Genomic DNA, 84,059 nt, shown 5'->3' with positions numbered 1-84,059 from the left:
CATGCGCGCGCAACGCTTCGGCGAGCCCGAGCTCTTCCAGAAAACGCACGGATGGGTGCATCAGCGCCGTCGTGCGCCGGTCTTCGAGGGCGGGCGATGGGCCGGCCAGAACCACCTCGCGCCCTGCGGCGGCAAGGGCAAGGGCCGCGGCCAGGCCCGCCGGTCCCGTGCCCGCCACCAGGATTGTTCTTTCCGACCGCTCGCTCACACCGATCTGCCTGTTGAATGAATCTTTGGCGGAGATATAGGGCAGTTCGGGAAACGCCTGCAATCGCGCCGATGCGCGCAGGCCTCGACCAGGGCTCGCGGCGGGACCGCGGACGCGTATTTTTCCACACGCATGATGCCTGCCGGACTGCGCGGCGCGGAAAGGCGTGCTAATGACACCTCAGGGCGAGTGGCGCCGCGGGAGAACATCCGGCCGGGCAAGGCTATAGGAGCGCATGCCGACGGTACCGCACGGAAGCCATTCGCCGTAAGGTGGGAACGTCCATGGCACGCAAAAAAGTGAGTGCACCACAGGCAAAGGCCTTTTCCGTCCATCTGCTCACCGCATCGGGCTCCCTGCTGGCTTTCCTCTCGCTCGTCGCGGCCAGCGAGGCGCGCTGGTCGGCGATGTTCTGGTGGCTCGGCCTGGCGCTGCTCGTCGACGGCATCGACGGCCCGATCGCCCGGAAACTGCAGGTCAAGGATGTCCTGCCCACCTGGTCCGGCGACATGCTGGACAACATCATCGATTATGTCACCTATGTCCTGATCCCCGCTTTCGCACTCTATCGAAGCGGCTTCATGGGGGAGGGGCTGTCTTTCCTTTCGGCGGCCATCATCGTGGTCTCCAGCGCCATCTACTACGCCGACACCGGCATCAAGACGACGGAGAACTTCTTCAAGGGCTTCCCGGTGGTCTGGAACATGGTGGTGTTCACGCTGTTCGCCATAGAACCGGGCGAGTATTTCTCATTTGGTGTCGTGCTGGTCTCGGCGGTGTTGACGTTCCTTCCGATCCATTTCCTGCACCCGGTGCGGGTCAAAAGGTTGAGACCGCTCAATCTGAGCGTCTTCTTCGCCTGGTGTGCCTTCGCCGCCATCGTGCTTCTCAACGACATGCAGGCTGGCCCGGTCGTGAAGGCGGGGATCGGATTGACGGGACTTTATCTCTATGTGATCGGCGGCGTCATGCAGGCATTGCCGCAACTCGGCAGAAAGGGGGTGTGAGGTGACGAAAGCGATACGCGTGCACGAGACCGGCGGACCCGAGGTCCTGCGGCTGGAGGACTATGATCCCGGCCGGCCCGGCCCCGGCGAGGTGCTGATCGAGCACAAAGCCATCGGCCTCAATTTCATTGACGTCTATTACAGGACCGGTCTCTACAAGGCCGAGACGCCGTTCGTTCCCGGCGGGGAGGGGGCCGGCGTCGTTATCGAGACGGGCGAGGGCGTCACCGGCTTCAGTCCGGGAGATCGCGTTGCCTATTGCGTGACCGGTGGCGCTTATGCGGAGCGGCGGACGATTGCGGCCGACCGGCTGGTGCGCCTGCCCGAAACGGTTTCCGACGAACAGGCTGCGGCCATCATGCTGAAAGGCATGACGGCATGGTATCTCCTGCGGCGCACCTATCAGGTGAAGGCGGGCGAGACGATCCTCTATCACGCCGCCGCCGGTGGCGTCGGCCTGCTCCTCGGCCAGTGGGCGAAGCATCTGGGCGCCACCGTGATCGGCACCGCCGGGTCGAAGGAAAAGGTGGAGCTCGCACGCGCCCACGGCTTCGATCACGTCATCGACTACACGAAAGACGATTTCGCAGCGGCGGTGAAGGAACTTACCGGCGGGCGCAAATGCGACGTCGTCTATGACTCGGTCGGCAACGACACCTTTCCCGCCTCGCTCGACTGCCTGAGGCCGCTCGGCATGTTCGTCAGCTTCGGCCAGTCTTCCGGTCCCATCCCGCCCTTCAGCATCAACCTGCTGGCACAAAAGGGCTCGTTGTTTGCCACGCGGCCGAGCCTCTTCACCTATATCGCGGCAAGGAAGGAACTGGAAACGGCGGCCAGGGACCTGTTTGACGTCGTCGGCTCCGGCGCGGTCAAGGTCGCGATCAACCAGCGATACCCGCTCGCCGACGTCGGTCGGGCCCAGGCCGACCTCGAGGGGAGGCGCACGACCGGCACCACCGTGCTCATTCCCTAAACGCGCGAATTGATTGAAGCAGTTTCAAGCGGACCACACCTATTGCAACACGGTCGGGCGCGCCTACGATGACTGTGGGAACACATAAAACAAAAACAGGACGAATGGGAGCTGTTGTGGAAGCAACACGCGGCAAGCCGTCTGAGGCACTGCTCGACGTCCGGGGCCTCACGAAGACGTTCGGGACGTTGACGGCGTGCGATGCCGTGGACCTGAAGATCGGCCGCGGCGAGATCCACGCGCTCCTGGGCGAGAACGGGGCCGGAAAGTCCACCCTGGTCAAGATGCTCTTCGGGGCGCTCGAGCCGGATGCGGGCACGATCCTGTGGAAAGGTGAGGCGGTGACGATTGCCAGCCCCGGCGAGGCGCGCCGGCTGGGCATCGGCATGGTCTTCCAGCACTTCTCGCTCTTCGATGCGCTGACGGCCGCCGAAAACATCATGCTGTCGCTGAATGATCCCGAGCCGGTCTCCAAGGTTTCGGCGCGGGCGCGCGAGCTCTCCCGCGCCTACGGGCTGCCGCTCGATCCCGATGCCCATGTGGGCGACATGTCGGTCGGCGAGCGGCAGCGCATCGAGATCATTCGCTGCCTGCTTCAGAACCCCGAACTCGTCATCCTCGACGAGCCGACATCCGTGCTCACGCCGCAGGAGGCCGACAAACTTTTCGAGACGCTCGAGACGCTGCGCGCCGAGGGCCGCTCGATCCTCTACATCTCGCACCGGCTGGAAGAGGTGAAACTTATCTGCGACCGGGCGACGGTGCTGCGTCAGGGCAAGGTGATCGCCCAGTGCGACCCGCGCCGCGAGACGGCCGCATCGCTGGCGCGCATGATGGTGGGCGACGAGGTACAGGCGGTCGTGCGCGAAAAGACAGCCGCTGCGCGCGAGGCGCTGCTCGAGGTCCGCTCGCTGGACCGGCCGGCCGGCCACCCCTTTGCGATTTCCCTTTCCGACATCGATCTGACGGTGCATGCGGGCGAGATTCTCGGCATCGCCGGGGTTGCCGGCAACGGCCAGGGCGAACTGTTCGAGGCGATCTCCGGCGAAGTGCTGCAGGACAGAGCGGACGCGGTGCGCATCGGTGGCAAGGACGCCGGCCGGCGCGACATCTCGCAACGCCGGCTGATGGGTGGGGCCTTCGTGCCCGAAGAGCGCCTGGGCCATGCCGCCGCACCGATGATGACACTGTCGCAGAACCTCCTTTTGTCGCGCTACCGCACCGACGCCCGCGCCCTGCTTTCCGCCTTCGGCATTATCCGCAGCGGTGCGGTCGCGGAGGCGGCGAAGCGCATCGTCGCAGCGATGGACGTTCGCAAGTCCGGCGAGGACCCGGAGGCGACGGCCCTTTCCGGCGGCAACCTGCAGAAGTTCGTCATCGGGCGCGAGCTTGATCGCGCGCCGCGCGTGATGGTCGTCAATCAGCCCACCTGGGGGGTCGACGCCGGCGCGGCCGCCCGAATCCGGCAGGCCTTGATCGATCTGGCCAAGGACGGCTCCGCCGTACTCGTCATCAGCCAGGATCTCGACGAGCTTTTCGAGATCTGCGACACCATCGCCGTCATGCACGGCGGCCGCCTGTCGGAGGCGATGCCGATCTCCGAAGCGAGCTACGAGACGATCGGTCTTCTCATGGGCGGCGCGAGAGCCGGCGACCCGGACCACCGGCCGCTGGAGGTCGTGTAATGCGCCTTGAACTCGTCAAGCGACCACAGCAGTCGGCGCTGTTCAGTGCCGTTTCACCCCTGATCGCGCTCGGGCTTACTCTTGTCGCCGGCGCGATCATGTTCCTTTTCCTGGGCAAGAATCCGCTCGATGCGCTCTACTATTTCTTCATCGATCCGCTTCTGGAGACGTGGTCGCTGCATGAACTGGCGGTAAAGGCGGCGCCGCTCATCCTCATCGCCGTCGGCTTATCAGTCTGCTACCTCTCCAACAACTGGAACATCGGCGCCGAAGGCCAGTTCATCGTCGGCGCCATTGTCGGCTCGATGTTGCCGGTGCTGTTTCCAGCCTTCCAATCCTGGATCGTGCTGCCGCTCATGCTTCTCATGGGCATTGCCGGCGGCGCTGCCTATGCGGCGATCCCCGCCTGGCTGAAAGCACGCTTCAACACCAACGAGATTCTCACCAGCCTGATGCTGGTCTATGTGGCTCAGCTCTTTCTCGACTGGCTGGTGCGGGGGCCGTGGCGCAACCCGGAAGGGTTCAACTTTCCCGAGACCCGCAACTTCCACGCCTATGCGATCCTGCCGGAGATCTGGCCGGCCTCGGGCCGCGCCCACTGGGGTTCCGTGTTCGCGGTCGTGGCCGCGGTGGCGCTTTGGTTCATCCTCTCGCGCACACTGAAGGGATTCGAGGTGAAGGTGATCGGGCAGAGCCCGCGGGCCGGGCGCTTCGCCGGCTTCTCGCGGGCACGGATGATCATCTTCGCCTTCCTTGTTTCCGGCGGGCTGGCCGGCCTGGCGGGGATCAGCGAGGTGTCCGGCGCGATCGGCCAGCTCAGGCCGACGATTTCTCCGGGCTACGGCTTTACCGCCATCATCGTCGCCTTTCTCGGACGGCTGAACCCGCTCGGCATCATCGCCGCCGGGCTGGTGCTCGCCTTGTCCTATCTCGGCGGGGAAGCGGCGGCGATCTCCATCGGGGTTACCGACAAGGTGGCTCGGGCGTTCCAGGGGATGCTGCTTTTCTTCGTGCTCGCCTGCGATACGCTGATCCATTACCGCATCCGCCTGGTGCGGCCGCTCGTCGTCAGGGCAGGAGAGGCCAAGGCGGAAGAGGTCGAGGCCGGTCATGCTTGAATCCATCCTCATCACCGTCGCCACGGCGGCCACCCCGCTTTTGATCGCGGCCCTCGGCGAACTGGTGGCGGAACGCTCCGGCGTGCTCAACCTCGGCGTCGAGGGCATGATGATCATGGGCGCCATCACCGGCTTCGCTGCCGCTCTGTTGAGCGGTTCGGTCTGGCTGGGCGTGGGGGCGGCCATACTGGTGGGGGCCGCCTTCGCGCTGCTGTTCGCCTTTCTCACGCTTTCGCTGGTCACGAACCAGGTGGCGACCGGCCTGGCACTCACCCTTTTCGGGCTCGGTCTTTCGGGCATGCTGGGCGAAAGCTTCGTGGGGCGCCCGGGGCTGAAGCTTGACGTGATCGACATTCCGGTGCTGTCTGACCTTCCCATCGTCGGCCGGCTTCTGTTCGGTCAGGATCCGCTGTTCTACATCTCGCTCCTGCTGACGCTGGCGGTGGCCTATTTCCTTTTCGCCACGCGCGCCGGGCTCATGCTGCGCGCCGTCGGCGACAATCCCGTTTCCGCGCATGCCCAGGGGATCAACGTCGTTGCCATCCGTTATCTCGCAGTGATGTTCGGCGGTGCCTGCGCCGGGCTGGCCGGCGCCTATCTGTCGCTGGTCTACACGCCGCAATGGGTGGAGAACATGACGGCCGGGCGCGGGTGGATCGCACTAGCGCTCGTCGTTTTCGCCTCCTGGCGCCCGTGGCGTGTGGTGGCCGGCGCCTATCTCTTCGGCGGGGTCACCATCGGGCAGCTTCATGCGCAAGCCCAGGGAGTCGACATTCCCTCCCAGCTACTATCTTCGCTGCCCTATCTGGCGACAATAGCCGTTCTTGTCATAATCTCCCGCAACAGGAGACTGACGATGATGAACACGCCGGCATCGCTGGGGCGCCCATTCGTGCCGGAACGATAAGAGACGGGAAGGCGCCGCAGGCAACAACAAAGGAAAAGAGGCAATGAAAAGAACACTTCAACTTTTCGCCGCAACCGCGGTGGCTCTGGCCACCACCGGCGGTGTGCAGGCGCAGGAAGAGCCGACCAAGGCCTGTTTCATCTATGTGGGGCCGATCGGCGATTTCGGATGGACCTATCAGCATCACCAGGGACTTCTTCAGGTGGAGGAAGAGCTCGGCGATGCGGTCGAGACCGCCTATCTGGAAAGCGTGCCGGAGGGGGCCGACGCCGAGCGCGCGATCGAGCGTTTCGCACGGTCGGGCTGCGACATCATCTTCACCACATCCTTCGGCTACATGGATGCCACCAACCGCGTGGCGGGCCGTTTTCCTGATGTGAAGTTCGAACACGCCACGGGCTACAAGCGCGAGCACCCCAACGTCGCCACCTATAATTCGCGCTTTTACGAGGGGCGCTATATCCAGGGCGTGATCGCCGCCAAGGTATCCGAGGCGGGCGTTGCCGGCTACATCGCCTCCTTCCCGATTCCGGAAGTCGTCATGGGCATCAACGCCTTCATCCTGGGCGCCCAGTCCATCGATCCCGATTTCCAGGTCAAGGTGGTGTGGGCGAACACCTGGTTCGACCCGGGCAAGGAAGCCGACGCGGCCAAGGCGCTGGTCGACCAGGGCGTGGACATCATCACCCAGCACACCGATTCCACCGCTCCCATGCAGGTGGCGGCCGAGCGCGGCATCAAGGCGTTTGGCCAGGCTTCCGACATGATCGAGTTCGGTCCGGAGACGCAGCTCACCGCGATCGTCGACGATTGGGGCCCCTACTATGTCGAGCGTGTGAAGGCCGTACGCGAGGGCACCTGGGAACAGGTCGACATCTGGGCGGGCCTCAAAGAGGGGCACGTCGTAATGGCGCCCTACACCAACATGCCGGACGACGTGAAGGCGCTCGCCGAGGAGACGGAAGAGAAGATCCGTTCGGGTGAATTCCATCCCTTCACCGGCCCCATCAACAGGCAGGACGGTACGCAGTGGCTGGCCGAAGGCGAGGTGACGGACGATGCCACGCTGCTCGGCATGAACTTCTATGTCGAGGGCGTCGACGACCAGTTGCCGAACTGACGGTAGTCGGAAGGGATTGCAGGGAAGGGCGGCCGTCGGCCGCCCTTTCCTTGTGGCCGGGTGGCGGTATCCTGACAAGGTGCTGTCAGGACGACCCTGCTATAGGGAAAACACCGCAGATCGAGGAGTTTGGCGATGCTCACATTCTACCATGCCCCGTGGTCCCGCTCTTCCGCCGTTTTCTGGCTGCTCGAGGAACTGGGCGTCGACTACCGGATGGAACTGATCGACATCCGCGCCCAAGGCGGCGTGCCGGAGACGTACCGGGCCATCCAGCCGAACAAGAAGGTGCCGGCCATCGACCATGACGGGACGGTGGTTACAGAGCGGGCGGCCATCGCCATCTACCTGGGTGATGCCTTCCCCGAGGCGGGCCTTGCGCCGCCGATCGGCGATCCTGCGCGCGCGGCCTATCTTACGACGCTTGTCCATCATGACGCCGTGTTCGATCCGGCGATTTGCGCGAAGGCGAATGGGCTCTCCTATACCAGCAACGATTATCCGTTCGGGCTCTTCGACGATCTGGTGGCGTATCTGGAGCGCCGGCTTTCGGCCCAGCCCTTCGCGGCCGGCGAACGCTTTACCCTTGCCGACGTCATCCTGGGTACGGGCATCAGCTACACCATGGACATGCTGAAAGCCTTGCCCGAAAAGCCGGTATTCCGCGACTATGTCGCACGCGTCACTGACCGCCCGGCTTACCGGCGCTCGACCGAAAAAGATGCCGAACTTGCGGCGCAGATTCCATTCTTCCAGAAAATGATGGAGGGCGGGGGCAAGCCCTGAGCTTCGAACCCGAACGGGTTAGTCCGTGTCGTGCACGATCACCGGCTGGTAGACGACGCGGGGCTCGTGCCAGTGGTCCAGCTCGATCCTGCGCGCCCGCCACTCGGCCCGGCGGTCGAGGTCGATCCTCTGGAGGCACTCGGCGAAGGCGTCCGTCCCGGGCGTGAAGCCGTAGTCGCGGCATTGCGCCTCGTCCAGGGCGCGGCGTTCCTCCGGGGTCATGGTCGCGCATCCGGCCAGAAGAGCCAGACCGGCGAAAAGCAATACTGGGCGAATCTCCATCCGGCCCTCCAATCGTTGCAGCTATCAACCCGCGTGCGGGTGGTTCCGCAAGGGCGAAAACCGACCGTTCGACGAAAATATGGCACCGCGCCTGAACCGCCAAGCCGTTGTACCGAGGGCGGTCGGTATCAGCCGCCAGCCAGCGGCGTTGTCACCTTGCCCGATCCGCCGCACTCGGGACAGGTCTCGCCGCCGATCCTGCCGTTTCCGCGGCAGCGGCGGCAGATGTCTTCGCCGGCCCCATGCGTTCCTTCCGGCACGGCATCGGGATTGGCGTCACCGCTGGGGGTCGCTGGTTTGCGGCCTGTGTCCAGGCTCTCGCGCAACCGTGCCTTTTGCTTCTCGCCGTCCCCGGGAGGGGCGCGACTCGTGTCGTCGGGCAGGCCGCCGCCGCTCTGGGCGATGGTTTCGTCCACGGGCCGGTCATTCGTTCCGGTCGTGATCTTGCGTTTGCGCGCCATCAGCATTTCCTCCTCCGAGGCAAACGCACGAGCGCGCTTTTTGTGCTGTTTCTAGTGGAGAAAATCCGGTTTACCGGGAAGGGGAGAAATCATCAAAAGGCCAGGACGATCGTCGCCCCGATCGCCATCGCGATCGAAACGGCGATGCAGATCATGAAGGTGCGTGGGCGGTCGAAGAAAACCGCATAGCCGGACAGCCATGCCGCCGTGGCCGCCCCGAGGGCGAAAAAGAAAGCGTCGCGTGCGCCGAACGCAACGGCGCCGGCCATCAGCCCGCCGATGATCATCGCACCGAAAACGATGATGATGGCGACGGCGTATGTATCGTAATGCTCGTTCATTCTCTGTCACCTCGCGGAAAGCGCCTTGTGTGCCATGCGGCGATGCGCGACCGGAATCCCCACCCTCGTCCCATCTACCTTCTTCCCGCCGCCTTGGGAACTGTGAAGCACGGACAGCGTTCTCCTAACCGCTGTATGGGAGATGGCTCGTGTTGGAGCAAAAGGTCAAGCAAGCGATCGCCGAGGAGTTGAAGCGGCAGGCGGAAAACCGTCCGGAAACCCTGAACGTGGTCGAAAAAGGAAACCGGATCGCCGTACATGGCGAGGTGGATCTCGATGACCTTGTGATGGTTGTTGTCGGATCCGTTGCCGGCGGCCCCTGAAAAGAGTGCGGGTAGCGCAAAGCGGAAAGGCCCCCGTCTTCATGCGGCCTGATGACGACGTTTGTCCGGCGCCAGCTGTCCGCCTGTCGATTTTCGGCCACGCGGACGGGAATGTGGAAATCGTGGTGAATGATAGATCGTTGCAATGACCTGCCCTTCGAGCGTTCCTCCCTGAAATTCGATTCGTACATTGGTGATTCGATCGCTCGGAAACGCTTCCACCACGATCTCGATTGCACGCGCCAGGGTGAGGCCCTCCTGCCGAACGGGCTCTTCGGCCTCATCCGGGAGGATGATGCGCGCGGGTGCCTCCCACGGAAGATTGGTCATATAAACTCGTCCCTTCAGGAAGAACCAGAATGCACGCCGGCACCGCCGCGTCAATCGCAGTCGCCGAAGACAGGAGCTTCCGCCCCGGTTAGCTGGCGGCCGCTTGAGCGGGGCGCATGTCCGGCAGCAACGCGGTGAGGAGCCCGAGCATCGGAAGGAAGGAGCAGGCCACGTAGACGAACTCGATGCCTTTCACATCCGCGATCACGCCCAGAACCGCCGCCGCGATTCCCGCCATGCCGAAGGCCAGCCCAAAGAACACGCCGGCAATCAGGCCGACCCTGCCGGGGACGAGTTCCTGGGCGAAGACGACGATCGCCGGAAAGGCGGACGCCATGACGACACCGATCACGCCGGTGAGCACGACCGTCCAGAAAAGATCGGCGTAGGGCAGGGCGAGCGTGAACGGCAGAACACCCAGGATCGAGAACCAGATCACGGTCTTGGCGCCCACCCGGTCTCCCACCGGTCCGCCGAGGACGGTCCCCACGGCAGCGCCGCCCAGGAAAACGAACAACAGCACCTGCGAGGTCTGGACCGACACGCCGAACTTCTGGATGACATAGAAGGTGTGGTAGCTCGTCAGGCTGGCGATATAGATGTGCTTGGAGAAGGTGAGCACGGTCAGCACGATCAGCGCCACGACGACTGTGCGGCGGGGCAGGCGGATTGCCGTGCCGGCGCCGCTGCGCGAGCCGTTGGCAGCGCGGTAGCCGGCATACCAGCGCCCGACCCGCCACAGGACCAGCATACCCGCCAGGGCGGCGAGCGAGAACCACGCGACGCTGTCCTGCCCGCGCGGCACGACGATGAAGGCGGCCAGCAGCGGCCCCAGCGCGGACCCGAAATTGCCGCCCACCTGAAAGAGCGACTGGGCCAGGCCGTAGCGACCGCCAGAGGCGAGGCGCGCTACCCGCGAGGACTCGGGGTGGAAGATGGCCGATCCGAAGCCGATCAGCCCCGCGCCGAGAAGTAGCAGTGAATAGCGTGTGGCGAAGGCGAGAAAAAGGAGGCCGACGAGGGTCGAGCCCATACCGAAGGCCAGGGAATAGGGCATCGGCCGCCGGTCCGTATACATGCCGATCACGGGCTGCAGCAGGGAGGCGGTGATCTGAAAGGTCATGGTCAACAGCCCGATCTGCCAGAAATCAAGCCCGTAGTCGTCCTTCAGCATCGGATAAAGCGCAGCAAGCAGCGACTGCATGACGTCGTTCAGCAGATGGCAGAAGCTGACGGCCAGGATAACCGCATAGGCCGTGGTCTCGCCGGATATCCTTCCGTTGATCGTTGTCGTCCCGGTCAAGATCACGCTCCATCCAAAAATCGGAAACAGGCGTTGTTCTACGCGTCTTGCCGGCGATCTACTTTCGTGGTTTGGTCGAAAACTTTCGAGAGTGGGCCAATCATGCGGCATTTGAAGGACAATATCGCACCCCCGGGCGCACATGCGGAGGACCTCCACGAGCGCGTCGTTCGGCAACTGGAGGCGCGTGAAGGCACCGTGCTGGCGGTGTCCGGCGACTACCCGGACGGTCATCACGTGCCGACCCACAGGCATAGCCGCTCCCAGCTTCTTTACGCGCTGTCCGGCGTAGCGATGGTGAGCACGCCCAAGGGGCGGTGGATCGTGCCGCCGGAACACGCGCTCTGGCTGCCGGCGAACGTCGATCATGCCGTCGATATGCTCGGCGATGTTGGAATGCGCTCGGTTTACATGTGGCCGGACGCCATGGAAGGCCTGCCGGGAGACATTCGCGTCGTTGCCATAAGCGAACTGGCGCGCAGCCTGATCGTGGAAGCGGTGGCGCTTCCCCCGCCCGCCGAGCGTGACAGGAGAGCCATGCTCGTTTTCGATCTGCTGCTGCATGAAATCCCGAAACTGCCCGAGCGGCCTCTGGCACTTCCCTTTCCCGCCGATCGAAAGCTGGCGGAGCTGTGCCGGCAGTTCGTCCGGAAACCCACGGCGCGCACGACGATAGATGACTGGGCGCTCGCTGCCGGCATGAGCCGACGCAGCTTCACGCGCGCGTTCCAGCGCGAAACGGGGTTGAGCCTCTCCACCTGGCGTCAGCAGGCCTGCCTTTTCGCCGCGCTGCCGCGCCTGGCCGACGGGGAAGCGGTGACGAGGGTGGCGCTGGAACTGGGCTACCAGAGCGTCGCGGCCTTCACGACCATGTTCAAGCGCATGTTGGGCAAACCGCCCCGCGTCTGGCTGGCCCGCCCGTCCGCGAAAGACATTCAGTTCGTTGAGGCGAGCCATCGATTGTCGTTGAATGCCAAGGGGGAGCATGCTCTTTTAGACTGATGTCGCAACTCAGTCCCTACATTTTGAAATACGCCGCCCGGGACCGCATTTCGCCCGAAGAACAGGCGATTTTGGAAGAGGCCGTCTCAGAGGTGAGAGAGGTCGGGCCGGACCAGGATCTCGTGCGCGAAGGCTCACGCCCGACCGCAAGCACTCTCCTGCTCGAGGGTTTTACCGCCCGCTACCGCGATCTGGCCAATGGCAAGCGGCAGATCACGTCAATTCATGTGACGGGAGACTTCGTCGATCTGCACAGTTTCCTGATCCGCACGATGGACCACAGCGTGGCCACCCTTTCGCACTGCACGGTGGCGATGGTGCCGCACGCGAACCTGCGTAGGATTACCGAGCGCAATCCGCACCTAACCCGAATACTCTGGCTGAGCACGCTGATCGACGCCGCCATCCATCGCGAATGGCTGGTCTCCATGGGGCGGCGGTCGACGGTGTCGCATATCGCTCACCTCGTCTGTGAGCTCTACCAGCGCCTGAAAGTGGTCGAGAAGGTAGAGCAACAGGGGTTCCGCTTTCCGATTACCCAGGCCGAACTCAGTGACGTGCTCGGGCTTTCCGTCGTGCACGTGAACCGCTCCTTGCAAGAACTGCGCGCGACCGGCGCAATCTCCTGGCGCAACGAACTCATCATCATCGAAGACTGGGATCGGCTGCAGGCGATCGCCGAATTCGACGACACCTATCTGCATCTCAAGCATCATTCCCGTTAGGCCGCAGGCGATGCCTACCTGTCACAGGGCGATGGGCGGCAGGGTCGTCCTTTACGGATGGTGCGCCGCCTCGTGCACCGACAGCCAATCGCTTACGGCATTGGCCAGGGTAGCACCCACCACCGCGTTCCCTGCGGGGTTGAGATGCCCGTCATAGCGGAAATAAAGGTCCTGTCCGTGCACGCGATAGGCTTCGGCGAGGATCGGCAAGAGGGCGATCCACTGAATGCCACGTTCCTCCGCCATCTGGGCAAAGGTCCGGTCGATATATGCGGGATCGATACCGTCGATCCCATCGGCGAAGAGCTGAAACTGCTGGGGCAGTGACAGCACCATGAGTTCGCAACCCTCGCTGCGGCATAGATCCTGCGCCCGCAAGAAGAGGTCCTTGGTGAGGTCGATCTGTCTGGTCAGCGTATCGGTCGGCGGGAAGGCGAATATCTCGCGGCGCTGGGTCATGAGATAGAGGCTGGCATAGAGCCGGTCGCTCATCATCAGCAGCCTCTTGACCAACGTCAGGCTGTGGAGGTCGGATTTCTTGTCGCCAGTGGTCACGACGCCGGTTTTGCGCAGATCTTCCTCACCGGTACTTGGCGTTGCATCTTTGGAGGTTGCGATCGGTCGGTTGGTGAACAGGTCGTTGGGCAGGAAGGTCAGGATCGTGATATCGGGGCTGTAGCGCTCCATCAGCTGCTCAAGAAAAAGAACTTCCGAGCGCGTGTCGAATGCAGGAACACCTGCCTTGATAACCTCAACCTGATGACCCTGGGCCCGAAGATTTCGTTCCAGAACGACCGGCCAGATACCCTCGTAATCGGTCCCCGTGCCGAAGGCGAAGGAGTCGCCAAGAAGCAGTACCCGTGTCACGCCTGGGGCCGCAACGGGCGAATATGTTGCCTCATCGCGGAAGCCTTGCGCGCTGACCTTGTATTCGACTTCGTATTCCGGTGCTCGGACGACCGTGTGCGAATTCGGGCGATTCAAATGCCCGAGCAGATCATCGCGCAGCCCGAGCGAGTTCCCACTTATAAAGGTCGTATCCACATCCTGCGGTGCGATCAGCCGGATGCCGAACTCGAAGAGCCCGAAAAGAAGCGCAGTGACAGCCAAGACGATGGCGCCGTCGCGCAACACCGACTTGGCCGTGGCGCCGCCGCCTGACTTTTTGCGGAGATTGGCGGAAACTTCATCTGTTTGGGACGACATAAGACGGCGCTCCCCTGACATCAGCAATGCGGACGCGGTGTGTCCCACACAAAGTTAGCCAATGACCGGTGGAACTGATATACGCAAAAAGATAGAGGAGGGCTCGCCCGTTCGATGCAGAACTCCCGCCAAGGCCCCCGCTTTGCCTCGTGATTCTTTGCTGGTACTTTTGACGGAGGCATGTTCTGCCCCACTACACGGACGTTCGATGCAGGAAAGGTCTGCAACCGGGATGAAGTCTCCCCACGTTTCGTGGGCGGGTCGGCTTGCCGGAGATAACACGCACAGCCGGATCACCTGGTTCAATACTTTTCGTGCCCGCTCCGACCGGGTCATCGGCCGGATCATTCTCGTTCTGGGCGGCCTCTACATCGTTTGGCTGGACTCGGCCAGTCCGCCGCGTTCTTCCTGGGTGATCTCGACGCTACTCGTCGCGTATCTCGGTTATGCAATTCTCGTTGCTGTTCTCGTCTGGCGGACGGAGGTCTCGCGGGTCCGTGGAACACTTCTGTGCCATGCCGGTCGACCTTTGCGCCTTCGCCGTCATTATGTTCTCCAGCGACGGCACTTCGAGCCCGTTCTTCATGTTCCTGCCTTTGCCCTTCTTGCGGGAACGTTGCACTGGGGTTGGCGCGGACCTCGGTCCGTCTGCTTTTGTGGCACGACTGGCTATCGATAATCGCGCTCGGCGAAGGGGACCTCGGCGATGCGGTTCTTCAGCATTGAAAGCAGGCTCTGTTCGGCCCGGTTGAAGCGCGTGTGGGGGTTGCTCACCACATAGATGTCGATCGCCGGCGGCGTCTCGTAGGGCGGCAGCCGCCATAGGAGCCCGGCCTCCACGTCGCGCGCGGCCACATGGATCGGCAATGGCCCGATGCCGAGGCCGGCGACGATCATGCGGCGCACCTCTTCGAGATTTGACGAGACGCCGACGACCCGGTCGTCGAGCTGAGCTTCGGCGCGGATGAGCGCGACCGGGCGAAGCGCATCCGTCAGCCGGTCCGTCTTGAAGGAGACGGAAGTTTCGCCGCGCAGGTCTGTCAGATTCAGGCCGCGCTTGCCGAAAAGGCGGTGGTGCGGCCCGCAGAAGAAGCCGAAATATTCCCTGAAGAGGCGCAGATAATCGAGTTGCGCGCGCTTCTCGTGCACGAGGCAGATGCCGATGCTCGCCTGCCTCTGCCGGACCGCCTGGATAACGTCGCGACTCGTCAGAACCTCGATGCCGAGCGTCGCTTTTGGATGCCGCTGATGAAAGGTGGAAAGCACCTCGTCGAGCACCGGGGAGACGACATGGCTTGCCAGCGCCAGCGTGACGTGGCCCGAGACCTCCTCGTCCATATCGCGGATGAGGATGCCGAGCCGCGAAATGCTGCCGAAGATCTCCACCGCCTCGTCATAGAGCAGCATGCCGGCCGGCGTGACCTCGAACTTGCCCGGCCCGCGCACGACCAGGCGTTTGCCGAGACGGTCCTCGAGACGGCGCAGCGCGTTCGAGACGGTGGGCTGCTTCAGGCCGAGCCGGTTGGCAGCGGCGGTGATGCCGGCCTCCTCCACGATCACCAGGAAGGTGCGGATCAGGTTCCAGTCGAGGTTCCAGACCATACGGCCGGTGGGTGTCGGTGCTTGGCTCAGCGTGCTGGTCTTCGGCACATCCATTTCAAAAATCTATGTTCATGATTGTTACTATCTATTTGTAGAATGCCCTCAGGTTGAGTCAAACTCAAATCAGATAAGCCGGAAGCTGCACCAGCGGCAGAAAACCGGCGGGCAAGAGGCGGAAAGGATCAAATGGGAGAGACGTCAGGCGCAGCACGTCCCTGGATCTTGCTCTCGCCGGCGCTTGCGACCGTCGCCTTCCTGCTGGTCGTGCCGGTTCTCTTCATCGTCGTCTATTCGTTCTGGCTGCGCACCTCGGCCGGCGGTGAAATTCCCGGCTTTCACCTGAACAACTGGCAGCTTGTCTTCAGCGACCCCTTCTATCGCGACATCCTCCTCAGCACGCTGAAGATCGCCGCGATCACCACCGTCCTGTGCGCCGTGCTTGGCTACATCCCGGCCTATTTCATCGCCATGTCGGAGACGCGGCACAAGACGCTGCTTCTGCTGCTGCTCATCCTGCCCTTCTGGATCAGCTACATCATCCGCACCATGTCCTGGATCAACATTCTGGGAAGCAGCGGCGCGTTGAATACGGCGCTGATGGGCCTCGGCATCGCCTCGGAGCCGATCCAGATGCTCTATAACGAGACGACGGTCATCCTGGGGCTGGCGCATTTCCTGCTGCCCTTCATGGTGCTCAACGTTTATGTCAGCCTCGACGCGATCGACCGCAATCTGCTCGACGCCTCACGCTCGCTTGGCGCGTCGAACCTGCAAACCTTCCGTGAGGTGACGCTGCAGCTCTCCCTGCCGGGGCTCGCCGCGGGCGGGCTCCTGTGCTTCGTGCTGGCGGCCGGCACCTATATCACGCCGCTGGTGCTCGGCGGGCCGCGCGACGCGATGTTCGCCAATCTCGTCTTCGAGGCCGTCATCACGCAGCTCAACTGGCCGCTCGGCTCCGCGCTCTCGATCGTGCTTCTCGTGGTGCTCGGCAGCGTGGTGATGGTCTACAACCGTCTGGCCGGGCTCGGCCAGATCGCCAAGTCGTTTGGATGAGGGGTTGGCGATGACCGGGTGGAACTTCATCAGGCTCTATACCATCGCCGTCTATCTCTTCATGTTCCTGCCCGTCGCGGTGGTGGTGCTCCTGTCCTTCAATTCCAGCCAGTTCGGCTCCTTCCCGATGGAGGGGCTGAGCTTCCGCTGGTTCGTTGAACTGTGGAACAACGACGCGATCGTGCGCGCCTTCCGCATCTCGCTGATGCTGGCCACATTGACGGCGATCATCTCGACCGTGCTCGGCATTCTCGCCGCCCTTGCGCTGGTGCGCTACCGCTTCCCCGGCAAGAACACAATCACCACGCTTCTGATTGCGCCGATCCTGATCCCGGAAGTCGTTCTCGCCGTGGCGCTGCTTTTGTTCCTGCGCTGGCTCAGCCTGCCGCGCAGCTTTCTGGTGCTGCTTCTCGGCCACGTCATCTTCACCTTGCCCTTCGTGCTTCTGGTGGTGCAGGCGCGGCTCGTGGCCATCAAGCCGGAATATGAGGAGGCCGCGCGCTCGCTCGGCGCGAACCCGGTGCAGACGTTCTTCGCGGTCACGCTGCCGCTGCTCCTGCCGGCGGTCTTTGCCGGCATGCTCTTTGCCTTCACCATCTCCTTCGACGACATCACCGGCACGATGTTCTGGAAGCCGGGCGGCGTGGAGACCGTGCCCACCCAGATCTTCGCAATGCTGCGTCATTCGATTTCGCCGGAGATCAACGCGCTCGGCACGGTGATGATCGTCGTCACCGTGCTGTTGCCGCTTATCGGCATGGCCGTGGCACGAAAACTGGCGGCTTCACGACGTTGACAACAAGAGCCCGTCCCGCGGCTCAAGGGGAAACAGCGGGTTGAAAATTCAGCAATGGGAGCCTGAAAATGGACAATACCAGACGTTACGAAAGACTGCTCGACCGCTACCGGCACGGTGATGTCAGCCGGCGCACATTTCTCGGCCTGATCGGCGCATCGGCCGCGGCGTACGGGGTGGTCGGCGGGCCGTTCGCGAAGCTCGCCCGTGCCGCGACACCCGATGAGGTGCGCTTCGACGGCTGGGGCGGCGTGGTCTCGGAGGCTTTCCGCGAATACGCGTTCGATCCCTATACGGAAAAGACGGGCATTGCCGTGGTCGACGGCACCTTCGGCGGTGCCGACGAATATCTGGCGCGGGTGCGGGCGAGCCAGCCCGGGGAGTTCAACCTTGCCCATCTTTCCGGCGTGTTCGATTATTCCCGCTATCACGGGCTGGACCTGACCTCGGAGCTCAACGAGGACAATATCCCCAACCTCGCCAACGTGATCCCCGCCCTTCAGGACGTCTTCCGCAAGATTACCGATGGCAAGCTCTCTGCCGTTCCTTATGACTACGGCACGACCGGCCTTGCCTATAACCGCAAGCACATCTCCGACGATGAGATGAAGGAGAAGGGCGCCAAGATCCTCCTCGACGAGGCATACAAGGGCAAGATCGGCGGCTGGAGCGACTGGAAGACGCGCGTCTGGTACGGCGCGCTGCAGACCGGCCAGGACCCCAACAATATCGAGGACATCGAAGCGGTATGGGACGCCATCCGCACCAACCGCGATCTGGTGCTGAAATATTGGGGTTCGGGAGCCGAGTTGATGAGCCTGCTGGCGGAAGAAGAGATCTACGTCACTGAAGGCTGGTCGGGCCGCATCAAGGCGCTGCAGGACCAGGGCCACGACATTGGCTACATGGATCCGCCCGGCGGCCTCGGCTGGCAGGAATGCATCTTCGTCATCAAGGGCAGCCCGATGGAGGCCTGCGAAGAGCTCCTGAACTTCATGCTCGAGACGGAAGTGGCGATCGCCGTCGCCGAGGGCCAGAACTATCCGCCCGCGCTCGATCCGTCCAAGGTGGAGCTCTCCGACAAGGTGAAGGCGCTGCCGGCCTTCGACCCGACAGGCACGCTCGAAGGGCTCAACTTCTTCAACGCCGACTACTGGAACGGCAACGAAGAGGAATGGTCGCGCGTCTATAGCCGGGTCGAACGCGGCTATTAGGCGAGCCGGCGGGGCGCCCCACGTCCCGCCGTCCCCTGTCTCATTGGGAAGCGTGGATGATCGCCATGAGCCAATCCAAGGCCGTCGAACTCAACGGCATCGTCAAACGGTTCGGTAGCCTGACGGCTGTCCACCGGATGGATCTCGACATCGAAGAGGGCAGTTTCGTCACCCTGCTTGGCCCGTCGGGCTGCGGCAAGACGACGACGCTCAGGATGATCGCCGGTCTGCTCGATCCCAGCGAGGGCGAGATCGTCATCAAGGGGCGCAGCGTCACGCGCACGCCCATCCACAAGCGTAATCTGGGCATCGTCTTCCAGAACTATGCGCTGTTTCCGCACAAGACGATTTTCGACAATGTGGCTTTCGGCCTGAAATATCGTGACGTTCCGCGCGGCGAGGCCGAGGAGAAAGTCAACCGCGCGCTGGAACTCGTCCAGCTTCCCGATGTCGGCGATCGCTTCCCGCGCCAGCTCTCTGGCGGCCAGCAGCAGCGCATCGCGCTCGCCCGCGCCATCGTGATCGAGCCCGACGTCCTGCTCCTCGACGAGCCGCTCTCGGCGCTCGATGCCAACCTGCGCGAGGATATGCGCGTGGAACTCAAGCGCATCCAGGCACAGCTCGGCATCACCACCATCTTCGTCACGCACGACCAGTCGGAGGCGCTTGCCATGTCCGATCGCATCGTCGTCATGAGCAAGGGCCATGTCGAGCAGGTGGGCGCGCCCGAGGAGGTCTATGGCAGCCCGTCCTCGGCCTTCGTGGCGCGCTTCCTCGGAAACGCCAACCTCGTCGAGGGTAGGGTCGCAGAATGCGCAAACGGTGCGGTCACCGTAGCCGTCGACGGGTTTGGCGAACTGCATGTGCCGGCGGCGCGCTGCCGGGGTATCGGCGAAGGTGAAGCCGCCAATATCGTGGTGCGGGCGGAGAAGCTCTTCCTGAGCAACGGGAACGCCAGCCCGCCCGAAGACGCGCTTTCGCTGCCGGGGGAGGTGACGGCCGTCGATTATCAGGGCCAGGCGGCACGCTATTTCGTGAATATCGAGGGCCGCTCTTTGCAGGCGCTCAATGCGATCGAGGAGCGCCCCTACAGGCGCGGCGACAAGGTCAATGCCGTCATCCGCGGGCGCGATTGCGCGCTCGTGCCGGTCGAGGAGCGCACATGAACCTGCTCCAGCATCCCGCTTCGAACCTATTCTATCAGGGCCGGACGCGGCGCCCGCTCGTGGCGGAAGCGCGCGGCGTCTACATCTGGGATGTCGATGGCCGGCGCTATCTCGACGGCTCCAGCGGCGCCATGGTCGCCAATATCGGCCATTCAAACGAGCGCGTGCTAGCGGCAATGCGGGCGCAGATGGAGAAGGCCACCTTCGCCTACCGCCTGCATTTCGAGAACGAGCCGGCCGAGCGTCTGGCAAGGGCGACGGCGGCCAGGATGCCGGCGGGGCTCAACCGCGTCTTCTTCGTCTCCGGCGGCTCGGAGGCGGTCGAGAGCGCCATCAAGCTTGCGCGCCAGTATGCGCTGGCGACGGGCCAGGAACGCCGCTGGAAGGTGATTTCGCGCTTTCCCTCCTATCACGGCGCCACGCTCGGTGCGCTGGCGCTCACCGGCATGACCAACATGACCGAGCCCTTCGCGCCGATGATGCGCGAGATGCCGAAGGTTCCCGCGCCCACCTGCTACCTCGACCGCGACGACCTGACCGATGAGGAGCGCGGGCTGCGCTATGCGGAGATGTTGCGCGAGAAGATCCTCGCGGAGGGGCCGGAAACCGTGCTCGCCTTCATCATGGAGCCGGTGGGCGGGGCGGCGACTGGCGCGCTCGTCGCGCCCGACAGCTACTATGCGCGCATTGCCGAAATCTGCCGCGAGTTCGGCATTCTGCTCATTTTCGACGAGGTGATGACCGGGGCCGGCCGCACGGGCCGCTTCCTGGCGGGCGAGCATTGGGGGCTTCAGCCGGACATCGTCGCGCTCTCCAAGGGCTTTGCCGCCGGCTACGCGCCGCTCGGCGCCATGGTGGCGCATGAGAAGATCGTCGAGCCGGTGCTTGCCTCCGGCGGCTTCGTGCACGGCTTCACCTATGCCGGTAATCCGCTCGCTTGCGCTGCGGGACTGGCGGTGCTCGAGGAGATCGAGCGCGAGGGCCTGTGCGCCAATGCCGAGGCGATGGGCGGCCGCCTGAAGGCGGAGCTCGAAGGCCTGAAGGCGCGCTATCCCTTTATCGGAGATGTGCGCGGCAAGGGCCTGCTTCTCGCCTTCGAGCTCGTCGCCGACACCGGGACGATGGAACCGCTTCCGAAGGAGATGGACGCGCATATCCACCTTGTCGAGGAAGCCTATCGCCGCGGCCTGATCATCTATTCGCGGCGTACGTGCGGGGGGACGGCGGGCGACCATTTCATGGTCTGCCCGCCGCTTATCGTCAACGAGGATCATATCGGCGAGATCATGGAAAAGCTCACCGCCGCACTCGATGCTTTCGCCGGCCGTTTCGGCCTGCCGGTCGGCAATCACTGAGCGCGCCGATGGCCGACAAGATCATTCTCACCTGCGCGCTGACCGGCTCGATCCACACGCCGACCATGAGCCCGCACCTGCCCGTGACGGCCGACGAAATGGTCGAGCAGGCGCTCGGGGCTGCCGAGGCCGGGGCCGCCGTGCTCCACGTCCATGCGCGCGATCCGCAGACGGGCAGGCCGAGCGCCAAGGTCGACGACTTCATGGGCTTCCTGCCGCGCATCAAGCAGAGTTCGGATGCCGTCATCAACATTTCGACCGGCGGGTCGTCGCAGATGTCGCTGGACGAGCGCCTGGCGCCGTCGCTCGCTGCCAAGCCGGAAATGTGCTCGCTCAATATGGGCTCGATGAATTTCGGCATTTTCCCGCTTGCCGATCGTTATGAGACATGGAAGTACGAGTGGGAGAAAGGGTTTCTTGAGGCGACGAAGGACGTCGTCTTCAAGAACACCTTTGCCGACATCAAAAGCATCCTTTCCGATCTCGGCGAGGGCTGCGGCGCGCGCTTCGAGTTCGAGTGCTACGATGCCGGGCACATCCAGACGGTGGCCTATTTCCTGAAGAAGGGCCTTATCAGGCCGCCCATCTTCATCCAGTTCGTGCTCGGCATCCTTGGCGGCATCGATGCCAGCCCTGAAAGCCTCCTCTTCATGAAATCGACCGCCGACCGACTGCTCGGCGATGCCTACCGCTTCTCGGTGCTGGCGGCCGGGCGCCACCAGATGCGGCTCGGCACGATGGGGGCCGTGCTCGGTGGCAATGCGCGGGTGGGGCTGGAGGACAGCCTGACCAACGGCGCCGGCCGCGACCTTGCGCCCGACAACGCACACCAGGTGGCGCGCATCCGCCGCATCCTCGAGGAGATGGGTTTTGCCATCGCCACGCCCGAGGAGGCACGCGCCATGCTCGATCTCAAGGGAGCCGATCGTGTTGCTTTCTAGGTTGGATGACGCGGTGGAGGCAGTCGCAGTTAAGCTGGTCAAGCGCCAGTCACTCAATTCACACGGATAACAGATGAAATTCGTATTCTCCGAAGCCCAGCGCCGGCACGACCCACGCCATTTCCTTTCCTCCGGCGCGCCGCAGCCCAATCCGGAGGTGCCCGAGCGGGTCAATCGCCTTCTGGCGGGCGCTCGCGCGGCGGGTCTTGGTGAGGTGGCGCCCGACGACTACGGCGCGGGGCCCATCGCCGCTATCCATACGCCGGAATATCTGCAGTTCCTGGACACGATCTTCGCGCGCTGGCAGCGCATTCCCAAAGCTTCGGCGGAAGTCGTGCCCAATATCCACCCCGACCGCCGGGACTTCTCCTATCCGGCTTCCGCCGTCGGTCAGGCGGGCTACCACATGGCCGATACGGCCTGCCCGATCTCGGCCGAAACCTGGCAGTCGGCCTATTGGAGCGCGCAGACGGCGATGCATGCCGCGCGCATGGTCGTGGACGGCGAGCGCACCGTCTACGGGCTCAGTCGCCCACCGGGCCACCACGCCTTTGCCGATCTGGCCGGCGGGTTCTGCTTCCTGAACAATGCGGCAATCGCCGCACAGGAATTGCGCCGCGCCTATGGCCGCGTGGCGATCCTCGATGTGGACCTCCACCACGGCAACGGCACGCAAGGTATCTTCTACCGCCGATCCGACGTGCTCACCGTGTCGATCCATGCCGATCCCGTCCGTTTCTACCCCTTCTTCTGGGGGCACGCCTCGGAACGGGGCGAGGGGCCGGGGCTGGGTTGTAATCTCAACCTGCCGCTGCCGCGCGGGTCGGGCGACGGCCCCTTCCTCGACGCGCTGGATGCCGCGATCCGGCGCATCCGATCCTATGCGCCTGGCGCGCTCGTTGTGGCGCTTGGTCTCGATGCGTTCGAGGGCGATCCCTTCGGCGGACTGACGGTTTCGACCGATGGTTTCGCCAGGATCGGCGAACACTGCGCAACGCTCGGGCTGCCGACAACCATCATCCAGGAAGGCGGCTATGTTTGTGATGCGCTCGGCGATAATCTGACCGCGTTCCTGACCGGATTCGGTTCGTCAGCCGCATAGGACCATTCATGAGCGAAGCGTTTTCCACCGACATCCTCATCGTCGGCGCCGGCATTGCGGGCGTGGGGCTCGCGGCCGCGCTGGGTCGTGAACGCGACGTAATCCTCCTGGAGCAGGAGGAGCGGCCCGGACATCATGCCTCGGGCCGTTCGGCGGCGATCTTCGTCCAGAACTACGGCAATGCGGTGATCCGGGCACTGAGCCGGGCGAGCTTGCCGCTTTTCGTCGAAGCCGACTCCGCGCTTTTCCCGACGCCGCTCCTTTCGCCGCGCGGCATTCTCTTCGTGACGGACGAGAATGGAGTTGGCACCCATGCAAACCTCCTGGCATCGGCCGAGGGCCTCGATGACATGGAGCCCGACACCGCCGCGGCCATGGTGCCGCTTCTGAGGCGGGAGTGGATCGCCGCCGCGGCTTATGAGCCGGACGCGATGGATATCGACGTTGCCGCACTCCACCAGGGCTGGCTGAAAGGCGCGAAGCGCGCGGGCGCACGGCTACTCACGAATGCCGGGCTCATAAGCGGAACTTTCTCCAAAGGGCGGTGGACCGTGGAGACAGCCGCAGGCCGGATCACGGCGCGCATTCTCGTCAATGCCGCCGGCGCCTGGGCCGATCATGTTGCTCGAGCCTGTGGCGTGGCGCCGGTCGGCCTGCAGCCGCTGCGCCGTTCCATGGCGGTCCTTCCTGCACCCCAAGAATTCGACGTAAGCCGCTGGCCGCTCGTCGACGAGATCGCCGACAACTGGTATTTCAAGCCGGAGGCGGGCCGGCTGCTCGTCTCGCCGGCCGACGAGGACCCGGTGGAGCCGCATGACGCCTTCGCCGACGACATGGTGCTGGCGGAGGGGCTGCATCGCTACGAACAGGCCGTGACGGTACCGGTGACGCGTGTCGAGGGAAGCTGGGCGGGGCTCAGGACCTTCGCGCCTGACCGCACACCGGTCGTCGGCTTCGATCCCCAGGCGGAGAATTTCTTCTGGCTCGCCGGCCAGGGCGGCTACGGCATGCAGACCGCGCCGGCACTCTCGGCCCTTGCCGCGCAGGTCATCGAAGGCGCACCGGTCGGGGAACTGTCGTCAACGGAAGCGGCCATGGCGCCCGACCGCCTGCGTGGGGGAGGGGCACGCTGACCCGCAGGAGGCGCAACAACAGCGCTACAGCACCGGGCTTCAGCCATCGCTCTCTTGGCCGGGGTTGTTTGGATAGTGCTCTGTTGCGACGAGCGTTACGCCGCACGAAATACACCGCTTACGCGGCCCATGATGGGGCTGGAAAGCATTGTCGGAAGCTCGATAAGAGCGGTAGCGGCTATAGCACCACTCTATGTGCGCATCATCTGCCGACCGAGAGCCAGGAGCGGGGCGATCTTCGATATAGACAAGCGTCGACCAAAAACCAGCCGGCATGCATCGCGTGTGCCCGTCGCCTCACCAGGGAGACGGGGTTTCTATTGGCTGCGAACAGGTTGCTATCGCGCACGAGAGGGCATGTCGCCCTCTCGTGTTGACTGTCCAGTCTCAGTTGGACTGGGCCTGCTCGATCGCGTCTGTGACCAGCATATTCGGATTGTCGGCGCACGCTTCTGTAACGGCCGACGCGGTAACGTGTGCGCCCGCATCAGCAGCCGTGCTGCCCATCGCATCTTCTTCGGCCGCTTCCGCTTCCACGTCACCCGAAGTCGCGCCCAACTCGCTGTTTTCAGAGGAGTTCTCCACGCTGGCTGTACCTTCGGTGTCGATATCGGCCGCGCCTGTGCCCTGGATGGAAGCCAGGACCTGCGTTTGTGCTGTGGTATCCATCACTGTGAAATCGGCACAGGTCGTCGTTTCGTCCTGGGCGAAAGCCGGCATGGCCAAGGCACTGCAGAATATCGTCGTTGCGAGAAGCTTCTTCATCGTCTCATCCTCCTTGGGGCAGGGGTACCGGCACCAAACGGTGCCCGCCGACCGAACAAGACAAGGCGGAATTTGTTGCAAGCAGCATTATCACCGTTTTTGGCAGACCGTTATCGGTCGGTGACATGTGGCTGGCAATCCTAACGATTGGCTACGTTCCCACCGGAACGGGCCGCCTTGAGCGGCCCTTCTGTGCACGCTATCGATGAAAAAGAAAAAGCCCGCTACCGGGAGGAGGTGGCAGCGGGCTCTAATTCGATTGCGGTGCGGGAGGAGGTGCACCGCTTTCGGCGTCGGCATCGCATCTGGGAGGAGGAGATGGCCGACAACTCAAAAGGTAAGACGTGCTGACCTAAATTGCTATGCAGGTTTTCGCATACCTGACCTGTGCATGCTGCATTGCACAATCGGATTGCCGGCGACCGGAGCCAAGGGGCGCCTCCGCGGCCCTTTTCGTGTCGCATCTATGGCAAAGAAATCAGCGGTATTGGCGGGGCGTGCGGGAACCCGATGGGCACGACATCTACTCTATAGCCCTCCCTATTGAACCTTAGAAGCGAATTGCTAGGCTCATGAAAAGGCGAAGAAATCTTGCCTTTCGTGCGGCAATCGGCGATTTGCCGCCGACTGCTTCCCGATGCAACCGTTGCATGTCTGCTGCGCGCCTCCTTCTCGGACGTCAAAGCCATGCTGGCAGACCTCCAAAAGCCGACGGTGCCAACGACCCATCCGAGGACCAGCCAATTATTTCGGCGTATACGTTCCAATCCCGTCTCATCCGCCGACTTGCCTCGGCCTATGAGCCTCCAACAAGCTGTGGTCGGTTGGCCGGCTCGAGGGCCGTCAGCCGCGATAGACTCGCCCATGTTTTGCACGCGGCTGACGGTGGCAGCAAGACGCGGTCCTCGAGCGCGTTGTGACCAACGGTGAAACGCTGGCGGCGCAGGCCCCAATGCAGTGAGCCGCCGTCGGATCGTTAATGGCGGGCATCGTCCTGGGCCGTTACGTTCGGTGGGACTTCGGGCGTGCTCCTCGGCCTTAAAGCGCTCGACCCAGTGCGCCATGATCTTCGGGGACGCACCATTGCTCAGCAACACGTGCCTCGATGACCGACAGCGCCATCTCGTCTCGACGCCGCGGCGTCAGACGGCATCTGAGCGAACAGCAAGCCGTGCACCGTTGCAGCAGTCTGCGCGCCGCGCGGTGGCGCTGAACCAGCTAGCGTGATGAAGAACAAACGTTTTCACGGACCGCCATCAAGGGGCCAGACCTATTCCGGTTCGCGCGGACGAAGCGGGCGCCGTCGGTTCTTCCCGTTTCTCCGAAACAACAGGAATCCGAATGAACAACAACGCTGAACTCGAACAATCCGATCGCGGCTATCCGACAGGCATGGTCCTGTGGCTTCTTCGTGCGGAAGCGCTGGCGGTGTTCGCAGCAAGTACCGCTCTTTTCTTCTTCCTCGGCGGCGAGTTCTGGGTATTCGCCGTCCTGTTCTTCGCGCCGGACCTCAGCTTCGTCGGCTACGTGGTGGGCAAAAAGGCGGGCGCGGCTCTTTACAACGCGGTCCACAGCTATGCCCTGCCGGCCGTGCTGGCCATCGCCGCTGTTCTGACCGGCCTCACGATCCTCTGGCATGTCGCCCTGATCCTCGTGGCTCATGCCGCCTTCGACAGGAGCCTGGGATACGGGCTGAAATACGCTGCCGGCTTTCGCCACACCCACCTCGGGCCGATCGGCAACCTGCTCAGGGCGGCGGATGCATTCGCTCAACAGGGAGACGTATGATGGTGTCGTCTTCCATCCAATCCGGTTCCACGAACATCCAAACGCGTGGCTTGCCGGGTAGAACGGCGATTCCCCTCCTCTTGGTATCTGATGTCTCCGGTTCGGATGAAGAACCAGCAAGATCGGCACCCCGACGGCAGTCCCGGTGCCGCACGGCACTCAAACGATCGCTAAGATCCAGCCTCTCAACGCTGCTTCTCCCGTCCGCGCCCGGGCAGGCGGTGGCTCAAAATTGGACTCGGGATGGCAGCAATTTGGCGCGCCTTTATCCCCTGCAACCCCTCGAACCAAAACAGAGATAGGAGTTCATCATGGCCAAGCTTGCTGCAACTGCCGCTATTGCAACGGCACTTCTATCGGGCACCGCCATTGCCGAACCGGCCAAGCCAACGATCGTCCTCGTCCACGGCGCGTTCGCCGACTCCTCCAGCTGGAATGGCGTCGTCGCCAGCCTCAAAAAAGGCGGCTACACGACAGTTGCGGTTGCGAACCCGTTGCGGAGTGTTTCCAACGATGCACGCGTGGTCTCGGATGTCGTTGCAAGCATCGCTGGGCCGGTGGTCCTCGTCGGCCATTCCTATGGTGGCCAGGTCATCTCGAACGCCGCGCAAGGGCGCGAAAACATCAAGTCTCTGGTCTATGTGGCGGCCTTCGCACCGGATGTCGGGGAAGCTGCGGCAGAACTGGCCAGCAAGTTCCCCGGCGGGACGCTCGGCGAAGCACTCGCGCCGCCCGTCAAGCTCTCGGACGGTGGGGTCGATCTGTACATAGATCAGGCGAAGTTCCACGATCAGTTCGCACACGACGTTCCGGCCGAAATAACAGTTCTGATGGCAGCCGGCCAACGGCCGATCACCGAAGCCGCGCTGACGGAAAAGTCCGGCGAACCGGCCTGGAAGTCGCTGCCGTCGTACTTCGTTTATGGTGACGGCGACAGGAACATCCCGGCCGAGGCGCTCGGGTTCATGGCCGACCGCGCCGACTCCAAGAACACGGTGGTTGTCGAGGGTGCGTCGCATGTCGTGATGGTCTCGAACCCGCAGATTGTCGCAGACCTGATCGAGGAAGCAGCAAAGTAATCCCGCACGATTGGCCTAAATCAGACCACGGTGTTGGACAGGACTGCTGGCAAGCTCGAACTTCGTCAAACATCACTATGGAGTCCATATATGGCTCAGCTTCAACCATATCTCGTCTCGCTATTCGTTGGTCTGGCTATTGGCGTGATCTACGGCCTTGTCTCGGTCCGTTCGCCAGCCCCTCCGATCGTCGCCCTGCTCGGACTTCTGGGCATGCTCGCAGGCGAGGCCGGCGTCCAGTGGCTGAAGGGCCATACGAACCTCGTCCAGGCGGTCCTGCACGAAAAATCCTTCGCTCATCACGGCACCGACGAGGCAGCGAAGAAAGGCGACGTCGCCTGAGGCGCGTCGATCATTGTTCACATCATCCGGAAAGCGAGAGCCGATGTCCAACAAACTGGAAGTCCTAACCCCTCAGAACAGCCAGCTTATCTTCATCGATCAGCAGCCGCAGATGGCCTTCGGTGTCCAGTCCATCGATCGGCAGACCCTGAAGAACAATGTCGTAGGCCTCGCCAAGGCGGCGAAGGCCTTCGGGATTCCGACGACGATCACGACGGTTGAGACCAAAAGCTTTTCGGGGCCGACATTTCCCGAGCTACTTTCGGTTTTTCCCGAGGCTCCCATCCTGGAGCGTACATCGATGAACTCCTGGGATGATCTGAAGGTTCGTGAGTCTTTGGCGGCCAATGCCGCCGATGGGCGCAAGAAGATCGTTGTGTCAGGTCTCTGGACCGAGGTCTGCAACCTGACCTTCGCGCTCTCCTGTCTCGCTGACACCGACTATGAAATCTACATGGTGGCCGACGCCTCGGGGGGAACCTCCGTCGACGCGCACAACCACGCCATGGACCGCATGGTTCAGGTCGGGATCGTCCCGGTGACCTGGCAGCAGGTCCTCCTCGAATGGCAACGCGACTGGGCGCGGCGCGACACCTACGACGCCGTTATGGCCATCGTGCAGGAGCATTCCGGGGCCTACGGCATGGGCGTCGATTACGCCTACACCATGGTCCACAAGGCTCCCGAGCGCGCGGCGCACGGCCCGGTCGTCGCGCCCAGGCCGGCGGCCTGAATGATGTGATCGGGCTGAACCGGCCGCCCCGCCGGGAGCAGCCGCCGGGTCTGCGCGCACGGGCGCAGACCTGTTCCCACGCTAGCCGTCGCATCGCCGTCACGCTTTTCGGCGATGCGACTGCGGCTCGTTGCTCGCGGGTTCGATGTGCTGCGAAGGAGAAAACCATGACCGCCAACGATCTGATCGTCGTCAACGCCAAGGTGACGACCTTTGATCGGCAGAACCCCTCGGCCGATGCGATAGCCATCCGAGACGGCAGGTTCATTGCCGTGGGCCCAGAAGCCGACGTGCGCGCTTCCGCGCCAAACGCCGAGGTGATCGACGCGAAGGGGCGCCGGCTCATCCCGGGGCTGATCGACAGCCACACCCATGTGATCCGCGGCGGGCTGAACTACAATATGGAGCTTCGCTGGGACGGCGTCCCCTCGCTTTCTGATGCAATGACGATGCTCAAGCGGCAGGTCGATCGCACCCCCGCGCCGCAATGGGTGCGCGTTGTCGGTGGCTTCACCGAACACCAGTTCGCCGAAAAACGGCTCCCGACCCTCGAAGAAATCAATGCGCTCGCGCCCGATACGCCCGTCTTCATTTTGCACCTGTACGATCGCGCACTGCTCAACGCGGCCGCCTTGCGTGTGGTCGGCTACACGAAGGACACCCCCAATCCTCCCGGCGGCGAGATCGTCAGGGATGGCGCCGGCAATCCCACCGGCCTGCTGCTGGCGCAGCCCAATGCAACGATCCTCTATTCGACGCTGGCCAAGGGGCCGAAGCTGGATCCCGACTACCAGATCAATTCGTCGCGACATTTCATGCGCGAGCTGAACAGTCTCGGAGTGACCAGCGTGATCGACGCCGGCGGCGGCTTCCAGAACTATCCCGACGACTATGAGGTCATCGAAAAACTTCACGCTGACGGCCAGATGACGGTCCGCGTCAGCTACAACCTCTTCACCCAGAAGCCCAAGGAGGAGCTCGCCGACTTCTCCTCCTGGGTAAAACAGGTCTCACCGGGACAAGGCGACGACATCTATCGCCACAACGGCGCTGGCGAGATGCTCGTCTATTCCGCGGCCGATTTCGAGGATTTCCGCGTAGAGCGCCCAGACATGCCGCCAAACATGGAAGCCGACTTGGAGCCGGTCGTTCGTCTCCTGGCAGAAAACCGCTGGCCGTGGCGGCTGCACGCCACTTACGATGAAACGATCGGCCGCGCGCTTGACGTGTTCGAGAAGGTCAACCGCGACGTTCCGCTCTCCGGCATCAACTGGTTCTTCGACCACGCCGAAACGATCACAGACCGCAACATCGACCGGATCGCCGCGCTTGGCGGTGGCATTGCCGTGCAGCACCGCATGGCGTTCCAGGGCGAGTATTTTGTCGAACGCTATGGGGCGAAGGCCGCCGAGCGCACGCCACCGATCCGCCGGATCATGGAAGCGGGCGTTCCGGTGGGAGCCGGCACTGACGCCACCCGCGTCGCCAGCTACAATCCATGGGTTTCGCTGTCGTGGCTCGTGACGTCGAGGACCGTCGGCGACCTCGCACTCTATCCGCAGCACAATCGCCTCGACCGCGAGACCGCGTTGCGGTTGTGGACCGAAGCGAACACCTGGTTTTCCAATGAGGAAGGCAGGAAAGGCCAGATCAAGGCCGGGCAGCTCGCCGACCTTGCCGTGCTGTCTGGCGATTACTTTTCCGTGCCGGAAAGCGACATCGTCCACCTGCGATCGGTCCTCACCATTCTCGGCGGCAAGGTCGTGCATGGAGACGGCGAATACGAGCGGCTCGCACCGGATCTTCCCGCTGCGATGCCGGACTGGTCGCCGGTCGCCACCTTCGGTGGCCACCACAAGACGAAAGAAGCACGCACCAAGCTGATGATGAATTGCGGTTGTAGCAATTTCTGCGCGGTGCATGGCCATGACCATGCTGCCGCTCTTGGCACGCAGCTCCCAGTCTCCGACGCCCGCACTTTCTGGGGTGCCCTCGGATGCGGTTGCTGGGCCGTCTGACCTCGGCAGCCACTTCGACGCGCGCCAATGCGATCTGCGCCGTCTGCCACGCGCCGAACAGGAACAATCCGATGAGATTTCCCACCAAGGGTGGATGAAGGGAATGGTCATGAGCGAACGGCGGCAGGAGATTGCAGCGGAAACATCCGGACCGCTGAGTTTCCCGGTTTTCCGGGCACTGTGGATAGCGACCATCGTCTCCAATGTCGGCACATGGATGCACGATGTCGGCGCTGGCTGGCTGATGACCTCGCTGTCGCCAAGCCCGTTGCTGGTTGCGTTGGTTCAGGCGGCGACGACGCTGCCGATGTTCCTGCTTGCCCTGCCGGCCGGAGCGCTGGCCGACATCATCGACCGGCGCAAGATGCTGCTGACGGCTCAGCTGCTCGGCCTGTTCGCAGCGGCTATGCTGGCCTTCCTGACATTCTACAACCTCGTCACGCCCGAAGTGCTGCTGGCCGGAACCTTCATGCTCGGCATCGCCGCAGCGTTCAGTGCCCCGGTGTTCCAGGCAATCGTGCCTGAACTGGTGGACAAGCGGGCCTTGCCGGACGCCGTTGCGCTGAACAGCCTCGGGGTCAACATCTCGCGCGCCATCGGACCCGCGCTCGGCGGCGTCGTCGTCGCGCTTGCCGGCACCCCGGCCGTGTTCGCGTTGAACGCGCTTTCAGTGGTAGGCGTTCTGGCGGTACTGTTCACCTGGAAACGTCCTGAAGCCGTTCACAATCTCCCACCCGAACACTTTTTCGGGGCACTGAAGGCCGGCTACCGCTACACACGGCATTCTCCGGCGATGCGTCTCGTGCTGGTAAGGGCGGTGGGCTTTTTCGTGTTCGCGAGCGCTCTCTGGGCAATGCTACCGCTCATCGCGCGACACGGACTTGGCCTGGATGCAGCTGGCTACGGAGTTCTTCTCGGCTGCATGGGCGCGGGGGCGGTGCTGGGCGCGATCCTCCTGAAGCGGTTGCGCAAAGCGGTTTCCGCCAACACGATATCCGCCGCGGCCACACTGCTGTATGCGCTGTCGATGCTGGGGCTCGCTCTGGTCTCCAATCCGTGGATCGCCGGTGTCGTCATATTTGCGGCCGGCCTCGCCTGGATCGGCATGCTGACCTCGCTGAACGTGGCGGCGCAAATGGCATCTCCCGGATGGGTGAAGGCGCGCGCGCTTGCCGTCTATCTGCTCGTCTTTCAAGGCGCGATGACAGGCGGCAGCGTCCTGTGGGGCTCGGTCGCCACCAGCAGCAGCGTGGCAACAGCGCTTTTGGTCGCGGCAGTGGGACAGGGGATAGGCCTGCTCATCGCCTTCCGCTGGCGCCTGCCGCAGGATTCGGCCAGCGATCTGGCGCCCTCGAACCATTGGGCGGAACCGGTGGTCTCCGTCCAGCCGTCCGAAGACCGCGGTCCCGTCCTCGTCGAGATCGAGTATCGCGTTGAACCCGACCGCCAGGCCGAATTCGTGGAGGCCCTACGCGGGTTCCACTCCGTAAGGCAGCGTGACGGCGCGATACGGTGGGATGTATGGGAGGATGTCGCGGAACCCGGGCGGGTCATAGAAAGCTTTGTCGTCGAAAGCTGGATCGAGCATCAACGGCAGCATGCTCGGGTAACGCGTACCGATCAGCTGGATCAGGCAACGCTCAACGCGTTCCATGTTGATGATCGACCGCCCGTCGTGCGCCATCTCCTGAGACCTCTATGACCGAGTGATGGCACGGTACGCGCCTTGCCACGATGCTCCGGGGCAGGAATCTGTCTGCGGCGGCAATCGGCCCGCAAGATCGGCACTTGCGTAGCAGCATCCGCACCGCAGCACGTTCGCCAATCCGCTAGAACCATCACGCGAAAAGCAGGAGGCGAGCGTTGCGACCAGGTGAGAGCGCCGCTGCGAAAGACCCCTGCCATTTCTGATATCCGCTCAACCTGGTTTGGAAGGAGACTTGCAATGGCAACCATCACCACATCCGACGGGACTACCCTCTTCTACAAGGATTGGGGGCCGAAAGACGCGCAGCCTATCGTATTTCACCATGGCTGGCCGCTGAGCGCCGACGACTGGGACAACCAGATGCTGTTCTTCCTGTCCGAAGGCTACCGTGTGATCGCGCATGATCGCCGCGGCCATGGCCGATCCGACCAGACCGACACCGGCAACGACATGGATACCTATGCCGCGGACGTGGCTGAGATCGCCAAGGCGCTCGATCTGCGCGATGCGGTCCACATAGGCCATTCGACAGGCGGCGGCGAAGTCGCCCGCTATGCGGCCCGCGCCGAGCGTGGCCGGGTGGCGAAGGCCATTCTGATCGCCGCGATCCCGCCGGTGATGGCTCAGTCCGACGCCAACCTGGACGGCGTTCCGATGGAGGTCTTCGACGGGTTGCGCTCCGCCCTGGAGGCAAACCGCGCGCAGTTCTACCGTGATCTGCCGAGCGGACCCTTCTATGGCTTCAACCGGGAGGGCGCGAAGGTCAGCCAGGGCCTGATCGACAATTGGTGGCGCCAGGGCATGAGCGGCGGTGCCAAGGCGCATCATGACTGCATCGAAGTGTTTTCGGAGACCGACTTCACGGAGGATCTGAAGGCACTCACCGTTCCCGTGCTGATCATCCATGGCGAGGACGATCAGATCGTGCCGATCGAGAACTCTGCTCACAAGGCGATCAAGCTCGTCAGGGACGGCACGCTGAAGACCTATCGCGGCCTTTCTCACGGCCTGTTCGCCACGCATCCCGACGTGGTGAATCCGGATATGCTGGCCTTCATCCGCGCCTGACATGCCTTCGCAATAGATGAACGGCGGTCGCGCCCACCGCGACCGCCGAAAGCGCGTCTCCGTGCATCTCCTTCGCACCGTCGCTGCGCGGGGTACACTGCCGGAAAGACGCGGCTTCAGCGGGAGTTTGTTCGGCGCCGTCGGAAGCGTTGGCAATCGGTGCTCGGAGCGCAAAGATAAGGCATGGGAACCATGAATGTCGTCAGGATCGCGATCGCCGGTTTCGGGGGAGTGGGCCGCGCGACGGCCAATCTTCTCCTCGCCCGCCGCGCTCGCTACCGGCAGGTCCATGGAGCCGACGTTCGCCTTGTCGCCGTATGCGGTTCGCGATCCGGACTGGCCGACGCGGACGGTCTCGAAGTCGGGCGCCTGGATGCGCTCGAGCCGGGCCTGTCGGGCCCGGCATTCATCGAGGCGAGCGGCGCCGACATTCTCATCGAGGCGGGCCCCAGCGATTTTCGAACCGGGGGTCCCGGCCTCGCCTATATCCGATCCTCCCTCTCGGCGGGGCGCGACGCGATCGTCATATCCAAGGGTGCGCTGGTCCACAGCGGACCGGAGTTGCTGGCCCTGGCGCGATCCTCGGGCGTGATGCTGAAACTCAGCGGCGCCGCCGCCGCCGCGCTGCCGACCATAGACCTTCTCGAGCACAGCCTGAAAGGCTGCGAAGTGCTCGAAATCGAGGGCATTCTGAACGCCACCACCAACTACCTGCTCGACGCGATGATGAATCAGGACCTCGGCTTGGACGAGGCGCTGAGGCGTGCCCAGGCGGGCGGTTTCGCAGAAGCCGACCCGCGCAACGATACCGAGGGCTGGGACACCGCCAGCAAGCTCATCCTCATCGCCAATTTCGGCCTGGATGCCGACCTGACGATGGACGATCTGGTCGTCGAGGGCATTCAGTCGGTTGCGGCGCACGATATCGAGACGTGGCGAAAGCAGCGTCTCGTTCCCAAGCTCGTCGGGAGCCTCATCCGGACGCACGGCGCGACGCGGGCGGCCGTCGGCGTCCGGACCTACCCGGCGACCGATCCGCTCGCGCATGTGTCGGGAAAGAACAAGGCGATCCGCATCACCACGGACGCGATGGGCGAGACGATCGCGATCGGATCCGGAACCGAGCCTCTCGCCACCGCGGCAGCCGCGCTGAAGGATCTCGAACATATCCTGACGGCAAGAGCGGCGCGGGCCACTCAAGGTTCAGGAGGAGAAGCATGACAGGCAGGACCGCGCAGGTCATCCGGCACATAGGCTTCGAGGACCTGGGCAGCTTCGCGGACCCCTTGAGAGAGGCCGGCTACGACATCGAATACATCGATGTGGCCGAGCGCGATCTTGCGACGCTCGACCCCCTCGGGGCCGATCTCCTCGTGGTCCTGGGCGGTCCGATCGGCGTCTACGATCACGACGCCTATCCGGTCGTCACCGACGAGACAAGGCTGCTGCGGGTACGGCTCCCGGCCGACCGGCCGACGCTTGGCATATGCCTCGGCGCGCAACTGATGGCGGCAGCCCTCGGTGCGCGTGTCTATCCGGGTCCGGCCAAGGAGATCGGCTGGTCGGCACTCGATCTGTCGGATACGGCCGCGCCCAATCCTCTCGCCGTGCTGCAAGACGTGCCCGTGCTCCACTGGCATGGCGACACGTTCGACCTGCCGGAAGGCGGCACTCTGCTCGCATCCACTGCGCTCTGCACAAACCAGGCCTTCTCGCGTGGACCGAATGTGCTCGGCCTCCAGTTCCACCCGGAGGTCCTTGGCGCGCGGTTCGAGCACTGGCTTCTGGGCCATGCAAATGAACTGGCAACGGCAGGCATCGACCCCGTCACGCTGCGCCGCGATGCCAGGCGGCATGCCAGCCGGCTTGAACAAGCCGGCGCCGCGCTCCTCACCGATTGGCTGACGCGCCTGACGCGGTAAGCCTTCGCCTGCAGGGCGCCGCCCGTGACCAATCACTGCAACGCGATGACATGTAGCGGATCGCGCACTGCCCGGCGATAATCGGTCGGGCTCATGCGTTGATGCTTGACGAACACCCGGGCCAGCACCTGGTTCGACGAATATCCCACCTCCTGGGCGATCTCGGTGACTGGAAGGTCCGTCGTCTCAAGGAGATCGCAGGCTTTCGCTATCCTCAGTCGGGTCAGATAGACCCGAGGCGGCACGCCGACGCTCTGCTTGAACATGCGTGCGAAGTGAAAAGGAGACAGCCGCGCCTCGGCTGCCAGTTCGTCGAGGCTGATGTCTTCCGAAAGCCGTTCCCGCATGAGCTCCAGACAGCGCCGCTGTGCCCAGGGGGCCAACCCTCCGCGCGCCGAAGCGAGCGGTGAGCCGGCCAAGCGACAAAGCTCAGCCAGGATCTCGCAACCGGCGGCTTGCGCCAAAAGTCGCGACGGCGCGCCCTCCTCGTGGCAAAGGCGCCAAAGTTGGCGCTGCGCGGACCGGATGTTGGACGAGGTGAACGTCCCGCGATGCAACGCGCCGAAATCGAAAGAGGAAGCCCGATCCGGGGTGTCCTCGAAAAACCGCCTCCAGTAGGCGGTCGGAAACGTCATGGAGCGAATCTGGTGGTTTCTGTCCACCCTGACCGCGTTGGCGAAGTTCGGCGCTGCCAGCAAGAAATCGCCTTGGCGGGTGGTCGTACTGAAGCGTCCCGAGCCAAGGTCTGCGTCCAGGCCAAAGCCGCCGATCAGATCGTAGTGCAGGACGAGGTCCGGCACGGCGGGATCCGACATTTCGACCGCGGGCATGGCGGTCTCCATCAGATTGAGAAAGCCGCCGGGGAACTTGATCGTGCGTACATAGGGGGCAAAGGGGCCCTCACGGAACCACTGGACGAAGGAGGAATATCGCGGCGGCTTCATTGCCTTGCCGCCGCCGCCGCAGGCGCGTTTCCCGGCGCGTTCAGAGAGATTTGGCGCGCCGGATCGCGAACGGCCCGACGATAGTCGGATGGGCTCATGCGTTGATGCTTGATGAAAACCCGGGCGAGGACCTGGTTCGACGAATATCCCACCTCCTGCGCGATCTCCGTGACCGGAAGGTCAGTCTGCGCAAGGAGTTCGCAGGCTCTCTCCATCCTCAGTCGGGTCAGATAGACCCGAGGCGGCACGCCGACGCTCTGCTTGAACATGCGTGCGAAGTGAAAAGGAGACAGTCGCGCCTCGGCTGCCAGTTCGTCGAGGCTTATGTCTTCCGAAAGCCGCGCCCGCATCAGCTCCACGCTGCGCCTCTCTGCCCAAGGGGCGAGGCCGCCCTTGACTTGCGCGAATGGCGCCCCGCCCAACCGGCAGAGTTCAGCCAGAATCTCGCAGCCTGCGGCCTGCGCCAGCAGGCGCGACGGCGCACCCTCCTCATCGCACAAGACCCATAGGTTCCGGACCGCGGATCGGATAGTTGGCGAGGCGAACGTCCCCATACAGAGTTTCTGATAGTCTATAGAGAACCGTCCATCGGCGGCTTCATCCAGAACGGGCTGCCACCGCGCCAACGGAAACGACAAGCTGCGAAGCTCATGAGCGGCGTCAACAATGACCGTATTTGCGAACCTCGGAGCGGAGAGAAAAAAGCCGCCCTTATCGCTCCTCGAATCGAAACGCCCCCCTCCCATATCGCCGCTGACACGGCTGCCACCATGCAGGTCTTGATACAAGACGAGATCCGGGACGGCGGGGTCGGACATGTCCCCGGCCGGCTGAGCGGCTTCAAGCAGATGAATGATACCACCTGCGGACTTCATCGTGCGAACATAGCTCGCTAGGTGACCATCGCTGTACCATTGGGCAAAAGAGGAATAGGCAGGCACGCTCATGCTGTGTCTCCTATGACTATCGCCGATCGGGCTGAGCTGGCGGCCCGCCTCGCGCCTCGCAGATCGATCGGCGATTGGTCAAAGCAAGCATTCTTCCTTCAGGTCGCACGCGAAAGGCACTGCTGCGATCCTCGCTCCGGCCACCCGTAACGATCCAGAAATACCCGTTGAAAGTCGTTTCAACCCCTTCTCACCCCATGGTCGAAACGTTACCGTCTCGACCATAATGGGGAATTTTTGGATGGAACGCAAGAGTATCGACCGCAAAAAAAGACGGAAACCAAGTGGTGCGGCGGTCATGCGACCTGAACTGACGACAGCGCTGTACAGGGCCCTTTTCGAGGAATGGGCGCAGACCGGCTACACGGGGATGAGCCTGGAGCGGGTGGCGGATCGGGCAGGCGCGGGCAAGGCCGCCATCTACCGGCGATGGCCGTCGAAACTTGAGTTCGCGTGCGACGCGATACAGAGCGTCGCGTTCATGCGGTTGGGTTTCGCCGACCAGGGGTCTCTACAGGCAGATATCCTTGCATACCTTAGAGCCACGCGCACGGTTCTGCGACATCCTCTTGTGCGCCGGATAATCCCTGATCTGATTGCACAACGTTCACGTTCGAATGAACTGTCGGCGGTGCTGCATGGCATAGCAGTGGCACGGAGACAGTTCGGGAATCAACTGCTGGACCGCGCCATCGCCCGGAATGAACTCCACGAGCACCTCGACAGGGAACTCGCGATGGATCTGCTCTTTTCCGCGCTCTATGGGCGCATGATCATCCGGAGGAAAAGCTTCACGAATTCTGACCTCGACAGGCTGGCCATTGCTATGGATGCAGCAATCAAGGCCTGCTGACCAGCCCGCTGGCTGCTGCGTTAGGCCTCCACAAATCAAAGCGCAAGATCGGCATCTTCACAGCATGGATCGCGACGCGGCTGCTGCAGCTTCTCTCTAGGGTTCTTTCCTGTACACCGTTCGGCGCCTCGCTGCCGAGCGGCGGGGTCACGGACCAGCCCCTGATCGTCCGGAAAAATCTGAACCATGAGGAAGAGACGACCATGCCCCCACACGACGATCAGAACCTGCGCCTGACAACGACCGCCGGCACCCCCGTTTCCGACAACCAGAACAGCCTCACCGCGGGCGATCGCGGCCCGGTCCTCATGCAGGACTGGCAGCTGATCGAGAAGCTGGCTCATCAGAATCGCGAGAGGATTCCCGAGCGCGTCGTCCACGCCAAAGGTTGGGGCGCGCTTGGCACGTTAAGGATAACCGGCGACATTTCTCACCTGACCTGCGCCAAGGTGCTGCAGCCAGGCACCGCGACACCCATGATCGCGCGCTTCTCCACGGTTGCCGGGGAGATGGGTGCGGCCGACCATGAGCGGGACGTTCGTGGCTTCGCGCTCAAATTCTATACGGAAGAGGGCAACTGGGATCTGGTCGGCAACAACACCCCGGTGTTCTTCATTCGTGATCCGCTCAAGTTCCCCGATTTCATCCATACCCAGAAGCGCCACCCGCGCACCAATCTGCGATCAGCGACGGCGATGTGGGACTTCTGGTCCCTGTCGCCGGAGAGCCTGCATCAGGTGACGATCCTCTTCTCCGACCGCGGCCTGCCGGTCAGCCCGATGCACATGAATGGCTACGGCAGCCACACCTACAGCCTGTGGAACGACGATGGCGATCGGGTCTGGGTCAAGTTCCACTTCAAGACGTCTCAGGGGCATCGCCACTACACGAACGCCGAGGCGGAGGAGGTCGTGGGTAGAACTCGCGAAGGCTATCAGGAAGCGCTGTTCGGCGCGATCGAGGAAGGAAATTACCCTCGATGGATCGTGCAGGTTCAGGTCATGACGGAAGCGCAGGCGGGCGAGTTGCCCTTCAACCCGTTCGACGTCACGAAGGTCTGGCCCCATGCCGATTTTCCGCCGATCGAGATCGGCGTGCTTGAACTCAACCGCAATCCCGATAATTACTTTGCCGAAATCGAGCAGTTGGCCTTCAGCCCGTCGAACGTCGTGCGCGGCATCGGCCATTCACCGGACAGGATGCTGCAGGGAAGGATCTTCGCCTATGCGGACGCCCATCGCTACAGGCTGGGCACGCACTACGAGGCGCTGCCGGTCAACCGGCCCCGGTGCCCGGTGCATCATTATCACAAGGACGGGGCGATGCGCTTCTTCGGCAACATGCCCAATTCCGATGCCTACTACGAGCCCAACAGCTTCGGCGGTCCAATGGAGGATCGCTCGTTCGCCGAACCACCGCTCCAGATCGAAGGTCCGGCTGCCCGGTTCGATCACCGGGAGGGAAACGATGACTACAGCCAGCCCCGCGCGTTGTTCCTGCTGTTCGACGACGGGCAGAAGGCCAGGCTGTTCGCCAACATCGCCGCCGCGATGAAGGGCGTTCCCGAATTCATCATCGAACGCCAGATCGAGCTTTTTCGGCAGGTCCATCCCGATTTCGGCGCTGGGGTATGCGCCGCGCTAGACGCGCTGGACCCACAGTTTTGATCGCGCCGGGCCGATGCGAAAACCCGTCTGAAGGTCCAATAAGCATAAGGGGAAACCAGGCGCGGAAGGCATCACGGGAATGACCAGCGGCATACACCACGTCACCGGCATCACCTCCAATGTGCAGGCCAACGTCGACTTCTATGTCGGCTTTCTCGGGCTAAGGCTTGTGAAGCGCACCGGAGGCTACGCGGACGCCGAGCAGTTGCATCTTGTCTATGGAGACGGCCTCGGCAGTCCCGGCTCGTTGCTGACGTTCCTTGTCTGGGAGGCGGCGGGCCGCGGCCGTACGGGTATCGGCCAGGTATCGGAAGTGGCGTTGGCGGTGCCGCCAGTTTCGCTGGGTGACTGGATTACCAAGGCGCTCGCCGCCAACATTCCGCTCGAGGGTCCATCTCGCGAGTTCGGGGAGCCGGTCCTCCGGCTGAAGGATCCGGACGGGCTGATCGTGAAGCTGGTCGGTGTGGCGATGGCAACGCCGGCCCCACTTCCGAACGCGCCCACCAGGCTGCGGGGCGTCACGCTCCTGACAGACAAGGCGGTAGAGACCGCAAGCTTTCTGGTGCGTTTCGGGTACACGGAAGACCGGCGGTCAGGCGTGGCACAGCGCATGGGTTCCGAAACCGATATCATCGATATCAGGGAGGTGTCCGGTTTCGTGCCTTCCGTGTCCGGCGGCGGGGTGCCCGACCATGTCGCCTTTCGGGCGCGCGACATCGATGAGCTCCGCTCCATGCGGCTTTCGCTGAAGGGCCACGGGCCAACCGAGGTTCATGATCGAAAGTACTTCGTGTCGCTCTACGTTCGCGATCCCGCCGGCATACTGATGGAATACGCGACCGATGGGCCGGGCATGACCATTGACGAAGCGCCTGCCGAGCTTGGCCAGACACTGCTTCTGCCGCCACATGATGCCGATCGCGCAGAGGATCTGAGGGCAATGCTTCCGCAATTCGCCCTTCCCGGCGAAGAGAGATTTCCGGCCCGCGACCTTCCTTTCATACATCGTTTCAACCGGCCGCAAAATCCGGACGGCACGACCTTGGTGTTGCTGCATGGCACCGGCGGCAACGAAGCTGATCTGATGCCGATCGCACGACGCATAGCCCCGCATTCGACGCTGCTCGGCGTGCGTGGCCGAGCGACCGAGGAAGGAACCAATCGCTGGTTCCGCCGTGTCGATGCAACGACGTTCGATCAGCAGGATATCCGTGGCGAAGCCGAAGCCTTCGCGGCGTTTGTCGAAGGCGCCGTAACCGGCTATGGCCTCGACCCCGACAAACTTGTCTTCCTCGGCTATTCCAACGGTGCCAACATGCTGGCGGCGGTCATCCAACTTCATCCTGGCGTCGTGCGCCGCGCGGTTCTGCTGCGCGGCATCCAGACCCTGGAGAAACCACCTGCCCTTGATCTCTCGGACACGAGCGTACTGGCGCTAACCGGACGTGACGATGCCTTTGCTCGCAATGCGCCGGCGCTGGCGGACGCCCTTCTGGCTCATGGAGCGCGCGTCGACAGTCTGGAACTCTCAGCCAATCATGAACTGGCCGCTGCAGACGTCACTGAATCAACTGAATGGATTCAGCGAAAACTCTCTATGAATAGATAGTCCCTTTGCACGAGCAGTCCTATTGGGGCCGAATTGGACTAACCTGCTTCCAAGGGTGTCCGCGACCGCGGGCAGGCTTCGCGATCACCTCGACCGACGGCCGCTGACGATCAGCTCCTGCGCATCAGGATCATCTTCTCCTGCGTCATGTCGCGCATCGTGTAGGGGATGCCGCCGGTGCCGTAGCCGGATTCCCTGCGGCCGGCGAAGGGCATCCAGTCGGTTCGGAAGGCGGTGGGATCGTTGATCATCACGGCCGAGGCATCGAGGCGGTCGGCGGCGCGCAGCGCGACATCTATGTCCTGCGCGAAGATGCTGGCCTGGAAGGCCGTCGGCAGCGCGTTGGCCTGGGCGATCGCCCCGTCCAGATCGCGGTAGCGGTAGACCGCGACCACGGGGCCGAACACCTCCAGCGTCGATATTTTCGCATCGGCAGCGGGGTCGAGCAGAACCGCCGGCTCAAGGGTCGTCTCGGAGAGGCGCTTGCCGCCGGTGGCCAGCGTGGCCCCGCCCTCGACCGCTTCCTCAATCCACTCCCCAACCCTGTCGGCCTCGCGCGGCAGGATCAGCGGTCCGACTTCGGTGTCCTTCAGAGTGGGATCGGCGGTGCGCAGTCTTTCCACGCGGGCGACGAGCCTCTGCGTGAAATCCTCGGCGATGTCGGCATGGACGAAGATGCGCTGCGTCGACACGCAGACCTGCCCGGCATGATAGTAGCCGCCCTTGACGATCGGCTCGATCACCTTGCCGACATCGGCGCTGCGGTCGACGATGGCCGGCGCGGCGCCGCCATGCTCCAGCGCCGAGCGCGTACCGTGCGGAAGCTTGGCGTGGAGCGACCAGCCGACCCGGGCCGAGCCGATGAAGCTGAGGAAGGCAACGCGGCCGTCGGTCGCCAGCTTTTCGGCCAGAGCATTGTCGTCCGTGACGAAGGTCTGGCACCACGGCTCGGGTAAGCCCGCCTCGCGGGCCAGCGCCACGAAATCGAGACAGGACAGCGGTGTCGTGATCGCCGGCTTGACGATGACCGGGCAGCCGACCGCGATGGCCGGCGCGACCTGATGAACGATCAGGTTCAGCGGGTGATTGAAGGCCGAGATCGCCGCGACGATGCCGATGGGCTCCTTGGTGGTAAAGGCCCAGCGGTTCTCGGCGGCCGCAGAAAGGCCCATCGGGATTTCACGGCCGGCGAAATTGCGCAGTTCGTCGGCGGCGTTGTGGACCCCATCGATGGCGCGATTGGTCTCGATGATGGCGTCGGGCAGCGGCTTGCCGCCCTCGCGCGCGATCTGCATGGCCAGATGATCGCGCTTGCCTTCCATCAGTGCAGCCAGCCTGCGCAGGATGGCAATGCGCTGGTGAGGCTTGAGCCAGCCGTCGCGGTCCCTGAAGGTGCGATCGGCGGACTTCAGCTTGCGCTCCAGCGCGGCGGCATCGTCCGTCTCGATCTCCGCGATCGGCGCGCGGTCAAACGCCTGAACGACCTTCAGCATTGTCGGTCTCCTTGCGTTTTCGGGCGCTTGCCGCGACAGGTGCTCACGTGCAGTCCACGTCGGGCGTGCGGTTGCGCAACTCATCGACCAGCACACGGGTATTCTCGGAATAGTCGATCGGCACATCGACCAGATGGACACCGCCGCCGGCGAAAGCGGCCTCGAGCGTCGGCACGAAATCCTCGACTGCGGTGACGCGCGATCCCTTCGCGCCGTAGCTTTCCGCGTAGCGCACGAAGTCGGGATTGCCGAAGCTCATGCCGAAATCCGGGAAGCCGTCCACCGCCTGCTTCCAGCGGATCATGCCATACGCGCTGTCGTTCAGGATGACCACGACGAGGTTCAGCCCGAGCCGCACGGCGGTCTCCATCTCCTGCGAGTTCATCATGAAGCCACCATCGCCGCAGACCGCCATGACGCGGCGGTCCGGATGGAGCATTGCCGCCATCATCGCAGAGGGCAGGCCGGCGCCCATCGTCGCGAGCGCATTGTCGAGCAGCAGCGTGTTGGCGACATGGGTGCGGTAGTTACGGGCGAACCAGATCTTGTACATGCCGTTGTCGAGGCAGACGATGCCGTCTTCCGGCATGACCTTGCGGACGTCGTGAACGATGCGCTGGGGTGTAACAGGGAACCGGTCTTCCTCCGCACGATCATTGATGCGGGCGAGGATCCTCTGGCGCAGATCGAGCATTCCGTCGCCGGGCGTCAGTTTTCCTTGGAGCCGCTCTGCAAGCGCTTCGACGGCGGCACCGATGTCGCCGATCACCTCGATATCCGGGTGGTAGACCTGCTCGACAGTGGCCGACTGGTAACCGATGTGGACGACCCTGGGCCCGCCGGCGCTCTTCATCAGGAAGGGCGGCTTCTCGACCGTGTCGTGGCCGATGGCGATGATCAGGTCGGCGCGCTCGACGGCCTCGTGGACATAGTCGCCCTCCGAGAGCGCTGCGGTTCCCATATAGAGGTTCGAGCCGCCGGTGACCGCGCCCTTGCCCATCTGGGTATTGAAGAACGGCAGCCTCGTGCGCCTCACGAAGCTCGAAAGCGCCTCGACCAGCGCAGGCCGGTTGCCTGCCGCACCGACCATCACGAGCGGCCGCCTGGCGGCGAGGATCATCTCCGCCGCCCTGTCGAGCGCGGTGGCATGGGGAACGGGGCGCTCCAGCGAGTGGCGCGGAATGACGGAGGCATTCTCGACCTCCTCGGCCGCGATGTCCTCCGGCAGTTCCAGATGCACCGGCCCGGGTCGCTCCTCCATCGCGACGCGAAACGCGTCGCGCACCGTCGCGGGGATGGCGCCGGCGCTGACGATCTGACGCGTCATCTTGGTCAGCGGTTTCATCGAGGCGACGATATCGACGATCTGGAAGCGGGCCTGTTTGGCGCTCATCACCGGCTTTTGGCCGGTAATGAGGATCATCGGCATGGCGCCGAGGTGAGCGTAGGCCGCGCCGGTCGAGAAGTTCAGTGCGCCCGGTCCGAGCGTGGCGAGGCAGACGCCGGGCTTGCCCGTCAGCCGCCCATGCGTCGCGGCCATGAAGGCCGCGGCCTGCTCATGACGCGTCAGGACCAGTTCGATGCTGGAGGTCCGCAGCGACTCCAGCAGGTCGAGGTTCTCCTCGCCCGGCACACCGAAGACGTGGTCCACGCCCTCGTTCTCCAGCGCGGCGACAAAAAGGTCCGATCCTTTGAGCATGGTCTAAAGCCTTGTGTTGACGGTTTCGACGGAACGCGCGGCGATCATGAACGTTCAGACGAACCTTCCGATCACGTATATTGCGCTGGAGGCTGGGGACTCTTGGAATCAGGTCCCCGCACGGGTTTTCTCAGGCACATGCGGTTGAGCCCATCCGACCATAGACGAGCGGTCCGCGATCCCGTCTGCTCTATAGCGCTGCAGTGACCTTCACCAACACCTCTACAGGTTCAAGCCTCGGCCGCGGAGCTCTCACCTGCGCCATATCAAGGCCCCGCCATAACGGCGATCATCGCCGTTCCTGCCAGCATCGCGATCACCGATCGACGGGAGTGCCCTGTGTGATGAGCGCGCATTGACGTGTCACGCTTGCTCGGAGCCGGACGGCGCAGTGGCTTCTCGGACAGCCGCTACCGCCTCGGCGATGGGTACGTCGCCGCCGGTCACCTCCAGGATCAGGCGGCTCAGGTCGGGCGATTTGAGCAGCGCGACGACCGTGGTTGCGACGTCGTCGCGCGTGATCTCCTCGTGGACCCTGGCGAGACCAAGATCGACCCGACCCGTCCCCGGATCGTTGAGAAGCGCAGAGGGGCGCACAATCAGCCAGTCGAGATCTGTCTGAACGAGCGCGATTTCCGCCCGCTTCTTCTGAACCATGTAGTGCTCGAACGAAGCGTCCATGCGCCGCTCGCGCCAAGCTTCGGGGAAGACGGAGACGAGTATGAACCGTCGCACGCCGGCGAGCGCTGCCGCCTCTGCGAGCTTGCCCGGTCCATCGCCATCGATGCGGGTCGTCGCATCGTCGCCGTCCTTGCCGCCGGCGCCGGCGCTGAAGACGACCGCGTCGGCGCCGCGCACCGCGTCGGCGAGCTCATCGACCGACATCGCGACGAGGTCGCCGAACTTGGCCTTGATGCCGAGGGACGCCAGCGCCTCGACCTGACGCTGCTGACGTACAAGACCGGTGGGTTCGTCGCCCGCCGCGGCGAGTTGCTCCCGGACACGACGGCCGACGCCGCTGCCGATACCAACGATGAATACCTTCATGCTTTTTCTCCATCGTGGGGAAGCGCAAGATCGCGACCCCGTCGACCGGCTCGCCCTCGAGCCCCTCGTGAGGGCTGTAGAAGGCAAGCGGTTCTAGCGGATGCGCGTCGCGCGCGGCCGGCGTCCGCTCCCGGTAGCGATCGAGCGCCTGCTCGTCGGTAACCGTGTCACGGACGAAGACCACGTAGGCGCTCATGCCGACGCTCCGAGTTCCTCGACCAGGCGCCGGGCGGCGCCGGCGGACGAGGCCGGGTTCTGGCCGGTGATCAGCAGGCCATCCTGTACGAAGTACGGACCCCAGTCAGGACCCTTCGAATAGATGCCGCCCTTGGCCTGCAACTCGTCCTCGACGAGGAACGGCACGACTTTCGTCAGGCCGACGGCGGCCTCCTCGCTGTTGGTGAAGCCGGTGACCTTCTTTCCTTCGACGAGCGGACGGCCGTTCGGCGTCTTAACGTGACGGAGCACGCCCGGCGCGTGGCACACCAGCGCGACCGGCTTGTCCGCGGCAAGGAAGCTTTCGATCAGCGCCGCCGAGACTGGGCTTTCGGCGAGATCCCACATCGGGCCGTGGCCGCCTGGATAAAAGACCGTATCAAAATCAGCCTGGGATATGTCGGCGAGCTTCACGGTATTCGCCAGCGCTTCTCGCGCCTCGGCGTCGGCCTCGAAGCGGCGCGTGTCCTCGGTCTGGAAGTCGGGCTCGTTGCTTTTGGGATCAAGCGGCGGCTGGCCGCCGTCCGGCGACGCGAGCGTGATCTCGTAGCCAGCTTCCTTGAACACATAATAAGGCGCGGCCAGCTCTTCGAGCCAGAAACCGGTCTTGCGGCCGGTGTCGCCGAGCTGGTCATGCGACGTCAGAATCATTACAACTTTCATGACTTTATTCTCCTATAGGATGTTGGTACGGGCCGCCGCAGCGGCAAGAATAATCGCGGGCGCGGAGGTACCCACGCACCGAATGCTGGGGTTCGTGAAGCTCCGCGTCCTCATGGTAGATGATCCGGATCGCCGCGATGCGCCGTGTAGGGTCGCGCTCGCCGAACACCAGGTCGAGATTGGCCTGCATGAGCTTCTCGAAATCCATCCGTGCCTCCATTGTGTAGTTCTGGGCGGCGACATGGATGACGAGGCTTGGACCTTTCCGGGCCGCCTCGCCATCCCTGCTCGAATCAACCCGCCGAGCTCGGCACCGGCGTGTTGAGCAGTTGCTGCTCCCAGAGATAGGCGATGGCGCTGCCGCCGATGTGGTACTTGAGGGCGTCGTTCAATTCGGTCGCGGTCTCGGCCCGGGCCCAATCGCGTTGCCATTCGGAAGCCAGGGCCAGCCAAGTCATCATGTTGATGCCGGCTGCGATCATGCGCTGAATCGCGACCTCGTGGGCCTCGAGCGAGGTGCCGCCCGACGCATCGGTGATCACGGTCACGTCCCAACCTTCTCCCGCCGCCTGGATCGCCGGCATCGCGACGCAGATCTCGGTCCACAGGCCGGCGATAATCAACTGCTTGCGGCCCGTCGCCTTGACCGCATCGACGACCTTCGGATCCTCCCAGGTATTGATGAACGTCCGGTCGATGACCTCGTGGTCGGGGAACACCTCGGTGACGTGCGGGAAGATGACGCCGCCGCGGGCGGCAATTACGCTGGTCAGAATCGTGGGAACGCCGAACACCTTGGCCACCTTAGCGAGCGCGGTCGTGTTGTTGACCACCGCCTGCGGATCGTGGCTGTTCAGGTTCGCCAGCTGGTAGGGCTGATGGTCTATCAGGACGAGTACGGAATCCTCGGGGCGAAGAAGCGAGGCAAGGCCGTTGCGAAAAGTCATTCCAATCTCCTGGGTCTTGAGGGAAGCGCTCATTTGGCTGCTTGAAACCTACCAAAGGCTCTCGGGCAATGCGGTGCAGGTCGTGCCACTCTGGTGCCGTTCTTGCTTCCAATCAGGCTCGTTGCTGCGCGAAGACTTGAGTTCGTTCAGTTTCTTGGAAAGGGTACGAAGATCGCTCGGCAGGATCAGGCGATCCGACGACAGAGGATGATACACATGAGTTGGAACCCAGCACTCGAACCCGGTTGTCCCGACGAGGTCGGCATAGACGCGATCGAGACCCTGATCGTCCCGCGTTCCCGCGACCTCGGCGATTTCCAGGTCCGGCGCGCCCTGCCGGCACCGAAGCGGCAGATGGTCGGGCCGTTCATCTTCTTCGACCAGGCAGGGCCGGCAGAGTTGCTGACCGGGCAGGGCGTCGACGTCCGGCCGCATCCGCATATCGGCCTCGGCACGGTCACCTACCTGTTCCAGGGCGACTTCCATCACCGCGACAGCACCGGCGCCGACCAGATCATCCGCCCCGGCGCGCTGAACTGGATGGTCGCCGGGCGCGGCGTTACCCATTCGGAACGCACGTCGGCGGCTGCGCGGAGCGGCCCGAATAGTCTGTTCGGCATCCAGACCTGGTTGGCCCTGCCGGACAGCCACGAGGACGTGGCGCCTAGCTTCGAGCATCACGGCAAGGAGACTCTACCCGTCATCGAGGATCGCGGCGTCTCGGTTCGGCTCATTCTCGGGAACGCCTATGGCAAGACCGCGCCAGCGACGATGCTTTCCGAGACGTTCTACGCCGATGTGAAGCTCGAGCCGGGAAGCCGGCTGCCCATGCCGGACAACCACGAGGACCGCGGCATCTACATCGTCCAAGGCTCGATCTCGGTCGCCGGACAGGAATTCGAGGCGTCGCAGATGATGGTGTTTCGGCCGGGCGATCGCATCACGGTGGCCGCCGGACAGCGGGGGGCGCGATTGATGATTCTCGGTGGCGCGACCTTCAACGGACCGCGCTACATCTGGTGGAACTTCGTCGCCTCGTCGCAGGAGCGCATCGAACTCGCCAAGGCGGAATGGCGCGCCGCGAACTGGGGCAAGGGGCGCTTCGATCTGCCCGTCGACGACCGCAGCGAGCACATCCCCCTTCCGGAATGACCGGAACCAGCCTGGAGAAACGACAATGAACAAGTGGCCCCACCTCGATTACCTCGGCTGGCGCGAAACGTGTTCGGCGCTGCATCTCTATCTGCAGATCGCCGGCAAATACCGGCTCGCGCACACGCCGTGGCTCAACCATTCGTGGCACGCGACCTTCTACGTGACGCCGAACGGCCTGGCCTCCTCGCCCATCCCGGACGGGCCGGGCATCGAGATCCTGTTCGACCTGCGCGAGCACAAGGTTGTGGGCACCTGCGGCAATGGCCGCAGGAAATCGTTCGATCTCGGGCCGATGACCGTCGCGACATTCCACGCGAGCTTCGTGCAACTGATTTCCGAACTCGGCGGCACTCCCACCTTCAACGGCAGTCCGAACGAGGTGCCATTCCCGGTTCCCTTCGCCGAGGATGATCGCGACCGGCCCTATGACCGCGAAGCCGTTCAGCGCTTCCATCAGGCCCTGATCGCGGTCGACAAGGTCTTCAACCGGTTCCGCACGTCGTTTCTGGGCAAGTCCAGTCCCGTTCACCTGTTCTGGGGCAGCTTCGACCTCGCGGTCACCCGCTTTTCGGGACGGCGCGCGCCGCTTCATCCCGGAGGCGTCCCGGCACTGCCGGACGACGTGGCGCAGGAGGCCTACGACCGCGAGGTCTCTTCGGCAGGCTTCTGGCCGGGCGGCGGCGACATCGACTATCCCGCCTTCTATTCTTACGCGTATCCGGCGCCCGGCGGTTACCGCGCCGCGTCGGTCCGGCCCGATGGCGCGTTCTGGCACGAGGGCCTGTCGGAATTCGTCCTCCCCTACGATTCCGTGCAGTCGGCTGCCGATCCCGACGAAGCGCTGACGGCATTCCTCGTCTCGACCTACGAGGCCGCCGCCGATCTGGGCGGGTGGGACCGTGATCTTCTGGAATGCGCGCACGGCAAGCCCCGACAGGTGCGCACGCCTGATGCTGCGCTGTCGAAGGACGCGCCTGCGGTGGACGACGGTACGGTCGAGCGGGAAGATGGTCCGTCGAAGGGACGCTACCGTCTGGTCGTCGATGGCGTCGAGGCAGAAATGACTTACAGCCGCGCCAGCGACGGCCTGATCATCATCGACCACACGGAAGTGCCCGCGGCCCTGCGCGGCCGCAAGGTGGGCGAGCGACTGGTGCGCCAGGTAATCGAGGATGCGCGGCGCGACAGGGTCGAGATCATTCCGCTCTGCCCGTTCGCGAAGGCGCAGATCGGTCGCCATTCGGAATGGCAGGACGTGCTGCGTCGGTGATGGGAGGATGGCGGCGGCTCTGCACACCTTCCCCTCCAATCGGAGCGAGAGCAACAAGTAGGAACATTCCAACGGCAGGAGCGATGAAATGAACGATGTAAAATACCGGATTGTCGAACACGACGGCGGCTGGGCCTATCGGGTGGACGGGACATATTCCGAGACCTTTCCGAGCCATGATGCGGCCTTCGGCGCGGCGCGGCGGGCGGCCTGCAAGCAGTTGCGGCCGGGCGAGACCACGGGCATCGTCTGGGAGGACGCGACCGGCCACTGGCACGCGGAACTCTCGCGCGCCGGCGACAGGCCCCAAGCAGAGGTCATCGGCTGATGCAGCGCTGCGGCCTCGTCGTCGGAGATCGGACCGTCTCCTTCCGGCCCTGATCGCGACGTCGGGAGAACATTTCCCAGCTTCAGCAAGCCGGGCAGATGCCAGACCGGGATAGGGTGGGGAACGGTCAGACCGCTTTTTGGAATGGTGCTCGCGCGCGCCCTCGTGGCAATCCCGGCTATTTCGGTGTGGGCGCGCCGTAGCGCAGGCCATCCAGCAGTAGCATGACCATCCGTTCGGTGTGAGCCGCCCCATCGTCCCCGGAAGCCACGGCGAGGTTGCCGATCGCGCGCAGCAGATCGTAGGGAGCGACGAGCAGTTTCACCTATGTACAGCGGTGAGAAATCTCGCTGGCTGTTTCTATCCATCACTATTTGACTACGATCACAAAATGGACATGCCCACTCTTCCGCCATCACCCTGCACCCAGCTATCTTGCCACTACAAAGCCTTGCAGCGACCTTACCACCTTCAGGCGAAATGTCATCGCCGCGGCCCCTCCAGGAGGCTTGCCGCAGGTTTAGCATCCTTCAATATGATATCTGCCCATTCCTGAGCTAGCTCACGCCGCCGCTCTAGGTGCAAAGCACGATTGTAGGCGGCCTCCACTTTATCTTTTGGAGTGTGAGCCAGCATTAGGTCGATGATGTACTTGTCGCTGGGAAACCTCTCGTTCATGACGGACGAGAATGTCGAGCGCCAGCCGTGCGGAACATGATGGCCATGGTAGCCGGCGCGGTTCAGGAGATAGCCCATGGCGTTCTCGCTCATTGGCTTGTGCGCGTGGCGCGTATTGGGGAAGGCGAGGGGGCCACGGCCTGAGATAGTGCGTAGCGCCTCGATAGCTTCGATCGCCTGCAAAGGGAGCGGCACCAAGTGATCGCGCGCCTCATCGCTCTTATGCTTGAGTCGCATTTTCATGCGTTCGGCTGGAATGCGCCAGACGGGCGCCTCGGAATCTAGGTCCGTCCATTCGTCCCACGGCGTTCCAGCCAGCGTGCCGGGGCGAACAGCCGTGAGTGCAAGGATACGGAGCGCGAGCTTTGTGAGGGGGTGGGCCGGTTCCGCTTCCGCCTTGGCAAGCATCTCGCGGGCTTGGTCTAGGTCGGTGATGGCGGGTTGCTTGCCCTTCTTCATAGGTGCCATCGCGCCTTTGACCTGAGCGCCGGGATTACTTTGGGCGCTGCCAATTGCGATGGCGCGGTTGAAAACCGCTTCAATGCGTTGCCTGATGCGGCGGGCAGTCTCCTTTGATCTCGCCTCCACTTTGCTCAGGACGGCATACACGTCAGAGGCGTTGATATCGCGGATGGCCATATTTCCCAGAATAGGGGAAGACATCATTCCCGAGGCTGGTGATAACGTCATCGGCGTGGCGCGGCACCCAAGTGTCCTTGTGCAACCTGTACCATTCCTGTGCGATCTCCTCGAACGTCTCAGTCTTGGCGGCGTGCTTAGCGAGCTTCTTCTGCACTGAGGGGTCGCGGCCGGTTTTCAGGGCTTCCTTGGCCTCGTCGCGCGCCTTGCGAGCGTCAGCAAGCGAAACGCCAGGATAGGCGCCGATCGACAGCACCTTTTCCTTGCCGCCGAACTCGTACCGAAACCGCCACAGCTTGCCGCCTGCTGCGCTTACAAAAAGGTGCAGGCCGGCGCCGTCTGTCATTTTGTATGGCTTGCCTGCCTTCTTGGCGCTCTTCACTTGGGTGTCGGTAAGCATCCCGCGCTCCTTGAAAATACCCGGTTTCCAGACCGGCATACCCGGAAAAATACCCGGCTTCAACTGGGAACGATACCCGGCGCTTGGGTCGTTTTGGGACAGCGAAGAAGGGGAAAATTCAGCAATCTCAACCGTTTATGGGGCTATTTGGGATTATCTGGGAAAGGTTGCTGGCGGAGGGAGTGGGATTCGAACCCACGAGGCGGTTGCCCGCCTGCCGGTTTTCAAGACCGGTGCCTTCAACCACTCGGCCATCCCTCCGGGTCTTGTTTCTTTCCGCTTTTCGCTTTCCACCAAGCCCCATAGAGGGGCCTATGTCACCATCTTGCTGGCGAACGCCTGCAAACAATGCCTTCGGCTTTACCGTGCTCGGGATCACAGCGTCAACCTGCCCCCAAGGCATGGCATGCTGGAGCGGGGATTTGCAGCGGACAAAATTCGCACCCCCGATTCCTTTAAACTTCAAACCGATACCCGAAGGAATCTATTTCCCGTTCGCAAAGGCGATGGACCAGTTTGCGGGTGGACGCGTCATAGAACTCACGAAAATCATAGCGGGGCGCTACGTTTATATGACTCAACGCCCGGTAGGGGAGGTCGAGACGATCACACAGTGCCTTGAAATCGGCGCCGAGAGCCTCGTAGCGGCCGACAAAGTCAACCGCGATATGGTCACCGATAGCGTAAACCGGCCAGGAATCGGCAAAATGCCGCCACCGCAACGGGCTGGCGCCTTCTATGAGTTTTGCCACGAAAGTAGGAAATGGATCGCGCGTTTCCGCGGACGCACGCGTCAAAAAAAGATACGATGAAACCATTCGCTCGTAGGAATTTCGAACGAAAGTGAATTTGAAGTGCCGCTCCCAGGCTTTCCTGTCGAATGCCTGTACCTGCTCCGCGTGAGGATGGTCGACGATGGGCCCAAAACTGCTGGCATATGATTTGGCTTGCAAGCCAAGAACCCGCCTGGGCCACTCAGAGCCGATACCCATCGCCGCAAAGATACTTAAGGGGCTACGGAAGCGTAGTGCATCCATGCGGGCCCGAAGATTCGGCCGAATGCCGACTTCCACCCGTTCCCCCTCGGAGCCCAACATGATGTCGAGTGGTCCCAAATGGGGGGCCAGAGCCATATTTATAGCGCTCCCGGCCGTTTTCGGGCAATGAAGGAAAGTGAATTCGTGCCGGTACGATATGATCATGCGTGTGCTCTATATCTTATCAACGTTCTTTTCACGCCTCTTTTGCACGCAAGAATCTGTTCAGATTCTGCACAAGTATGATCGTTGACCGTTCCCCCTCGACAGGCGGCGCTGCCTTCAGCCACTCGGCCGTTCGTCCGGCCCCTTGGGCTGCGTTCTCTTCAGGGATGGCGCGCGGTGCGCGGCGGGGTTGTGCCGGCGGATCATATGGAATACTTGTTCTGCCGTTTTCCCGCCACAAAGCCTTTACAGGCTTATAACGATTTCATGTCCATGACAATTTGGCGCGGGCGGTCTTTGACGCTTCCGCGTGACAAGAAAAAACGAAGTTTGCGAGGGAAGGGCGTTAATGCATTCGCAGAACAGGAGGGGACGGGGGTCGCTTCGGCTTGGCGTTTTCGGCGTGGGCGCCCTTGCTTTGGCGGTTTCGGCCTGCAGCATACAGACCCCGACGGCCGATGTCGAAAAGAGCGGCACGAGCGAATACTTCGCCGAATCGGAATACGGCGTGAAAGCCAGCCCCCGGGTCGCCCAGAAGAAATCGGACCTTCGCAGGGGAGGGGGGCGTCACCAGGTCGGCAAGCCCTACAAGGTCAAGGGCCGCTGGTACCGTCCCGAGCTCGATCCCGACTATGTCGCCGAGGGTGCCGCATCCTGGTATGGCGCGGCATTCCACGGCCGGTTGACGGCCAATGGCGAGGTCTACGACATGACTCACCTGACCGCCGCCCATCCCACCATGCCTCTGCCGAGTTACGCCCGCGTGACGAATCTCGCCAACGGCAGCTCCGTCATGGTCCGCGTGAACGACCGCGGACCGTTCGCGGCGGGACGTGTGATCGACCTGTCGAAGAAGGCCGCGGAAATGCTCGGCTACAAGAACGACGGGGTTGCCAAGGTGCGTGTCGAATATGCGGGCGCGGCGCCCCTGCACGGGCAGGACGACCAGCTTCTCATGGCTTCCTACCGGCCCGGCGACGCCGCGCCTGATCCTTCCGACGGGCTGCCGTCGGGCGTGATGCTGGCCATGAACGGATCGACGCCGACCCAGCCGGTCGCACAGGCGACGAGCGCCTTCGCCGCCCAGCCGCAGGGTGCAGCGTCGGTGTCGCTGCCCAATACTGGCCCCGTGGTGCCGGATCGCCCGCAGGGCGCCCCCATGGAGACTGAACTTGCGCTTCTGTCCTATGCGGATCACCGGGTACAGGCCGCATCGCGCGCCTTCGACGCACTCCTTGAGCCGGAGCTCGACTCCCAGGCGCTGACGGACTGGTGGGCGCGGGGCCATAAAGGCGGCGGCGACGGCGAGGCGAAAGAGCGCCCGGTCGTCAATCTGGGCACCTTCTCCTCGCAGCAAGGCGCAGAAGATATCGCCCGCGCCATGTCCGGCTACGGCGCGGTGACGGTGGAGCGCACGGCGGGGCAGGCCGGCTGGGTCTACGCGCTTTCGCTGGCGCCGCGGGAGGGAGCCGACCTGGACGTGGCACTCCGCGCCGCCTGGACCGCCGGTGCCAAGGATGCGTTCGCGGTTCGCGACTGATCTTTTCTCGGGGTTGCTCAGCCCCGCCGTTGATCGGGGGCGATCACTTCCTGTAACCTTCCCAGGCCGGTATCGGTGAGCTTGGGGGGCGTTTGGTGTCTCGTTTTTGTCAAAGCGTGTTGGCGGCCTTCGTCCTTTTGGCTTTCATGCCGGCCGAGGCGAACGCTCAGCTCTTCGAGACGAAAGCCAAGCAGGCCTACATGATCGATGCCGGGACCGGCACTGTCCTCCTGTCGAAGAATCCCGATTCCCCGTTCCCACCGGCCTCCATCGCCAAGCTGATGACTATGGAAGTGGTCTTCGACGCACTGAAGGGCGGGCGGGTGTCGCTGGAGGACGGTTTCTATATCAGCGAACACGCCTGGCGCACCGGTGGCGCGGTCTCCGGCACGGCCACCATGTTTGCCGAAGTGACCTCGACCGTGCCTTTGGAGGCGCTGATCAGGGGCGCGGTCATCCAGTCCGCCAATGATGCCTGCATCGCCATTGCCGAGGGCATGGCGGGGTCGGAGGAGAGCTTCGCCGGTTTGATGACCCAGCGCGCGCGCAGGCTCGGCCTGGAAAAGTCCACCTTCGTCAACGCCACGGGCCTGCCGGCGGAAGGCCAACAGGTGACGGCGCGCGAGATGACCTCTCTGGCGCAGCACATCTGGCGCGAATATCCTGCATATTACGGCTATTTTTCCGAGCCGGATTTCGAGTGGAACGGCATTCGCCAGCGCAATCGCAATCCGCTGCTGCCGATGGAGATCGGCGCTGACGGCCTGAAGACCGGCTATACGGAGGAATCGGGCTACGCCATCGTCGCCTCCATCGCGCGCCAGGGGCGGCGGCTGTTTCTCACCCTGGGCGGGCTGGAGAGCGAGCGCGAACGGGCGGAAGAAGCGCGCAAGGTCCTCGACTGGGGCATGCGCGGTTTCGAGATGCGCACGCTTTTCGCAGAAGGCGAGGTGATCGGCGCGGCGTCCGTTTATGGCGGGGCGAAAAGCAGCGTCGCGGTGCAACCGGCGAAGCCGGTGGCGATCCTCGTGCCGCTCACCGAACCGGAGCGCCTGTCGGCGCGCATCGTCTACGAGGGGCCGGTCCCGGCGCCGGTGGAGGAGGGCGCCGAGATCGGGACACTGCAAATCCGGCTCGGCGACACGCTGAGCCGGGAAGTGCCGGTCTATGCCGGCGAACCGGTGGCGCGGGGAACGCTGCATCAAAGGGCATTCGACGCCGTCGGCGAACTGCTGATCGGCTGGATGCGGTAAACGGCTGCCAGGGGCACGGCGTCTTCCCGCATCCGAAGCTCTGACGGGCCAACCGGAACGGAAGGTTGGACCTGCGCCTTCGCGGTGATTATGAAGAACACGAAGCGAGGCAGAACTGGAACGATACTTGCCGCGAGGATTCTTCATAACGTTCGAAGGGGGCGAAGGCGCGGGCAAGTCCACGCAGATCCGCCTTTTGGCCGACAGCCTGCGCGCGGACGGCCGCGCGGTGGTGGTCACGCGCGAGCCGGGCGGTTCCCCAGGGGCGGAGGCCGTTCGCCATGTGCTCCTGTCGGGGGCGGCCGAGCCGTTCGGCGCAAGCATGGAAGCCATCCTCTTTGCGGCCGCGCGGCTCGACCATGTGGAACAGGTGATCCGGCCGGCGCTTGCCCGCGGCGCGGTGGTGCTGTGCGACCGGTTCGTCGATTCCTCCCAGGTGTATCAGGGGGTGACGGGCGGCCTGGACCGGAAATTCATGACTGCGCTCGAGCAGGTTACGGTCAAGGACGCCATGCCCGATCTTACCATCATCCTCGACATCGATCCCGAGGAAGGCCTGCGGCGGGCAGCCGCGCGGCGCGGCGAGGCGGGGGCGGACCGCTTCGAAAAGGAAACGTTGCAGATCCACCGTCGGCGGCGCAAGGCGTTTCTCGACATCGCCAGAAAGGAACCTGGGCGCTGTGTGGTGGTCGATGCCACCGGCTCGCCCGAGGACGTGGCAAGGGTGATCGCGCGCGCGGTCGCCAAGGCGATGCCGGCCGACGGGCAGGATGAGTCCAGGCGCGGGGCGGGCCATGTTTGAACGCATCGCGCCCGAACAGCACGACACCCTTCCCGATATCCCGGAGCCGGCGGAGAATCCGATCCTCGTCGGACACGACAGCGCACGCAGCATGCTGGCGGGCGCCTACCGTGCCGGCAAGCTGCACCATGCGCTGCTTCTGGCCGGGCCGAGAGGCATCGGCAAGGCCACGTTGGCCTTCCACCTGGCGCTGCATCTTTTCACACATCCCGACCATGCGATGGCGCCGGACAATTTGGACGCGACAGACCTGGGCACACAGGCCTTTCGGCTGCTGGCCCAGGGTGCGCATCCTGGACTGCTGCATCTCACGCGCCCCTATTCCGAGCGCGACAAGAAGTTCAGAACGGTGATCACGGTGGACGAGATCCGCCGCGTCAACCGCTTTCTTTCCATGACCGCGTCCGACGGCGGCTACCGCGTGGTGATCGTCGATCCCGCCGACGACATGAACACCAGCGCGGCCAATGCGCTTCTCAAGAACCTGGAAGAACCGCCGCCGCGCACGCTTTTCATCCTGATCGCCCATTCCTTCGGCCGGCTTCTGCCGACGATCCGCTCGCGCTGCCAGACCATCAAGCTCCAGCCGCTCGGCGCCGAGGGTCTCGAGGAATTGTTGCACCGTCTCGGCATGGAACTGCCGACCGGCGAGGAGGAGAGGCGGCTTCTCATCGAGCGCTCCGGCGGCAGCGTACGCAGCGCCGTTCTGCTCACCCAGTTCGGGGGACTGGAGATCGCCGCGACGGTGGAAAAGATCCTGGGCGGGCGCACCCTCGACGTGGCGGAGAGCTTTCGCCTGGCCGAGGCGACGGTCGGGCGCGACCGGCAGGTGCAGTTCGATCTTTTCAACCGCATCGCGCTCGACCGCACGGCCGACGCGGCAGCGCAGGCTGCCGAGGATGGCCAAGTCGAACAGGCGGCGCGGCTCGCTTTGCTTTGGGAGGAACTGGCCGCGGACACGCGCGAGGTGGAGGTTTTCAATCTCGACCGCAAGCAGCATGTGATGGGCACGATGCAGCGCCTCCATGCCGCGCTCGGTAACCTTCGGTGAAATGAGCCTGTCAGCGCATGGCATTCATGGCCGCGATGCGCTATCTGGGCGCGAGCCAACGACACATCCCGGGCATTCATTCTCATGACGCGCGAGACCTTCTATATCACCACGGCGATTTCCTATCCCAACGGCAGCCCGCATATCGGCCATGCCTACGAGCTGATCGCGACGGACGCGCTGGCGCGCTTCCAGCGTTGCGACGGCAAGGATGTGATGTTCCTGACGGGCACCGACGAGCACGGTATCAAGATGCTGCAGACGGCGCGCAAGGAAGGCGTTTCCGCCCGTGAACTGGCCGACCGCAACACACCGGAGTTCCAGCGCATGGCAAAGGCGCTGAACGCCTCCAACGACGACTTTATCCGCACCACGGAAGAACGCCACCGCATCGCCTCGCAGGCCATCTGGAAAGCGATGGCGGAGAAGGGCGATATCTATCCGAGCACCTATTCGGGCTGGTATTCCGTGCGCGACGAGGCCTATTACGGCGAGGAGGAGACGGTGGTGCGCGAGGACGGCGTGCGCTACGGCCCGCAGGGCACGCCCGTCGAATGGGTCGAGGAGGAAAGCTACTTCTTCCGCCTCTCGGCCTATCAGGAACCGCTCCTGGAACTCTATCACGACAATCCGGACTTCATCGGCCCGGTCGAGCGGCGCAACGAGATCACGAGCTTCGTCCGCTCGGGACTGAGGGATCTTTCCATCTCGCGCACCACCTTCGACTGGGGCGTGCCGGTTCCCGGGGACGAGAAGCATGTGATGTACGTCTGGGTGGATGCGCTCACCAACTACATCACGGCCGTCGGCTATCCCGACCAGGCAGCCGAGCGCTGGCGCTACTGGCCGGCGGACGCGCACATCATCGGCAAGGACATTACCCGTTTCCACGCCATCTACTGGCCGGCTTTCCTGATGTCGGCCGGCCTGCCGCTGCCCAAGCGGGTCTTCGGCCACGGCTTCCTGTTCAACCGCGGGGAGAAGATGTCGAAGTCGGTCGGCAACGTCATCGACCCCTTCGCGCTGGTGGCGCATTACGGGCTCGACCAGGTGCGCTATTTTCTGCTGCGCGAGGTGCCGTTCGGGCAGGACGGCAGCTACAGCCACGATGCGATCGTCCAGCGCACCAACGCGGATCTTGCCAATGACCTGGGCAATCTCGCCCAGCGCTCCCTGTCGATGATTGCCAAGAACTGCGACGGCAAGGTGCCCGAGCGCGGCACGCTGAGCGAAACCGACCGGGCGTTGCTCGGCCAGGCCGAGGCCGCGCTCGCCACGGCGCGCGAAGCCATGGGACGGCAGGCGATCCATACCGCACTCGCCGCGATTTTCGAGGTCGTCGCCGAGGCCAACCGCTATTTCGCCGCCCAGGAGCCCTGGGCGCTGAAGAAGACCAACCATGCGCGCATGGAGACGGTGCTTTATACGACGGCCGAGGTCCTGCGACGCATCGCCGTTCTTTGCCAGCCCTTTATGCCGGGTTCGGCGGAAAAGCTCCTCGACCTGCTTGCGGTGCCTGCGGACCGGCGCGGCTTCGCCGACGTCGCCGAGGCCGGCATGCTCGCGCCGGGCGTGCAATTGCCGGCGCCGCAGCCGGTCTTCCCGCGCTATGTTGAGAAGGAGGAGAACGGGCAGGGGAGCCGGGCCTGATGCTGGTCGACAGCCATTGCCATCTCGATTTTCCCGATTTCGAGGCGGAACGGGACGCGGTGGTGGAGCGTGCGACGGCGGCCGGCGTCGGCCTGATGGTCACCATCTCCACACGTGTCGCGAAATTCGACGGAATCCGTGCCATCGCCGAGCGTTATGAGAACGTCTTCTGCACGGTCGGTACGCATCCGCATAATGCCGGCGAGGAGACATCGGTCACCGCCGATGATCTCGTCGCGCTGGCCGCCCACCCCAAGGTGGTCGGGATCGGCGAAGCGGGCCTCGACTACCACTACGACAAGGCGCCACGCGCGGACCAGGCAAGGGGGTTCCGCACCCATATCGAGGCGGCGCGGCGCACGGGCCTGCCGCTCGTGATCCACGCGCGCGAGGCCGACGACGATATTGCGGCGATCCTGCGCGAGGAAACGGGGAAGGGGGCTTTCCCCTTCATCCTGCACTGTTTCTCCTCCGGGCCGGCGCTCGCCCGGACGGGCGTGGAGCTTGGCGGCTATGTCTCGTTCTCGGGCATCCTGACCTTCAAGAAGTCGGAGGCGCTGCGCGAGATCGCCAGGGGCGTGCCGCACGACCGGCTGCTAGTGGAGACGGACGCGCCTTACCTCGCGCCGGTGCCTTATCGCGGCAAGCGCAACGAACCGGCCTATGTGGCCAAGACGGCGGCGGTCCTTGCCGAGACGGTCGGCGTTTCGCCCGATGAGATCGCGGCGCTGACCACGGAGAATTTTTTCCGCGTCTTCGCCAAGGTGCCGAAAACGGTCCGGAAGGGGGCCTGACCTTGGCCGACCGGCTGCGTCTGACCATTCTCGGCTGTGGGTCGTCTCCCGGCACGCCGCGCATCATGGGCGACTGGGGCGCCTGCGATCCTGCCAATCCGCGCAACCGGCGCCTGCGCGCGGCGGCGCTGGTGGAACGAATCCGCCCCGACGGACGCGTCACCCGCGTGGCGATCGACACCGGTCCCGATTTCCGGGAGCAGATGATCGCGGCGAAGGTGCCGCGTCTCGACGCCGTCGTCTACACCCATCCCCATGCCGACCACATCCACGGGATCGACGACCTGCGCGGCTATGTGCTCGTGCAGCGGCGGCTGATGGACATCTACGCCGACCGGGTGACCATGGACCGCCTGCGCGAGGGCTTCCGCTACTGTTTCGAGACCCCGCAGGGCAGCAACTATCCGCCGATCGTCGCACCGCATCTGATCGACCACGACGAACCGTTCGCGATTGACGGGGAGGGGGGCGCCCTCACCTTCACACCGCTGCCGCAGATACATGGCGACATCCGCTCGCTCGGCTTCCGTGTCGGTCCGTTCGCTTATTGTTCCGACGTGAGCGATTTCCCACCCGAGACCGTGCCGCGCCTGGCCGAGCTCGATCTGCTTGTCATCGATGCCCTGCAATACCGTTCGCATCAGAGCCATTTCTCGCTCGGCGAGGCGCTGGAGTGGATTGACCGGCTGAAGCCGCGCAAGGCCGTCCTCACGCACATGCATGTGCCGCTCGACTACGAGACCGTTCGCCGCGAAGTGCCGGACCATGTGGCGCCGGGCTATGATGGCATGGTGCTGGAGACATCTATTTCAAGTGACTGATTTTGCAGAGGGACTTCATGTCGAAGAGCATCGATCGGGTGGCCGCGGCCGCGCGTGAAGCCGGTCTTTCCATCGAAATCGTCCGTATGGGCGAATCCACGCGCACGGCGGAGGAAGCGGCCCGCCAATGTGGATGCACGGTGGACCAGATCGTCAAGTCGCTCGTCTTCGCCGGTGAAGCATCCGGGAGGCTCTATCTTTTCCTGGTGTCCGGCAGCAGAAAACTTGACCTGGATAAGGCCAACCGTCTGGCGGGCGAACGCCTGGTGCGTGCGGATCCGCGCAAGGTGCGCGAGGAAACCGGCTTCGCCATCGGCGGCGTTTCGCCGCTCGGCCATCCCGACGGCGTGGTGCGTTTCGCGGACGAAACACTGCTCGGCTTCGACGAAGTCTGGGCGGCCGCCGGTGCGCACGACGCCGTCTTCGCCGCTGAGCCGAAAGCGCTGGTGAATGCCGCGCGCGCGACGGTCGCAAACCTCGTGGTCTGATGCGGAGCCGAGCACCTGCACAGCGCATATTGATGTCAGTGGAGCGCTCCGGGGCAAGGCGGTGACAGCAATCAATTGGATACGGCCCTTGAGGCTGTCCCCGATTTCCAAAAAATGCAATGAAAACAATGACCCCTGGCGAAACGGCAACGAGTAGAGTCCTTGCGCGTTCTTGTTACGCTCCGAGTTCCTGCGACCGCTTCTGTCCCTCTTCGGTGTGGTCGAGAACGAGCTCAAAACCATGCCGGTCGGCGATATCGCGAAGAATCGCCAACAGTTGCGCCAGCTCCTCCTTCGAAATGGCCGGCAGGAACAGCCGGATCCGGCGATTGTCCTTCGTGAGGACAATCAGATTCCGGTCGATCGGCGCAAAACTGCCAACCATCGAATGCGTGTGGATCAACGCTCGGACCTCGGACCATTCGACGTAATGCCTGCGCCACCAGCCGGGTGCCACCATCGCGTTCGGACCAATGCCGATCGGGGAATTAAGCGCCGCCATTATGTAGCTCGCCAACACCAAGACGAGCGGAGCAATAACCGCCACGGCGAGTGCGACGATGAGGTAGGGTGTCAATTCTCGTCGGTCGACGACGCCTGCAACGACAATCAAAAGGGGCATCGCGAATGTGAAGCCGACGATCTGGCGGGCGGATAGAGAGTATTCGCGCCATGGATAACCGCCTCGCTTCGCTCCAGATCAAACCACGCTTCTTTTCGCATACCTCGTAGCTAGCCTGCATGTCGGCCGGTGTCGAGGCGGGGCCTGAACGCGACTTCGTTGTTTCCTACAGGAAATGCCATGCTCCAAGCTACTGATACCGCGATCCTTGGAAAAGCCCGTAACGGGTGGAAGACTTGCTTCGGCCCAATGTCGGCACAGTCCGCGAGATCGCCGATCGAGAGTCCCCCGGGAATGCCTTGGTAGAGCCCGTGCTAGTAAGTTCCATAATCTATCTTATGCGATCTGCGGCAATAGGTCAGTGCATTCTATCTTGAAGTGCGACTTTGCAGCGATATCAAGTGCTTATCGCAGGCAAGGAATCACTCGTGAAACGCACCTACTCCCAACTCGATTTGGACGAACGTCGGAAGATTGAGCGCTGGCGACATGCCGGCGTCACCGTCGATGTGATTGCAGAGAAGCTTGGTCGACATCGCTCGACGATTTTCCGGGAGATCGCACGGAACAAGTTCGAGGATCCAGAAATGCCCGAATTGACCGGTTATTTCTGCGTGGCGGCGAATGGCAAGGCCAAGGAGCGTCGCAGCCGCCATCGCAAGCTGGTTCGGCATCCGAGACTTCGCGAGTCGATCATAGAGCGCATCAAGCATGGCTGGTCGCCAGAGCAGATCTCCGGTCGTCTGGCTCATGAAAGAAGCAGCGTCCGCGTCTGTCACGAGACGATCTACCGCTTCGCTATTCGAGCGACGGCCAGGAAATGAAGTTGTGGCGCTATCTTCCGGAGAGCCGGGCCAGACGCCGCCATGGCCGCAGGTACAGCCCGGAACTGAGCATTCTGCATCGCCCAGACATCGTTCGGGACCGCAAGCAAATCGGTCACTGGGAATGCGACCTGATCCAGTTCCGTAAGAAGTTCGGCAGGGCCAACGTCACATCGCTGGTCGAGCGCGTCAGCCGCTTCACCGTCTTCCTTCGCAACAACGACCGCCAGTCACGATCGGTCATGGACGGGCTGATAGATGTTCTGGGTCCCCTTCCCCATGCGGCGCGTCGGTCGATCACCTTTGATCGCGGCACGGAGTTCACGGACTGGCCTTATCTACAAGCCGGCCTGGGCGTTCAGACCTGGTTCTGCGATCCACAATCGCCCTGGCAAAAAGGCACCGTCGAGAACACCAACAGACGCGCCCGAAGATGGCTTCCGAGAGATGTCGACCCACTGTCGATCGAGGACCGCGACCTTCACCAGATATGCGCCCATCTCAACTCGACCCCGCGCAAGTGCCTGGGGTTCAGAACACCGGCCGAAGTGTTCCGTCAAAAGCTGCTGGCCGCCAATCGGTGAAGCAGTTACTCTGTCCAGGCTGCAAGGTCGCACTTCAGCGAGAACTCACACTCGGGCAGGTCCTCTCCTGACAGGCGGTGCTCTCTTTTCCACGCCTCCAGCCGGCACGCAACTTGAGAACGGCGTCGAGGCGCGCTACGGCTTTGTCTCAGTCACAGCAGAACGTCGGGTCCATGAAGCCTTCCAAAGATATTTCCCGCCTGATCGAGATCATGGCGGCCTTGCGCGATCCGGAGACAGGCTGCGCCTGGGACGCCGAGCAGGACTTCGCTTCAATCGCGCCCTATACGATCGAGGAAGCCTATGAGGTGCTCGATGCGATCCAGCGCGGTGATATGAATGACCTGCGCGACGAGTTGGGCGACTTGCTTCTGCAGGTGGTCTTTCATGCGCGCATGGCCGAGGAAACCGGCCGTTTCGACTTCGGCGACGTGGTCGAAGCAATCACCACGAAGATGATCCGCCGCCATCCGCACGTCTTCGGCGATGAAGACTCGCGCGAAGCCGGCATGGCCAAGGGCATGTGGGAGCGCATCAAGGCCGAGGAAAAGGCCGAACGCAGGGCGCGGCGGAATGCGGCTGCCGACGAGGGAGAAGAATCCGGCTATCTGGACGACGTCACGATTGCCCTGCCCGCGCTGAAGCTTCAGCAGAGAGCTGCCCGCGTGGGCTTCGACTGGGGCGCTCCGCGACCGATCCTCGACAAGATCGCCGAGGAGATCGACGAGGTGCGCGAAGCGATGGACGAAGGCCAGCACGCTGCGGTGGCCGAGGAGTTCGGCGATCTCCTTTTTGCCGTGGTCAATCTCGGCCGCCATCTGGAGCTCGATCCGGAGACGGCGCTGCGCGCCACGAACGAGAAATTTCGCAAGCGCTTCCATGCGGTCGAGCATGGGCTGACAGCGGAAGGAAAAGCGCTGGAAGGCGCTTCCCTGGATGAGATGGAAACGCTCTGGAACCGCGCAAAAAAGATGAAGTAGACGCGATTATTTCCTGTTTTCATTGGATAATCTACGGCTTATCTCCTCGCGCGCGGCATCGGTCGCGCGGATTTGGATCGTAACGCTGCCATCCTCGTGATTGTTGCGGCCGGTTACCTCCCCATTGCGGTAGAGCCAGTCCACAAGCGGCATCTGCTCGGCCGTCAAGGTCACCTCGAACTCGTGGATACGGCCGGCGACGCGCTGCTCGATCTCAGCCACGAGGGTATCGATACCCTCCCCGCTCACCGCCGAAACGGCCACCGGCGCGGTTTCGTCGGCGTGCCTGCGCAAAAGCCTTTCGCGATCGCTCCCGGCCAGTTGATCGATCTTGTTCCAGACCTCGACGACGCGATCGGAATCGGATGCTTCGATGCCGAGGCTTTCCAGCACTTCCGCGACGTCGCTGGCGTGCGCGGCCGTGTCCGGATCGGATATATCGCGCAAATGGATGATCAGGTCCGCCTCGACCACCTCCTCGAGCGTGGCGCGGAAGGCGGCGACCAGATGGGTCGGCAGATCCGAGATGAAACCCACCGTGTCGGACAGGATAACCACCGTGCCGTGCGGAAAACGCACGCGTCTCAAGGTCGGGTCGAGCGTGGCGAAGAGCATGTCCTCGGCCATCACAGAGGCACCGGTCAACCGGTTGAACAGCGTCGATTTTCCGGCATTGGTGTAGCCGACGATGGCGACCACCGGAAACGGCACCTTGCGCCGCTTGGCCCGGTGCAGTTCGCGCGTGCGCCGCACCGTCTCCAACTCGCGCTTGATGCGGATGATGCGCTCCTGCAGAAGCCGGCGGTCGGCCTCGATCTGCGTTTCGCCCGGGCCGCCCATGAAGCCGCCGCCGCCCCTCTGGCGTTCAAGGTGGGTCCAGCTTCTCACGAGGCGGCCGCGCTGATACTCCAGATGCGCGAGATCGACCTGCAGGCGTCCTTCCTTGGTGCGCGCCCTGTGCCCGAAGATTTCCAGGATGAGGCCGGTGCGATCGAGCACCTTTGCTTTCAGATCGCGCTCCAGGTTGCGCTGCTGCACGGGTGAGAGCTGGTGGTCGATGATAACGACCTCCGCTCCTCCATCGGCGGCGATCTCGGCGAGCTCGGCAACCTTTCCCGCCCCGATCAGCGTCGCCGGGCGCGGTGCCGAGAGCGTGACCGTCTCACTGTAAACGACATGGAGATCTATGGCCTCGGCGAGCCCAACCGCCTCATCGAGGCGGGCCCTCGGCGAAAGCGACATGTGCCATTCCGTCCCGCCGATATCCGCGCGCCCGCGGGCGCGCGGCGTCAACACCGGCGTGACCACGACGGCCTTTGTGATCACGCTTGTACCGGTGTCAGCACCCTGCGTGCGTCTCGCCCTGGGTTTCTCCGCCAATCAGCCTTCCCGACTGCTTTCCTCGGCCTCGTAAAGTTGCACTGGCTGGCTCGGCATTATCGTCGAGATGGCGTGCTTGTACACGAGCTGAGAATGACCATCACGGCGCAGCAACACGCAGAAGTTGTCGAAGGACGTGACGACGCCAGTCAACTTCACGCCGTTGATGAGAAATATCGTGAGCGGATTCTTGCTCTTTCGAACGGTGTTCAGGAACAAATCCTGCAAATTTTGCGAACGCTCCGCCATTGTTCTGTTCTTTCACCATCCCCTGCGCTTCGCGCGGCAGTAGCGCAAATGTCACCCCGCCCTGTCAAGCGCGGCGACTGCCCTCTTGCCGCGCAACAGCCGCCCCCTCGTGGCGAGGCAGCTAGCCCCTGAGTGGTTAACAGGCAGGACTTTTTTCCGCAACGTCAAAAAACGACTGGCGCAGGGACAGGGCCACGGAGCCGGGATGCCCGTTGGCGACCGGCCGACCGTCGATCGACACCACCGGCATGACGACGGTGGAAGCGGCGGTGATGAAGGCTTCGCGCGCGGTCAGCGCCTCTTCGACCGAATACGCCCGTTCTTCGACCTCCAGCCCCATCTTCGCCGCCAGGTCGAGGACAGTCGCCCGGGTGACCCCCCGCAGGATGCCGAAATCCGCCGGCCGCGTCACCAGCTTACCCTCCGGAGTGACGATCCAAGCATTGGTGGAAGCCCCCTCCTTCACCATGCCGTCGGCATCCACGAACCAGGCCTCGACGGCCCCCGCCTCACGCGCCTGCTGGCGTGCCAGGACGTTGGGAAGCAGCCCCACCGTCTTGATGTCGACGCGCTCCCAGCGGTTTTCGGGAACGGTGATCACGCCGACCCCCGTTTCCGCCCGCTTGCGGGATATCTCGGGATTGGTCTTCTTCGCCGTCACCACAAGAGCTGGCGGGATGGGCCCTGTGGGGAAGTAGTGATCGCGGGGGGCGACGCCGCGGGTCACCTGGACATAGACGAGCCCGTCCCGCACGCCGTTGCGGCGCACGACCTCGCGCATGACGATCTCGAGGGCTTTGCGGTGCATCGGCCATTCGATCCGCAATTCGCCGAGCGAACGGCCGAGACGGTCGAGGTGGCGGGTCATGTCGATGACGTAACCGCGCGCGATCTCGCAGACTTCGTAGACGCCGTCGGCGAACTGGTATCCCCGGTCCTCGATGTGCACCGCAGCGTCGGCATGTCTTTCATAGCGGCCGTTCACGTAGGCGATACGCGGCATGTCTGTCCCCTTTTGAAAAACCCGCCCGAACAGGCGTCTCAGAAAAACTCCAGGCTGACACGGAAAAGCTGCTCGACCTGTCGCACCGCGCTTTCCAGCGCAAAGATGACGACCCGATCCTTCGGCTTGATCCGCAAGGATCCGCTCGGCTTGATGACCTGGCCGTTCCGGTAGACGGCGCCGATCCGCATGCCGTCCGGCAGCTCCTGCTCACTGAGCGGCGGGCCGACGAGCGGCGAAGTTTCCAGCGCCTCCGCCTCGATGACCTCCGCCGCTCCGCGCTGGATATTGTGCACGGCGCGGATGCGGCCGCGGCGAACATGCTGCAACACGCGCGAGATGGTCACGGCGCGCGGGTTCACATGCGCGTCGATCCCGAGTGTCTTGGCGAATTCGTGGTATGTCGGATTGTTGATGAGCACGAGGTTCGACTTGCAGCCGAGTTGCTTGGCAATCACGCTCGAAAGAATGTTGACCTGATCGTCGTTGGTGAGCGCCACCATCAGGTCGGCATGGTCGATATCGGCCTCCAGCAGCAGCTTCTGCTCGAGGGCGCTGCCGTGCAGCACCACAGTTCGGCGCAATTCATCGGCGATGGCCACCGCACGCTTGCGGTTGTTCTCGATGATCTTGACCCGGGTGCGGCTTTGCTTGCGCTCGAGCGCGCGCGCCACGTAAAGGCCGATATTTCCCCCGCCGGCGATCACGATGCGCGTCGCCTCAGCCTCCTCATGTCCGAACAAGCCGAGCGTGCGGCGGACCTGCTCGCGCGTCGTCACCACATAGGCCAGGTCACCCGCCATCAGCTGGTCGCTCGAATGCGGCACGAACAGGCTGTCGTTGCGCGAAACACCGACCACCGTGGACGGCAGGTCGGGAAAGAGCTCGGTCAGCTGCGCCAGCGGCGTGTTGATGACCGGGCATTCCTGGAGGCATTCGATCGCCACCATGGCCAGATGGCCATCGGCGAACGACACGACATCCGTCGCGCCGGGCAGCGCGATGCGCCGCATCACCATCTCGCCCACCTCCACCTCGGGCGAGATGATGACGTCGATGGGCAGGTGATCGCGCGAGAACAGATCCATATAGTGGGACTGCAGATAGGTCTGCGAGCGGATGCGGGCGATCTTGGTCGGCACGTTGAATAGCGAGTGCGCGACCTGACAGGCCACCATGTTGACCTCGTCGTAGAGCGTCACCGCGATGATCATGTCGGCCTGTTCGGCGCCGGCGGCGGCCAGCACGTCCGGGTCGGAGCCGTGGCCGACAAAGCCGCGCACGTCGAGCGTGTCGCGCACGGCCCGGATGAGCTCGGGCGACGTGTCGATGACGGAAACGTCGTTGTGCTCGGCAGCAAGCCGCTCGGCAATGCCGTAGCCGACCTGACCGGCGCCGCAGATGATCGCCTTCATGGCTTCTCCTATACGCCCAGCGACTTCAACTTGCGATGAAGCGCGGAACGTTCCATGCCGATGAATTCGGCCGTCCGCGAGATGTTTCCGCCGAATCGGTTGATCTGGGCAAGCAGATATTCCTTCTCGAACTGCTCGCGCGCCTCGCGCAGCGGGAGGGCCATGATGTGCTGATCGGACTGTGAGGGAACACGCGGCATCATGTCTCCGATTTCCGACGGCAGAAGATCAGCCGTGATGGGCGCATCGTCGTCGTCGCGCGTCAGGATCAAAAGCCGCTCGATATTGTTGCGTAGCTGTCGGATGTTGCCCGGCCAGTCATGTGCCTGGAGCACGGCGAGCGCATCTTCGCCGAGGCGGCGCGGGCGGATGCCGACCTGGGCGACGATCTGCTTCATGAAATGATCTACAAGGACCGGAATATCCTCCCGGCGGTCGGAAAGCGGCGGCACCGTCACCGGCACGACGGCCAGGCGGTGGTAGAGATCTTCGCGGAAACGCCCTTCGGCGATCATCTCTTCAAGGTTGCGCGCCGTCGAGGAGATGATGCGCACGTCCACCTTCACGCGCTTCGTGCCGCCCACCCGCTCGAACTGCTGATCGACGAGAACCCGCAGGATCTTCGCCTGGGTCTCGCGCGGCATGTCGGCCACCTCGTCAAGGTAGAGCGTGCCGCGATGCGCCTCCTCGAGTGCGCCCACCTTGCGCTCGCTGCCGTTGGATTCGGTGCCGAAGAGCTCGATTTCCATGCGCTCGGGCGTGATGGAGGCGGCGTTGACCGAAATGAAGGGACCGCCGGCGCGCTGGGACGTGGCGTGAATGGCGCGGGCGGCCAGCTCCTTGCCGGAGCCGGAGGGGCCGATCAACATGATGCGGCTGTTGCTCGGCGCCACCCGCTCGATCGCCTGCCGCAACTGGTTGATGGCGGGCGAATTGCCGACAAGGTCGAAACTCTCGCCGCTGCGCTTCTTCAGGTCCATCACCTCGCGCCGGAGTTTCGAGGTCTCCAGCGCACGCTCGCAGATCAGGATCAGCCGGTCGGCCTTGAACGGCTTCTCGATGAAATCGTAGGCGCCGCGCTTGATCGCCGAAACCGCCGTCTCGATCGTGCCGTGACCGGAGATCATCACCACCGGCAGGTCGGGATGCATCTCCTTGATCTTGTCGAGCAGGGACAGGCCGTCGAGCGTGGAGCCCTGCAGCCAGATATCGAGCAGGACCAGACGCGGAACGCGTTCGGTGATGGCTGCCAGGGCACCGTCGCTGTCGCCCGCGGTACGCGCCTCGTGGCCCTCGTCGCTCAGGATCCCGGCGACCAGTTCGCGGATGTCTTCCTCATCGTCTACGACCAATATGTCAGACGCCATTGTCGACCTTTTCCGTCTTTCCCGCAGAGTTTCCCTTACCCGCCGCTTGGGTATCATCCGCCGTGGCCGGAAGGACCATGCGGATCATCGCTCCCACTCCGCCATGGAAATCCGCCGGAGCGTCGTGCAGCTCCAGCCGCCCTCCATGGTCTTCAACGATCTTCTTGACGATGGCAAGGCCAAGCCCCGTACCCTTCTCGCGCGTCGTCATGTAGGGCTCGAGCAGGCGCTGCCGGTTCTCGCGCGGCAGACCCTTGCCATTGTCGATGACGAGGACCTCGATCCGTTCGCCGCGCCGGCGCGCCACGATGCGGATAACGCCCTTGCGCGCCGCATCCTCCCGCTGCGCCGCTTCGATGGCTTCCGCCGCATTCTTGATGACATTGCCGAAAGCCTGGCTCATCAGGCGCGTATCGAAGCGGCCTAACAGAGGCGTCTCGCCGAGATCGCGCTCCATGTCGATATCTGACCGGCTGACCTCGACCAGGAAGGACGCCTCGCGTAGCGGCTCGCGCAGATCGAGCCGCTGGATGTCGGGCTTGGGCATGCGGGCGAAGGCGGAGAACTCGTCCACCATGCGGCCGATGTCGCCCACCTGGCGGATGATGGTCTCGGTGCACTGGTCGAAGACCTCGCGATCGCTCTCGATCACCTTGCCGTAGCGCCGGCGGATACGCTCGGCGGAAAGCTGGATCGGTGTCAGCGGATTCTTGATCTCGTGGGCGATGCGCCGCGCGACGTCGGCCCAGGCGGAGGAACGCTGCGCCTGCACGAGATCGGTGATGTCGTCGACCGTGACCACATAGGAACGCTGTTCGCGCGCGCCGGCGCCTTCTTCGGTGGTGATCTGGACATTGAAGGTGCGCTCCGTGCCGGCCCGGTGAAAGGTGATCTGGTCGCGATAGACCTGTCGGCCCGACGTCCGGCCGATCTCGAAGACGCGGCCGATCTGTGGCAGCACGGCCGAAAGGTTCCGGCCGGTGGCGTCCGAGGCACGGATGCCGAGCATCGTCTCGGCCGAACGGTTGACGATCGAGACGGTGCTGCGCGCATCGACACCGATCACACCGGCACTCACGCCGGACAGGACCGCTTCGGTGAAGCGGCGCCGGTCGTCGATCATATCGCGGGCGGAAATCAGTTCGTCACGCTGCGTCTTGAGCTGCAGCGTCATCTTGTTGAAGGTATCGCCCAGCGAAGCCACATCGCCGTCGGACGCGCGCACCGGAACGGCCACGTCGAGATTGCCGGTGGAGACCGCGCCGGCGGCGCCGATCAACTGGCGAATGGGACGGACCAGCCGGTCGGCGACCGCGATCCCCGTCCAGATCGCCGCCAGGACGATGGCGAGCGTGACGATCAGGTAAAGCAGCGCGAAAGCGACCTGGGTGTTGATCCGGTTTTCCTCGAGCGAGCGGTATTCGTCGGTGTTCGAGCGCACGATGCTGCGTGCCTTGATCACCTGCGGATCGAGCTCGCGCAGCGTGTAGAGATACGCGTCCGGGATCTCCCGCAGCTTGAAGATGGCGCCGATCAGGTTGCCCGGCGGCAGCGGGAAAAGCACAGGCTGTCCGCTGGCGGCCTCCTCGATCACCCCTTCCGGTGGCGCCGGTATCTCCATGTCGTCGGGAACGTCGGCGGCCATGATGACCTCTTGGTCCTCCCGCATCAGGACGGCCTGGCTCAACCCTCGCCCCACCGTCTGGCGTGTGAGCAGCTGGCGGAATCCGTTGCGGTCAAGGTTGTAGAGGGAACGGAAACGGTCGAGGTCGATGGCCATGGAAAGGGTCGTGCCGCGCAAAGTGCCGGCATTCTCCCGTACATAGGCGTCGGCGATCGACAGGGATGACTGGACGATGACGCGGGTCCTGAGTTCGAACCAGCGGTCGAGACCGAGATCCAGTGTCACCGATGCGACGACGGCGACCAGAATCGCCGGTATCGCCGCCACGAGCGAGAACATGGTGACGATGCGAACGTGCAGCCGCGCCGCCGCCTTGCCCCCCTTTCGTGCCGTATAGATGCGGTGCGCTTCGCGCCCGATCAGCGCCAGGAGCACCAGCACGAAGGCCGCGTTGATGCCGATGAGGATCAGCGTGGTGCGCGCATCCGGGGTCAGCGGCGTCAGGCCGAGCAGAACCGCGAAAGAAACCGCAGCCGTAATGAGCGCGCCGACCGCCGCCAGAATGCCCGGCAGCGCCATCAGGCGGCGGCTGTCATTCGAGGCGCCCTTATAGGACGGTTTGCCTGCCATTGCGGGTGACTGCGCAGTCATCAATGCTCACTCAAGCGAGACGCATATCGCGTGGCAGATATGCAACGCAATGTGGCGACTTTGCAACGCCTGGCCCGTCAGCAGTGGAAGACTGGATCAGTCGGGCAGGATTTCGTGCGGCGTATGCTTGGAGGCGCGATAGACGTCAACCCCCAGTTCCCGTATCTTCTTGCGCAACGTGTTCCGGTTGAGGCCGAGCAACTCGGCCGCGCGAATCTGGTTTCCCTGAGTCGCGGCGAGTGCCGCCAGAATCAGCGGATATTCAACCTCACCGATAATGCGGTGATAGAGCCCCGGGGGCGGCAGGGAAGAGCCGAAGCCGCTGAAATGCCGCTGCAGGTACTGCTCGACCGCCTGGCCAAGGGGCAGATCGTCGGGCAGGCCTTCGCTCTGGCGTGCGTTTGCCGCCGGATGGGCGCGCAGCTCGTTGTTGATGATGTCTTCCGAGATTTCGTCCTGTGGATAGAGTGCGGCAAGGCGGCGCACGAGATTCTCGAGCTCGCGCACATTGCCGGGCCACGAATAGCGCATCATGGCTTCCAGTCCGCCTCTGGCGACGCGTTTGGCGTTCAGCCCCTCCTGCTCGGCCTGGGCGAAGAAATGGCGCACGAGGTCGGGGATGTCCTCGGCGCGCTCGCGCAGCGGCGGAAGCCGCAGCGGCACCACATTGAGGCGGTAAAACAGGTCTTCGCGAAACAGGCCCTGATTGATGAGGGCGCTGAGGTCCTTGTTGGTCGCGGCGACGATGCGCACATCCGTCTTGATGGGCGTGCGCCCGCCGACCGTTGTGTACTCGCCCTGCTGGAGCACGCGCAGCAGCCGCGTCTGCGCCTCCATGGGCATGTCGCCGATCTCGTCGAGAAAGAGCGTGCCGCCCTCGGCCTGCTCGAAACGGCCGGAGGAGCGATGCTGGGCGCCGGTGAAGGCTCCCTTCTCGTGGCCGAAGAGCTCCGATTCGATCAGGTCACGCGGGATCGCCGCCATGTTGATGGCGACGAAGGGGCCGTTGCGGCGGCGGCCGAACTCGTGCAGGGCGCGCGCCACGAGTTCCTTGCCGGTTCCCGATTCGCCGTTGATCATCAGGGTCAAGTCCGTCTGCATCATCCGCGCCAGCATGCGGTAGATGTCCTGCATGGCCGCGGAGCGGCCGATGAGCGGCATCGAATCGGGCGCCTCGTTGGTGGCCGAATCCTGCCGGCTCGTGCGCTTCGGCTCCGCCAGGGCGCGGCCGACGATGGCCAGGAGTTCCGTCAGATCGAAGGGCTTGGGCAGATATTCGTAGGCGCCGACCTCGGAGGCGCGGATCGCCGTCATGAAGGTGTTCTGGGCACTCATGACGATGACCGGCAGGTCGGGCCGCGCCTTGCGGATGCGCGGCAGCATGTCGAAGGCGTTCTCGTCCGGCATCACCACATCCGTGATCACCAGATCCCCCTCCCCGGCGGAAACCCAGCGCCAGAGCGTGGCCGCGTTGGAGGTGACGCGCACGTGATGGCCGACCCGCGAAAGTGCCTGGTTGAGAACGGTGCGGATGGCCGCATCGTCGTCGGCTACGAGAACGGTGCCTTGTCCACTCATGCCTTTGATCCCGCTTTCTGCCGTTGCCGGGTTCCGTCCGCCTCCCCGCGCCACGCGGGCATGAGGATGCGGAACGTGGTCCCGCGCGCGGAGGACTCGCATTCGATCACGCCGCCATGGGCGCCCACGATCTTGGCCACCAGCGCCAGGCCGAGCCCCGAACCGTTCTGCTTGGTCGTGATGAAGGGGTCGAAGATGATCGACTGGATGTCTTCGGAGACACCCGGTCCGTTGTCGTGGACACAGAATTCCATGGGCAGGGAGACGCGTTCGCTCGTGCCCGGCACGGAAAAGCGGATGCCGGGGCGAAAGGCGGTGGAGAGCCGGATCTGCCCGCCGCCCTGATCGCCGATGGCCTCCGCGGCATTCTTGATGAGATTGAGGAAAACCTGGATGAACTGATCCCGGTTGGCCAGGATGGGGGGCAGCGAGGGATCGTATTCCTCGACGATGTCGATGTCGCGCGCGAAGCCGTTCCGGGCGATCGCCTTGACGTGGTCGAGCACCACGTGGATGTTGACCGGCACGCGGTCGACGGGCCGTTCGTCGGAAAAGACCTCCATGCGGTCGACCAGCGCGACGATGCGGTCCGTCTCCTCCGTGATCAAGCGGGCGAGCGGACGGTCCTCGTCGGAGACGACGTTTTCAAGGAGCTGAGCGGCGCCGCGAATGCCCGACAGGGGGTTCTTGATTTCATGTGCCAGCATGGCGGCGAGCCCCGTCACCGAGCGCGCGGCGCCGCGGTGCGTCATCTGCCGGTCGATCTTGTCGGCCATCGAGCGTTCCTGGAACATGACGACCGACGCGCCGGCGGGATCGGCGACTGGCGTCACGTAGATGTCGACGACCTTGTCGGGCCCGAGCCGTGGCGAGGAGATGTCGACGCGGTACTCGTTGACCGGGGCGCGGCGCTCCTGCACCTGCTCGAGCAGGCTCAGGAGAGGACTGCCGAAGGGGACGAAATCGGCCAGCCGGCTGCGCGCCAGCATGGCGGCGCTGAGACGGAAGAAGTCCTCGGCCTCCGCGTTGGCGAAGGTGATGAAGCCGTCCGCGTCGACCATGATCAGAGGCCGGCCGATCGCGTCGATGACCAACTGTGCCACCTCGGCCTTGGCGAGCGGACTGGGAACGGCAGCCTTCATGCGACGAGCCTTTCGTTGCAAACGGGGCCGGCGAAGACCTGCCTCAGCTGTTTCAAAACCACGTCGGGATCCGTTTCCGTCAGAATGGCCCGGCGCAGCGTCACGGCGTTCTGCCCGCCGTGGCGCTCCAGATACCACCCGAGATGCTTGCGCGCGTGGCGCACGCCCTGCTCGCGGCCGTAATGGACCAGCATGTCTTCGTAGTGCGCCTGCACATAGCCGGTCATCTGCTCACCTTCCGGGATACCCGGTGTCGGAGTTCCCGCCGTGTGATGGGCGAGCTGGCCGGCTTTCCATGGCGCCCCGTAGTGCGCCCGGCCGATCATGACGGCATCGGCACCGGACTGCGCCAGCATGGTTTGCGCCTCCGCCGGGCCGTCGCCGTCGCCATTGGCGACGACCGGGATGGAAACGGCATCCTTCACGCGCGCGATCGCCCTCCAGTCCGCCCTGCCCTTGTAGAACTGGCAGCGCGTGCGACCATGGACGGTGATCATGGCGACGCCGGCCTCCTCGGCGCGGCGCGCGATCATCGGCGCGTTGAGGCAATCCTCGTCCCAGCCGAGCCGCATCTTCACCGTGACCGGCACGGGGACGGCCCTGACCACCGCCTCGATCAGCGTCAGCGCGAAATCCGGCTCGCGCATGAGCGCCGAGCCGCAATAGCCGCCCGTCACCTTCTTGGCCGGACAGCCCATGTTGATATCGACGATATCTGCTCCCTCGCCGACGGCGATGCGCGCAGCCTCGGCCATCCAGCGCGCCTCGCGTCCGGCGATCTGGACCATGTGCACGTCGATCTCCGGACGGCGGCGGATGCCGCGGCCGCTCTCCGCCCTGCCCCGGGCCAGTTCTCCGCTCGCCACCATCTCGGAGACGACGAGACCCGCGCCATGGGCATGGGCGCGCAGCCGGAACGGCAGGTCCGTGACCCCCGACATCGGCGCCAGGAAGACGCGATTGCGCAGGCTCACCGAACCGACGCGCAGGGGCTGCGAAAGCGAGGCGACAGGATTGTTGCTGCTCAAAAAGGATGCACCTTCATTCTATGCTCAATTCTTAGCCATAGTTTCTGGGTTGCGCAATGGGATTGACGGCGGCATAGCAGAAATCCGCTGGCATTTCCCCTCGGCGCTGGTTATTCCCCGCGAACATGGATGCGCTTCTCGAACAGGACAAGGCGGCAACGAAGTGTCGGATCGCCGCGGTCATCGTGGCCGCCGGACGGGGCGAGCGCGCCGGGCAGAACGCCAGCGGGCCGAAGCAATACCGGCCGATCGGCGACAAGCCGGTGATCCGCCACACGATCGAAGCCTTCGCGCTTCATCCACGCGTCGACGTGGTCGTGACCGCGATCCATCCGCAGGATGCCGATCTCTTCGCCGCGGCGGCGGACGGGATCCCCGGCGACCTTCGCCAGGTCGACGGCGGCGCGTCGCGCCAGGAATCGACACGCCTCGCACTGGCTTCGCTGGCGGGGCTGAACCCGGAAATCGTGGTCATTCACGATGCCGTGCGGCCGTTCGTCGACGGGGCCCTGATCGACCGGGTGGTCGACGCCGTAACGCGGGATGCAGGCGCCCTGCCCGCCGTTGCCGTGTCCGACACGCTGAAACGCTGTGGTGACGCCGACATGCGCGTGCGCGAAACCGTGCCGCGTGACGGGCTCTACGCTGCCCAAACCCCGCAAGCCTTTCCTTTCCTGGCGATCCTCGCCGCCCATGAAAAGGCGCGGGAAGCAGGCCTGGTCGCCTTCACCGACGACGCGGCCATCGCCGAATGGGCGGGCATCGCCGTCACCCTGGTGAAAGGCTCGCCCGACAACGTGAAGCTCACCTGGGCGAGCGATCTGGCGCTCGCCGATGAACGGCTGAAAGGAGCTGCGGCGCGCATGCCGGATGTCAGGACGGGCAACGGATACGATGTCCATGCCTTCGGCGCGGGAGACCACGTCATGCTGGGCGGCGTCAGGATCGATCACGACAGGACGCTGACAGGCCATTCCGACGCCGATGTCGGGCTGCATGCATTGACCGATGCGCTTCTGGCCACCTGCGGCGCCGGGGACATCGGCACCCATTTCCCGCCTACCGACCCGCAGTGGAAAGGAGCGGCCTCGCGTCTCTTCGTGGAGCACGCGGTGGGGCTCGTGCGCGAGCGCGGCGGGCGCATCGCCAATGCCGATATCACGCTTATCTGCGAGGCGCCAAAGATCGGCCCGCACCGGACGGCCATGGTGGCGGCGCTCGAAAGCATGCTCGGCATCGCGCCGGAGCGCATCTCCATCAAGGCGACGACCAACGAGCGGCTGGGATTCGTCGGGAGGCAGGAAGGGATCGCGGCGCTGGCGACTGTCAGCGTCGTCTATCCGGGAAGCCTGCCGGAATGAGCGAGGGAAGAATGAGCGATACCGAGATGCTGGCGGTCAAGGTGCTGGAGGCGCTGAGACAGCGCGGCCTGAGGCTCGCCACCGCCGAATCCTGCACCGGTGGCATGATTTCCGCTGCCATCACCGATCTCGCCGGGGCCTCCGATGTATTGGAGCGCGGCTTCGTCACCTATTCCAACGCGGCGAAGGCGGAAATGCTGGGTGTGCCGCCGGAGACGATCTCCGCGCACGGTGCCGTTTCCGCCGAGACCGCGCGCGCCATGGCGGCAGGAGCGCTCGCCCATTCGCACGCCGATATCGCGGTCTCGGTCACGGGTGTCGCCGGCCCCGGTGGCGGCACGGCGGAAAAGCCGGTGGGGCTCGTCTGGTTCGGTCTGGCGGTCAAGGATAAGGAACCACGTGCCGAAAACCGGCGGTTTTTGGGCGGCGAGCGCGCCATCGTGCGCCGCGACAGTGTGGCGACGGCGCTCGAACTGGTGCTCAGGACCGTTCAGGTGGACGCGCCGTAGACCGCGTTGGCGCGGCGCTCGAACGCCTCGGAAAACATGCGGAAGGCGCGGTCGAACATGGCGCCCATGACCATGCCGAGCATGCGGCTCTTGAACTCGTATTCGATGAAGAAGTGGACGTCGGTTGCATTTCCCTCGGCCGGATCGAAACGCCACCGGTTCTGCAGAAACCGGAACGGCCCGTCGATATAGCGCACGTCGATCACGTGCTCGGCGGGCCTCAGAACCACCTGGCTGGTGAAGGTCTCGCGAATGGCCTTGTAGCCGACGGTCATGTCCGCCACGAGAACCGTCACTCCTTCCCGCTCCCTGCGCGAGCGCACCGTCAGCGCTTCGCACATGGGCAGGAATTCGGGATAGGCTTCGATATCGGCTACCAGGGCGAACATCTGCTCGGGGGTATGGTTCACCCGGCGGACCGTCTCGTGCTTCGGCATGGATATGCTAGGCCGTCCGAGCCGTCGCGAGGCGCGCCTCGCGGGCGGCCCTCAAGCGAGCGAAATCCTCGCCGGCATGATGGGAGGAGCGTGTCAGCGGGCTGGAGGAGACCATCAGGAAGCCCTTGCTATAGGCGACCGTCTCATAGGACTTGAACTCGTCCGGGGTGACGAACTTCTTCACCGGGTGATGCTTGCGTGTCGGCTGCAGATACTGGCCGATGGTGATGAAGTCGACGTCCGCGGAGCGCAGGTCGTCCATGAGCTGCAGCACCTCGTTGCGTTCCTCGCCGAGCCCCACCATGATGCCGGACTTGGTAAAGATCGTGGGATCGAGCTCCTTCACACGCTGCAGGAGCCGGATGGAGTGGAAATAGCGCGCGCCCGGCCGCACGGTCAGATAATGCGACGGCACCGTCTCCAAATTATGGTTGAAGACGTCGGGCTTGGCGGCCACAACCACCTCGAGCGCGCCGTCCTTGCGCAGGAAGTCGGGCGTGAGGATCTCGATCGTTGTGCCTGGTGCCGCCGCGCGGATGGCATGGATGACGTCCGCGAAGTGCTGCGCGCCGCCGTCCTTCAGGTCGTCGCGATCGACCGAGGTGATGACGACGTGGTTCAGCCCCATCTCGCGCACGGCCTTGCCCACGCTCGCCGGCTCGTCCGAGTCCAGAGACGCCGGAATGCCCGTAGTCACGTTGCAGAAGGCGCAGGCGCGCGTGCAGATCTCCCCCATGATCATGAAGGTGGCGTGCTTCTTGTCCCAGCATTCGCCGATATTGGGGCAGCCCGCCTCCTCGCACACGGTGACGAGCTTGTTCGACTTCACGATCTGGCGTGTTTCGAGATAACCCTTGGAAGTGGGCGCCTTCACCCGGATCCAGTCCGGCTTGCGCATCACCTCCTGGTCGGGCCGGTGCGCCTTTTCGGGATGGCGCGGACGCGGCTTCGCCGAGACGGTGTCGAGAACTGTGACCATCACTTCCTCTGTTTCTCAAGCCTTCCGGCCTGCTTCCGTCTTTCACATATAGAGATTGCCGCGGATGGCAAAAGCCCGCCTGCCGATGACAGGCGGGCCCAAGGTGTGGATGTCCGGTCTATCCGCGGATCAGGCGATAAAGCCAGATCAGCAGGCAAGCGCCGATAACTGCGACGACGAGTTGGCCGATAATGCCGCCAAAAGTGCTACCGATCACGGCGAACAAAATGGCATTCAGGACGACCGCGCCGACCACGCCGAGAACAATATTGAGCAAAAGGCCGTGATCGGCCTTCATGATCTTCTCTGCGATCCAACCGGCGATACCACCGATAACGATCGTCAAAATCCAACCAAGACCCTCCATTCGAAATCTCCTGTTCTGGTTGATGATTCGCAAGAACTGCAAGAACTGTATGGCATAATCCCGCTTTGGTTGCAGCCGGGCGACTTGCTAAGCGTTGAGCGTTCGCCCGTAAGCGTCAAGCACGCTCTCCTTCATCATCTCCGAAAGGGTGGGATGTGGGAAGACGGTGTGCATGAGTTCTTCCTCCGTTGTTTCCAGGTTCATCGCCACCACGAATCCCTGGATCAGTTCCGTCACCTCGGCCCCCACCATATGGGCGCCGAGGAGTTCTCCTGTCTTCTTGTCCAGGATGGTCTTGATGAAGCCCTGGTCCTCGCCAAGCGCGATGGCCTTGCCGTTGGCGCCGAACTGAAAGCGGCCCACGCGAATCTCGCGGCCCGTCTCCTTGGCCTGTTCCTCCGTCAGTCCGACCGAGGCGACCTGGGGCTGACAGTAGGTACAGCCCGGGATCCTGTTCTTGTCGAGCGCGTGAACACCCGGAACGCCGGCGATCTTCTCCACGCAGACGACGCCCTCGTGCTCGGCTTTATGCGCCAGCATCGGCGGGCCGGCGACGTCACCGATGGCATAGATGCCGCCGACATTGGTGCGGCCATAGCCGTCGACCACGACCGTGCCGCGCTCCACCTTCACGCCGAGCGCCTCCAAGCCGAGATCTTCGACATTGCCCTGGACACCGACGGCCGAGATCAGGCGCTCGGCATCAATCGTCTCGGTCTTGCCGTCCTTTGTCTCGACATGTGCAGTGACCTTGTTCCCGCCCTTTTCCACTTTCGTCACCTTGGCTTCGGTGCGGAACTTGATCCCCTGCTTCTCCAGTTGGCGCCGGGCGAACTTGGAGACCTCGCCGTCCTCGACCGGCAGGATCTGCGGAAGAAGCTCGATGACGGTCACCTCCGCGCCCATGGTGCGATAAAAGCTAGCGAACTCGATACCGATGGCGCCGGAACCCATGACGATGAGCGATTTCGGGATCTCCTTCGGGATCATGGCCTCGAAATAGGTCCAGATCAGCTTTTCGTCGGGCTCGATCCCGGGCAGGACGCGCGGGCGGGCACCGGTGGCGACGATGATGTGCCTGGCCTTGTAGGTGCCCTCGCCGAGCGTGTTTTTCGGCGGAGCAGGCTGCGGTTCCATGGCTTTCTTCGTCGATTTGGAGACGACGATCTCGCCGGGCTGGTTGCCGGAGGCGGCCTTCGTCAGCTTGGCCTCGCCCCAGATGACGTCGACCTTGTTCTTCTTCATCAGGAAGCCGACGCCGCCGTTGAGCCTGGCCGAGACCTTGCGCGAGCGCTCGACGACGGCTCCCGCATCCGCCGACACCTTGCCGTCGATCTTCAGCCCGTATTCCTTGGCGTTTTCCGCGTAATGCATGATCTCGGCGGAACGCAGCAGCGCCTTGGTCGGAATACAGCCCCAGTTGAGGCAGATCCCGCCCAGATGCTCGCGCTCCACAATCGCCGTCTTGAAGCCGAGCTGTGCGGCGCGCACCGCCGTGACATAGCCGCCCGGACCGGAGCCGATGATGATGACGTCGTAGGTTTCAGCCATTTACTCCTGCCTTTTCAATGACGTTCCATGAGGATCCACTGGTGCGGTTCACGCGTCTCGTGGATCGGGAAGGCATCCCGCCGCTCCAACTGCCGGAAGCCGAATGCTTCGTAGAGACGGAGCGCCGTCGCATTGCAGCTTTCCGCGATCAGGCTGAGTGGCCGGCCCTCCCCGCGCGAGACTTCGTGCCCGAGAAGCGCCCGGGCGATGCCCTTGCCGCGATGTGCTCGGTAGACAGCGAGGCTGTCGACAAACCAGTTACCGACGGCGCGCTGCTGCAACGCGAGCAGGGGCGCAAGTGCGGGATGCGGCGGCTCCTCCTGCAGGATGCTGTCGGGAACCCTGAAGCCAATGGAGGCTCCAACCACTTCGCCGTCGATTTCCGCAACCAACGCGTTCTTCCAGCTGTCGTTGTTCCGCGCATCGCGCATGCGAAGGCGTCCCCGCTCCATTGCGGTATCGACTTCGCCCCTCATGACCGCGCCGTACCAGAGCCAGGACGCGAAGCCGTGCGCGGCGATATCCACCAGGATCGCCAGTTCGGCGGCATGCCGCTGCGCCGCGGACCGGATGATCACCCCATCCGCCAATGCCACGGCCTCGGTGTCCTTCTCCATGGCGCGCGCCTTACGCCCGGCCTGCCGAGCGCAACCCGAGCGCGATCAGCACCAGGAAGATGCCGTTGGACAGAAGCTCGACGGCAAGGAGGATGCCCAGGACCGCCGACGCCGACCACGGCATCTCGGCGAGGATCATGGCGCCGAGGATTACGGACAGGATGCCCGAGGCAAGAACCCAGCCCCAGCCGGACAGCGGCCGCAGGGTGAAGGCGTACATGGTCTTTACGGCTCCCAGCACGATGAAGATGATCGCCACCAGAACCGTCAGCGAGATGATGCCCTCCATGGGCCTGAACAGCAGCGAAAGGCCGATCGCCAGGGTCAGCGCGCCGAGCAGGAGAGACCAGAGAAAAACGGACCAGTTGCCGCGCAGGCGAAACGCCTGGATGATCTGCAAGGCGCCGAAAAGCGTGAAGGCCCACGCGGCCAGCAGCGCGGCGGTCATCGTCGCCGCGAACGGATTTGCCAGGGCGAGCACGCCGCCGATCAGCGAAATCGCGCCGAGCAAGGCAAGCCAGCCCCAAGAGGTGCGCAGGGGTGAATGTCTCGTGGAATAATCGGCCACCTTCTTCCCTCCTCCTTCAGCTTCCCAGGATGTCCCGGACCACCGGTTCAAGTGCTGCACCGACGGCACGCGTATTCTGTGCATCGAGGTGAACGCCATCGAGCGCGGTCGTCCGCGCGACCGCCCCCGCATCGAAGAACGCGCAGCCGGTCTCCTTTGCCACTTGTGCATAAAGCGGTGCGAGCTTCGCCGATTCGGCGATGCCGCCGTCGAACATCGCCGCGAAATCGGGATCGTCTGTCGCGCAAAGCGGCGGCGGTGCGACCAGAAGGATTGAAGGCGGCGGGGCGTCGAGGGGGTAGTCGTGGCCGCGAACGATGTCGACCAGCCGCTGCATGCCCTGTCTCGCACCGATGGCGCGACCGCAGACGAACGGCTTCATGTCGTTCGACCCCAGGAGGATGACGACGAGATCGAGAGGCGCGTGGGTGGTGAGCAAGGCGGGCAGAAGCCGGGCGCCGTTCCTGTCCGCGCCCGACAGCCAGTCATCATAGGCCGTGGTACGGCCGTTGAGCCCCTCGGGGATGACCTGCGCCGTGCCGTCGAGCTTCGCCTGAAGGACCGACGGCCAGCGATCCTCGTAAGCGTGACGACCAGGACCCTCGGCATCGTAGCCCCAGGTCAGGGAGTCACCATAGCAGAGAATGGTCTTCATGGCAGAGCCCCTCTCCAACACCCGTCCCCCGCGGGAGCTTTAGACCAGCATCGCAAACGGGTTCTCGGCCAGGCGCTTGAAGGCGGCGATCAGTTCCGCTCCGAGCGCGCCGTCGATCGCACGATGGTCGGCGGAAAGCGTCACCGACATGATGGTCGCCGGTTTGATTTCACCGTCCTTCACCACGGCCCGCTGCTCGCCTGCACCCACAGCCAGGATCGTCGCGTGCGGCGGATTGATCACCGCCGCGAAATCCTTGATCCCGTACATGCCGAGATTGGAAACTGCCGTCGTCCCGCCCTGGTATTCGTGCGGCTTCAACTTGCGATTGCGCGCGCGCTCGGCGAGATCCTTCGTCTCGTTGGAGATGGCGGAAAGCGTCTTCTCGTCGGCGCGCCGCACCACCGGCGTGATCAGTCCGCCGGGAAGAGCGACTGCCACGCCGACATCGGCGTGCTTGTGCTTGACCATGGCACTTTCCGTCCAAGAGACGTTAGCCTCCGGCACTGCCTTCAGCGCCATCGCCATGGCCTTGATGATCAGGTCGTTGACGGACAGCTTATAGGCTGGCTTGTCGCCGTCCTCGCCCTTCACTATCGGTGCGGCATCGTTGAGTTGCTTGCGCAATGCCAACAGCGCGTCGATCTCGCAGTCGAGTGTGAGATAGTAGTGCGGGATCGTGCTCTTGGCCTCCACAAGGCGATGCGCGATGGTTTTGCGCATCGAATCGTGGGGAACCAGATCGTAAGTGCCTTCCTCGAAGAGTCCGAGCACCTGCTTGTCGGACATCGGCTTCGGCGCGGGTGCCTCCGGCGCGCGGGCGGCGGGCGCCTTGGCCGTGCCCGCCTCG

Annotated in this window: 81 protein-coding genes, 1 tRNA gene and 5 pseudogenes; 45 read left to right on the top strand and 42 right to left on the bottom strand. The window is 63.7% G+C overall.

Features of this window, described 5'->3' with window-relative positions; all coding sequences use genetic code 11:
* Nucleotides 1-208: FAD-dependent monooxygenase (locus ACFP9U_RS02745; RefSeq protein WP_378618848.1), on the bottom strand; the 208-nt coding region annotated here is incomplete at its 3' end.
* A 284-nt stretch (nt 209-492) separates the two neighbouring features.
* On the opposite strand from ACFP9U_RS02745, the gene pcsA reads away from it, so the two are divergent.
* The 7 genes from pcsA (at nt 493) to ACFP9U_RS02710 (ending at nt 7,804) form a co-directional block, all read left to right on the top strand.
* Entirely contained in the window at nt 493-1,215 is a 723-nt protein-coding gene (gene pcsA, locus ACFP9U_RS02740; RefSeq protein WP_322451526.1) for a phosphatidylcholine synthase, read from the top strand.
* A gap of 1 nt (nt 1,216) precedes the next feature.
* Nucleotides 1,217-2,188 (top strand): quinone oxidoreductase family protein, encoded by a 972-nt coding sequence (locus ACFP9U_RS02735; protein WP_378618846.1) that lies wholly within the window; start codon nt 1,217-1,219, stop codon nt 2,186-2,188.
* A gap of 104 nt (nt 2,189-2,292) precedes the next feature.
* A complete protein-coding gene (locus ACFP9U_RS02730) occupies nt 2,293-3,873 on the top strand; it encodes an ABC transporter ATP-binding protein (protein ID WP_378618844.1) in 1,581 nt (526 codons plus the stop codon).
* A complete protein-coding gene (locus ACFP9U_RS02725; protein ID WP_378618843.1) occupies nt 3,873-4,991 on the top strand; it encodes an ABC transporter permease in 1,119 nt (372 codons plus the stop codon). Before ACFP9U_RS02730 ends, ACFP9U_RS02725 begins: the two co-directional genes overlap by 1 nt.
* Entirely contained in the window at nt 4,984-5,898 is a 915-nt protein-coding gene (locus tag ACFP9U_RS02720; RefSeq protein ID WP_378618841.1) for an ABC transporter permease, read from the top strand. Before ACFP9U_RS02725 ends, ACFP9U_RS02720 begins: the two co-directional genes overlap by 8 nt.
* A gap of 43 nt (nt 5,899-5,941) precedes the next feature.
* Complete coding sequence (locus ACFP9U_RS02715) at nt 5,942-7,018, top strand: BMP family ABC transporter substrate-binding protein (protein WP_378618840.1); 1,077 nt, start codon at nt 5,942-5,944, stop codon at nt 7,016-7,018.
* 135 nt (nt 7,019-7,153) lie between these two features.
* Nucleotides 7,154-7,804 carry a glutathione S-transferase family protein gene (locus tag ACFP9U_RS02710; RefSeq protein ID WP_378618838.1) on the top strand — a complete coding sequence of 217 codons (651 nt, stop codon included), beginning with the start codon at nt 7,154-7,156 and terminating at the stop codon, nt 7,802-7,804.
* A gap of 18 nt (nt 7,805-7,822) precedes the next feature.
* On the opposite strand, the gene ACFP9U_RS02705 is transcribed toward ACFP9U_RS02710, so the two are convergent.
* From ACFP9U_RS02705 to ACFP9U_RS02695, 3 genes are all read right to left on the bottom strand, one after another.
* The gene (locus ACFP9U_RS02705; protein WP_378618837.1) at nt 7,823-8,086 is read right to left on the bottom strand and encodes a hypothetical protein; all 264 of its coding nucleotides are present in this window, start codon (nt 8,084-8,086) and stop codon (nt 7,823-7,825) included.
* Between the two features lie 128 nt (nt 8,087-8,214).
* Nucleotides 8,215-8,547, bottom strand: coding sequence for a hypothetical protein (locus ACFP9U_RS02700; RefSeq protein ID WP_378618835.1), 333 nt, complete (start codon nt 8,545-8,547; stop codon nt 8,215-8,217).
* 92 nt (nt 8,548-8,639) lie between these two features.
* Nucleotides 8,640-8,888, bottom strand: coding sequence for a hypothetical protein (locus tag ACFP9U_RS02695; RefSeq protein ID WP_378618833.1), 249 nt, complete (start codon nt 8,886-8,888; stop codon nt 8,640-8,642).
* 152 nt (nt 8,889-9,040) lie between these two features.
* Between ACFP9U_RS02695 and ACFP9U_RS02690 the strand changes: the two genes are divergently transcribed.
* On the top strand, nt 9,041-9,211 hold the full coding sequence (locus ACFP9U_RS02690) for a hypothetical protein (protein ID WP_378618853.1): 171 nt from the start codon (nt 9,041-9,043) through the stop codon (nt 9,209-9,211).
* 39 nt (nt 9,212-9,250) lie between these two features.
* Here ACFP9U_RS02690 and ACFP9U_RS02685 read toward each other — a convergent pair whose 3' ends face one another.
* Together ACFP9U_RS02685 and ACFP9U_RS02680 are read right to left on the bottom strand one after the other, a co-directional pair.
* Nucleotides 9,251-9,541: a hypothetical protein gene (locus ACFP9U_RS02685; protein WP_378618832.1), complete on the bottom strand. Its 291-nt coding sequence runs from the start codon at nt 9,539-9,541 to the stop codon at nt 9,251-9,253.
* 88 nt (nt 9,542-9,629) lie between these two features.
* Nucleotides 9,630-10,844, bottom strand: coding sequence for an MFS transporter (locus tag ACFP9U_RS02680; protein ID WP_378618830.1), 1,215 nt, complete (start codon nt 10,842-10,844; stop codon nt 9,630-9,632).
* 102 nt (nt 10,845-10,946) lie between these two features.
* Between ACFP9U_RS02680 and ACFP9U_RS02675 the strand changes: the two genes are divergently transcribed.
* Together ACFP9U_RS02675 and ACFP9U_RS02670 are read left to right on the top strand one after the other, a co-directional pair.
* On the top strand, nt 10,947-11,846 hold the full coding sequence (locus ACFP9U_RS02675; RefSeq protein WP_378618829.1) for an AraC family transcriptional regulator: 900 nt from the start codon (nt 10,947-10,949) through the stop codon (nt 11,844-11,846).
* Entirely contained in the window at nt 11,846-12,571 is a 726-nt protein-coding gene (locus ACFP9U_RS02670; RefSeq protein ID WP_378618827.1) for a Crp/Fnr family transcriptional regulator, read from the top strand. Before ACFP9U_RS02675 ends, ACFP9U_RS02670 begins: the two co-directional genes overlap by 1 nt.
* Nucleotides 12,572-12,622: 51 nt before the next feature.
* Here the strand turns inward: ACFP9U_RS02670 and ACFP9U_RS02665 are convergent, their stop codons facing one another.
* Both ACFP9U_RS02665 and ACFP9U_RS02660 read right to left on the bottom strand, forming a co-directional pair.
* Nucleotides 12,623-13,825 carry an alginate O-acetyltransferase AlgX-related protein gene (locus tag ACFP9U_RS02665; RefSeq protein ID WP_378618825.1) on the bottom strand — a complete coding sequence of 401 codons (1,203 nt, stop codon included), beginning with the start codon at nt 13,823-13,825 and terminating at the stop codon, nt 12,623-12,625.
* 621 nt (nt 13,826-14,446) lie between these two features.
* Nucleotides 14,447-15,427 (bottom strand): LysR family transcriptional regulator, encoded by a 981-nt coding sequence (locus tag ACFP9U_RS02660; protein WP_378618824.1) that lies wholly within the window; start codon nt 15,425-15,427, stop codon nt 14,447-14,449.
* A gap of 138 nt (nt 15,428-15,565) precedes the next feature.
* Between ACFP9U_RS02660 and ACFP9U_RS02655 the strand changes: the two genes are divergently transcribed.
* The 8 genes and pseudogenes from ACFP9U_RS02655 to ACFP9U_RS02620 all read left to right on the top strand — a co-directional run.
* On the top strand, nt 15,566-16,432 hold the full coding sequence (locus ACFP9U_RS02655) for an ABC transporter permease (protein ID WP_378618822.1): 867 nt from the start codon (nt 15,566-15,568) through the stop codon (nt 16,430-16,432).
* Between the two features lie 10 nt (nt 16,433-16,442).
* Nucleotides 16,443-17,228, top strand: coding sequence for an ABC transporter permease (locus tag ACFP9U_RS02650; RefSeq protein WP_378618820.1), 786 nt, complete (start codon nt 16,443-16,445; stop codon nt 17,226-17,228).
* A 68-nt stretch (nt 17,229-17,296) separates the two neighbouring features.
* The gene (locus tag ACFP9U_RS02645; RefSeq protein ID WP_378618819.1) at nt 17,297-18,442 is read left to right on the top strand and encodes an ABC transporter substrate-binding protein; all 1,146 of its coding nucleotides are present in this window, start codon (nt 17,297-17,299) and stop codon (nt 18,440-18,442) included.
* A 65-nt stretch (nt 18,443-18,507) separates the two neighbouring features.
* Complete coding sequence (locus ACFP9U_RS02640) at nt 18,508-19,608, top strand: ABC transporter ATP-binding protein (RefSeq protein WP_378618817.1); 1,101 nt, start codon at nt 18,508-18,510, stop codon at nt 19,606-19,608.
* Nucleotides 19,605-20,963 (top strand): aspartate aminotransferase family protein, encoded by a 1,359-nt coding sequence (locus ACFP9U_RS02635; RefSeq protein ID WP_378618815.1) that lies wholly within the window; start codon nt 19,605-19,607, stop codon nt 20,961-20,963. The genes ACFP9U_RS02640 and ACFP9U_RS02635 overlap by 4 nt, the downstream gene beginning before the upstream one ends.
* An 8-nt stretch (nt 20,964-20,971) precedes the next feature.
* A complete protein-coding gene (locus tag ACFP9U_RS02630; RefSeq protein ID WP_378618814.1) occupies nt 20,972-21,904 on the top strand; it encodes a 3-keto-5-aminohexanoate cleavage protein in 933 nt (310 codons plus the stop codon).
* Nucleotides 21,905-21,977: 73 nt separating this feature from the next.
* Nucleotides 21,978-23,006 (top strand): histone deacetylase family protein, encoded by a 1,029-nt coding sequence (locus ACFP9U_RS02625; RefSeq protein ID WP_378618812.1) that lies wholly within the window; start codon nt 21,978-21,980, stop codon nt 23,004-23,006.
* Nucleotides 23,007-23,014: 8 nt separating this feature from the next.
* Nucleotides 23,015-24,040: pseudogene (locus ACFP9U_RS02620) on the top strand (NAD(P)/FAD-dependent oxidoreductase); the annotation flags it as partial.
* Between the two features lie 138 nt (nt 24,041-24,178).
* Here ACFP9U_RS02620 and ACFP9U_RS02615 read toward each other — a convergent pair.
* Together ACFP9U_RS02615 and ACFP9U_RS02610 are read right to left on the bottom strand one after the other, a co-directional pair.
* Nucleotides 24,179-24,370: pseudogene (locus tag ACFP9U_RS02615) on the bottom strand (BA14K family protein); the annotation flags it as partial.
* Between the two features lie 156 nt (nt 24,371-24,526).
* The gene (locus tag ACFP9U_RS02610; RefSeq protein WP_378618811.1) at nt 24,527-24,904 is read right to left on the bottom strand and encodes a hypothetical protein; all 378 of its coding nucleotides are present in this window, start codon (nt 24,902-24,904) and stop codon (nt 24,527-24,529) included.
* A gap of 1,341 nt (nt 24,905-26,245) precedes the next feature.
* Here ACFP9U_RS02610 and ACFP9U_RS02605 point away from each other — a divergent pair.
* From ACFP9U_RS02605 to ACFP9U_RS02565, 9 genes are all read left to right on the top strand, one after another.
* A complete protein-coding gene (locus ACFP9U_RS02605; RefSeq protein WP_378618809.1) occupies nt 26,246-26,692 on the top strand; it encodes a DUF4260 domain-containing protein in 447 nt (148 codons plus the stop codon).
* A 311-nt stretch (nt 26,693-27,003) separates the two neighbouring features.
* Complete coding sequence (locus ACFP9U_RS02600; protein WP_378618808.1) at nt 27,004-27,771, top strand: alpha/beta fold hydrolase; 768 nt, start codon at nt 27,004-27,006, stop codon at nt 27,769-27,771.
* 90 nt (nt 27,772-27,861) lie between these two features.
* A complete protein-coding gene (locus tag ACFP9U_RS02595; protein ID WP_114439844.1) occupies nt 27,862-28,113 on the top strand; it encodes a DUF1427 family protein in 252 nt (83 codons plus the stop codon).
* A 43-nt stretch (nt 28,114-28,156) separates the two neighbouring features.
* Nucleotides 28,157-28,846 (top strand): hydrolase, encoded by a 690-nt coding sequence (locus ACFP9U_RS02590; RefSeq protein WP_378618806.1) that lies wholly within the window; start codon nt 28,157-28,159, stop codon nt 28,844-28,846.
* A gap of 50 nt (nt 28,847-28,896) precedes the next feature.
* Entirely contained in the window at nt 28,897-30,864 is a 1,968-nt protein-coding gene (locus ACFP9U_RS02585) for an amidohydrolase (protein WP_378618851.1), read from the top strand.
* Nucleotides 30,773-32,566 carry an MFS transporter gene (locus tag ACFP9U_RS02580; RefSeq protein ID WP_378618804.1) on the top strand — a complete coding sequence of 598 codons (1,794 nt, stop codon included), beginning with the start codon at nt 30,773-30,775 and terminating at the stop codon, nt 32,564-32,566. The genes ACFP9U_RS02585 and ACFP9U_RS02580 overlap by 92 nt, the downstream gene beginning before the upstream one ends.
* Before the next feature lie 243 nt (nt 32,567-32,809).
* Nucleotides 32,810-33,640 (top strand): alpha/beta fold hydrolase, encoded by an 831-nt coding sequence (locus ACFP9U_RS02575; RefSeq protein ID WP_378618803.1) that lies wholly within the window; start codon nt 32,810-32,812, stop codon nt 33,638-33,640.
* A 183-nt stretch (nt 33,641-33,823) separates the two neighbouring features.
* Nucleotides 33,824-34,861, top strand: coding sequence for a homoserine dehydrogenase (locus tag ACFP9U_RS02570; protein WP_378618801.1), 1,038 nt, complete (start codon nt 33,824-33,826; stop codon nt 34,859-34,861).
* Nucleotides 34,858-35,562, top strand: coding sequence for a glutamine amidotransferase (locus ACFP9U_RS02565; protein ID WP_378618799.1), 705 nt, complete (start codon nt 34,858-34,860; stop codon nt 35,560-35,562). Before ACFP9U_RS02570 ends, ACFP9U_RS02565 begins: the two co-directional genes overlap by 4 nt.
* Before the next feature lie 32 nt (nt 35,563-35,594).
* Here the strand turns inward: ACFP9U_RS02565 and ACFP9U_RS02560 are convergent, their stop codons facing one another.
* A complete protein-coding gene (locus ACFP9U_RS02560; protein ID WP_378618798.1) occupies nt 35,595-36,392 on the bottom strand; it encodes an AraC family transcriptional regulator in 798 nt (265 codons plus the stop codon).
* Nucleotides 36,393-36,502: 110 nt separating this feature from the next.
* Nucleotides 36,503-37,453 (bottom strand): AraC family transcriptional regulator, encoded by a 951-nt coding sequence (locus ACFP9U_RS02555; RefSeq protein ID WP_378618796.1) that lies wholly within the window; start codon nt 37,451-37,453, stop codon nt 36,503-36,505.
* 241 nt (nt 37,454-37,694) lie between these two features.
* Here ACFP9U_RS02555 and ACFP9U_RS02550 point away from each other — a divergent pair, with 241 nt between their 5' ends.
* From ACFP9U_RS02550 to ACFP9U_RS02540, 3 genes and pseudogenes are all read left to right on the top strand, one after another.
* Complete coding sequence (locus ACFP9U_RS02550; RefSeq protein ID WP_378618795.1) at nt 37,695-38,306, top strand: TetR/AcrR family transcriptional regulator; 612 nt, start codon at nt 37,695-37,697, stop codon at nt 38,304-38,306.
* Nucleotides 38,307-38,509: 203 nt separating this feature from the next.
* Nucleotides 38,510-39,949: pseudogene (locus tag ACFP9U_RS02545) on the top strand (catalase); the annotation flags it as partial.
* 103 nt (nt 39,950-40,052) lie between these two features.
* Nucleotides 40,053-41,582, top strand: a complete 1,530-nt coding sequence (locus ACFP9U_RS02540; RefSeq protein ID WP_378618793.1) for a VOC family protein — start codon at nt 40,053-40,055, stop codon at nt 41,580-41,582.
* A 110-nt stretch (nt 41,583-41,692) separates the two neighbouring features.
* Here the strand turns inward: ACFP9U_RS02540 and ACFP9U_RS02535 are convergent, their stop codons facing one another.
* From ACFP9U_RS02535 to ACFP9U_RS02505, 7 genes and pseudogenes are all read right to left on the bottom strand, one after another.
* A complete protein-coding gene (locus tag ACFP9U_RS02535; RefSeq protein WP_378618791.1) occupies nt 41,693-43,075 on the bottom strand; it encodes an aldehyde dehydrogenase family protein in 1,383 nt (460 codons plus the stop codon).
* 43 nt (nt 43,076-43,118) lie between these two features.
* Nucleotides 43,119-44,774, bottom strand: a complete 1,656-nt coding sequence (locus ACFP9U_RS02530; protein ID WP_378618790.1) for an acetolactate synthase large subunit — start codon at nt 44,772-44,774, stop codon at nt 43,119-43,121.
* A gap of 363 nt (nt 44,775-45,137) precedes the next feature.
* A complete protein-coding gene (locus ACFP9U_RS02525; protein WP_378618788.1) occupies nt 45,138-45,821 on the bottom strand; it encodes an NAD(P)H-binding protein in 684 nt (227 codons plus the stop codon).
* Nucleotides 45,822-45,879: 58 nt separating this feature from the next.
* Nucleotides 45,880-46,017: pseudogene (locus ACFP9U_RS02520) on the bottom strand (DUF1330 domain-containing protein); the annotation flags it as partial.
* The gene (locus ACFP9U_RS02515; RefSeq protein WP_378618786.1) at nt 46,014-46,700 is read right to left on the bottom strand and encodes a type 1 glutamine amidotransferase domain-containing protein; all 687 of its coding nucleotides are present in this window, start codon (nt 46,698-46,700) and stop codon (nt 46,014-46,016) included. The pseudogene ACFP9U_RS02520 and the gene ACFP9U_RS02515, both read right to left, overlap by 4 nt.
* 4 nt (nt 46,701-46,704) lie before the next feature.
* A complete protein-coding gene (locus ACFP9U_RS02510) occupies nt 46,705-46,908 on the bottom strand; it encodes a hypothetical protein (RefSeq protein WP_378618785.1) in 204 nt (67 codons plus the stop codon).
* Nucleotides 46,909-46,993: 85 nt separating this feature from the next.
* The gene (locus ACFP9U_RS02505; protein WP_378618783.1) at nt 46,994-47,647 is read right to left on the bottom strand and encodes a hydrolase; all 654 of its coding nucleotides are present in this window, start codon (nt 47,645-47,647) and stop codon (nt 46,994-46,996) included.
* Nucleotides 47,648-47,863: 216 nt separating this feature from the next.
* Between ACFP9U_RS02505 and ACFP9U_RS02500 the strand changes: the two genes are divergently transcribed.
* From ACFP9U_RS02500 to ACFP9U_RS02490, 3 genes are all read left to right on the top strand, one after another.
* Nucleotides 47,864-48,799 carry a pirin family protein gene (locus tag ACFP9U_RS02500; protein ID WP_378618781.1) on the top strand — a complete coding sequence of 312 codons (936 nt, stop codon included), beginning with the start codon at nt 47,864-47,866 and terminating at the stop codon, nt 48,797-48,799.
* A gap of 25 nt (nt 48,800-48,824) precedes the next feature.
* Nucleotides 48,825-50,072, top strand: a complete 1,248-nt coding sequence (locus ACFP9U_RS02495; RefSeq protein WP_378618780.1) for a DUF5996 family protein — start codon at nt 48,825-48,827, stop codon at nt 50,070-50,072.
* Between the two features lie 88 nt (nt 50,073-50,160).
* A complete protein-coding gene (locus ACFP9U_RS02490) occupies nt 50,161-50,400 on the top strand; it encodes a DUF2188 domain-containing protein (protein WP_105745836.1) in 240 nt (79 codons plus the stop codon).
* Between the two features lie 178 nt (nt 50,401-50,578).
* Here the strand turns inward: ACFP9U_RS02490 and ACFP9U_RS02485 are convergent, their stop codons facing one another.
* From ACFP9U_RS02485 to ACFP9U_RS02465, 5 genes are all read right to left on the bottom strand, one after another.
* Complete coding sequence (locus ACFP9U_RS02485; protein ID WP_378618778.1) at nt 50,579-50,725, bottom strand: hypothetical protein; 147 nt, start codon at nt 50,723-50,725, stop codon at nt 50,579-50,581.
* A gap of 158 nt (nt 50,726-50,883) precedes the next feature.
* Nucleotides 50,884-51,717 carry a tyrosine-type recombinase/integrase gene (locus ACFP9U_RS02480; protein ID WP_378618776.1) on the bottom strand — a complete coding sequence of 278 codons (834 nt, stop codon included), beginning with the start codon at nt 51,715-51,717 and terminating at the stop codon, nt 50,884-50,886.
* A complete protein-coding gene (locus ACFP9U_RS02475) occupies nt 51,689-52,117 on the bottom strand; it encodes a tyrosine-type recombinase/integrase (RefSeq protein ID WP_378618775.1) in 429 nt (142 codons plus the stop codon). Before ACFP9U_RS02475 ends, ACFP9U_RS02480 begins: the two co-directional genes overlap by 29 nt.
* 171 nt (nt 52,118-52,288) lie before the next feature.
* Nucleotides 52,289-52,378: transfer RNA gene (locus tag ACFP9U_RS02470), tRNA-Ser, on the bottom strand.
* A gap of 194 nt (nt 52,379-52,572) precedes the next feature.
* On the bottom strand, nt 52,573-53,319 hold the full coding sequence (locus tag ACFP9U_RS02465; RefSeq protein ID WP_378618773.1) for a sulfotransferase family 2 domain-containing protein: 747 nt from the start codon (nt 53,317-53,319) through the stop codon (nt 52,573-52,575).
* Nucleotides 53,320-53,668: 349 nt separating this feature from the next.
* Here ACFP9U_RS02465 and ACFP9U_RS02460 point away from each other — a divergent pair, with 349 nt between their 5' ends.
* The 8 genes from ACFP9U_RS02460 to ACFP9U_RS02425 all read left to right on the top strand — a co-directional run bounded on the left by ACFP9U_RS02460 (nt 53,669) and on the right by ACFP9U_RS02425 (nt 61,718).
* Nucleotides 53,669-54,859, top strand: a complete 1,191-nt coding sequence (locus ACFP9U_RS02460) for a septal ring lytic transglycosylase RlpA family protein (RefSeq protein WP_378618772.1) — start codon at nt 53,669-53,671, stop codon at nt 54,857-54,859.
* A gap of 92 nt (nt 54,860-54,951) precedes the next feature.
* Complete coding sequence (locus ACFP9U_RS02455) at nt 54,952-56,112, top strand: D-alanyl-D-alanine carboxypeptidase family protein (RefSeq protein WP_378618770.1); 1,161 nt, start codon at nt 54,952-54,954, stop codon at nt 56,110-56,112.
* Between the two features lie 127 nt (nt 56,113-56,239).
* A complete protein-coding gene (gene tmk / locus ACFP9U_RS02450) occupies nt 56,240-56,914 on the top strand; it encodes a dTMP kinase (protein WP_378618768.1) in 675 nt (224 codons plus the stop codon).
* Nucleotides 56,907-57,965: a DNA polymerase III subunit delta' gene (locus ACFP9U_RS02445; RefSeq protein ID WP_378618767.1), complete on the top strand. Its 1,059-nt coding sequence runs from the start codon at nt 56,907-56,909 to the stop codon at nt 57,963-57,965. The genes tmk and ACFP9U_RS02445 overlap by 8 nt, the downstream gene beginning before the upstream one ends.
* A gap of 84 nt (nt 57,966-58,049) precedes the next feature.
* Entirely contained in the window at nt 58,050-59,615 is a 1,566-nt protein-coding gene (gene metG / locus ACFP9U_RS02440) for a methionine--tRNA ligase (RefSeq protein WP_378618765.1), read from the top strand.
* Complete coding sequence (locus ACFP9U_RS02435; protein WP_378618764.1) at nt 59,615-60,409, top strand: TatD family hydrolase; 795 nt, start codon at nt 59,615-59,617, stop codon at nt 60,407-60,409. Before metG ends, ACFP9U_RS02435 begins: the two co-directional genes overlap by 1 nt.
* 2 nt (nt 60,410-60,411) lie before the next feature.
* Complete coding sequence (locus tag ACFP9U_RS02430; RefSeq protein WP_378618762.1) at nt 60,412-61,230, top strand: MBL fold metallo-hydrolase; 819 nt, start codon at nt 60,412-60,414, stop codon at nt 61,228-61,230.
* 17 nt (nt 61,231-61,247) lie between these two features.
* Nucleotides 61,248-61,718, top strand: coding sequence for a YbaK/EbsC family protein (locus ACFP9U_RS02425; RefSeq protein ID WP_378618761.1), 471 nt, complete (start codon nt 61,248-61,250; stop codon nt 61,716-61,718).
* A gap of 175 nt (nt 61,719-61,893) precedes the next feature.
* Here the strand turns inward: ACFP9U_RS02425 and ACFP9U_RS02420 are convergent, their stop codons facing one another.
* The gene (locus tag ACFP9U_RS02420) at nt 61,894-62,340 is read right to left on the bottom strand and encodes a hypothetical protein (RefSeq protein ID WP_378618759.1); all 447 of its coding nucleotides are present in this window, start codon (nt 62,338-62,340) and stop codon (nt 61,894-61,896) included.
* 428 nt (nt 62,341-62,768) lie between these two features.
* On the opposite strand from ACFP9U_RS02420, the pseudogene ACFP9U_RS02415 reads away from it, so the two are divergent.
* Nucleotides 62,769-63,748: pseudogene (locus ACFP9U_RS02415) on the top strand (IS30 family transposase).
* A gap of 173 nt (nt 63,749-63,921) precedes the next feature.
* Complete coding sequence (mazG, locus tag ACFP9U_RS02410; protein WP_378618757.1) at nt 63,922-64,728, top strand: nucleoside triphosphate pyrophosphohydrolase; 807 nt, start codon at nt 63,922-63,924, stop codon at nt 64,726-64,728.
* Between the two features lie 6 nt (nt 64,729-64,734).
* Here the strand turns inward: mazG and hflX are convergent, their stop codons facing one another.
* From hflX to dusB, 9 genes are all read right to left on the bottom strand, one after another.
* Complete coding sequence (gene hflX / locus ACFP9U_RS02405; protein ID WP_378618755.1) at nt 64,735-66,108, bottom strand: GTPase HflX; 1,374 nt, start codon at nt 66,106-66,108, stop codon at nt 64,735-64,737.
* Nucleotides 66,109-66,357: an RNA chaperone Hfq gene (gene hfq, locus ACFP9U_RS02400; protein ID WP_322451566.1), complete on the bottom strand. Its 249-nt coding sequence runs from the start codon at nt 66,355-66,357 to the stop codon at nt 66,109-66,111.
* A gap of 136 nt (nt 66,358-66,493) precedes the next feature.
* On the bottom strand, nt 66,494-67,360 hold the full coding sequence (locus ACFP9U_RS02395; protein ID WP_378618753.1) for a D-amino-acid transaminase: 867 nt from the start codon (nt 67,358-67,360) through the stop codon (nt 66,494-66,496).
* A 38-nt stretch (nt 67,361-67,398) separates the two neighbouring features.
* Entirely contained in the window at nt 67,399-68,775 is a 1,377-nt protein-coding gene (gene trkA, locus ACFP9U_RS02390; RefSeq protein WP_378618751.1) for a Trk system potassium transporter TrkA, read from the bottom strand.
* An 8-nt stretch (nt 68,776-68,783) separates the two neighbouring features.
* The gene (locus ACFP9U_RS02385; RefSeq protein ID WP_378618749.1) at nt 68,784-70,142 is read right to left on the bottom strand and encodes a sigma-54-dependent transcriptional regulator; all 1,359 of its coding nucleotides are present in this window, start codon (nt 70,140-70,142) and stop codon (nt 68,784-68,786) included.
* Complete coding sequence (locus tag ACFP9U_RS02380) at nt 70,132-72,417, bottom strand: sensor histidine kinase NtrY-like (protein ID WP_378618748.1); 2,286 nt, start codon at nt 72,415-72,417, stop codon at nt 70,132-70,134. The genes ACFP9U_RS02385 and ACFP9U_RS02380 overlap by 11 nt, the downstream gene beginning before the upstream one ends.
* 96 nt (nt 72,418-72,513) lie before the next feature.
* The gene (gene ntrC / locus ACFP9U_RS02375) at nt 72,514-73,995 is read right to left on the bottom strand and encodes a nitrogen regulation protein NR(I) (protein WP_378618746.1); all 1,482 of its coding nucleotides are present in this window, start codon (nt 73,993-73,995) and stop codon (nt 72,514-72,516) included.
* The gene (locus tag ACFP9U_RS02370; protein WP_378618745.1) at nt 73,992-75,137 is read right to left on the bottom strand and encodes a two-component system sensor histidine kinase NtrB; all 1,146 of its coding nucleotides are present in this window, start codon (nt 75,135-75,137) and stop codon (nt 73,992-73,994) included. The genes ntrC and ACFP9U_RS02370 overlap by 4 nt, the downstream gene beginning before the upstream one ends.
* Entirely contained in the window at nt 75,134-76,165 is a 1,032-nt protein-coding gene (dusB, locus tag ACFP9U_RS02365) for a tRNA dihydrouridine synthase DusB (protein WP_378618743.1), read from the bottom strand. Before dusB ends, ACFP9U_RS02370 begins: the two co-directional genes overlap by 4 nt.
* A gap of 125 nt (nt 76,166-76,290) precedes the next feature.
* Between dusB and ACFP9U_RS02360 the strand changes: the two genes are divergently transcribed.
* The gene (locus tag ACFP9U_RS02360; RefSeq protein WP_378618741.1) at nt 76,291-77,526 is read left to right on the top strand and encodes a bifunctional 2-C-methyl-D-erythritol 4-phosphate cytidylyltransferase/2-C-methyl-D-erythritol 2,4-cyclodiphosphate synthase; all 1,236 of its coding nucleotides are present in this window, start codon (nt 76,291-76,293) and stop codon (nt 77,524-77,526) included.
* 11 nt (nt 77,527-77,537) lie between these two features.
* Nucleotides 77,538-78,035, top strand: coding sequence for a CinA family protein (locus tag ACFP9U_RS02355; protein ID WP_378618850.1), 498 nt, complete (start codon nt 77,538-77,540; stop codon nt 78,033-78,035).
* Here the strand turns inward: ACFP9U_RS02355 and ACFP9U_RS02350 are convergent.
* From ACFP9U_RS02350 to ACFP9U_RS02315, 8 genes are all read right to left on the bottom strand, one after another.
* Nucleotides 78,017-78,472: a type II toxin-antitoxin system RatA family toxin gene (locus ACFP9U_RS02350; RefSeq protein ID WP_378618740.1), complete on the bottom strand. Its 456-nt coding sequence runs from the start codon at nt 78,470-78,472 to the stop codon at nt 78,017-78,019. The genes ACFP9U_RS02355 and ACFP9U_RS02350 overlap by 19 nt on opposite strands.
* Before the next feature lie 7 nt (nt 78,473-78,479).
* Entirely contained in the window at nt 78,480-79,451 is a 972-nt protein-coding gene (gene lipA / locus ACFP9U_RS02345; protein ID WP_378618738.1) for a lipoyl synthase, read from the bottom strand.
* A gap of 118 nt (nt 79,452-79,569) precedes the next feature.
* The gene (locus ACFP9U_RS02340) at nt 79,570-79,818 is read right to left on the bottom strand and encodes a GlsB/YeaQ/YmgE family stress response membrane protein (RefSeq protein ID WP_322451577.1); all 249 of its coding nucleotides are present in this window, start codon (nt 79,816-79,818) and stop codon (nt 79,570-79,572) included.
* A gap of 87 nt (nt 79,819-79,905) precedes the next feature.
* On the bottom strand, nt 79,906-81,369 hold the full coding sequence (gene lpdA, locus ACFP9U_RS02335) for a dihydrolipoyl dehydrogenase (RefSeq protein WP_378618736.1): 1,464 nt from the start codon (nt 81,367-81,369) through the stop codon (nt 79,906-79,908).
* A gap of 14 nt (nt 81,370-81,383) precedes the next feature.
* Nucleotides 81,384-81,986 (bottom strand): GNAT family N-acetyltransferase, encoded by a 603-nt coding sequence (locus ACFP9U_RS02330; RefSeq protein ID WP_378618735.1) that lies wholly within the window; start codon nt 81,984-81,986, stop codon nt 81,384-81,386.
* Nucleotides 81,987-81,996: 10 nt separating this feature from the next.
* The gene (locus ACFP9U_RS02325; RefSeq protein WP_378618733.1) at nt 81,997-82,554 is read right to left on the bottom strand and encodes an HdeD family acid-resistance protein; all 558 of its coding nucleotides are present in this window, start codon (nt 82,552-82,554) and stop codon (nt 81,997-81,999) included.
* Between the two features lie 16 nt (nt 82,555-82,570).
* The gene (locus tag ACFP9U_RS02320; protein WP_378618731.1) at nt 82,571-83,209 is read right to left on the bottom strand and encodes an SGNH/GDSL hydrolase family protein; all 639 of its coding nucleotides are present in this window, start codon (nt 83,207-83,209) and stop codon (nt 82,571-82,573) included.
* Nucleotides 83,210-83,248: 39 nt separating this feature from the next.
* Nucleotides 83,249-84,059, bottom strand: an 811-nt coding sequence (locus ACFP9U_RS02315) for a 2-oxo acid dehydrogenase subunit E2 (RefSeq protein WP_378618729.1), incomplete at its 5' end; no start/stop codon positions are given.

The sequence above is a fragment of the Nitratireductor sp. GCM10026969 genome (assembly GCF_042660605.1).
Taxonomy (GTDB): domain Bacteria; phylum Pseudomonadota; class Alphaproteobacteria; order Rhizobiales; family Rhizobiaceae; genus Chelativorans.
Note: the sequence above shows the minus strand (reverse complement) of the source record. Positions and strands in the feature narration are given on the sequence as shown.

Coding starts and splice junctions, on each gene's coding strand:
- pcsA (WP_322451526.1), top strand. CDS start 493: ATGGCACGCAAAAAAGTGAGTGCACCACAGGCAAAGGCCTTTTCCGTC.
- ACFP9U_RS02730 (WP_378618844.1), top strand. CDS start 2,293: ATGGGAGCTGTTGTGGAAGCAACACGCGGCAAGCCGTCTGAGGCACTG.
- ACFP9U_RS02725 (WP_378618843.1), top strand. CDS start 3,873: ATGCGCCTTGAACTCGTCAAGCGACCACAGCAGTCGGCGCTGTTCAGT.
- ACFP9U_RS02720 (WP_378618841.1), top strand. CDS start 4,984: ATGCTTGAATCCATCCTCATCACCGTCGCCACGGCGGCCACCCCGCTT.
- ACFP9U_RS02715 (WP_378618840.1), top strand. CDS start 5,942: ATGAAAAGAACACTTCAACTTTTCGCCGCAACCGCGGTGGCTCTGGCC.
- ACFP9U_RS02710 (WP_378618838.1), top strand. CDS start 7,154: ATGCTCACATTCTACCATGCCCCGTGGTCCCGCTCTTCCGCCGTTTTC.
- ACFP9U_RS02705 (WP_378618837.1), bottom strand. CDS start 8,086: ATGGAGATTCGCCCAGTATTGCTTTTCGCCGGTCTGGCTCTTCTGGCC.
- ACFP9U_RS02700 (WP_378618835.1), bottom strand. CDS start 8,547: ATGGCGCGCAAACGCAAGATCACGACCGGAACGAATGACCGGCCCGTG.
- ACFP9U_RS02695 (WP_378618833.1), bottom strand. CDS start 8,888: ATGAACGAGCATTACGATACATACGCCGTCGCCATCATCATCGTTTTC.
- ACFP9U_RS02685 (WP_378618832.1), bottom strand. CDS start 9,541: ATGACCAATCTTCCGTGGGAGGCACCCGCGCGCATCATCCTCCCGGAT.
- ACFP9U_RS02675 (WP_378618829.1), top strand. CDS start 10,947: ATGCGGCATTTGAAGGACAATATCGCACCCCCGGGCGCACATGCGGAG.
- ACFP9U_RS02670 (WP_378618827.1), top strand. CDS start 11,846: ATGTCGCAACTCAGTCCCTACATTTTGAAATACGCCGCCCGGGACCGC.
- ACFP9U_RS02655 (WP_378618822.1), top strand. CDS start 15,566: ATGGGAGAGACGTCAGGCGCAGCACGTCCCTGGATCTTGCTCTCGCCG.
- ACFP9U_RS02650 (WP_378618820.1), top strand. CDS start 16,443: ATGACCGGGTGGAACTTCATCAGGCTCTATACCATCGCCGTCTATCTC.
- ACFP9U_RS02645 (WP_378618819.1), top strand. CDS start 17,297: ATGGACAATACCAGACGTTACGAAAGACTGCTCGACCGCTACCGGCAC.
- ACFP9U_RS02640 (WP_378618817.1), top strand. CDS start 18,508: ATGAGCCAATCCAAGGCCGTCGAACTCAACGGCATCGTCAAACGGTTC.
- ACFP9U_RS02635 (WP_378618815.1), top strand. CDS start 19,605: ATGAACCTGCTCCAGCATCCCGCTTCGAACCTATTCTATCAGGGCCGG.
- ACFP9U_RS02630 (WP_378618814.1), top strand. CDS start 20,972: ATGGCCGACAAGATCATTCTCACCTGCGCGCTGACCGGCTCGATCCAC.
- ACFP9U_RS02625 (WP_378618812.1), top strand. CDS start 21,978: ATGAAATTCGTATTCTCCGAAGCCCAGCGCCGGCACGACCCACGCCAT.
- ACFP9U_RS02610 (WP_378618811.1), bottom strand. CDS start 24,904: ATGAAGAAGCTTCTCGCAACGACGATATTCTGCAGTGCCTTGGCCATG.
- ACFP9U_RS02605 (WP_378618809.1), top strand. CDS start 26,246: ATGAACAACAACGCTGAACTCGAACAATCCGATCGCGGCTATCCGACA.
- ACFP9U_RS02600 (WP_378618808.1), top strand. CDS start 27,004: ATGGCCAAGCTTGCTGCAACTGCCGCTATTGCAACGGCACTTCTATCG.
- ACFP9U_RS02595 (WP_114439844.1), top strand. CDS start 27,862: ATGGCTCAGCTTCAACCATATCTCGTCTCGCTATTCGTTGGTCTGGCT.
- ACFP9U_RS02590 (WP_378618806.1), top strand. CDS start 28,157: ATGTCCAACAAACTGGAAGTCCTAACCCCTCAGAACAGCCAGCTTATC.
- ACFP9U_RS02580 (WP_378618804.1), top strand. CDS start 30,773: ATGACCATGCTGCCGCTCTTGGCACGCAGCTCCCAGTCTCCGACGCCC.
- ACFP9U_RS02575 (WP_378618803.1), top strand. CDS start 32,810: ATGGCAACCATCACCACATCCGACGGGACTACCCTCTTCTACAAGGAT.
- ACFP9U_RS02570 (WP_378618801.1), top strand. CDS start 33,824: ATGGGAACCATGAATGTCGTCAGGATCGCGATCGCCGGTTTCGGGGGA.
- ACFP9U_RS02565 (WP_378618799.1), top strand. CDS start 34,858: ATGACAGGCAGGACCGCGCAGGTCATCCGGCACATAGGCTTCGAGGAC.
- ACFP9U_RS02560 (WP_378618798.1), bottom strand. CDS start 36,392: ATGCCCGCGGTCGAAATGTCGGATCCCGCCGTGCCGGACCTCGTCCTG.
- ACFP9U_RS02555 (WP_378618796.1), bottom strand. CDS start 37,453: ATGAGCGTGCCTGCCTATTCCTCTTTTGCCCAATGGTACAGCGATGGT.
- ACFP9U_RS02550 (WP_378618795.1), top strand. CDS start 37,695: ATGGAACGCAAGAGTATCGACCGCAAAAAAAGACGGAAACCAAGTGGT.
- ACFP9U_RS02540 (WP_378618793.1), top strand. CDS start 40,053: ATGACCAGCGGCATACACCACGTCACCGGCATCACCTCCAATGTGCAG.
- ACFP9U_RS02535 (WP_378618791.1), bottom strand. CDS start 43,075: ATGCTGAAGGTCGTTCAGGCGTTTGACCGCGCGCCGATCGCGGAGATC.
- ACFP9U_RS02530 (WP_378618790.1), bottom strand. CDS start 44,774: ATGCTCAAAGGATCGGACCTTTTTGTCGCCGCGCTGGAGAACGAGGGC.
- ACFP9U_RS02525 (WP_378618788.1), bottom strand. CDS start 45,821: ATGAAGGTATTCATCGTTGGTATCGGCAGCGGCGTCGGCCGTCGTGTC.
- ACFP9U_RS02515 (WP_378618786.1), bottom strand. CDS start 46,700: ATGAAAGTTGTAATGATTCTGACGTCGCATGACCAGCTCGGCGACACC.
- ACFP9U_RS02510 (WP_378618785.1), bottom strand. CDS start 46,908: ATGGATTTCGAGAAGCTCATGCAGGCCAATCTCGACCTGGTGTTCGGC.
- ACFP9U_RS02505 (WP_378618783.1), bottom strand. CDS start 47,647: ATGACTTTTCGCAACGGCCTTGCCTCGCTTCTTCGCCCCGAGGATTCC.
- ACFP9U_RS02500 (WP_378618781.1), top strand. CDS start 47,864: ATGAGTTGGAACCCAGCACTCGAACCCGGTTGTCCCGACGAGGTCGGC.
- ACFP9U_RS02495 (WP_378618780.1), top strand. CDS start 48,825: ATGAACAAGTGGCCCCACCTCGATTACCTCGGCTGGCGCGAAACGTGT.
- ACFP9U_RS02490 (WP_105745836.1), top strand. CDS start 50,161: ATGAACGATGTAAAATACCGGATTGTCGAACACGACGGCGGCTGGGCC.
- ACFP9U_RS02480 (WP_378618776.1), bottom strand. CDS start 51,717: ATGGCCATCCGCGATATCAACGCCTCTGACGTGTATGCCGTCCTGAGC.
- ACFP9U_RS02475 (WP_378618775.1), bottom strand. CDS start 52,117: ATGCTTACCGACACCCAAGTGAAGAGCGCCAAGAAGGCAGGCAAGCCA.
- ACFP9U_RS02465 (WP_378618773.1), bottom strand. CDS start 53,319: ATGATCATATCGTACCGGCACGAATTCACTTTCCTTCATTGCCCGAAA.
- ACFP9U_RS02460 (WP_378618772.1), top strand. CDS start 53,669: ATGCATTCGCAGAACAGGAGGGGACGGGGGTCGCTTCGGCTTGGCGTT.
- ACFP9U_RS02445 (WP_378618767.1), top strand. CDS start 56,907: ATGTTTGAACGCATCGCGCCCGAACAGCACGACACCCTTCCCGATATC.
- metG (WP_378618765.1), top strand. CDS start 58,050: ATGACGCGCGAGACCTTCTATATCACCACGGCGATTTCCTATCCCAAC.
- ACFP9U_RS02435 (WP_378618764.1), top strand. CDS start 59,615: ATGCTGGTCGACAGCCATTGCCATCTCGATTTTCCCGATTTCGAGGCG.
- ACFP9U_RS02425 (WP_378618761.1), top strand. CDS start 61,248: ATGTCGAAGAGCATCGATCGGGTGGCCGCGGCCGCGCGTGAAGCCGGT.
- ACFP9U_RS02420 (WP_378618759.1), bottom strand. CDS start 62,340: ATGCCCCTTTTGATTGTCGTTGCAGGCGTCGTCGACCGACGAGAATTG.
- mazG (WP_378618757.1), top strand. CDS start 63,922: ATGAAGCCTTCCAAAGATATTTCCCGCCTGATCGAGATCATGGCGGCC.
- hfq (WP_322451566.1), bottom strand. CDS start 66,357: ATGGCGGAGCGTTCGCAAAATTTGCAGGATTTGTTCCTGAACACCGTT.
- ACFP9U_RS02395 (WP_378618753.1), bottom strand. CDS start 67,360: ATGCCGCGTATCGCCTACGTGAACGGCCGCTATGAAAGACATGCCGAC.
- trkA (WP_378618751.1), bottom strand. CDS start 68,775: ATGAAGGCGATCATCTGCGGCGCCGGTCAGGTCGGCTACGGCATTGCC.
- ACFP9U_RS02385 (WP_378618749.1), bottom strand. CDS start 70,142: ATGGCGTCTGACATATTGGTCGTAGACGATGAGGAAGACATCCGCGAA.
- ACFP9U_RS02380 (WP_378618748.1), bottom strand. CDS start 72,417: ATGACTGCGCAGTCACCCGCAATGGCAGGCAAACCGTCCTATAAGGGC.
- ntrC (WP_378618746.1), bottom strand. CDS start 73,995: ATGAGTGGACAAGGCACCGTTCTCGTAGCCGACGACGATGCGGCCATC.
- ACFP9U_RS02370 (WP_378618745.1), bottom strand. CDS start 75,137: ATGAAGGCTGCCGTTCCCAGTCCGCTCGCCAAGGCCGAGGTGGCACAG.
- ACFP9U_RS02360 (WP_378618741.1), top strand. CDS start 76,291: ATGGATGCGCTTCTCGAACAGGACAAGGCGGCAACGAAGTGTCGGATC.
- ACFP9U_RS02355 (WP_378618850.1), top strand. CDS start 77,538: ATGAGCGATACCGAGATGCTGGCGGTCAAGGTGCTGGAGGCGCTGAGA.
- ACFP9U_RS02350 (WP_378618740.1), bottom strand. CDS start 78,472: ATGCCGAAGCACGAGACGGTCCGCCGGGTGAACCATACCCCCGAGCAG.
- lipA (WP_378618738.1), bottom strand. CDS start 79,451: ATGGTCACAGTTCTCGACACCGTCTCGGCGAAGCCGCGTCCGCGCCAT.
- ACFP9U_RS02340 (WP_322451577.1), bottom strand. CDS start 79,818: ATGGAGGGTCTTGGTTGGATTTTGACGATCGTTATCGGTGGTATCGCC.
- lpdA (WP_378618736.1), bottom strand. CDS start 81,369: ATGGCTGAAACCTACGACGTCATCATCATCGGCTCCGGTCCGGGCGGC.
- ACFP9U_RS02330 (WP_378618735.1), bottom strand. CDS start 81,986: ATGGAGAAGGACACCGAGGCCGTGGCATTGGCGGATGGGGTGATCATC.
- ACFP9U_RS02320 (WP_378618731.1), bottom strand. CDS start 83,209: ATGAAGACCATTCTCTGCTATGGTGACTCCCTGACCTGGGGCTACGAT.